Origin of the sequence: Mesorhizobium kowhaii, from assembly GCF_042431665.1 — a bacterium.
GTDB classification, from domain to species: Bacteria; Pseudomonadota; Alphaproteobacteria; order Rhizobiales; family Rhizobiaceae; genus Mesorhizobium; species Mesorhizobium kowhaii.
Genome location: NZ_JBHLYT010000176.1, coordinates 1 through 108771 on the forward strand (window position 1 = coordinate 1; position 108771 = coordinate 108771).

General features: G+C 62.5%; 119 protein-coding genes, 2 tRNA genes and 4 pseudogenes. 74 read left to right on the forward strand and 51 right to left on the reverse strand.

Features of this window, described 5'->3' with window-relative positions:
* The first annotated feature begins 130 nt into the window (after positions 1–130).
* Together ACFFNA_RS36930 and ACFFNA_RS36935 are read left to right on the forward strand one after the other, a co-directional pair.
* The gene (locus ACFFNA_RS36930; RefSeq protein WP_378924978.1) at positions 131–307 is read left to right on the forward strand and encodes a hypothetical protein; all 177 of its coding nucleotides are present in this window, start codon (positions 131–133) and stop codon (positions 305–307) included.
* Positions 304–948: an MAE_28990/MAE_18760 family HEPN-like nuclease gene (locus ACFFNA_RS36935; RefSeq protein ID WP_378924980.1), complete on the forward strand. Its 645-nt coding sequence runs from the start codon at positions 304–306 to the stop codon at positions 946–948. The genes ACFFNA_RS36930 and ACFFNA_RS36935 overlap by 4 nt, the downstream gene beginning before the upstream one ends.
* A gap of 93 nt (positions 949–1041) precedes the next feature.
* On the opposite strand, the gene ACFFNA_RS36940 is transcribed toward ACFFNA_RS36935, so the two are convergent.
* Positions 1042–1560 (reverse strand): DUF995 domain-containing protein, encoded by a 519-nt coding sequence (locus tag ACFFNA_RS36940; protein WP_378924982.1) that lies wholly within the window; start codon positions 1558–1560, stop codon positions 1042–1044.
* A 59-nt stretch (positions 1561–1619) separates the two neighbouring features.
* Positions 1620–2543: a glycoside hydrolase family 26 protein gene (locus tag ACFFNA_RS36945; RefSeq protein ID WP_378924984.1), complete on the reverse strand. Its 924-nt coding sequence runs from the start codon at positions 2541–2543 to the stop codon at positions 1620–1622.
* Between the two features lie 626 nt (positions 2544–3169).
* On the opposite strand from ACFFNA_RS36945, the gene ACFFNA_RS36950 reads away from it, so the two are divergent.
* The 3 genes from ACFFNA_RS36950 (at position 3170) to ACFFNA_RS36960 (ending at position 6441) form a co-directional block, all read left to right on the forward strand.
* Complete coding sequence (locus ACFFNA_RS36950; protein ID WP_378924986.1) at positions 3170–5050, forward strand: glycosyltransferase family 2 protein; 1881 nt, start codon at positions 3170–3172, stop codon at positions 5048–5050.
* 112 nt (positions 5051–5162) lie between these two features.
* Positions 5163–5675, forward strand: a complete 513-nt coding sequence (locus ACFFNA_RS36955; RefSeq protein ID WP_378925561.1) for a DUF995 domain-containing protein — start codon at positions 5163–5165, stop codon at positions 5673–5675.
* A gap of 361 nt (positions 5676–6036) precedes the next feature.
* Positions 6037–6441 carry a hypothetical protein gene (locus tag ACFFNA_RS36960; RefSeq protein ID WP_378924988.1) on the forward strand — a complete coding sequence of 135 codons (405 nt, stop codon included), beginning with the start codon at positions 6037–6039 and terminating at the stop codon, positions 6439–6441.
* Here ACFFNA_RS36960 and galE read toward each other — a convergent pair.
* Positions 6395–7474 carry a UDP-glucose 4-epimerase GalE gene (gene galE, locus ACFFNA_RS36965; protein WP_111549254.1) on the reverse strand — a complete coding sequence of 360 codons (1080 nt, stop codon included), beginning with the start codon at positions 7472–7474 and terminating at the stop codon, positions 6395–6397. The genes ACFFNA_RS36960 and galE overlap by 47 nt on opposite strands.
* Positions 7471–8511, reverse strand: a complete 1041-nt coding sequence (locus tag ACFFNA_RS36970; protein WP_378924990.1) for a UDP-glucuronic acid decarboxylase family protein — start codon at positions 8509–8511, stop codon at positions 7471–7473. The genes galE and ACFFNA_RS36970 overlap by 4 nt, the downstream gene beginning before the upstream one ends.
* A gap of 765 nt (positions 8512–9276) precedes the next feature.
* On the opposite strand from ACFFNA_RS36970, the gene ACFFNA_RS36975 reads away from it, so the two are divergent.
* The 6 genes and pseudogenes from ACFFNA_RS36975 (at position 9277) to ACFFNA_RS37000 (ending at position 13688) form a co-directional block, all read left to right on the forward strand.
* A complete protein-coding gene (locus ACFFNA_RS36975) occupies positions 9277–9888 on the forward strand; it encodes a hypothetical protein (RefSeq protein ID WP_378924992.1) in 612 nt (203 codons plus the stop codon).
* Between the two features lie 53 nt (positions 9889–9941).
* A pseudogene (locus ACFFNA_RS36980) lies at positions 9942–10732 on the forward strand (23S rRNA (adenine(2030)-N(6))-methyltransferase RlmJ).
* Between the two features lie 234 nt (positions 10733–10966).
* On the forward strand, positions 10967–11419 hold the full coding sequence (locus tag ACFFNA_RS36985) for a hypothetical protein (RefSeq protein ID WP_111549257.1): 453 nt from the start codon (positions 10967–10969) through the stop codon (positions 11417–11419).
* Between the two features lie 136 nt (positions 11420–11555).
* A pseudogene (locus tag ACFFNA_RS36990) lies at positions 11556–12131 on the forward strand (TetR/AcrR family transcriptional regulator); the annotation flags it as partial.
* 17 nt (positions 12132–12148) lie between these two features.
* Complete coding sequence (locus ACFFNA_RS36995) at positions 12149–12970, forward strand: EamA family transporter (RefSeq protein WP_378925563.1); 822 nt, start codon at positions 12149–12151, stop codon at positions 12968–12970.
* Positions 12971–13073: 103 nt separating this feature from the next.
* Entirely contained in the window at positions 13074–13688 is a 615-nt protein-coding gene (locus ACFFNA_RS37000) for a LysE family translocator (protein ID WP_111549259.1), read from the forward strand.
* Positions 13689–13798: 110 nt separating this feature from the next.
* Here the strand turns inward: ACFFNA_RS37000 and ACFFNA_RS37005 are convergent, their stop codons facing one another.
* Both ACFFNA_RS37005 and ACFFNA_RS37010 read right to left on the reverse strand, forming a co-directional pair.
* Positions 13799–14110 (reverse strand): transcriptional regulator, encoded by a 312-nt coding sequence (locus ACFFNA_RS37005; protein ID WP_378924995.1) that lies wholly within the window; start codon positions 14108–14110, stop codon positions 13799–13801.
* 161 nt (positions 14111–14271) lie between these two features.
* Entirely contained in the window at positions 14272–14568 is a 297-nt protein-coding gene (locus ACFFNA_RS37010; protein ID WP_111549261.1) for a hypothetical protein, read from the reverse strand.
* Positions 14569–14748: 180 nt separating this feature from the next.
* Between ACFFNA_RS37010 and ACFFNA_RS37015 the strand changes: the two genes are divergently transcribed.
* The 4 genes from ACFFNA_RS37015 (at position 14749) to ACFFNA_RS37030 (ending at position 18145) form a co-directional block, all read left to right on the forward strand.
* On the forward strand, positions 14749–15150 hold the full coding sequence (locus ACFFNA_RS37015) for a hypothetical protein (protein WP_378924997.1): 402 nt from the start codon (positions 14749–14751) through the stop codon (positions 15148–15150).
* A gap of 444 nt (positions 15151–15594) precedes the next feature.
* Positions 15595–16191 (forward strand): glutathione S-transferase family protein, encoded by a 597-nt coding sequence (locus ACFFNA_RS37020; protein WP_378924999.1) that lies wholly within the window; start codon positions 15595–15597, stop codon positions 16189–16191.
* A gap of 95 nt (positions 16192–16286) precedes the next feature.
* Positions 16287–16715, forward strand: coding sequence for a GFA family protein (locus ACFFNA_RS37025; protein WP_378925001.1), 429 nt, complete (start codon positions 16287–16289; stop codon positions 16713–16715).
* Between the two features lie 158 nt (positions 16716–16873).
* Entirely contained in the window at positions 16874–18145 is a 1272-nt protein-coding gene (locus ACFFNA_RS37030) for an ROK family protein (protein ID WP_378925003.1), read from the forward strand.
* Positions 18146–18225: 80 nt separating this feature from the next.
* On the opposite strand, the gene ACFFNA_RS37035 is transcribed toward ACFFNA_RS37030, so the two are convergent.
* The 6 genes from ACFFNA_RS37035 to ACFFNA_RS37060 all read right to left on the reverse strand — a co-directional run bounded on the left by ACFFNA_RS37035 (position 18226) and on the right by ACFFNA_RS37060 (position 24475).
* Positions 18226–19707 carry an amidase gene (locus ACFFNA_RS37035; protein WP_378925005.1) on the reverse strand — a complete coding sequence of 494 codons (1482 nt, stop codon included), beginning with the start codon at positions 19705–19707 and terminating at the stop codon, positions 18226–18228.
* Positions 19708–19720: 13 nt separating this feature from the next.
* Complete coding sequence (locus tag ACFFNA_RS37040) at positions 19721–20680, reverse strand: cyclase family protein (protein ID WP_378925007.1); 960 nt, start codon at positions 20678–20680, stop codon at positions 19721–19723.
* Positions 20677–21471: an ATP-binding cassette domain-containing protein gene (locus ACFFNA_RS37045; RefSeq protein ID WP_378925009.1), complete on the reverse strand. Its 795-nt coding sequence runs from the start codon at positions 21469–21471 to the stop codon at positions 20677–20679. The genes ACFFNA_RS37040 and ACFFNA_RS37045 overlap by 4 nt, the downstream gene beginning before the upstream one ends.
* Before the next feature lie 3 nt (positions 21472–21474).
* Positions 21475–22530 carry an ABC transporter permease gene (locus tag ACFFNA_RS37050; RefSeq protein ID WP_111549269.1) on the reverse strand — a complete coding sequence of 352 codons (1056 nt, stop codon included), beginning with the start codon at positions 22528–22530 and terminating at the stop codon, positions 21475–21477.
* Between the two features lie 65 nt (positions 22531–22595).
* Positions 22596–23528, reverse strand: coding sequence for a sugar ABC transporter substrate-binding protein (locus tag ACFFNA_RS37055; RefSeq protein ID WP_378925012.1), 933 nt, complete (start codon positions 23526–23528; stop codon positions 22596–22598).
* Between the two features lie 290 nt (positions 23529–23818).
* Positions 23819–24475: an outer membrane protein gene (locus tag ACFFNA_RS37060; protein WP_111549271.1), complete on the reverse strand. Its 657-nt coding sequence runs from the start codon at positions 24473–24475 to the stop codon at positions 23819–23821.
* Positions 24476–24888: 413 nt separating this feature from the next.
* On the opposite strand from ACFFNA_RS37060, the gene ACFFNA_RS37065 reads away from it, so the two are divergent.
* The 7 genes from ACFFNA_RS37065 (at position 24889) to ACFFNA_RS37095 (ending at position 30858) form a co-directional block, all read left to right on the forward strand.
* The gene (locus tag ACFFNA_RS37065; protein WP_111549272.1) at positions 24889–25653 is read left to right on the forward strand and encodes an SDR family oxidoreductase; all 765 of its coding nucleotides are present in this window, start codon (positions 24889–24891) and stop codon (positions 25651–25653) included.
* The gene (uvrC, locus tag ACFFNA_RS37070; RefSeq protein ID WP_378925014.1) at positions 25650–27719 is read left to right on the forward strand and encodes an excinuclease ABC subunit UvrC; all 2070 of its coding nucleotides are present in this window, start codon (positions 25650–25652) and stop codon (positions 27717–27719) included. Before ACFFNA_RS37065 ends, uvrC begins: the two co-directional genes overlap by 4 nt.
* Before the next feature lie 524 nt (positions 27720–28243).
* Positions 28244–28840, forward strand: a complete 597-nt coding sequence (gene pgsA, locus ACFFNA_RS37075; protein WP_027034531.1) for a CDP-diacylglycerol--glycerol-3-phosphate 3-phosphatidyltransferase — start codon at positions 28244–28246, stop codon at positions 28838–28840.
* A 1-nt stretch (position 28841) separates the two neighbouring features.
* A complete protein-coding gene (gene moaD, locus ACFFNA_RS37080; protein ID WP_111549274.1) occupies positions 28842–29099 on the forward strand; it encodes a molybdopterin converting factor subunit 1 in 258 nt (85 codons plus the stop codon).
* Positions 29100–29102: 3 nt separating this feature from the next.
* Complete coding sequence (locus tag ACFFNA_RS37085; RefSeq protein ID WP_378925017.1) at positions 29103–29579, forward strand: molybdenum cofactor biosynthesis protein MoaE; 477 nt, start codon at positions 29103–29105, stop codon at positions 29577–29579.
* An 81-nt stretch (positions 29580–29660) separates the two neighbouring features.
* Entirely contained in the window at positions 29661–30425 is a 765-nt protein-coding gene (locus ACFFNA_RS37090) for a YbaY family lipoprotein (protein ID WP_378925019.1), read from the forward strand.
* Between the two features lie 163 nt (positions 30426–30588).
* Positions 30589–30858 carry a hypothetical protein gene (locus ACFFNA_RS37095; RefSeq protein WP_378925021.1) on the forward strand — a complete coding sequence of 90 codons (270 nt, stop codon included), beginning with the start codon at positions 30589–30591 and terminating at the stop codon, positions 30856–30858.
* A 31-nt stretch (positions 30859–30889) separates the two neighbouring features.
* Here the strand turns inward: ACFFNA_RS37095 and ACFFNA_RS37100 are convergent, their stop codons facing one another.
* Both ACFFNA_RS37100 and ndk read right to left on the reverse strand, forming a co-directional pair.
* Complete coding sequence (locus ACFFNA_RS37100) at positions 30890–31537, reverse strand: class I SAM-dependent methyltransferase (protein ID WP_378925023.1); 648 nt, start codon at positions 31535–31537, stop codon at positions 30890–30892.
* A 373-nt stretch (positions 31538–31910) separates the two neighbouring features.
* Positions 31911–32333, reverse strand: coding sequence for a nucleoside-diphosphate kinase (gene ndk, locus ACFFNA_RS37105; protein ID WP_111549276.1), 423 nt, complete (start codon positions 32331–32333; stop codon positions 31911–31913).
* Between the two features lie 313 nt (positions 32334–32646).
* Between ndk and ACFFNA_RS37110 the strand changes: the two genes are divergently transcribed.
* Positions 32647–32904, forward strand: a complete 258-nt coding sequence (locus ACFFNA_RS37110) for a DUF2934 domain-containing protein (protein ID WP_111549277.1) — start codon at positions 32647–32649, stop codon at positions 32902–32904.
* 84 nt (positions 32905–32988) lie between these two features.
* Here the strand turns inward: ACFFNA_RS37110 and ACFFNA_RS37115 are convergent, their stop codons facing one another.
* Positions 32989–33681: a glutathione S-transferase family protein gene (locus tag ACFFNA_RS37115; protein WP_378925026.1), complete on the reverse strand. Its 693-nt coding sequence runs from the start codon at positions 33679–33681 to the stop codon at positions 32989–32991.
* A gap of 60 nt (positions 33682–33741) precedes the next feature.
* Between ACFFNA_RS37115 and ACFFNA_RS37120 the strand changes: the two genes are divergently transcribed.
* Complete coding sequence (locus ACFFNA_RS37120) at positions 33742–34254, forward strand: DinB family protein (protein WP_378925028.1); 513 nt, start codon at positions 33742–33744, stop codon at positions 34252–34254.
* Between the two features lie 51 nt (positions 34255–34305).
* Here the strand turns inward: ACFFNA_RS37120 and ACFFNA_RS37125 are convergent, their stop codons facing one another.
* Entirely contained in the window at positions 34306–34929 is a 624-nt protein-coding gene (locus ACFFNA_RS37125) for a GNAT family N-acetyltransferase (RefSeq protein WP_378925030.1), read from the reverse strand.
* An 85-nt stretch (positions 34930–35014) separates the two neighbouring features.
* Complete coding sequence (locus tag ACFFNA_RS37130; RefSeq protein WP_378925032.1) at positions 35015–35956, reverse strand: LysR substrate-binding domain-containing protein; 942 nt, start codon at positions 35954–35956, stop codon at positions 35015–35017.
* 110 nt (positions 35957–36066) lie between these two features.
* Between ACFFNA_RS37130 and ACFFNA_RS37135 the strand changes: the two genes are divergently transcribed.
* The 6 genes from ACFFNA_RS37135 (at position 36067) to ACFFNA_RS37160 (ending at position 43043) form a co-directional block, all read left to right on the forward strand.
* Positions 36067–36900 (forward strand): hypothetical protein, encoded by an 834-nt coding sequence (locus tag ACFFNA_RS37135; RefSeq protein ID WP_378925034.1) that lies wholly within the window; start codon positions 36067–36069, stop codon positions 36898–36900.
* Between the two features lie 45 nt (positions 36901–36945).
* Positions 36946–37872 carry a DMT family transporter gene (locus tag ACFFNA_RS37140; RefSeq protein ID WP_378925036.1) on the forward strand — a complete coding sequence of 309 codons (927 nt, stop codon included), beginning with the start codon at positions 36946–36948 and terminating at the stop codon, positions 37870–37872.
* Positions 37865–38068, forward strand: coding sequence for a hypothetical protein (locus tag ACFFNA_RS37145; RefSeq protein ID WP_111549283.1), 204 nt, complete (start codon positions 37865–37867; stop codon positions 38066–38068). Before ACFFNA_RS37140 ends, ACFFNA_RS37145 begins: the two co-directional genes overlap by 8 nt.
* Positions 38069–38221: 153 nt before the next feature.
* The gene (locus ACFFNA_RS37150; RefSeq protein WP_167458844.1) at positions 38222–38680 is read left to right on the forward strand and encodes a Ros/MucR family transcriptional regulator; all 459 of its coding nucleotides are present in this window, start codon (positions 38222–38224) and stop codon (positions 38678–38680) included.
* Between the two features lie 134 nt (positions 38681–38814).
* Positions 38815–40692, forward strand: a complete 1878-nt coding sequence (locus tag ACFFNA_RS37155; RefSeq protein ID WP_378925039.1) for an ABC-F family ATP-binding cassette domain-containing protein — start codon at positions 38815–38817, stop codon at positions 40690–40692.
* A 242-nt stretch (positions 40693–40934) separates the two neighbouring features.
* On the forward strand, positions 40935–43043 hold the full coding sequence (locus tag ACFFNA_RS37160; RefSeq protein WP_378925041.1) for a molybdopterin-containing oxidoreductase family protein: 2109 nt from the start codon (positions 40935–40937) through the stop codon (positions 43041–43043).
* 33 nt (positions 43044–43076) lie between these two features.
* Here ACFFNA_RS37160 and ACFFNA_RS37165 read toward each other — a convergent pair whose 3' ends face one another.
* A complete protein-coding gene (locus ACFFNA_RS37165; RefSeq protein WP_378925043.1) occupies positions 43077–44213 on the reverse strand; it encodes a flavin-containing monooxygenase in 1137 nt (378 codons plus the stop codon).
* An 81-nt stretch (positions 44214–44294) separates the two neighbouring features.
* A complete protein-coding gene (locus ACFFNA_RS37170) occupies positions 44295–44774 on the reverse strand; it encodes an Lrp/AsnC family transcriptional regulator (RefSeq protein ID WP_378925045.1) in 480 nt (159 codons plus the stop codon).
* 104 nt (positions 44775–44878) lie between these two features.
* Here ACFFNA_RS37170 and ACFFNA_RS37175 point away from each other — a divergent pair, with 104 nt between their 5' ends.
* From ACFFNA_RS37175 to ACFFNA_RS37220, 10 genes and pseudogenes are all read left to right on the forward strand, one after another.
* Positions 44879–46087: a diaminopropionate ammonia-lyase gene (locus tag ACFFNA_RS37175; protein ID WP_378925047.1), complete on the forward strand. Its 1209-nt coding sequence runs from the start codon at positions 44879–44881 to the stop codon at positions 46085–46087.
* Positions 46084–47309 (forward strand): annotated as a pseudogene (locus ACFFNA_RS37180) (Zn-dependent hydrolase). The gene ACFFNA_RS37175 and the pseudogene ACFFNA_RS37180 overlap by 4 nt, the downstream one beginning before the upstream one ends.
* A 19-nt stretch (positions 47310–47328) precedes the next feature.
* Complete coding sequence (locus tag ACFFNA_RS37185) at positions 47329–48495, forward strand: M20 aminoacylase family protein (RefSeq protein WP_378925049.1); 1167 nt, start codon at positions 47329–47331, stop codon at positions 48493–48495.
* Between the two features lie 120 nt (positions 48496–48615).
* Positions 48616–49413, forward strand: a complete 798-nt coding sequence (locus tag ACFFNA_RS37190) for an agmatinase family protein (RefSeq protein ID WP_378925051.1) — start codon at positions 48616–48618, stop codon at positions 49411–49413.
* A 402-nt stretch (positions 49414–49815) separates the two neighbouring features.
* Entirely contained in the window at positions 49816–49989 is a 174-nt protein-coding gene (locus tag ACFFNA_RS37195; protein ID WP_111549290.1) for a hypothetical protein, read from the forward strand.
* A gap of 75 nt (positions 49990–50064) precedes the next feature.
* Positions 50065–52158, forward strand: coding sequence for an ATP-dependent helicase (locus ACFFNA_RS37200; RefSeq protein ID WP_378925053.1), 2094 nt, complete (start codon positions 50065–50067; stop codon positions 52156–52158).
* A gap of 15 nt (positions 52159–52173) precedes the next feature.
* On the forward strand, positions 52174–52980 hold the full coding sequence (gene dapB / locus ACFFNA_RS37205) for a 4-hydroxy-tetrahydrodipicolinate reductase (RefSeq protein ID WP_378925055.1): 807 nt from the start codon (positions 52174–52176) through the stop codon (positions 52978–52980).
* 282 nt (positions 52981–53262) lie between these two features.
* Positions 53263–54219: an ABC transporter substrate-binding protein gene (locus ACFFNA_RS37210; RefSeq protein ID WP_378925565.1), complete on the forward strand. Its 957-nt coding sequence runs from the start codon at positions 53263–53265 to the stop codon at positions 54217–54219.
* A 106-nt stretch (positions 54220–54325) separates the two neighbouring features.
* Positions 54326–55135: an ABC transporter ATP-binding protein gene (locus ACFFNA_RS37215; RefSeq protein WP_378925057.1), complete on the forward strand. Its 810-nt coding sequence runs from the start codon at positions 54326–54328 to the stop codon at positions 55133–55135.
* 12 nt (positions 55136–55147) lie between these two features.
* Positions 55148–56026 (forward strand): ABC transporter permease, encoded by an 879-nt coding sequence (locus ACFFNA_RS37220; RefSeq protein WP_378925059.1) that lies wholly within the window; start codon positions 55148–55150, stop codon positions 56024–56026.
* A 13-nt stretch (positions 56027–56039) separates the two neighbouring features.
* Here ACFFNA_RS37220 and ACFFNA_RS37225 read toward each other — a convergent pair whose 3' ends face one another.
* Together ACFFNA_RS37225 and ACFFNA_RS37230 are read right to left on the reverse strand one after the other, a co-directional pair.
* Positions 56040–57398, reverse strand: coding sequence for a sensor histidine kinase (locus ACFFNA_RS37225; RefSeq protein ID WP_378925061.1), 1359 nt, complete (start codon positions 57396–57398; stop codon positions 56040–56042).
* Positions 57388–58056: a response regulator gene (locus tag ACFFNA_RS37230; protein ID WP_378925063.1), complete on the reverse strand. Its 669-nt coding sequence runs from the start codon at positions 58054–58056 to the stop codon at positions 57388–57390. The genes ACFFNA_RS37225 and ACFFNA_RS37230 overlap by 11 nt, the downstream gene beginning before the upstream one ends.
* A 531-nt stretch (positions 58057–58587) precedes the next feature.
* Between ACFFNA_RS37230 and ACFFNA_RS37235 the strand changes: the two genes are divergently transcribed.
* From ACFFNA_RS37235 to ACFFNA_RS37245, 3 genes are all read left to right on the forward strand, one after another.
* Positions 58588–58821 carry a DUF680 domain-containing protein gene (locus ACFFNA_RS37235; protein WP_111549298.1) on the forward strand — a complete coding sequence of 78 codons (234 nt, stop codon included), beginning with the start codon at positions 58588–58590 and terminating at the stop codon, positions 58819–58821.
* 62 nt (positions 58822–58883) lie between these two features.
* Positions 58884–59111, forward strand: a complete 228-nt coding sequence (locus tag ACFFNA_RS37240) for a DUF680 domain-containing protein (RefSeq protein ID WP_111549299.1) — start codon at positions 58884–58886, stop codon at positions 59109–59111.
* Between the two features lie 226 nt (positions 59112–59337).
* Positions 59338–59577 carry a DUF680 domain-containing protein gene (locus ACFFNA_RS37245; protein ID WP_378925066.1) on the forward strand — a complete coding sequence of 80 codons (240 nt, stop codon included), beginning with the start codon at positions 59338–59340 and terminating at the stop codon, positions 59575–59577.
* Positions 59578–59628: 51 nt separating this feature from the next.
* Here ACFFNA_RS37245 and ACFFNA_RS37250 read toward each other — a convergent pair whose 3' ends face one another.
* From ACFFNA_RS37250 to purM, 4 genes are read right to left on the reverse strand one after another with little or no spacing between them, the layout of a single operon-like run.
* Positions 59629–60138, reverse strand: a complete 510-nt coding sequence (locus ACFFNA_RS37250; protein WP_378925068.1) for a SixA phosphatase family protein — start codon at positions 60136–60138, stop codon at positions 59629–59631.
* A complete protein-coding gene (locus ACFFNA_RS37255) occupies positions 60138–60479 on the reverse strand; it encodes a hypothetical protein (RefSeq protein ID WP_378925070.1) in 342 nt (113 codons plus the stop codon). Before ACFFNA_RS37255 ends, ACFFNA_RS37250 begins: the two co-directional genes overlap by 1 nt.
* A 12-nt stretch (positions 60480–60491) precedes the next feature.
* Complete coding sequence (gene purN / locus ACFFNA_RS37260) at positions 60492–61205, reverse strand: phosphoribosylglycinamide formyltransferase (protein WP_111549303.1); 714 nt, start codon at positions 61203–61205, stop codon at positions 60492–60494.
* Positions 61202–62311, reverse strand: coding sequence for a phosphoribosylformylglycinamidine cyclo-ligase (gene purM / locus ACFFNA_RS37265; RefSeq protein WP_378925072.1), 1110 nt, complete (start codon positions 62309–62311; stop codon positions 61202–61204). Before purM ends, purN begins: the two co-directional genes overlap by 4 nt.
* A 273-nt stretch (positions 62312–62584) precedes the next feature.
* On the opposite strand from purM, the gene ACFFNA_RS37270 reads away from it, so the two are divergent.
* From ACFFNA_RS37270 to hdaA, 4 genes are all read left to right on the forward strand, one after another.
* Positions 62585–63574: a methyltransferase gene (locus ACFFNA_RS37270; protein ID WP_378925074.1), complete on the forward strand. Its 990-nt coding sequence runs from the start codon at positions 62585–62587 to the stop codon at positions 63572–63574.
* Positions 63575–63709: 135 nt separating this feature from the next.
* A complete protein-coding gene (locus ACFFNA_RS37275) occupies positions 63710–64267 on the forward strand; it encodes a CDP-alcohol phosphatidyltransferase family protein (protein WP_111549306.1) in 558 nt (185 codons plus the stop codon).
* Positions 64239–65426, forward strand: a complete 1188-nt coding sequence (locus ACFFNA_RS37280; protein ID WP_111549307.1) for an AI-2E family transporter — start codon at positions 64239–64241, stop codon at positions 65424–65426. The genes ACFFNA_RS37275 and ACFFNA_RS37280 overlap by 29 nt, the downstream gene beginning before the upstream one ends.
* Before the next feature lie 46 nt (positions 65427–65472).
* Positions 65473–66177, forward strand: coding sequence for a DnaA regulatory inactivator HdaA (gene hdaA, locus ACFFNA_RS37285; RefSeq protein ID WP_378925076.1), 705 nt, complete (start codon positions 65473–65475; stop codon positions 66175–66177).
* A gap of 60 nt (positions 66178–66237) precedes the next feature.
* Here the strand turns inward: hdaA and ACFFNA_RS37290 are convergent, their stop codons facing one another.
* The 4 genes from ACFFNA_RS37290 to ACFFNA_RS37305 all read right to left on the reverse strand — a co-directional run bounded on the left by ACFFNA_RS37290 (position 66238) and on the right by ACFFNA_RS37305 (position 69392).
* Positions 66238–67206: a quinone oxidoreductase family protein gene (locus tag ACFFNA_RS37290; protein WP_245446396.1), complete on the reverse strand. Its 969-nt coding sequence runs from the start codon at positions 67204–67206 to the stop codon at positions 66238–66240.
* A gap of 103 nt (positions 67207–67309) precedes the next feature.
* Positions 67310–67741 carry a hypothetical protein gene (locus ACFFNA_RS37295; protein ID WP_378925078.1) on the reverse strand — a complete coding sequence of 144 codons (432 nt, stop codon included), beginning with the start codon at positions 67739–67741 and terminating at the stop codon, positions 67310–67312.
* 88 nt (positions 67742–67829) lie between these two features.
* On the reverse strand, positions 67830–68408 hold the full coding sequence (locus ACFFNA_RS37300) for a TetR/AcrR family transcriptional regulator (RefSeq protein WP_378925080.1): 579 nt from the start codon (positions 68406–68408) through the stop codon (positions 67830–67832).
* An 81-nt stretch (positions 68409–68489) separates the two neighbouring features.
* Complete coding sequence (locus ACFFNA_RS37305; RefSeq protein WP_378925082.1) at positions 68490–69392, reverse strand: LysR family transcriptional regulator; 903 nt, start codon at positions 69390–69392, stop codon at positions 68490–68492.
* 129 nt (positions 69393–69521) lie between these two features.
* On the opposite strand from ACFFNA_RS37305, the gene ACFFNA_RS37310 reads away from it, so the two are divergent.
* Positions 69522–70388 carry an NmrA family NAD(P)-binding protein gene (locus ACFFNA_RS37310; RefSeq protein WP_378925084.1) on the forward strand — a complete coding sequence of 289 codons (867 nt, stop codon included), beginning with the start codon at positions 69522–69524 and terminating at the stop codon, positions 70386–70388.
* 21 nt (positions 70389–70409) lie between these two features.
* On the opposite strand, the gene ACFFNA_RS37315 is transcribed toward ACFFNA_RS37310, so the two are convergent.
* Positions 70410–70486, reverse strand: a tRNA-Pro gene (locus ACFFNA_RS37315).
* 123 nt (positions 70487–70609) lie between these two features.
* Here ACFFNA_RS37315 and ACFFNA_RS37320 point away from each other — a divergent pair.
* From ACFFNA_RS37320 to ACFFNA_RS37345, 6 genes are all read left to right on the forward strand, one after another.
* A complete protein-coding gene (locus ACFFNA_RS37320; protein ID WP_378925086.1) occupies positions 70610–70915 on the forward strand; it encodes an ETC complex I subunit in 306 nt (101 codons plus the stop codon).
* 47 nt (positions 70916–70962) lie between these two features.
* A tRNA-Arg gene (locus ACFFNA_RS37325) sits at positions 70963–71039 on the forward strand.
* A gap of 283 nt (positions 71040–71322) precedes the next feature.
* The gene (locus ACFFNA_RS37330) at positions 71323–71547 is read left to right on the forward strand and encodes a hypothetical protein (protein ID WP_111549343.1); all 225 of its coding nucleotides are present in this window, start codon (positions 71323–71325) and stop codon (positions 71545–71547) included.
* A gap of 192 nt (positions 71548–71739) precedes the next feature.
* The gene (locus ACFFNA_RS37335; RefSeq protein WP_111549344.1) at positions 71740–72528 is read left to right on the forward strand and encodes a GGDEF domain-containing protein; all 789 of its coding nucleotides are present in this window, start codon (positions 71740–71742) and stop codon (positions 72526–72528) included.
* A 156-nt stretch (positions 72529–72684) separates the two neighbouring features.
* The gene (locus tag ACFFNA_RS37340; protein WP_378925088.1) at positions 72685–73698 is read left to right on the forward strand and encodes a glycosyltransferase family 4 protein; all 1014 of its coding nucleotides are present in this window, start codon (positions 72685–72687) and stop codon (positions 73696–73698) included.
* 155 nt (positions 73699–73853) lie between these two features.
* A complete protein-coding gene (locus ACFFNA_RS37345; protein WP_378925090.1) occupies positions 73854–75080 on the forward strand; it encodes an anion transporter in 1227 nt (408 codons plus the stop codon).
* 98 nt (positions 75081–75178) lie between these two features.
* On the opposite strand, the gene ACFFNA_RS37350 is transcribed toward ACFFNA_RS37345, so the two are convergent.
* Positions 75179–75766 (reverse strand): TetR/AcrR family transcriptional regulator, encoded by a 588-nt coding sequence (locus ACFFNA_RS37350; RefSeq protein ID WP_167458846.1) that lies wholly within the window; start codon positions 75764–75766, stop codon positions 75179–75181.
* Positions 75767–75853: 87 nt separating this feature from the next.
* Between ACFFNA_RS37350 and ACFFNA_RS37355 the strand changes: the two genes are divergently transcribed.
* On the forward strand, positions 75854–76750 hold the full coding sequence (locus ACFFNA_RS37355) for a crotonase/enoyl-CoA hydratase family protein (RefSeq protein WP_378925092.1): 897 nt from the start codon (positions 75854–75856) through the stop codon (positions 76748–76750).
* Here ACFFNA_RS37355 and ACFFNA_RS37360 read toward each other — a convergent pair.
* From ACFFNA_RS37360 to ACFFNA_RS37380, 5 genes are all read right to left on the reverse strand, one after another.
* Positions 76696–77004 carry a cupredoxin domain-containing protein gene (locus ACFFNA_RS37360; protein ID WP_378925094.1) on the reverse strand — a complete coding sequence of 103 codons (309 nt, stop codon included), beginning with the start codon at positions 77002–77004 and terminating at the stop codon, positions 76696–76698. The genes ACFFNA_RS37355 and ACFFNA_RS37360 overlap by 55 nt on opposite strands.
* An 11-nt stretch (positions 77005–77015) precedes the next feature.
* On the reverse strand, positions 77016–77540 hold the full coding sequence (locus tag ACFFNA_RS37365; protein WP_378925096.1) for a DUF4142 domain-containing protein: 525 nt from the start codon (positions 77538–77540) through the stop codon (positions 77016–77018).
* A gap of 106 nt (positions 77541–77646) precedes the next feature.
* Positions 77647–78321, reverse strand: coding sequence for an RNA polymerase sigma factor (locus ACFFNA_RS37370; protein WP_378925098.1), 675 nt, complete (start codon positions 78319–78321; stop codon positions 77647–77649).
* A gap of 102 nt (positions 78322–78423) precedes the next feature.
* Positions 78424–79512: an HPP family protein gene (locus tag ACFFNA_RS37375; RefSeq protein WP_378925100.1), complete on the reverse strand. Its 1089-nt coding sequence runs from the start codon at positions 79510–79512 to the stop codon at positions 78424–78426.
* A 256-nt stretch (positions 79513–79768) separates the two neighbouring features.
* Positions 79769–80953, reverse strand: a complete 1185-nt coding sequence (locus ACFFNA_RS37380; RefSeq protein WP_378925102.1) for a cystathionine beta-lyase — start codon at positions 80951–80953, stop codon at positions 79769–79771.
* A gap of 328 nt (positions 80954–81281) precedes the next feature.
* Between ACFFNA_RS37380 and ACFFNA_RS37385 the strand changes: the two genes are divergently transcribed.
* Positions 81282–81917, forward strand: coding sequence for a DUF1326 domain-containing protein (locus ACFFNA_RS37385; protein ID WP_378925104.1), 636 nt, complete (start codon positions 81282–81284; stop codon positions 81915–81917).
* Between the two features lie 9 nt (positions 81918–81926).
* A complete protein-coding gene (locus ACFFNA_RS37390) occupies positions 81927–82802 on the forward strand; it encodes a DUF2182 domain-containing protein (protein WP_378925106.1) in 876 nt (291 codons plus the stop codon).
* 98 nt (positions 82803–82900) lie between these two features.
* Here ACFFNA_RS37390 and ACFFNA_RS37395 read toward each other — a convergent pair whose 3' ends face one another.
* The gene (locus tag ACFFNA_RS37395; protein WP_378925108.1) at positions 82901–83242 is read right to left on the reverse strand and encodes a hypothetical protein; all 342 of its coding nucleotides are present in this window, start codon (positions 83240–83242) and stop codon (positions 82901–82903) included.
* On the opposite strand from ACFFNA_RS37395, the gene ACFFNA_RS37400 reads away from it, so the two are divergent.
* The 5 genes from ACFFNA_RS37400 (at position 83234) to ACFFNA_RS37420 (ending at position 88288) form a co-directional block, all read left to right on the forward strand.
* A complete protein-coding gene (locus tag ACFFNA_RS37400) occupies positions 83234–84262 on the forward strand; it encodes an amino acid ABC transporter substrate-binding protein (protein ID WP_378925110.1) in 1029 nt (342 codons plus the stop codon). The two genes, ACFFNA_RS37395 and ACFFNA_RS37400, sit on opposite strands and share 9 nt — an antisense overlap.
* Positions 84263–84326: 64 nt before the next feature.
* Positions 84327–85514 carry an amino acid ABC transporter permease gene (locus ACFFNA_RS37405; protein WP_378925111.1) on the forward strand — a complete coding sequence of 396 codons (1188 nt, stop codon included), beginning with the start codon at positions 84327–84329 and terminating at the stop codon, positions 85512–85514.
* 4 nt (positions 85515–85518) lie between these two features.
* Positions 85519–86676 (forward strand): amino acid ABC transporter permease, encoded by a 1158-nt coding sequence (locus ACFFNA_RS37410; protein WP_378925113.1) that lies wholly within the window; start codon positions 85519–85521, stop codon positions 86674–86676.
* Positions 86677–86754: 78 nt separating this feature from the next.
* Entirely contained in the window at positions 86755–87504 is a 750-nt protein-coding gene (locus ACFFNA_RS37415) for an amino acid ABC transporter ATP-binding protein (RefSeq protein ID WP_031240865.1), read from the forward strand.
* Positions 87505–87619: 115 nt separating this feature from the next.
* Positions 87620–88288, forward strand: coding sequence for a TIGR02117 family protein (locus tag ACFFNA_RS37420; RefSeq protein ID WP_378925115.1), 669 nt, complete (start codon positions 87620–87622; stop codon positions 88286–88288).
* A gap of 22 nt (positions 88289–88310) precedes the next feature.
* Here the strand turns inward: ACFFNA_RS37420 and ACFFNA_RS37425 are convergent, their stop codons facing one another.
* The 3 genes from ACFFNA_RS37425 to ACFFNA_RS37435 all read right to left on the reverse strand — a co-directional run bounded on the left by ACFFNA_RS37425 (position 88311) and on the right by ACFFNA_RS37435 (position 90070).
* Positions 88311–88490, reverse strand: a complete 180-nt coding sequence (locus ACFFNA_RS37425; RefSeq protein WP_378925117.1) for a hypothetical protein — start codon at positions 88488–88490, stop codon at positions 88311–88313.
* A 76-nt stretch (positions 88491–88566) separates the two neighbouring features.
* Positions 88567–89805 carry an FAD-dependent monooxygenase gene (locus ACFFNA_RS37430; RefSeq protein WP_378925119.1) on the reverse strand — a complete coding sequence of 413 codons (1239 nt, stop codon included), beginning with the start codon at positions 89803–89805 and terminating at the stop codon, positions 88567–88569.
* Between the two features lie 19 nt (positions 89806–89824).
* Entirely contained in the window at positions 89825–90070 is a 246-nt protein-coding gene (locus ACFFNA_RS37435) for a zinc-finger domain-containing protein (RefSeq protein ID WP_111549360.1), read from the reverse strand.
* A gap of 146 nt (positions 90071–90216) precedes the next feature.
* On the opposite strand from ACFFNA_RS37435, the gene ACFFNA_RS37440 reads away from it, so the two are divergent.
* Together ACFFNA_RS37440 and ppx are read left to right on the forward strand one after the other, a co-directional pair.
* Positions 90217–92418: an RNA degradosome polyphosphate kinase gene (locus ACFFNA_RS37440; protein WP_111549361.1), complete on the forward strand. Its 2202-nt coding sequence runs from the start codon at positions 90217–90219 to the stop codon at positions 92416–92418.
* Positions 92418–93953: an exopolyphosphatase gene (gene ppx, locus ACFFNA_RS37445; RefSeq protein WP_378925120.1), complete on the forward strand. Its 1536-nt coding sequence runs from the start codon at positions 92418–92420 to the stop codon at positions 93951–93953. The genes ACFFNA_RS37440 and ppx overlap by 1 nt, the downstream gene beginning before the upstream one ends.
* 21 nt (positions 93954–93974) lie before the next feature.
* On the opposite strand, the gene ACFFNA_RS37450 is transcribed toward ppx, so the two are convergent.
* From ACFFNA_RS37450 to ACFFNA_RS37465, 4 genes are all read right to left on the reverse strand, one after another.
* Positions 93975–94379: a DoxX family protein gene (locus ACFFNA_RS37450; RefSeq protein ID WP_378925122.1), complete on the reverse strand. Its 405-nt coding sequence runs from the start codon at positions 94377–94379 to the stop codon at positions 93975–93977.
* A 160-nt stretch (positions 94380–94539) separates the two neighbouring features.
* Positions 94540–94959, reverse strand: a complete 420-nt coding sequence (locus tag ACFFNA_RS37455; RefSeq protein ID WP_378925123.1) for a DoxX family protein — start codon at positions 94957–94959, stop codon at positions 94540–94542.
* Between the two features lie 178 nt (positions 94960–95137).
* Entirely contained in the window at positions 95138–96535 is a 1398-nt protein-coding gene (gene fumC, locus ACFFNA_RS37460) for a class II fumarate hydratase (protein ID WP_378925124.1), read from the reverse strand.
* A 172-nt stretch (positions 96536–96707) separates the two neighbouring features.
* A complete protein-coding gene (locus ACFFNA_RS37465; RefSeq protein ID WP_378925126.1) occupies positions 96708–97187 on the reverse strand; it encodes a cupin domain-containing protein in 480 nt (159 codons plus the stop codon).
* 104 nt (positions 97188–97291) lie between these two features.
* On the opposite strand from ACFFNA_RS37465, the gene ACFFNA_RS37470 reads away from it, so the two are divergent.
* Complete coding sequence (locus tag ACFFNA_RS37470) at positions 97292–98257, forward strand: LysR family transcriptional regulator (protein WP_378925128.1); 966 nt, start codon at positions 97292–97294, stop codon at positions 98255–98257.
* Positions 98258–98269: 12 nt separating this feature from the next.
* On the opposite strand, the gene ACFFNA_RS37475 is transcribed toward ACFFNA_RS37470, so the two are convergent.
* Complete coding sequence (locus ACFFNA_RS37475) at positions 98270–99028, reverse strand: SDR family NAD(P)-dependent oxidoreductase (RefSeq protein WP_378925130.1); 759 nt, start codon at positions 99026–99028, stop codon at positions 98270–98272.
* Between the two features lie 327 nt (positions 99029–99355).
* Positions 99356–99949, reverse strand: a complete 594-nt coding sequence (locus ACFFNA_RS37480; RefSeq protein WP_378925132.1) for an NIPSNAP family protein — start codon at positions 99947–99949, stop codon at positions 99356–99358.
* Positions 99950–100098: 149 nt separating this feature from the next.
* On the opposite strand from ACFFNA_RS37480, the gene ACFFNA_RS37485 reads away from it, so the two are divergent.
* Positions 100099–100659, forward strand: a complete 561-nt coding sequence (locus tag ACFFNA_RS37485; RefSeq protein ID WP_378925134.1) for a TetR/AcrR family transcriptional regulator — start codon at positions 100099–100101, stop codon at positions 100657–100659.
* Between the two features lie 40 nt (positions 100660–100699).
* Here the strand turns inward: ACFFNA_RS37485 and ACFFNA_RS37490 are convergent, their stop codons facing one another.
* Complete coding sequence (locus tag ACFFNA_RS37490) at positions 100700–101140, reverse strand: hypothetical protein (protein WP_378925136.1); 441 nt, start codon at positions 101138–101140, stop codon at positions 100700–100702.
* Between the two features lie 286 nt (positions 101141–101426).
* Between ACFFNA_RS37490 and ACFFNA_RS37495 the strand changes: the two genes are divergently transcribed.
* Entirely contained in the window at positions 101427–102560 is a 1134-nt protein-coding gene (locus ACFFNA_RS37495; protein ID WP_378925138.1) for a metallophosphoesterase, read from the forward strand.
* Between the two features lie 54 nt (positions 102561–102614).
* Here the strand turns inward: ACFFNA_RS37495 and ACFFNA_RS37500 are convergent, their stop codons facing one another.
* Positions 102615–102803: a CsbD family protein gene (locus ACFFNA_RS37500; protein ID WP_378925139.1), complete on the reverse strand. Its 189-nt coding sequence runs from the start codon at positions 102801–102803 to the stop codon at positions 102615–102617.
* Between the two features lie 188 nt (positions 102804–102991).
* On the opposite strand from ACFFNA_RS37500, the gene ACFFNA_RS37505 reads away from it, so the two are divergent.
* From ACFFNA_RS37505 to ACFFNA_RS37535, 7 genes and pseudogenes are all read left to right on the forward strand, one after another.
* Positions 102992–103645, forward strand: a complete 654-nt coding sequence (locus ACFFNA_RS37505) for a glutathione S-transferase family protein (protein WP_378925141.1) — start codon at positions 102992–102994, stop codon at positions 103643–103645.
* Positions 103646–104169: 524 nt separating this feature from the next.
* Positions 104170–104379, forward strand: a complete 210-nt coding sequence (locus ACFFNA_RS37510; RefSeq protein WP_010915421.1) for a cold-shock protein — start codon at positions 104170–104172, stop codon at positions 104377–104379.
* A 348-nt stretch (positions 104380–104727) separates the two neighbouring features.
* Positions 104728–104955, forward strand: coding sequence for a hypothetical protein (locus ACFFNA_RS37515; protein ID WP_378925145.1), 228 nt, complete (start codon positions 104728–104730; stop codon positions 104953–104955).
* Positions 104955–105362, forward strand: coding sequence for a hypothetical protein (locus ACFFNA_RS37520; RefSeq protein ID WP_378925147.1), 408 nt, complete (start codon positions 104955–104957; stop codon positions 105360–105362). Before ACFFNA_RS37515 ends, ACFFNA_RS37520 begins: the two co-directional genes overlap by 1 nt.
* 1 nt (position 105363) lies before the next feature.
* Positions 105364–105519 (forward strand): hypothetical protein, encoded by a 156-nt coding sequence (locus tag ACFFNA_RS37525; RefSeq protein WP_378925149.1) that lies wholly within the window; start codon positions 105364–105366, stop codon positions 105517–105519.
* 4 nt (positions 105520–105523) lie between these two features.
* Positions 105524–105901, forward strand: a pseudogene (locus tag ACFFNA_RS37530) (YkgJ family cysteine cluster protein); the annotation flags it as partial.
* Between the two features lie 317 nt (positions 105902–106218).
* Complete coding sequence (locus ACFFNA_RS37535) at positions 106219–106830, forward strand: LysE family translocator (RefSeq protein WP_378925150.1); 612 nt, start codon at positions 106219–106221, stop codon at positions 106828–106830.
* Positions 106831–106850: 20 nt separating this feature from the next.
* Here the strand turns inward: ACFFNA_RS37535 and ACFFNA_RS37540 are convergent, their stop codons facing one another.
* Genes ACFFNA_RS37540 through ACFFNA_RS37550 form a run of 3 tightly spaced genes read right to left on the reverse strand, consistent with a single transcriptional unit; the run spans position 106851 to position 108719 of the window.
* Positions 106851–107237 (reverse strand): nuclear transport factor 2 family protein, encoded by a 387-nt coding sequence (locus ACFFNA_RS37540; RefSeq protein WP_378925152.1) that lies wholly within the window; start codon positions 107235–107237, stop codon positions 106851–106853.
* 14 nt (positions 107238–107251) lie between these two features.
* Positions 107252–107701: an OsmC family protein gene (locus ACFFNA_RS37545; RefSeq protein WP_378925154.1), complete on the reverse strand. Its 450-nt coding sequence runs from the start codon at positions 107699–107701 to the stop codon at positions 107252–107254.
* 34 nt (positions 107702–107735) lie between these two features.
* Positions 107736–108719, reverse strand: coding sequence for a zinc-dependent alcohol dehydrogenase family protein (locus tag ACFFNA_RS37550; protein WP_378925156.1), 984 nt, complete (start codon positions 108717–108719; stop codon positions 107736–107738).
* Positions 108720–108771: the final 52 nt, after the last annotated feature.

Sequence of the window (108771 nt, forward strand, 5' to 3'; positions counted from 1 at the left end):
TTCAACAAGTCCAGCCCAAGTCGCGGTGAAAAAGCCGCCTCAACCATCCGCGCCGGCTCGCTGGCGGCAAACGCGCAATCGCGCTCATGAATAAGACGGGCTAGCCGCCTACGAGTGCATCGCCATCGGAGTGGCCAAGAATATCGCCCATATTCAGGCGAAAGATGATCCAGTGGAGTTCATTCGCCAGCGGATAATTGAATTCTGGCAGAACCCCGATATCGACAATTTCTTTGTCGCCGGTCTGCGGGGAACTGTCCGTATCCAGAGGACGATTCCCTTCGGAACGGCTTGGTTTGCAGTATGAGCAAGCCCTATTCAGAACAGGATCTTTCAGATCTCTTTGATGAGGATTTGATTTGGCGTCGACGAGAGTTGTCCGACATGAAGGCGGTCGTGAAGGCCGCGGATACGGCAGCGAAACCTGTAATGCTCGGCGCAATAATCACTATGATTTATGCTCACTGGGAGGGTTATGTCCGGCTGTGTGCCAACCGATACTTTGAATATCTTTCAATTCGCAAGCAGCCGTACACGGCATTGGAGCGACAGATATACGTAAATGCGTTTCTAAGTCGGCTGGATGCCTTACATCGCAGCCGAGCTAGCGTTGAGGCGCGCTGCAAAATTGTAAATGATATTCTGGACGGAACGGACGGCACATTCCGTTACGTCAATCCTTCGCTTATCGATACGAAGTCGAATCTGAATACCGACGTTATCAAGGAAATTTGCCTAATTTGTGCATTAGATCAGTCGTATTTCGAGTCAAATCGAATTTTCTTGGACCAAATTGTTCTGAGACGCCGGAATGCGATCGCACATGGCCAGCAGGAATTCATCAAAGAGGACGAAATAGATGGGTTGGTTTCAGATATACTTTCGCTGATGCAGCATTTTAGAACTCTTCTCGAGAACAAGGTATACCTAAAGGAGTATGCAGCTTAGCCGACGCCGGGGCCTGTGGCGCACCGCTCGACATGAAGACCATCGGCGGCCGCTATGGCGACGCCATTATCGGCTTGTCGCAGATGACACTGTCTACGGATTTGCCTTGATCCGGTTCTGTTGCACTGTGACGTAATCGCCATATTTTATTTTCAGGAACTCGTCCGCCAGACTGCGATGCGAATTCCTGAAAACGTACCAGTCGCCATCCGGAATCTTGCGCTGGTAAATCGCCCTGCCGGCCTGGCGATGCTCGAAACAGGTGAGGGCGTCGGCGTCGCCTCCTGCTCCGTGCCATTTGGCGCGGAAGCAGAGCTTGCCACCTCCAGGGATGAACCAGGTGCCGTCACCGTAGCCCGGCTTGCCTTTGTCCGAGGTCCAGGCGCTGAATTGACGGCGCTGCACAGCAAAATATCCAGCGCCGTTTCTACCCCAGAGCCACGAACGGTTCTGGTACATCTGGTAGATACCCTCATCGGGCACCGCCTCGGCCTGCCTGGCCAGTTCGGCGACTTGCGCTGCCGTCTTGGCTGTCGCGGGAAGCTGAAAGGCAAAGACACCAATGGAACAGGCAAGCGCCGTTCCGATACAATTCCCCAGTACTCGTTTCACAACTCTACCCCACTATTTTACGCCACGCCCAATTTGCACCACACCCGATGCAGCACCCCCTAGGGCAAGATATGCTGGGTAACCCTCCAATCGGGCAGCCCATAATCACCCAACCACGGCCACACTTCCTTCTGGTTGAAATAGACGACCGAGGTCAGGGCCGGAAACTCCGAATAGGACTTGCGGGAATCGATTTCCCATTGCGAAACATATTCCTGCTTCCCGACATAGCCGAGCTCCGCCACCACGACCGGCTTGTTGAAGCCCGCGACGCGGTCATAGCCGGGCTTCAGCGCCTCGGCGAACGTACGGTCATGACCGGTCTCGTTATTGTCCTTTTTCTGCAGGCCGAACACCGACAGGCCGATGACGTCGACGTAGTCGTCGCCAGGGTAATATTTTTCCAGACCCTCTTGGCCCTTGGGTGACCACATATATTTGGCGGCGGGGGCAGCCTTGCGGCAGATATCGACCTCGCGCTTGTAAGCGGCGATCCAGTCCTTGGGAGCCCAGTTGGCCCAGGTGAAGCGGCCGTTCGTGTCCTCCATTTCCTGCGCCCAGCGAATGGTTACAGGGCTCTTCATGGCCCCCACCAGGTCGCAGATTGCCTGCATGTTGGCGTCGTATTTGCCGCTCAATATGCCGTTGCGCAGTTCGGCCGGGGTGATGCGCCAGTCTTTCGACCAGGTCCACGGCTCGACAGTGATCAACAGCGACCGGTTTCGCTGAAGGGCATAGGCGTCGGCCAGGGGAAGGCTCGCCAGATCGACGTCTTCCCAGGGCAGGAACAGCTCCTCGATGCTGGCACTCTTGTCGGCACTGAAGTCCCCGTAGGGATCATAGGATCCGAACGCCGAAGCTGCGCTGCTCGTCTGAACGGGGTCCGTCGCGGCTGCGGAGCCGGCGCCTCCCGCAGTGGGGAACGCCGCGCTTCCGCCCAATACCAGCGCGATTGCAAGTACATTTGCTGCGGGGTGTTTCATATTAATCTCCCATGGCTTCAACATCCTGCGGAAGTTGAAGCTTCGCCCGTGCGCGTCGATGCTTGATCGACACGCGATTGCCCAAAACCAATCGGCTCTATTGGTGGAATCTGCGGGATTTCGGAGCGACCATCGGCGGGCGTGCGAACCTTCGCACAGGGCCCACCCAACTATTGTCTATCTCTCAAAGCGCCGACATCGAGGAGCCACAGAGAGAAGGTTTCGCCGCGATACTCACAAATTCGCGTCAATATCCCGATATATCATCCCTAGCTAAATTAAGAGCCGGTCGCGGCCAGGAGTCAAGTACAATTAACGGTTGCTTAACCCTGTCATTCCCAACATGGTTAACGCTGCTCTCGAGCCTGATCCCCACTGAACAGCCTCGACCCCGTCAGCAAACTTCCAACGCTGAAAATTTAGCCGGCTCGTCATCGCGGGGTCGGCCGGGGGGGCGGTTATTCCCCTCCCGATTCAAGGTGTTAGGTTAACCAGATCTCAAGAATCATAGTTAATGAATGCTTAATTTAGTTGACTCTAAGAAAGCGCGGGCTGATTCTACCGCAGGGATTTGAGAGCTTTCAGCCATCTGTCGGCGGAAGCCCAAAGTGGCGGCGAGTAAGTGTATGAGTGCTTCCGTTCAGGCAAGCATCATCGGCCATGCGAGCAGACGCGCGCATCGATCTGAGACGGGTCTGGCCGCCACTGCGCGGAAGGGTCTCTTTCTGGTGCCCGTGCTGTCGGCCACCCAGCAATGGGTCTTGAGACTGGCCCTGGCCTTCTGGTTCGTCACGCTCGGATTTTTCTGGTTCTGGTGGCTGAAGCCCGAGCATGTCGAGCATGTCGGGCCATACGCATTCGCGACACTCATTCTGGTATGGCTCACGCTCATGCCGCTGTACTTCCTGTTGAACGTGCACGCGTCGAAAAAGCCGTCCAAGCTTCACACGATCCCGAAGCGTTCGCGGGTCGCGATGGTGGTCACCAAGGCCCCGTCCGAACCGTTTGCCGTGGTTGCGCGCACGCTTGAAGCGATGCTGGCGCAGGATTATCCGCACGATACCTGGCTGGCAGACGAGGACCCATCCGAGGAGACGATCGCCTGGTGCAAGGCCCGCAACGTCATGATTTCGACCCGGCGCGGCCGGGAAGATTATCATCGCAAGGTGTGGCCGCGCCGGACGCGCTGCAAAGAGGGGAATCTGGCATTTTTCTACGATCACTATGGCTATGAGCGCTATGATTTCGTCGCTCAGATGGATGCGGACCACGTACCGACGCCGACCTATCTCAGGGAAATCCTGTTTCCCTTCGCCGATCGCTCGGTTGGCTACGTCTCGGCGCCGAGCATTTGCGACAACAATGCCGCTGACAGCTGGTCGGCGCGCGGCAGACTGTTTCCGGAAGGGATGTTCCACGGGCCCCTGCAGTCCGGCCATACAGGCGGCGGGGCTCCGCTCTGCATCGGCTCGCACTATGCCGTGCGAACCACCGCGCTGAGGCAGGCGGGTGGTCTTGGCCCGGAACTGGCCGAAGACCATTCAACGTCGATGCTGATCAATGCGGCCGGATGGCGCGGTGTGCATGCCATCGACGCCATAGCGCATGGCGATGGCCCGCAAACCTTTGCTGATCTTGTCACGCAGGAATTCCAGTGGTCGCGGAGCCTGATGACGATCTTGCTCGAATACTCGCCCAGCTATCTTTCCAAACTACCGCGACGGTTGCAATTTCAGTTCCTGTTTTGCCAGCTTTGGTATCCGCTGTTCGCCACATTTGCGCTGCTGATGTACATCATGCCGATCTACGCGCTTTGTTCGGGCCAGAACTTCGCCAACGTGATGTATGCCGACTTCCTTTTCTACTACGCGCCAAACTCGATTGCCCTGGTTCTCCTGGTGATGATGCTGAAGGCGTTCGGCCTTTCGCGCCCGATCACCGCCAAGACGCTCAGCTGGGAAGGGACGTTGTTCCTGTTCTTCGCGCGTTGGCCGTGGGTGCTCGCCGGCACGCTGTCGTCGATCCGCGACTATCTGACCAAATCATTCGTCGATTTCCGCGTTACTCCCAAGGGCAGCGGCCCCAAAGACCTTCTGCCCGCCCGCGTCATCGTTCCCTATGTGGTGCTTGCGGTAGGTGCGTCCTTGCCGGTTCTTCTCGTGGATCACCCTTCGAACGCCACCGGCTTCTACTGGCTCGCCGCATTCAATGCGCTGATCTACGGGCTGCTTGTGGTTGTGATCGTCACCAGGCACCTCATCGAGAACAGGATTTCGCTGCGAGCCAGTGTTGTGAAACTCGCCTGGCAGGCATCGCTCGCCTGCGTTGCGCTCTCGGTCCCGGTCGCGGGATTTTACGACCGCGGACTGGAAGGCATATATGGGCTGCAGCAGGGCGCCGGTGGCATCCGCATCGTTAGGATCGCCTATCCGGTTTCCGGCGCCGGCCGGGGCGGGATCGGCGACCGCAATTTCTACTTCGACCCTGGCTGGAACGAGAGTCGGTGACAGGCGGAAGGGATGGTATGCTGGGTGGCCTTGTCCCGCCTTTTGGCCGGTTGTCATTTGGAGGATCACTTCTGTGGTTGGTATCCTGTCGATCCGCTGCTTTCTATTGACAATGATTGTTGCGCAGCCGGTCTTGGTCAGCGGCCCAACTGCCGCGACCGCCGAAGAGGTTGATTTGTCGGCGGTCACCGCGGCCGCGCCGCTCACCCCGGCGGACCTGTTTCACCTCTATGCGGACCGCACATGGGTCTGGGAAAACGGCGCTGCCTATTTTGCCAAGGATGGGCGCCAACTTCGCGCCTGGACCGACGGCGCCAATGCGTCGATCGGCCAGGGCCGGTGGTTGGTCACCAAGAATGGCAAATTATGCATGGATGCAAAATGGAAGACGCTTGCCGGCAGCACGCAGGGGCGAACCTGCTTCAGCCATCACCGATTGGGCGGCACGATATACCAGATGAAGGATCCGAGCGGTTCCTGGTATGTTTTCCAGGCGTCGCCGGCGCAGCCCGCGCAGGAATACGACAAGTTCAAATCCGGCGATGCGACCGCAGCGACCTTCGAAAAGATGCGTCAGATGATCAGCCCCGGCGGGCAGCCGGCACCAGTCAAAAGCGGCGGTTGAGCGGAACTGCCGCCTGGCATGAGCCATGACGCAGCCAGTGATTTTCGCTACCCCGCGCCGGCCCCCATCCTGACAGGTCGAGCAAACAACCCAGATCCATCTCTGTTCTGAGAGCAGGCTGCTCCTGTCGAGTGCCTGTCAAGGCATGGCCGAATCGCCTATTGTCAACCTTCAAGCGGTCCGGCCAGTGCCGTCGACGGGCCGACTGCCGATTGATCGCATTCTAATAAGATCCGACGGAACGACCAGACGGTAAGCTCACCATTCGGTTTTCATGAATATTAATAAGTGAAGTCTAATGTTCCTGCGTATGTGGTAGCGAGCGGTCGCTTACGCGGCGTGAAAGCGACGAAAGCAAAGTATGTCGCAACTCGCCTTTGGCAGGGGACAAATGATGAAAAATTCCGCAATGGGCGCCTTTCGCTCGATCAAAAATAACGCAAGTATTATTGCAGCTGCGATGGTGATCGCCATGGTTTCGGGTTGTCAGAGTATGGATGCAACCAAAACCAATTCGATCCTCGTCAAGCCTGTGGTCCACTCGGTTCGCAGTGAGCCTGCGGTCCAGCCGGTCCGCGTCACAGTGCGGACGGCTGAAAGAGCTTACGCTTTTGCATCGCCATCGCGTGTCAAAATCCGCACGCCGGCGCCGGTGAAGGTCTCCTACAATCCGGGCAATGGCGGTCCGTTCCTGGGGAGTTCGCCTTACATCTGCAGCCCTAGCGGATTTGGCCAACGCGCGAGCTGCCGCCGGCGTTATTCCTGAGCCATCGAGCCGCGACAGGCGCTACCGCCTTGGTTGGCCGTAGTTTCATCGGCTTCGTCTCCAGCCCAAAAAATGGGGCGGCCGTCCTGACGATCGTGTCGATGTCGGAAAGCTCCGGCACAAAGCCAAGATGTTCGCGTGCGCTTCCCGGATCGGCGTAGAGCTCGGCCGGGTCTCCGGGGCGCCGGGTCCTGAAGACGGCCGGAACCGGTCGTGACGTCGTTCGGCTGACCGCCTGGACAATCTCCTTGATGGACACGCCCCGCCCTGTGCCGAGGTTGACCGCCAGGCTTTGTCCGCCGCCCTCGAGATGCATCAGGGCCTTCAGATGGGCGCGGGCCAGATCGCTGACGTGGATATAATCCCGCACGCACGTGCCGTCCGATGTGTCGTAGTCCGTGCCGAAAACCTCGATCTCGTCGATGATGCCTGATGCGGCCATGAGCACCCTGGGAATCAGGTGTGTTTCCGGCGAATGCCACTCACCGAGCTCGCCGTCGGGATCGGCGCCGCAAGCGTTGAAATAGCGCAGGATCGCAAATTTCATTCCGTATGCGGACGCATAGTCGCCGATGATCTGTTCGCCCATCAGCTTGGTGCGCCCGTAGGGGCTGATCGGATTCTGCGAGGAGGTTTCGCGAACGGGCAATGCCTCCGGCACGCCGTAAGTTGCGCAGCTGCTGGAGAAGATGATGTTCTCGATGGCGTTCGCGCGCGCCGCATCGAGCACCGCGATGGTGCCCGTGACATTGGTCGAATAATATTCGGCAGGCTCGCGAACGGACTCGCCGACATAGGCCAGCGCCGCAAAGTGGATGACCGCCGTCGGCCGGTACGTCTTCATCGCCCCCGACAGCGCATCCCGGTCCCGGATATCACCGACGACAAGCGGACCCCAGCCGACGGATTTCTCATTGCCGCGGCTCAGATTGTCGAAAACCACCGGCAAATAGCCGGCGCCGGCCAACTGCTTGCAGGTGTGGCTGCCGATGAAGCCGGCCCCACCCGTCACCAGGATTGCCGGGCGAGTCATGACGCCGCGGCTCCTGTGACCAGTTTGCTTCCGTAGAGCAGGGTGTCAAAATAGTCGACAGTATGCGCGAGCCCCTGGCTCAAGCTGATTTTCGGCTCCCAACCGAGATTGTTCCTGGCAAAGGAAATGTCGGGCTTGCGCTGTCTGGGATCGTCGACCGGCAGCGGCCGATGCACGATCTTCGATCGGGAGTTGGTGTAACCGACGACCAGTGTCGCCAGTTCCATGATGGTGAATTCGCCGGGGTTGCCGAGGTTGACCGGATGCGCGGGCGCACTCGGCGCATTCATCAGCCGGACAAAGCCCTCGATCAGGTCGTCGGCATAGCAGAAGGAACGCGTCTGTAGGCCGCTGCCGTAGACGGTCAGGTCTTCGCCGCGCAGCGCCTGGACGATGAAGTTCGAAACCACGCGCCCATCATCGGGCTGCATGCGGCGGCCATAGGTGTTGAAAATGCGGGCGACGCGGATATCGAGGCCATATGTTCTCGAATAGTCGAAGAACAGGGTTTCGGCCGAGCGCTTGCCCTCATCGTAACAGGATCGCGGTCCGTGCGTATTGACGTTGCCGAAATAGCTCTCGGGCTGTGGGTGCACGAAGGGGTCGCCATAGACTTCGGACGTCGAGGCCTGGAATATCTTGGCATTGTTCTGTCGCGCCAGTTCCAGAAGGTTCAGTGAACCAAGCACGTTTGTCTTGAAGGTATGGATCGGGTCTTCCTGGTAATGCGGCGGAGAGGCCGGGCAGGCGAGATTGTAGATCTCATCGAACTGAAGACCCAATGGCAGTGCATTGACGATGTCGTGCTCGATGCACCTGAATCTCGGATTACGCAGAAGGGCATTGAGATTGTATCTCTTGCCGGTGTGGAAATTGTCCAGCGCGACAACGTCATATCCGTCCCGCAAAAGACGTTCACACAGATGCGATCCCAAAAATCCCGCACCTCCGGCGACCAGGGCGCGGCCTCGGTTTTGATTGGCGCCCCTTTGACTGTTCCCGGGCTCCAGTTTCAGAACCTTGATGAGCTTACTCATGCTTCCTCTCACGCACTGCGCACGCTACCGCACGGGGCCGGGACAAATGCATTGCCCGGCCACGTCCTTGAGAACGTGGCAAACCCTCCGCATCTGCGGAATCGCCATCATTGATGTGCGTTAACTGTTCTCTGGGTTCGCGGAGCTGGTGCTACTACACGACCTGTGTGCTGCCGTTCAGCCTTCTCTGCGCCCCGAAATCGCGATCACACGCTTGGTGCCATCATCGTCGATTGCTCGCCCAAATTGCACATCCCAACGTATCAAAAATATACCTGTGGAAATCCTAGTCAACTAAATTAGCGAATCCTTAACCATCGCTGTTTGCGAATGGTTAATCATGACGCCGGTGTTGGCTTCGCGACCGGACCTAGGGTGTACAGGGCAGATCCTCGTTGTGAATCAGCGCATTGGTTAGGTCACAAAAAAATCCAATCGGATGCGGCAAGCTGTTTCAGGGCAGAACCAAAGCTTGACAGCGAGGAGCGTCAGGAAAGAGCCGGCGGCGCAACTCAACGCGCATAGGTAGAGTCGCGTGCGTGCCCAACAGCGCCGCCAATCTGGTTGCTCCCGCAACCCCATGATCCACCTCCTGGGTCTTGTGGCGGAAGCCTATCAAGTCGTCTGGCGCGCATCGGCCCCTGCCGCATTGCTCAAGGCGCGCAAGCAGCGAAAGCCCTGGAAGCAGGATGGCCAACGCTGGCCATCGCCTTTTGATCGTCGGAGCGCTATTGGCAAGGTCACGATACCCTCTGGTGATCCTGAATGCGCTTTCTGTTTGTCCTGATCCTGCTCGCCGGCACCGGCATCGGTGTCATCTATCCCTGGGCGATGAGCAATTTCTCCGGCCACGAGATCGGCACCTGGCGCGTCTACGAGCAGGGCCGCTTCAAGCGGCTGACGGTGCCGCTGGCCAGCCGCGACGCGCCGGTGCGGGTGCTGGTCGATCTGACCGCGAGGGCCGAGCGTATCGTTTCGCGGCAGCGCACGGTGCTGACGCTGACCGCCGCCACCAATGGCCGCACGGTGCTCGCCTCGACGCTGCAGTTCAACCATGCTGACAACCCGCGCCAGGCCAGCCCGCAACTGCCCGACAAGATTTTTCGCGATGAGGCGGGCCTGATCGCGGCCGTCAGCCCCGGTCCGTACCTCTTCACCGTCGGTCCGGGTGATGCCGAAGACATCCCGATGCGCGCGGTCGATCTGATCCTGCGCTCCGGTGTCGGCGAGATCGACGGCCGTGCGCGGCCGGTCGGCTACGCGCTGATGGCGATTGGTTTGATCGGGTTTTTGCTCTCCCTGCGTAGTCGTGGCGGCCGGCCGGAAAATCCGAATTCGCAGCCGCCACCGCCGCGTTGGGGCAGGGGCTCCACGTGAACTATCGTCACGCCTATCACGCCGGAAATTTTGCTGATGTCGTCAAGCATGTCGTGCTGACGCGACTGCTCGAATATCTGAAGCAGAAGGACAAGGCGTTTCGCGTCATTGACACCCATGCCGGCATAGGCAGCTACGATCTGTCCTCGGTCGAGGCGCAGAAGACCGGCGAGTGGCAAGGCGGCATCGGCCGGTTGATCGATGCCTCGTTCGCCGCACCGGTGGCGGCACTGCTCGCGCCTTATCTGGAGACGGTGCGGTCGCTCAATCCCGAGGGCGGCATCCAGAAATATCCGGGCTCGCCGCTGATCGCGCGTCATCTCATGCGCAAGCAGGATCGGCTGTCGGCGATCGAGCTGCACCCCAAGGATGTAGGCAAACTGAGAACCCTCTTTGCCGGCGATTTCCAGACGCGTGTCATCGAGCTCGTGGCTGGCTGGCGCTCGGCGCGCATCTGCCGCCGAAGGAAAAGCGCGGCCTGGTGCTCATCGATCCGCCATTCGAGGAAGCGGGTGAGTTCGAGCGCCTCGTCGACGGGCTCATAAGGGCGCACAAGCGCTGGCCTGGCGGCATCTATGCGCTGTGGTATCCGATCAAGGACCGCAAGGCGATCATCGCTTTCCGGAAGGCGCTCAAGCAATCCGGCATCCCGAAGCTGCTCGACATAGAATTCGAGATCAGGCCCGCCTCTTCGGAACCCAGCCTCGACGGCAGTGGTCTGCTGGTGGTCAACCCGCCATTCACGCTGGAGGACGACCTGCGGACGCTGCTGCCGGCTCTGCACAGAGTGCTCGCCGTGGAAAAGCCGGCGCACTGGTCACTGGAATGGCTATCCGGCGAGTAATGCCGCAGCGGCCTCTATCGAAGTGACCCAATGGAACGCCGGCAGGTGCGAAAAGCCCGCATTCCGGAGGGGGTCAGGAAGGCGGGCTCTTTAACGACCCAGAGCTTGCGCCTCTTGAGTCCAAGTTCGGCCTGGGCCAATGCGTTCCGAACTGGGAAACCATTGTTTCCGCAACCGCTTGACCGCCGCCAAGCGAATCCGCACAGTGAGCGCAATCGACCTTGAGAGGCTGCCATGACTCGCTTCGCCAAATCCGCACTTGCTGCCCTGATTTCGCTCTGCACTCCGCTTGCCGTGCCTCTCGGCGTTACCCAGGCCGTGCAGGCGGCCGACCTTGGCGTCTATTCCGACGACGATGGCGGTGTCTGTGGCGAAGCCTGGGTGTTGAACAAGATCACCAGCCGCTTTTCCTATCAGGTGCATCACGTACCGCATCTGCCGGACGTACAGATCACCGATTTCCGGCGCATCCATCAGCATCGTTATCTGGCGGCCAACGAGACTTGGCCGATCGGCCGCCGCTACTGCGGCGCCACCGTCAGCCTGTCCGACGGCCGCGATCGCACCATTTGGTACCTGATCGAGGAAGGCCAGGGCTTCGCCTCGATCGGCGACAATGTCGAATTCTGCGTCTCGGGCTTCGACCGCTGGATGGTCTACAACGGCCGCTGCCGCGTCCTGCGCTGAACGCGGGTTTCCGTTCCGATCCCTTTTCGCGCCTGCGGCTCGATCGGCTGCAGGCGGTTTTTTGTGCTGTGTTGACAGAAGAGGCGATCCGTCGCATAACTATGAGACAGACCTGTCTCACCACTTGGTAAGCGCCGTGACATCATCGCCTGCTTCCGACAAACGCCAGCACGTCGTCGAAACGGCTTACGCGCTGTTCAAGCGCGCCGGTTTCCATGCCACCGGCATCGACCGGATCATCGCCGAGGCTGATGTGGCCAAGATGACGATGTACCGTCACTTTCCCAGCAAGGACGAACTGATCGTCGAGGTGCTCGACTATCGCGCCAGGCGTTTTGATCGCCAGTTCGACCGCCTCGCCGAAGAGGTCGCCACGCCCGAGCAGAAAATTAGGAAGATCTTCGACTGGCACGAGCGCTGGTTCCGCAGCCCGGATTTCCATGGCTGCCTGTTCGCGCATGCGCTGGCCGAGTTTGGCGATCCGGAGCATCCGGTGTTCAAGGCTGTCGCCAGGCAGAAGAACAGCCTCAAGCGGCGCATGCGATCAATCCTCGAAGAGGAGATGCCGCGTGGCCGCGCAGAGAGCGTGGCTGCGGTGCTGCTGATGCTGATCGAAGGCGCGACCCTGCTGGCGCAGATGGGGCAGGCGGACACCGCCATTCGCGACGCCCGCAAGGCCGCCCTGGACATCGTCGCTGCCTCGCGCAGGCCGCTACGAGCCCGTTGGTCATCGGGCTCGCGCTGTTTGCCGCGATCTTGCACGCCACCTGGAACGCCTTCCTGCGCACCGGGGCCGACAGGTTGTGGACCGTCACCGTCATGAGTTTTTCCAGTACCGCACTCGCCATTCCCTTCGCCATCTTTCTCACCCTTCCGGCCGCGCCGGCATGGCCCTATGTCGTCCTCTCGGCTTGCCTCCAGGTCGGCTACAGCGTGTTTCTGGTGGCCGCCTACAGATATGGCGAACTGGGACAGGTCTATCCGATCGTTCGCGGCAGCGTGCCGCTGCTTGTCACGCTCGGCGGGTATTTCCTGGCCAACCAGCAGCTCACCCTGCCGCAGACCGTCGGCGTCGCGCTGGTCGCCGGCGGCATCATGGGCCTTTCGCTCGGACGAGGCAGGGCCGCCACGACATCGATACTCTACGCACTGGCAACGGGAGCGATCATCGCCGCCTATGCGACGGTCGATGCGATCGGCGTTCGGACGTCGGGAAATGCCGGCGCCTACACTGCCTGGGTTCTCGTGATCTACGGCGCATTGCTGCCGGCGACCTTCCTCGCCTGCCGTGGCCGGCTCATCGTCGACCTGCAGGCGCCGGAAACCTGGAAGGCCTTGGGCGGCGGCTTGTTCGCGCTTGTGGCCTATGGTGTCGTGGTCGCGGCCTTCGCGCTCGGGCCGGCCGGTCCCATCACCGCGATCCGCGAAACCAGCGTCGTCTTTGCTGCCTTCATCGGACGCCTGTTTCTCGGCGAGATGCTGACGCCGCGGCGGGTCGGCGCCTGCGCCATCGTCGCGCTCGGCGCCATCTGCCTCGGCTATCAGCCGTGACGAAAATGCGCGTCGCGCAGAGCCCGATATTTGCTGATGTTGCCGACAGGCAAATCGGCTAGTTTGAACGCCCGAGAGCAACAGATCACTTTCGGGAGCCTCCATGGACCTTGCCACCATCCTTGCCTTCACGGCTGCCTTCTTCGTGTTCGCTGCCAGTCCTGGTCCGGACAACATGACGATCGTCGCCCGTACGATCTCCAGCGGTGCCGCGTCGGGCATTGCCTATGGCGCAGGCACGGTGGTCGGCATTCTCATCTTCCTGGTCCTCGCCGCCTTCGGTCTGTCGATCATCGCCGCCAAGATGGCAATCGTGATGACGGTGCTTCGTTATGGCGGAGCGGCCTATCTGATCTGGATGGGCATCAGGCTGTGGACTGCCGTGCCCGTGGTGCCACAACTGCAACCCATCTCCGGACGGCGCGGGCTGTTGACGATCTTCGCCACGGGTATCGCGCTCAACCTCGGCAATCCGAAAATGCCGCTGTTCTACGTGGCGCTGCTGCCGAACGTGGTCGGCGCGTCGCTCAACGCAGGTCATCTCGGTGTGCTGATGACGGTGATCCTGGCTGTCGAGGTCGTGGTGATCGGCGGCCATGTCATCCTCGCCGGCCGCGCCCGCAGCCTGTTGCGCACGCCGAAGATCGTGCGCCGGGTCAACCGTGCGGCGGGCGGTGTGATGATCGGCGCCGGCGTCGCCGTGGTTGCCACGCGTTAGAGCAATTCCAGGAAAAGTGCGAAACGGTCTTCCCGGGGAAAGCGCATAGCGCTTTCCCTTAGGGAATCGCGTCAAAACAAGAGATAGAGAGATTTCGCCCAATCGCGGCGCTATTTTCTGCGCAGCGTCGCCTCGGCTTGATCGAGAATTTTGCGCAGAAAGGCGGCGTGAGCGCGGAATGCTCGCCGTCCGCTCGTCGTTGCCCTGACACGTGTCTGCGGCCGGCGGCCGACGAACAGCTTTTCGATTTCGACATAGCCGGCCCTGGCCAGCGTATCGAGATGCGCGCCGAGATTGCCGTCGGTGACGCCCACGATGACCTTCAGCCGGGCGAATTCCAGCACCTCGCGCCTTTCCAGCATGTTCAGGGCGACCATGATCCTGAGTCGCGTGCTCTGGTGGATGATCTCGTCGGCGCTCATCGAACGGCTCCGGTGCGGGTAAGCCAGACACCGTCACCGACGAGGCCGCTGCCATGGCGCGCCGTCTCGACGATCCCGGATAGCGCCGCTTGCCCTTGTGCGATCGACATCGAAGCACTCCCGCATCTCCCGCAGAATACTCTGTGATGTAGAGTTATCTGTCAATTCGCTGACAAGCGGGCGATGGGATCATGCTTGACAAGGTGATGCGGTGATCGGTCATCGCATTGCTCGCGCGATCTGTGTAGATCGTCCGCTTGCACGAGATGATCGCACCGATGAAGCAGCAGGTGATGATGTTCGCGGCCGAAGATCAATGCACAATGCCGCTCGCTGACCTTTAGAGCTTCACGGCGCGGTCGGTCTCGCAGGGCGCGGAGAATGTCGGCGGTGAACTGCTGGCAATGATCGAAGATCAGCAGCGTATTTTTGCGATGATCGGCATGATCGTGTGCCATCGGTAACCAAAATTTAAACTGCGAAAATCAGTCTATTGCTTCGCTGGCTAGAGAGCCGCGAGTCAGATATGCATTGCCCGTCGAGGTCATTCACGGCCGTCGGCGTAACGCAAGGGGCATGACATGGCGAAGCAGTCGTCTAAGGCGCCGGCATCCAAGACACCGGCAAAGAAAGCACCTGTGAAAGCAGTAACGGCGAAGGTCGCGGCAGCAGTGAAGAAAGCAGCACCTGCGGCCAAGCCGAAGGCAGCACCGGCAAAGGCAAAAGCAGCACCAGCCAAGAAGCCGGCAGCGGCCAAGGCCGTGGCAAAACCGGCAGTGAAGAAGGCAGCGCCGGCGAAGGCCGCGGCAAAGCCGGCCGCCAAGGCAGCACCGGCCAAGAAGCCGGCAGCCAAGGCAGCGGCGAAACCCGCAGCCAAGAAGGCAGCGCCGGCGAAGGCCGCGGCAAAGCCGGCCGCCAAGGCAGCACCGGCCAAGAAAGCGGCAGCGGCAGCAACAAAGCCCGCCGTGAAGAAAGCTGCGGCTCCCAAGGCCAAAGCCAAGGCAGCGCCGGCAAAGGCGAAGGCGCCGGCCAAGAAGTAGACCAGGTCTAGTTGGAGCGCTGTGTGTCCTGCTGGATGCGCGGAGAACGCTTTGACACTTGCGATCGGCGCATGATCATTCCGGAAACCGAAACTGGTTTTCGGGCCATGCGCGAGACCGTCGGAAAAAGGGGGCCAGGGCAGCAAAGCGAGGCGCCGGACAGGCTGCCTCGCTTGCTCGCGTGGTTTGTTTTTCTTTCACGCCTGGTCGTGAAACGAATGCCCCGCCGCCAAGCCGGGGCTGCGGGGATTGAGAAGCAGATCGGATGTTCCGCTCTGCCGCGGTCTTTCTGCGCGGTGTGGATCGTGTATCCGTCTGTGACCAGGTCACGATGGTCATTGGCAGGAAACCTTCCGCTTTCTGGCGTTTGGTTTTTTGTTGCCTGGCCATTGCCGGGCAGCCGCTCCCGGTCAAAAGTGCCGGCCGGCAAACAGGAACCCGATCATGCCCAGACTGCTCTACGCTTCTTCTTCTCCCTACAGCTCCAAGGTGCGCATGGCCGCGGCCTATGCCGGCATTGCCATCGAGGCGGTGCCGGTCAAGACCGAGGACAAACCGGCGGCGCTGATCGAGGCCAACCCGCTCGGCAAGATCCCGGTGTTGGTGCTCGACGACGGCCGCTCGATCCATGACAGCCGCGCCATTACCCAGCACCTCAACCGTGTTTCGAAGAACGCGCTGTTTCCGCGCAATCCCGACAAGCGCCTCGAGGCGGAGGTGCTGGAAGCGTTGGCAGATGGCATTTGCGACTGCGCGCTGTCGATGGTCTATGAACGACGTACGCGGCCCGAAGAGATGGTCTATCAGCCCTGGCTCGACCGACAGTGGGCGAAGATCACGGCAGCGCTCGATCTGCTCAACGCCAACCCGCCAAAGCTGCCGAAGAAAATCACCGCCGGCCACATGGCCTTGCGTGCCTGCCTTGGCTATCTCTCACTGCGCTTTGCCGGAAAGTGGGAAAAGGGCCGCGCCCGGCTCACGCGCTGGGCGGCGCGTTTTGATGAGAAGTTCCCGGAGCTGAAGCCGGCGGTGCCGGGGTGAGCGACGAGTTGGTCTTCGAGGTTGGAGATTGGCGAAAGCCGGAGTGATCGCGCAACCTATATTGCATTGCATCGGCGCGCGCGGGAGGAAAGCAAATGGCATTTCTGGCGGGGCATTGCATGTGCGGGGCGGTCGCCTGGACATATTCCGGGCAACTCACGCGCAATCTGGTCTGTCACTGCGCCGATTGCCAGCGCGCCACGTCCGCCCCTTTCACCGCCTTCCTGGGGATGAGGCCGGAGCATCTGACCTGGACCGGCGACATCGTGCATTACGAGAGCAGCCCCAACACATTTCGCGGTTTTTGCCCGTCCTGCGGCTCAAGGCTGTATTTCCGATCCGACAAATGGCCCACCGAGATTCATGTTCACGCCGCCACGATGACCGATCCGGACGACTATCGGCCGGATGCGCAGGTCGTCATGCGCTCGCGAGCGAAATGGCTCGACCGGCTGCCGTCGATTCCGACCCATGACGGTTTCCAGCAAAAGCCGTCGGTCCACCCACCTGCCGAGACACTTTAAGGTCCCCGGGTGAGGCGCTGAGACGGCAGCGAAGCTGGCGCGGGCAGGGCCGGCATACAGTTTTCGGCGAGTTTGTTGCCGTCTCGCACAAAGTTCTCGAAACCGGCAAGCTCCTGGGCTAGAAAGGTTTTTGAGAATGTCCCTGTGAAAACCCAGCGATGAACATTACCGACGACGACAGCCCGAACGGCGCACGCAACGCAGCGTTCACGCCGCCCGGCGATGGTGCCGGCACGGAAAGGGCGGGGCGTGGGCGCAAGGCACTGCTGTCCTCCTCGATGGTCGGCTCCACCAATCGCGGGCGTGTATTGCAGGCCCTGTTCGATCTCGGGCCGACCAGCCGCGCCGAGCTGGCGCGCCTTGCCGGCGTCAACCGCACCACCATTTCCGGCATCGTCCAGCCGCTGATCGACGATCAGGTGCTGGTCGAAAGCGATCCCATCCCCGCCAATCCCGGCGGCGGCAAGCCGGCGCGGCCGCTGTGGTTTTCGCCTCATGCCCGTCCGATCTGCGGCGTCCTGCTGATGCCGGACGCTGTCCATGCCTGCGTTGCGACGCTCGACGGCAAGATCGAGTCGGAGCGCAAGATGGCGCTGCCCGACGGCAGGGGGCCGGTTCAGCCAATCATCGAAACGATCGCGCAATGCGTCGGCGATACGCTGGCCAAGGCGCGGCGCACGCCCTTCGGTATTGGCGTCGGCGTCGGCGGCATGGTCGATACCGATCGCGGCTCGATCGTTACCGTCAACCTCGCGCCGTCACTCGACCGCTACCCGCTTGCCGACGATCTCGGCCGGCGTTTCGGTCTGCCGGTCAAACTCGACCACCATCCGCGCGCCTTGCTGGTCGGCGACCGCTGGTTTGGCGCCGGGCGTGGCGTCAGGCAGTTCGCTGTCGTCTACACCGGCGAAGTGCTGGGTGGCGCACTCTACTTCGATGGCCATCTCTATCGTGGCACGGCTGGCGCCGGCGGCGAACTCGGCCACACCTTCGTGCAGCTCGACGGCGAGCTCTGCCGTTGTGGCAGGCGCGGCTGCTGGGACACCATCGCCACGCTGAGCTGGTTGCGGCGCGAGGCCGCGCGTGCGGCTTTGCCCGAAGCCGCCCTGATCGATTCGGCCCGTCTTGTCGACATGGCGGCGCGCCGCTTGCCGGGCGCGGCCGAATTGCTCGACCGCTACGCCCGCAACGTTGCCGTCGGCATCGCCAATCTGCAGCAGACAGTGGCGCCCAACATCTTCATCCTGCATGGCGATGTGGTGCTCGGCGGCGATCGTCTGCTCACGGCGATCGCCGACCATGTTCGCGCCATGGTTCCCTCGCGACCGGGCGGCGTGATCGAATTCATTGCCGGCGACGCCGGCGATCGCGCGGCACTTCTGGGGGCAGCCGGACTGGTGATCTCAGAGCTGCTGCAGCTCCCGATCTAGGTGACCTTGAAGATTGGCGAAAGCCGAGATGAGAGCCAATCTCCTCCGCAAGGGGAGATCAGCAGCTTTGGCGCACCGCTCTACCCCGCAAGCCCCGGATAGTTCTGGAACCAGGGCTGGATGCGTTCGAACTGCGCTGCCATGGCCAACACACTTTCATCGGCATGCCGCCGCCCGATGATTTGCAGGCCGACGGGCAGGCCCTGCGGGGTCAGGCCCGCCGGGACCGAGATCGCCGGGTGGCCGGTGTAGTTTATCGGGTAGGTCATGCACCAGCCGATCAGCGGATCGACCGCCTCGCCATTGATCGAGGTCGGCCCGATCGTGTTGCCGTCGGTGGCATTCTTGACAGGCGGAATGGCCAGCGTCGGCGAGACGATCAGGTCATGGGTCTCGAACACATTTTCGAGCCCGTCATGGACGCCGGTGCGCAACAGACCGTCGAGGGCGTGCTCGACGGCGGACACCTTGTAGGCGCCCTCCAGCATGGCCAGGAATTGCGGAGTGAGCACCGCGGCGTGTTCGCCCATCAGGTCGATGCCTTCCTGTTTCCAATACACGGCGATCGCCGCATAGTGGATCGAGATCGTGCGCACCCAAAGCGCCGCCAGTTCCTTGTGATCGGCCTTGAAATCGAGCTCGACCTCATCGACCGCAATGCCATTGTCCCGCATGGTTTCGACCGCGGCCGCAGTCACGCTCGCGACCTGCGGGTCGACGGGGAAATTACCGAGGCGCGGGCTGTAGGCGACACGCAGCGGACGTGTCTGCCCACCGGCGGCGCCGATATAGTCGACACCATCGTCCGGCAGGCTGAGCGGGTCTCGGCTGTGCGGCCCGGCCATGATGCTGGTCATCAGCGCTGCATCGGCAACGGTGCGAGCCAGCGGCCCGATATGGACGAGCGGATGTCCCCACAGGAACCCGTCGGGGCGCGTCACTGAAGGGATACGGCCGAAGGAGGGCTTGAAGCCGACAGTGCCGCTGAACGAAGCAGGGATGCGCACCGAGCCGCCACCATCGGTACCTTGCGCCAGCGCCGCCATGCCGTCGGCAACCGCTGCGGCACTGCCGCCCGACGAGCCACCCGAATTGTAGCCGATTGCGAAAGGTGTGCTGGTCGGCCCGAAGCGCAGATTGTCGGTGATGCCCTTGTGGCCGAACTCCGGCGTGTTGGTCTTGCCGAGCACGATGGCGCCGGCATCCAACAGGCGTTCGACCGCCGCCGCACTGGTTTTCGGCACCTGGTTCTTGACCGCCCGCGACGCCATCGATGTCGGCACGCCGGCGACGTCGTCGAGATCCTTTATGCCGACCGGCACGCCATGCAGCGGCCCCAGCGGCACGCCGGCCATCACCTCCTTTTCGGCGACGCGCGCGGCATCCATCGCTTCGTCGCCGAGCACCAGCGTATAGGCGTTGACGACCGGATTGCGTGCCTCGATGCGGCGCAGATACGCCTCGGTCACTTCGACCGGTGACAGGTCGCGGCGCCGGATGCGCTGGGCCAGTTCCGTGGCTGGCAGGAAACAAAGCTGCGTTGCGTCGTCTGCAGAAGTCATGAAGCCATTCCGTCTATTTGATGAACACTGGATTTGCCGAGCCGCCGGTGCCCTTGCTGACCTTGGCTGGGCTGGCACAGTAGAAACCTTCGTAGCGACGATCCGCTGCGCAATCGGCGGCCAGGACGTCGAGCGACGCCATTTCGGTGAAGACGACGCCGAGATTGCGCATCAGTGCGGCGTGCAGCACCAGCATCAGGCCGCTTCCTGGCTCGTAGGTGGTTTCGTTGGCCAGCGTGTCTGTAACCAGGCTCGGGATCTGCATCTCGTCGAACCACCGCACGAGATCGAGGCTGAAGGTCAGCCCGGGCTCCCAATAATTTTCGCCGATGCTCTCGCGTCCCGCCGCCAGCGCGCCGACCCAGCCGGTGCGGATGAGAAGGATGCTGTGCGGCAGGATCTCGACGCCTTGTGCCCGTGCGCACTCCATCAGGTCGTGATGGGTGAAGGTCTCGGCACGGTCCAGCGCCGGCTTGCCGCGGAAGCGGGCGATGTCGAGCAGCACGCCGCGGCCGACGATGCCGCGCTCGGCGATCGGCATGATGCCGGCCTTGGTCATGCCGCCATTGGTGCTGGACGCCGCAAAGCCGTTCCATAGCGTGTCGTCGAACCACATGTGGCCGAGCGCGTCGCAATGCGTTCCGGCCTGCGCGAAGCCGGTGACATAGTCGTCGGCGAATTCGAGGCCGCCGGGGAGAGGGTGCCAGTGGCCGTTCTCGAATCCGGCCTTGTCGGCGACCATGAAATGCTTCGCAGGCCAGCGGCCGGGGAACACGGCGTCGCCCTCATGCGTCGCGATCGGCACGCCGAGCGTGAAAGTGCGGCCGTGGCGAACCGTGGCGAGGCCACGCTTAACCTCTTCGGCGGTCAGGTAGTTGAGCGCGCCGACCTCGTCGTCGGCGCCCCAATGGCTCCAGCGATTGGGCGCGTCGGCCAGAAGCCGGCCTAGCGTCATCGCGTCGGTCGCGCTCATGCGCTTGCCTCGCCGATGGGGGAGCGGGTCTGCATCGGCGCCTTGGCGCCTGTGATGTAGGCGACGACCTCTTCCATATTGGTGCCGGAACTCAACAGGTCGGCGGCCTTGCGGCCCCGGCGCATCACCACCACGCGGTTGCAGACCTGCCAGAGGTGATCGAGATTGTGGGTGACCATGACGATGGTCAGCCCTTTTGCGGTCAGTCGTTTGATCAGCTCGAGCACCTCGCGGGATTCGCGCACGCCGAGCGCTGCCGTCGGTTCGTCGAGCAGCAGCAGCTTGTGGCCCCAGAAGGCGCCGCGCGCGATCGCCACCAGCTGGCGCTGGCCGCCGGACATGCGCTCGACCGTCTTTGAGCGCACGCCGGGGATATCGATATGCAATTCATCGAGGCCTTTGACCGCGGTGTCTCCCATCGATTTGCGGCGGATCCAGCGCAGCAGCGCGGGGCCGCGGCCAAGAGCGAGTTCGCGGCCAAGGAAGAAGTTCTCGGCCGCGGTGAAGGTGCCGATCAGCGACAAATCCTGATAGACTGTCTCGATGCCGAGGCGTTGCGCCTCGGCCGGCGGCGACAGTTTTTGCGGCCGCCCTTCGAGGATGACGTCGCCCGAGGTTGGATCATGCGCACCGGCGAGGATCTTGATCAGCGTCGACTTGCCGGCGCCGTTGTCGCCGACCAGGCCGATGATGTCGCCTTTGGCGATTTCAAGCGAAACATTGTCGAGCGCCTGGATGCCGCCGAAGCTTCGGCAGATATCGCGCAGGCTGAGCAGCGTTGCCTGGGCCATGGCCTATCCCCTTCCGTAGCGCCGGCCGATGCCGCCGAGCGCCACGGCGACGACGAGCAGGCAGCCGGTGAACAGGAATTGGGTGAAAATCGGCGCGCCGATCATGGCCAGACCGTTGTTGCCGACGGCGACCGTCAGCACGCCGATCAAGGTGCCAAGGATGTGGAACTGGCCTTCTCTCAGCGCTGCCGAGCCGAGGAAGGCCGCGGAGAACGAGGTCAGCATGAAGCTGTCGCCCGCCGTGACTTGGCCGGAGCCGAGGTTCGAGGCCATCAGCACGCCGCCAATGGCAGCACAGGTGCTGGCGATGGCAAAGGCGACGATGCGGCTGCGGTCGACGGCGACGCCGGCGCGGCGCGCCGATTCCGGGCTGACGCCGATGGCCTTGATGTGCTGACCCTGCACCGTGCGATTGAGGATCACCCACAACAGCGCCAGCACCACGGCCATGATGATGACGAGGTGCGGCACGCCTGCAATCCGGCCGATGGCGATGTTGGTGAATTGGCGCGACTGGGTGAGCTGCAGCGGAATGCCGCCCGAATAGGCGTAGTTCAGCCCGACGACGATTGTCCCGGTGCCAAGCGTGGCAATGAAGGCATTTACGCCGATCTTGGAAACGACGATGCCGTTGACGATGCCGATGATGGTGCCAAGGCAGATGACGAGGACAATAGCGAGAGGGATCGAAAGCCCGCTGCTGCTCAGGAGCCCGACCACGAGCAGGCCGCAGAAACTCGCGACATAGCCGATGCTGAGGTCGAAATCGCCGGCGACGAGCGGCACGGTGAGGCCGGCGGCGACAATGGTGCCGATCGCCATGTCATTGATGATGTTGCGAAAATTTCCGATTGTCGCGAAGGTTGCGGGCTGCAGCGCCGAGAAGATCACAAGCATCGACGCCAGCACGATGATGGTGCCGTAGGTGCCGAGCAGGCGCATCAGCTGCGCGCGCCGGTCGCGCGCACTGGCCGACGGATATCTGGCCAGCGTTGACGGCAAGGAGCTGGGTGCCTCCGCCGGAGCGGAGGTTTCGGACAAGGAATGGTCTGCGGACATCGTGACTCTCATGAAGGGTAACCGGTGCGCCGGGCAAGCCCGGCCGCACCCTCGATCCGCAGAGCTTACTGCGGATTGTCCTTCATGAACTGGTCGACATTCTCCTTGGTGACCAGCGTATAGCCCGGCACGAAGGATTTTGGCTTCCACTGGCCGCCAGCCGACAGGATGTCGGGGATCTGGTCGACAAGCATCTTGCCGGCTGACGTCAGGTCGACGCCGAGCGTGGCGGTCATGGTTCCGTCCTTGACCGCCTGGACAGCGGGCGCCGTGGCGTTGAAGGAATAGACCTTCACGTCGTTGCGGCCGTTCTGCTTCAGCGCCGCGATCGCCCCCATGGCATTGTCGTCATAGCAGTTGAAGATCGCGAACGGTCCCTTGGCATTGGCATTGGCGGCGAGCCAGGCGCTGGTCGCGGCCTGCGAGGATTCGGCCGCGCCCGGAATGCTGATCTCGTGCGACGTCGCCTTGAGCCCTGGATTGGCCTTCACCGCCGCATCGAAGGCGTCGGCCCGCTCCCGGCACGGAATGCCGGGATGATAGGTGAGGTCGAGCACGGTGCCGGCGTTTCCGATATCCTTCAGCATCAGGTCGATCAGCGGCGGTGCGGCACCGGTGCTGGCCGAAAGCGCGATGCCATCGGCCATGCCGCCGCCGGCCGAAAGCACCGGGATGTTTGCATCCGCCGCCGCCTGCAGTCCGGCCGCCAGCCCGGTCGAGTCGAACACCGTGACGATGATAGCGTTCACCTTCTTGGTCGCCAGCTGCTTGATCGAGGTGATCGCCTGCGACGGATCACCGTTGGCATTGAGCGTTTCCACCGCCCAGCCCTTGGATTGGGCTTCCTTGGTCATGGTGTCGACCATCTGGTTGGTGTCGACGTCGGAAGTCGAGAACGTGATGATGCCGATCGTCAGCTTGTCATCGGCGGCAAGCGCTGCCGGCGCGAAGGATGCCGCGACGAGCGCCGCGGTCGAGATTTTTTGAAAGCGGTTCACTGTGCATATCCCCTGTTGACGGAGTGTTCCGGCTCACATCCTGACCGTACGTCGGCCTCAGATCCTGGGGCGCTGAATGCAGGGTCATCACAGGTGGTCCTGTTTGTTCGTGCGAGCCACGTACTAACTATAGGCGCAAGCCCTCATGCCGTGCAACGGCAAATTTTGAGACGCATCCAGAGGGGATATTTATGCAGGCCGTGCAACGCGACAGGCAGGCGAGCGATGCCGCCGAACACAAAAAAAGCCGGGCGCGAGGCCCGGCTTTTTCGTGTCGTGGCTTGAACGACTTAGAACTTCATACCGACGCCGAAGGTGACGCGGTTGTCGGTGGCCTTGACCTTGCCGATACCATTGAAGTCCTTGCTGCCGAAGTCGGTGTAACGGTACTCGACGCGGCCGAAGACATTGTCGGTCAGCTTGATGTCGGTGCCAAGACCGGCGGTCCAGCCGACCATGGTGGCGGTATCGCTTGCGCCAAGGACACTGTCTTCCACCTTCAGGCTTCTGCCGGCGAGACCGCCGGTGCCATAGAGCAGGATTTCCGGGGTCACGGCGTAGCCAAGACGGGCACGCAGCGAACCTTCGAAGCCGGCCTTGGAGTCGATGCCGTTATCGTCGCCCTTGACGCCGTTGTAGCCGAGTTCGGCTTCAGCACCGTAGACGAAGTTCTCCTGCTGCCACTGGTAGCCGCCGAAGACACTGCCGACGAAACCCTTGGTATCGGTTTCAACGTCGAAGTCCTTTTCCTTGGTACGGCCGCTGAAGCCATAGCCAACATTGAGACCGGCATAGGGGCCGGCCCAGGACGCGACAGGCAATTCAGCAACCGGGGCGGGTGCCGGCGGCTCTTCCTGGACGACGTCCGCGGCATAGGCAGTTCCGCTGAGGGCGAAGAGCCCGAGTGCCACGGCCAGCGGCCGTGCGAATTTGAGATTGGCTTGCATTGTTCTTTACTCCTTAAGCCACAGGACACAGGCTTGTTTCTCACGATCGCCATCGACCCGTCCGGGGGGTGAAACGGATCTGGCGTTCGTCGGTTCCAAATGTCGTGTCAAAATGCGGCTGAAGCGAACCTGAACTTGGGTCATTCCCCGGCGCGAATGAGGCGGAAACTTGACGTTGCATCTTCGCAACAGCGAAATGGCAGGAGCAGTTTAATGCTGCGCTGCACACCGCTTGGTGCAAGGAGTCCAGCGTCCTATATTGCGATCGGGCGGCTCCTGGTCCAGGACGAGTCGGAATGCCCAATCGGTGGGTTCGCCACAATGCTGCCCAAGGTGCGAACGCCATTTAACACCTGCCAGGCCATATTTCGCCGGCATCGTGTTTTCGGGCCGAAATTGAGGATTGACACCATATGAGCAAGGCCACTGCCACGGCGCTGGTGACGGGCGGGGCGAAACGGATCGGCAAAGCGATCGTCGAGGATCTCGCCGCCCATGGTTTTGCCGTAGCCATCCATTGCAATCGTTCGCGCAATGAGGCGGATGCAATGGCCGGGCTGATCAACCGGACCGGTGGCCGCGCCGCCGTGGTCGCCGCCGACTTGACCGATATGGACGCCGCCGGCGACCTCGTCGGTCAGGCGGAAGCAGCGCTCGGACCGCTCTCGCTGCTGGTCAACAATGCGTCGCTGTTCGAGGACGATTCGGTTCTGGACTTCGACTGGCGGGCTTGGGATCGGCACTTTGCCGTGCATGTGAAGGCGCCGGCGCTCCTGGCGCGGAACTTCACCCGGGCGTTGCCGCCGGGGCAGGAGGGCCTGATCGTCAACATCATCGATCAGCGCGTCTGGCGGCCGACGCCGCGCTATTTCTCCTATGCGCTGTCCAAGTCGACGCTGTGGACGGCCACGCAGATGATGGCGCAAGCGCTCGGTCCCCGCATCCGCGTCAATGCCATTGGCCCGGGGCCGACCCTGAAGAATGCTCGCCAGGACGACGGCGATTTTGCCGCGCAGGTCGAAGGTTTGATCCTCAAGCGCGGCCCGGAATTGCCGGAATTCGGGGCCACCATCCGCTATCTCTGGGAAGCGCGCTCTGTCACCGGCCAGATGATCGCGCTCGATGGCGGCCAGCATCTTGCATGGCAGACGCCCGATGTGACAGGCATGGCGGAATGAGTCCTGTAGACCACAAAAGCAAACCGCGCGGCGGCGCCGACGACATGCCTCCCGACATTGACCTTGAGGACGAGGCGGTGGAGGAGATCGTCGAACCCGTTGGTCCCGATGTCGCCTTTACGACCATCGACTGGACGCCGCATGCCGGCGACGCCGAAGGCATGGTCGGCGCCGAGGTGATCCAGACACTGGTCAAGCGGCTGCCCAACGCGCCTGGCGTCTACCGCATGATGAACGCCGCCGGCGATGTGCTTTATGTCGGCAAGGCGCGCAGCCTCAAGAAGCGCGTCACCAACTACGCCCAAGGCAGGTTCCACACCAGCCGTATCGGCCGCATGGTGCGCGAGACGTCGACGATGGAGTTCGTCGTCACCCGCACCGAGATCGAAGCGCTGCTGCTCGAAGCCAATCTTATCAAGCGCTTGCGGCCGCGATTCAATGTGCTGATGCGCGACGACAAGTCGTTTCCCTATATCCTCTTGACTGGCGACCATGTCTCGCCCGGCATCTACAAGCATCGCGGCGCGCGGTCGCGCAAAGGCGACTATTTCGGCCCCTTTGCCTCTGCCGGCGCGGTCGGCCGCACCATCAATTCGCTGCAGCGCGCCTTTCTGCTGCGTAGTTGCACCAACTCCTTCTACGAGAACCGGACACGGCCGTGCCTGCTCTATCAGATCAAGCGCTGCGCCGGCCCCTGCACCGGAGAGGTTTCGCACGAGGACTATGCCGAGCTGGTCGGCGAGGCGAAGGACTTCTTGTCGGGCCGCAGCCAGAAGGTGAAGACGGAAATCTCGGCCGCCATGCAGCAGGCCTCGGAAGACCTCGATTTCGAGCGCGCCGCGATCTATCGCGACCGGCTGGCGGCCCTGTCGCATGTGCAGAGCCATCAGGGCATCAACCCGGCGACCGTCGACGAGGCTGATGTCTTCGCCATCCATCAGGAAGGCGGCCAGGTCTGCATCCAGGTGTTCTTCTTCCGCACCGGACAGAACTGGGGCAACCGCGCCTATTTCCCCAAGGCCGACCCGGCGCTGGAGGGGTCGGAAGTGCTGGGCTCGTTCCTGGCGCAATTCTATGACGACAAACCGACGCCGCGCACCATTCTTCTGTCGCAGGTGGTCGAGGACCAGGAATTGCTGGCCGAGGCGCTCTCGACCCGCGCCGGCCGCAAGGTCGCGGTCTCGGTGCCGCAGCGCGGCGAGAAGAAGGACCTGACCGACAACGCCCTGCAGAACGCACGCGAGGCGCTCGGCCGCCGGCTGGCCGAAACCTCGACGCAAGGCCGGCTGCTCGCCGGTTTTGCCGAGACCTTCGGCCTGCCGAAGCCGCCGGTGCGCATCGAGGTCTACGACAACTCGCACATCATGGGCACCAATGCCGTCGGCGCCATGGTCGTCGCCGGGCCGGAAGGCTTCGTCAAGAACCAGTATCGCAAGTTCAACATCCGATCGACCGAGATCACGCCGGGCGACGATTTCGGCATGATGCGCGAGGTGATGGAGCGGCGTTTTTCGCGGCTGCTCAAGGAGCATGGCGATGTCGTCGTGGCCGACGATGCGGTAGCAGGCGAGGCGGCCGATGATATCGAGGACGACATCTCCGGCAGTTTCCCGGCCTGGCCCGACGTCATCCTGATCGACGGCGGCCAGGGTCAGATGACGGCGGTGCGCAAGATACTCTCGGATCTCGGCATCGAGGACCGTGTCGTCGCAATCGGCATCGCCAAGGGGCAGGACCGCGATGCCGGCCGCGAGCGCTTCTTCGTCAGGGGCAGGGATTCGTTTTCGTTACCGGTTCGCGATCCCGTCCTCTATTTTGTCCAGCGGCTGCGCGACGAGGTCCACCGTTTCGCCATCGGCTCGCACCGTGCGCGCCGCAAGAAGGAGATGGTCAAGAGCCCGCTCGACGAGATCAGCGGCATCGGTCCCGGCCGCAAGCGCGCCCTGCTCATGCATTTCGGCACCGCCAAGGCGGTCAGCCGTGCCGCCATCGAGGATCTGAGGAAAGTCGACGGCATTTCCGAACAGTTGGCGAAACTGGTCTACAATCATTTTCATGAGAGCTGAAAATGTATGGGAGTGTCTGCTGGGAAGGGTCGCACGGCCTGTGCTGTCTGGGCCTGTCGGGATCGGCATCTCATGGCATATGGCGCCTATGTCGCACCAAAGCGTGCTAAAGCGGCATAGATGCCTAGGAAGCCGAAGCCGCCGAGACCACCCTTGTCATGCGTGATCTGTGACAAGCGCATGAAGCGAACGCGCCACAATGGCCAGAAGCTATATTGCGGAAAGCGATGCACGAAACGTGCTGCCGAATTGCGCGCAGCGGCGCGGTTGCAGGCTTCGGGACATTGCGACGTTCTCAGGTATCCGCCGATGTTTTAGCGAGGGGGCGGGAAAGTTGCGCAATTTGTCGTGAATAATTATTTCGATGAGAGCTGATGCACGTCGCCCAAAAGTGCGCAGCGATTTTGCGGCGACGACATGCATCACACTTTCAGCACTTTTCGGCTGGCCAATCGATTTTGGCCTGTTGACCCCCTACAACAGCTTCTGATTTGAGTAGGCAGGCAGAAAGAGTTCCCCAAGACATGGCCAAGCGCGCGTTCAACCTGCCCAACATGCTGACCTACGCCCGCATCGTCGCGGTGCCGCTGGTGGTGCTGTGCTTTTTTCTCGAGGGACATCTGAAGTCGAGCGACTTCGCCCGCTGGTCGGCGCTGATCATCTTCCTGCTCGCAAGCGTGACGGATTACCTGGATGGCTATCTGGCGCGCGCCTGGCAGCAGACCTCCAACATCGGCAAGATGCTCGACCCGATCGCCGACAAGCTGCTGGTCGCCACCTGCCTGCTGCTGCTGGCGGCCGACACCGATCGTCATGCCGGTATCGCCGGCTGGTCGCTGTGGGCGGCGATCATCATCTTGTGCCGCGAAATCCTCGTCTCGGGCCTGCGCGAATATCTGGCGGCGCTCAAGGTCTCGGTGCCGGTGACGCAGCTGGCAAAATGGAAGACCGCGATCCAGATGGTCGCCATCGCCTTCCTGCTGGCTGGGCCGGCCGGCGACAAGATCTTCCCGCTGACCACCCAGACCGGGCTGGTGCTGCTGTGGATCGCGGCGCTGGTCACGCTCTATACCGGCTACGACTATTTCCGCGCCGGCCTCAAGCACATCATGGACGAGTGAGATGACGACCCGGCTCATCTATTTTGCCTGGGTGCGCGAGCGGATCGGCCTGCCTGAGGAAGACGTCGACTTGCCTGCTGGCATCGAGACGGTCGCCGACCTGCTGCGCTGGCTGAAATCGCGTGGCGAAGGCTACGAGCACGCGCTGCAATATCCCGATGTGATCCGCGTCGCCATCAACCAGGAACATGTCGAGCATCGCGAGAAGATTGCCGGCGCCCGCGAGATTGCACTGTTTCCGCCGATGACCGGGGGCTGACCCATGCCGGCCGCCGTGGTACCGACGGTGCGGATCCAGCGCGAAGATTTCGACGTCGCTGCCGAGATCGCTAGGCTGACGCAGGGCCGCGCCGATATCGGCGCCGTGGTGACCTTCTCCGGCCTTTGCCGCGACGAGCAGGGCGCGCTCTCGGCACTCGAACTCGAGCATTATCCCGGCATGGCGGAAGCCGAGATCAGCCGCATCGCCACTGAAGCGGTTCAGCGCTGGCCGCTGCAAGGCCTCACCGCCATCCACCGCCATGGCAAGATCGCGCCCGGCGACAACATCGTGCTGGTGGTGGCGGCTTCGGCGCATCGCCAGGCGGCGTTCGAGGCGGCGAACTTTCTCATGGACTACCTGAAATCGCGCGCGCCGTTCTGGAAGAAGGAGCATCGCGCTGACGGCTCCGAGGGCGGCTGGGTCGAGGCTAAGGAAGCCGACGCCAGGGCCGCACAGCGCTGGAAACCATCAGAATAAAATCCTGCCCGCAGCCATGCATTGACCGCAATCCTTTGGCCAATTGACCGCGGTTGGTCAGCTTGGGCGAGGGAGATGGTCATGCTGGACAGGATCGCGGAGTTCTTCGTCTTCGGTTTCGTGCCGCTGGTCGTCGGCATATTGGCCGTGCCGGAACTGTCTGTTGCCGCCGAGACGGCCGTGAGAGGCGAGGTGATCTATCGCGAGCGCATCGCCTTGCCGCCCAGTGCCGTGCTCTCCGTCCAGCTTGCCGACGTCTCGCTGGCCGACGCGCCGGCCACGATCATCGGCGAACAGAAAGTGAAGCCAACCGGCCAGGTGCCGATCAGCTTCGAAGTCAAATTCGACCCGTCCGTCATCCGGACGCAGATGACCTACGCGCTGCAAGCCCGCATTACCGTCGACGACAAGCTGCTGTTCATCTCCGATATGCACCATCAGGTCGATCCGCTGACCGACGTGCCGCAGACCATCGTGCTGAAGATGGTCACGCCGAGCGCCGAGCCGACGGCTTCTGTCTTTGATCAGCTCTGGCTGGTGGACTTTGTCGACGGCATTGGCGCCATCGCTGCTCCGCAAGCCACATTCAGGGTCAGCGAGGCTGGCAAGGCTGGCGGCAGCGGCCCCTGCAACACCTACTTCGCCACCGCCAAGGTCGACGGCCAGGCGATCGCGATCAGCGACATCGGCTCGACCTACAAGGCCTGCGCACCCGAGGTGATGGCTGAGGAAAAGGCGCTGTTCGATGCATTGACCAAGGCGGCGTCATACAGTGTCGGCGCCGGCAAGCTCGTCATATCAGACAAGGATGGCCGCGAGATACTGCGCTTCAGCGCCGCAAGCTAGCGCGGATTTCATCGCCAATACTTTTCCGGAATAATTCGGGCAAGAGAAGCGTTTCTCTCTCAGACATGGCGGGTAAGGCAAAAGGGATATTCTCGAATTTCCCTTCGTTGAAGCCGCCAGACCTGCTGCGGCTCGTTCTGGCTTAACCCTAAGGAGTCCAGAGATGAAAACGCACGCGCTTATCCTTGCTGCCACAGGCGTATCGCTCCTTGCTCTTGCCGGCCTTGCGAAGGCGGACGACCATCTGTTCAATGCCCTTCAGCATGGTCTCAGCGCCGATGGCCAACCCTTCCATACCAACAAGGCCGACCACAGCGGCGATCTCGCGCCTGGGCAGGGTAGTCCATTTGCAGGGGCCGATACCCAGACACCGTCCACCGACACGGCAGCAGCGAACGCCCATGCGAACGTAAAAGATCGCCAGCCGAAGTGACCAGAACCCGCCGCGGGCGGCGGCGGGCCTCTCAAGCCTTCGTTTGCTCGAACACGGCGCCGTAGTGATAGGGCGGCACCTCGACCAGTTCGACAAGCCTGAGGCCGCCCGCCTCGGCGGCCGTTGTGGTTTGTTCCGGTGACAGCCTCAATTCGGTCCTCGGTCCGCGAGGCTCGCCCTTGACGATCGTTGTTTCGCGCGGACGCTGGTGCCAGTTGACGATGGCGAAACGGCCGCCTGGGCTCAGCGCTGCCCGCACCGCGCGCGCCAAACGCGGCCGGTCCGGAACGCCGTGAAAGGCGTTGGCCATGAAGATGAAGTCGACGGGTCGAGGCACCAGCCTTGCAAGCTCATAGGCGTCGCCGGCGACAAAGTCGCAATTCGTCGCGCTACTTTCGGCCAACCGATGTCGGGCGGCCTCGAGCAGATCGGCATCGATATCGATGGCTACGACATGACTGGCTACCCTGGCCATCGGCAGCGTGAACCAGCCGTCGCCGCAGCAGAGATCGATCACTTCCATGCCTGGCTTGATCCCCGTTGCCGAAAGCACGGCAGCGGGGTCGGGCCACAGCGCCTCCCACCAACCGCTGTTCGGCATCTCTGTGCCTTGGAAGAAACCTGGAATGGCACTGGTCATATTGAGGTCGGCTCCATTGTCGGCATACATCCACTCCATGTCTCAACCCTAGTGCATGCATGGCTCAATGCTCTGTTGCAAGGCCGGCGCTGTCGGCTTGTTACGTCAGCGCCGCCGTTATCTCCTTGACCATGGCCTTGACGATCTCGATGGTCTGATCATCGGCCGGAAAACAGCATTTCCAGAGCAAGTTCCGCCAAGGTCACGTCGTTGGGTGTGCCGAAAACAGTGGTGATGTTGAGGAAGGACACAGGGCCGAGCCGTGTCGCGACGCGCAGCGGCGTCGCCAGCCGCTGCGCGCCTCCAGTCCTTCCGCTGTTTCGGAGCGTGCGCGAGACCTGACTGTTCCGCCAATGAAAAAGGCCGGCGAAACGCCGGCCCTTTTACGTGATCCAAGGTCTGGACTGTCGGCTCAGCCGACGATCTCGGTGTCCGAGAACCAGTACTTGATCTCTTCCGCGGCGGTCTCCGGCGCATCGGAGCCGTGCACCGAGTTTTCGCCGATCGACAGCGCATGCACCTTGCGGATGGTGCCTTCGGCGGCATTGGCCGGGTTGGTGGCGCCCATCACTTCGCGGTTCTTGGCAATGGCGTTCTCGCCTTCCAGCACCTGCACGATGGTCGGTGCCGACGACATGAACTCCACCAGCTCGCCGAAGAACGGACGCTCCTTGTGGACGGCGTAAAAGCCTTCCGCCTCACGGCGGCTCATCCAGACCCGGCGCGAGGCGATGACGCGCAGGCCGGCCTCTTCCAGCATCATGGTGATGGCGCCGGTGAGGTTGCGCCGGGTTGCGTCCGGCTTGATCATGGAAAAGGTGCGTTCGAGCGCCATGGGTCGTCCTTGTGATGAGAATGGAATTGAGAGTGGCGGGCTCTATACAAGCCGCCCGGCCCATTGCCAAGGGGTGAGGCCAAGGGGGCGAGGACGGTCCGCCAAGCGGACGGAAAGCCAATTGCTTGGCTTTCCGAGTGACGAACGCCCGGAGCGAGAGCGAAGGGCTGGAACGCTGCGCGTTTCTGCGCCAGGCCGGCGCCGATGAGGCGGACCGGCAGGCGAGATCGGATGGCTGTAATGCGATGCTTTGCTTGCTATAGTCGCGTGTCGGCGCCGCGCTGGAGTCGGCCCGAATGGAGACAACACGACCATGGCAGACGATCGTCAGGAACGCATTCGCAACCGCGCGCATCAGATCTGGCTGCAAGAGGGACAACCGGCTGGCCACCATGATCGCCATTGGCATCAGGCGACAGCCGACATCGACCAGGAAGATGCCGGGGGGAAATCGTCGGCAACCAAAAAGCCCGTCAAGAAGGCAGCCGGCGCCGCCAAGCCAAAAGCCGCCCCCAAGGAGGCGAAGGCTGCCGCAAAGACCAGCAAGCCCAAAAAGGCTGCGGCCAAGTAAGGCCTGGCTATCTCGCTGCTGACCTTGCTCGCAAGGGATTGACGACCCCGTGCCTGCCCTGCGGTAAGGTCAGGGGTCCAGGCGTCACGCCGCTGCCGCCACCTTTCGTGCCAGCCCGCCGTGCAGGTCGAGGCAGCGGGCGAACCATTGCGCCGCCACGTCGCTGTCGTCGAGCAGCTGGTAGGGCGAGGCTATGCGTGCCCATTGCAGGGCACCGAAGACGATGTAGTCGGCAAACAGCGGTGATGCACCGCCGATGTACGGCTGGTAGCCGAGCATTGAGCGCAGCGGCTCCAGTGCGGCGCGGAATGTTGCCAACCCGGCGTCGCGCGCGATGACGACATCTTCCAGCCGCTTGCCGAGGCGCTGCTCGCGGCTCTGGCGGAAATACACGGCGTTCTCTTCGTCCTGCATGGCGTGGAGATCGATAATCGCCGCGGTGGTGACATAGGGATGGATGGTCAGCTGCGACCAGCGCTCGACGAAGCGCGCCATCGCCTTGCCACCTTCGCCGCCAAACAGCGTCGGCCGATCCGGATAGGCTTCATCGAGATAGAGCGCGATGGCGAAGGAATCGGCGACGACCTTGTCGCCGTCTCGGATCACCGGAACGGTTTTCGAAACGCCGTCCTCGACAGCGGGCACCTCGAGAAAGCGCGTCGGTGCGGTCGAAATGGCGAGCCCCTTATGGGCAAGCGCCATCGCCACCTTCCAGCAATGCGGGCTGAACGGACGGGTCGCGTCGCGTCCGACGAGGTCATAGAGCAGAATGGTCATTGGCGGCGGCTCCCCCGCAGGTTAGGTAGGCCCCATATCGATGCGAGCCGAGGGGAAACCATGAGACAGCATTTCATGATGTTTGCGGCCTACAATCAATGGGCCAACAACCGCATCTATGATGCCGCCGCTGAGCTCGACGAAGAGGAATTCAACCGCAATGTCGGCGCCTTCTTCGGCTCGATGATGGGCACGCTCAACCATCTGCTGACAGCCGACCGCATCTGGATGAAGCGCTTCACCGGCGAGGGCGACGCGCCAACGACGCTGGACGCCATCCTGTACCGGGCCTTGCCTGGCCTGCGGATGGCGCGCGAAGCCGAGGACAGGAGGATCATCGATTGGGTCGGCGGCCTCGGCGACAAGGCTTTGACGGGCCGCTTCACCTACATGACTGTCTCGGACATGCGCACGGTCTCGCAAAGGCTGGCGCCGGCGCTGGATCATGTCTTCAACCACCAGACCCATCATCGCGGCCAGGCGCATACGATTCTGACCATCCTGGGACGGCCAAGCCTGGGGTTGGACCTGATGCTCTTCCAGCGCACCGAGGAGGGCAGGGCTTTCGCTTGATCTAGGTGACGTTTTTCGTTGAAAATCCGCAGGTTGGGCGGTCCGCGCTGACTATCGCTGCATTTTGTGCAGCAGCATTGTCTTTACGTTCGGCCACTCGGAATCGATGATGCTGAACCGGACGGAATTGCGCTTCCTGCCGTCTGGCATGATCCGCTCGTTGCGAACGATCCCCTCCTGCTTTGCCCCTATTCGCAGAATGGCTGCCCTTGACGCGACGTTCAGTTCGTCCGTGGTGAATTGCACGCGGACACACTCCATGACCTCGAATGCATGGGTCAGCAGAAGATACTTCGCCTCGGTATTGACCCCCGACCGCTGAGCCGAGCTGCTGAGCCAGCTATGCCCAATCTCCAACTTTCTATTGGTGCGATCGATCTTCCAAAACCGCGTGCTCCCGCAGAGCAGTCCCGTGCTGCGCATGACGATTGCGTAGGGCATGACGGTGCCGGCCTGTCGTCCAGCCAGGGCGTTGGCGATATATCCATCGATCGTGCCCGGTCCCGGGACCACGGTGGCCTTCAGGTTCCACAGCTCACCATCCGCTGCCGCGCTCAGAAGCCCAGACGAATGGCCCTGCTGAAGCGGCGTGAGCTCAACGGTCTTGCCGACCAGGGTGGGCTGTATGGATTGCGGGTGGGCGTCCATTGGCCGATGGTTCTCAACTTCGGACATGGCTTCTGATCGGTCGACACTCGTCGGTGGACAATCAATCCGACCAAATCGACGCTTGCGCGAACAGATTGCCGGACGTCGAAGCTCAGTAGCCGATCTCGCTGTCCAGCTGGCTCTGCGTCAAAGCGGCTTCCGCCGCGATCCACTTCTTGAACAGTGATACCTTGCGCGCCGGTAGCGTCTTGTCGGGGCAGACGAAATACCACCCCGCCGTGTTCGGGTGATGCACAGCGAATGGGGCCACCAGCCTTTCGGCGCGGATATCGCTGGCCATATACGCACGATTGGCCACGGCAAATCCCAACCCGGCAGTGGCCGCCTCGTAGGACATCATGCAAGAATCGAAATAGATGCTTTTGGTCTGCTGGAGTACGGAGCTGGCGCCGGCGAAGCCGAGCCATGATTGCCAGTTCTGGGTGCAGGTGTCGGAATGCAGCAGCGTGAAGTGGCGCAGATCTTGGGGCCTCACCTTCGACAGCGGCTTGTCGCCCAGGATTTCGTGGAAGAGTTTCCGGCTGCACACCGGTGTCAGGTCCTCCTTGAACAGGAGGTCGGCGCTGAGGTCGGGGAAACGGCCGTCGCCATAGCGGATCTCGACATCGAATTCGGATGTCGAGAATTCATGCGTGGCGTAGGAGGTCGAAACGTGCATCTCGATGTCCGGGTATTGCTGCTGGAACAGCGGCAGGCGCGGAAACAACCAGCGCGCAGCAAAAGTCGGCAACACTGAAATCTTCAACACATGCTCCTGCGATTGCCCGGTCGCTTCCATGCTGGCGGCAACGATTCGCTCCAGCGCCTCGCGAACGCGCGAGACATAGGTCTCGCCCTCCGGCGTCAGCGACACCGCATTGCCGCCACGCAGGAAGATCTTGAAGCGAAGCTGGTCCTCCAGGCTTTTGACGCGCTGGCTGACCGCGGAAGCGGTGATGAACTGCTCTTCGCCGGCGCGCGTGAAATTCCTGTGCCTCGCAGCACTCTCCACGATTTTCAGCGAATTGAGGTTGACCTGACTGAGCAGACGCACGGTTTCGACCTTAAGCTGGGCTTACGCTAGCACTAGCATTCCTAATTTTACAGGGGTGGGTGAACTAATTGACTGTTTACCAAGTGTTGCCCCCATCCTGGAGAAGTACAATGAACGCCCATACCATTCCCGAACTGCGTTATGCGATGAGCCGCGAAGCCATCATCGGCCACGAAACCGCCTGGAAAGTGTCGAGTTTCGGCGTCGCGCAATATCTGCACGGCTATGACCCGGCTCTGCTTGCCGCAATTGAGGAGGCTGCACTGAAGCTCAAAGCCAGCCATGCCGTGCACAAGCATCTCGACTTGACCTTCATCACCGGCGCCGACCGTTTTATCCCTGAGATCAAGGAGTTGCTGCATGACAAGCTGCGCCTGGAGCAGCTGTCCGACATGATGGGCACCAAGCTGGAGCCGTATCCGCTGTCGATCGTCGGCTCGACGGTGACCTTCATGAATCCCAAGGACGGCGCCGTGGAATGGCATTGCGATGGCGTTCCGGTCACCGAGCTCATTCCGCTGTCGATCAGCAATCCGCTGGTCGGCGGCCACCTCGAAATCTACTGCGACGACTCCGAAACCGGCCGCGCCATCCTCGAATCCGGCCGCGAGATTCCGCGCAACCGTGTCATGCGCATCGATCACAAAATGAATTACGCGACGCTTGGGCAGTTTCTCGGGGTCCTGCACCGCACCGCGCCGATCCGATTCGGCGAGCGCGTCACGCTGGTGCTCAACCAGCGCTCGGTGGCCAAGCCCTACGTCGACGACAACCGCATGTTCTATCTCGCCGCGGACAACGACCATGACCGCGAATGGGTCAACGAACTGGCCGAAGACGTCTGGACCAACCAGTTGCCGGCCTATCGCCGGTTTGAGGAAGAGCATCCCGTCCCGGTGTCGTCCGAGACGCCGGCTCCGGGCGGAGCAAGGGAATCATGGTAAGGAACCACGATCCCGAAAAGTGGGAACCGGTTTTCGGACAGGATCATGGTCAAACACAGAGATAGAGCCCCATGCCTATTCTTTCGGCATGGATCTGGCTCGATATCCGCGCTGGTCTTTGCTGCCGGAGCGGTGGCGTTGTGGTCGACCAATGCGCTGGTCGGCAAATCCCTGCTGGCCAGCCATCCGGTGTCGCAGGTACAGTTCCTGCAATTTACAGGCGCTGCACTCGTCTTCGCCGCCATCCGGTTGAGGAGCCGGGAAAGAGCCGCGCCGGTCTCGGCCGGGGCCGCGCTCGTGTCTCTCGCGGTCGGCTTCATCGGTCTGGTCGGCACCATGGTGCTGCAATACATCGCTTTCGCCTCGATGCCGGTGATCGAGGCCAATCTGGTGGCCTACACCTGGCCGTTGATGGTCGCGGCGGCGGTCATCACTTTGGACAATCCGCGGCGCCCGGCACTGCTGGGCCTCGCCGCGGTCGTGGGCTTCATCGGCGTTGCTCTGGTGATTTCGGGAGGGCGCAACCAATCCTGGCTCCAGGGCGATTTCGTCGGCTATGTCGCCGCATTCGGGTCCGCACTGTGCATGGCCTTCTATTCGATCATGGTGGGACGGGTTGCCACCTCGCCGGATCGTCTGTTGCTGCCATCGTCGCTGATCGGTGTCGCCTTGACGTTTTTGTGGTGCGCTCGCGACGGCTTCGCCTGGCCCGTCGGGACGGACCTCGTTTTCGGCCTCTATCTCGGCGCCGGTCCGATGGGGTTGGGCTACTACTTCTGGTCGCGCGCCTTGAAGCTCGAAGGCAGCGGCAAGGTCGCGGTCGTCGCCTATCTGACGCCGATCGCCTCGACGCTGCTGCTGACCCTGTCCGGCGAAAGGCTGACGATGACGGCCATTGTCGGAGCCGTCCTTGTCATCGGCAGTTGCGTCGCGGTCGGCGTGGAGCGTTCGGAGGCCGAGAACCATGTTTGACGAAAATGAGCGTCTGGCCAGGCAGGAAGCGCATTGGCTGATCAAGGAATTTGGCGCCGAGGCACCGCTTTATGCCGCTATGAAAGCCGAAAAGGCCATAGAACAAAAGGATTTCAGGCGTTGCGCCCGGTGGAAGCGTATTCTAGAGATATTGGCCGACGGCCATGCTGCGAAGTCTGCTAGTCCCAAGTATTAGATTTTCTAATTTGCGCGTCGTCGATTTTCCATGAAAGATAATTGTTGCGAGTCTTGATTCATTTTTGAGACTTGGCGGTCCGTTGGGGGACGGGGTTGAGGAGATACATAGACATAAGTCTTCGCTGGGGTGGATGACTTTGTCGCAAATAGGATGAAAGAATTGTCAAATATCGATGATAAGACCGTTATCGAACTGACGGCCGATATTGTCTCGGCCTATATAGGCAACAATCCGCTTCCGGCTTCCGGTCTGCCGGAGCTAATTGCCAGCGTCAGCGCTTCGGTTCGCAAGCTGGCTGGTGCGCCTGTCACGGAAAGCCCAAGCCTGGTTCCGGCCGTGAACCCGAAGAAGTCGGTGTTTCCCGACTACATCATCTGCCTTGAGGACGGAAAGAAGTTCAAGTCGCTCAAGCGACACCTCAGGACTGACTATGGCCTGAGCCCGGACGACTACCGGGCCAAATGGGGCTTGCCGCCGGACTATCCGATGGTTGCGCCAAACTATTCGGCGACACGGTCGGCGCTGGCAAAGTCGACAGGACTTGGCCGCAAACCGGCAGCAGCGCCGGCCGTCGTAGCCAAGGCGACGAAGCGCAAGGCGACTGCCTGAGCGCTGCTTGACCGGGTAGGCAGGCTGATCGGCTGCCTTGACGGCGCCCTTGCGGGCGTCGTTTTCAGGCCTTGTGCGGCCAACTGGCCCACAAGGTCTTGCGAAGCGTTGATGTCCGGTGCAAAAGCGCGGCCATGCTGATCATCAACGACCTTTCGCTCCGCATGGCCGGACGCCTGCTTCTCGACCACGCCTCGCTGACCTTGCCGGCTGGCACCAAGGCCGGTCTTGTCGGTCGCAACGGCACCGGCAAGACGACGCTGTTCAAGGCCATCACCGGTGACCTGGCTTCCGAGACCGGCTCGATCAGCCTGCCCAAGAACACGCGCATCGGCCAGGTGGCGCAGGAAGCGCCCGGCACCGAGGACGCGCTGATCGAGATTGTGCTCAAGGCCGATCTCGAGCGCACTGCGTTGCTCGAAGAGGAAAAGACCGCCACCGATCCGCACCGCATCGCCGACATCCACATGCGGTTGGCCGACATCGACGCGCACTCAGCCGAGTCTCGCGCGGCCACCATTCTTGCCGGTCTCGGCTTCGATGATGCTGCGCAGCGCCGCCCGGCCTCGTCCTTCTCCGGCGGCTGGCGCATGCGCGTGGCGCTTGCGGCGGTGCTGTTCGCTGAGCCCGACCTTTTGCTCCTCGACGAGCCGACCAATTATCTCGACCTCGAAGGCACGCTGTGGCTGGAAAACTATGTGTCGAAGTATCCGCACACAGTACTTCTGATCTCGCACGACCGCGACCTGCTCAATCGCGCCGTCAATTCGATCGTTCATCTCGACCAGAAGAAGCTGACCTTCTGGCGCGGCGGTTATGACCAGTTCGAGCGCCAGTATACCGAGCAGAAGGAACTGCAGGAGAAGGGCAGGGTCAAGCAGGAAGCCGCCCGCAAGCATATGGAATCCTTCGTCGAACGCTTCCGCGCCAAGGCCTCGAAGGCAAGACAGGCGCAGTCGCGCATCAAGGCGCTGGAGAGGATGAAGCCGATCGCCGCGATCGTCAACGACGCGGTGCGGCCATTCTCCTTCCCCGAGCCGGTGAAGACGGTGGCCTCGCCGATCGTGGCGCTGAACAACGTCAATGTCGGCTACACCGAAGGGCAGCCGATCCTCAAGAAGATGACGCTGCGCATCGATGCCGACGACCGCATCGCGCTGCTTGGCGCCAACGGCAACGGCAAGTCGACCTTCGCCAAATTGCTGTCCGGCCGGCTGAAGCAGGAGACCGGCACGATGACGGTGGCGCCCGGCCTGAAGGTGGCGATCTTTGCCCAGCACCAGCTCGACGATCTCCGGCCTGACGAAAACGCCTATGAGCATGTGCGCCGGCTGATGCCGGAGGCGCCGGAATCCAAGGTGCGCGGCCGTGTCGCCCGGTTCGGCCTCACCACCGAAAAGATGAACACCGCCGCAAAGGATCTGTCCGGTGGCGAGAAGGCGCGGCTTCTGATGGGCCTGTCGGCCTTCGAGGGACCGAACCTGTTCATCCTCGACGAGCCGACCAACCATCTCGACATCGACAGCCGCGAATCGCTGATCCATGCGCTGAACGAATTTCCCGGTGCGGTGATCCTGATCTCGCACGATCGCCACCTGCTGGAGGCGACCGCTGACCGGCTGTGGCTGGTCAAGGACGGCGCGGTCAACCCCTATGACGGCGACCTCGAGGACTACAAGACGCTGGTCACCGGTGTGTCCGGCGACCGCCGCGGCAAGCGCGAGGCGGACAAGGCGTCAAAGGCCGACCGCCGCCGCGATGCGGCAGCGCGCCGCGCCGCCTTCGAGCCGCTGGCCAAGGAAATCCGCGCCACCGAAGCGCTGATGGACCGCATCCGCAAGCGCATCGACGGCATCGAGGACGAGCTGTCCAATCCGGCCGTCTACGAGAAGGATCCCTCGACGGCGACGCGACTGGCCAAGGAGCGCTCGCAACTGGCCCAGACGCTGGCCGGCCACGAGGAAAAATGGCTGACCATGTCGGCCGAGTATGAGGAAGGCACGGCGGAGTAGGTATGTCGAAGGAATCTTGGATTGGGGCTGCGAAGGTTTTGGCGATCAATCCAGGGGCTGTCGTAAAATGCCCTGAATGCGGAGAAGGCAATCTGGTTGTCGTCGACGCGGGGGCAGGGGCCGCGCATGTCGAGCGCCATATGCATTGCCCAAAATGCGGCGCCTACAATGCGCTCTTCAAGCGAACCGACGGCGTGTAACTGGCCCTACACGCCGCGCCCGAAAGCCGTTAGACAAGTGCCATGAACCAGCACGCCAAGCTCAGAATCGGCCATTCGGCCTGTCCGCACGATTGCCCGTCGACCTGCGCGCTCGAGGTCGAGCTGCTCGATGGCAACCGCATCGGCCGCGTCCATGGCGCCAAAGCCAACAGCTATACGGCAGGCGTCATCTGCGCCAAGGTCGCGCGCTATGCCGACCGTGTCCATCATCCCGACCGTTTGCTGAAGCCGCTGGTGCGGGCCGGCGCCAAGGGCGACGGCGCCTGGAAGGAAGCAAGCTGGGAGGCCGCGCTCGACCTCGTCGCCGAAAAATTCATCGCGGCCGAGGAGAAATACGGCTCGGAGACGGTCTGGCCCTATTACTATGCCGGCACGATGGGGCTGGTGCAGCGCGACGGTATCGACCGGCTGCGCCACGCCAAGAAGTACTCCGGCTTCTTCGGCTCGATCTGCACCAATCTGGCCTGGACTGGCTGGATGATGGGGGCCGGCGCCCTACGCGGGCCCGATCCGCGCGAGATGGCGAAATCCGATTGCGTGGTGATCTGGGGCACCAATGCAGTGGTCACCCAGGTCAACGTCATGACCCACGCCATCAAGGCACGCAAGACGCGTGGCGCCAGGATCGTCGTCATCGACGTCTATGAGAACGCGACGATGAAGCAGGCCGATCTCGGCCTGGTGCTGAAGCCCGGCACCGACGGCGCGCTGGCCTGCGCGGTCATGCATGTCCTGTTCAGGGAAGGCATGGCCGACCGCGCCTATCTCGAAAAGTACACGGACGATCCGAAAGGGCTGGAAGAGCATCTGAGGACTCGCACACCGGAATGGGCAGCGGCCATTACCGGTTTGACGGTCGCCGAGATCGAGGCGTTTGCCCGGCTCGTCGGCACGACAAAGAAGACCTATTTCCGCCTCGGCTATGGTTTTGCGCGCCAGCGCAACGGCTCGGTCAACATGCACGCGGCCGCCTCCATCGCCGCCGTCACCGGCTGCTGGCAATATGAGGGCGGCGGCGCCTTCCATTCCAATTCCGGCATCTTCAAGCTCAACCAGGATGTGCTGGAAGGCACCAAGATGCGCGATCCCTTGATTCGCTATCTCGACCATTCGCGCATCGGCCCTGTGCTGACCGGGGCGAAGGACGCGCTCTATGGTGGCCCACCGGTGACGGCGATGCTGATCCAGAACACCAATCCGGCCAATGTCGCGCCCGAACAGCGGCTGGTGAAGCAGGGTTTTCTGCGCGACGACCTGTTCACCTGCGTGCACGAGCAGTTCATGACCGACACGGCAAAGCTCGCCGATGTCGTGTTGCCGGCGACGATGTTCCTCGAACACGACGACATCTACAAGGGCGGCGGCAACCAGCACATCACGCTCGGCCCCAAGCTGATCGACCCGCCGGAAGGACCACGCACCAACCATTTCGTCATCGAGGAACTGGCGCAGCGCCTCGGCGTCGCCGACCGACCGGGCTTCGGCCTGACCGAGCAGCAGCATATCGACATCATCCTCGGCAAGCGCGGGCTGGGCAGCTTCGACAGCTTGAAGGAAGACAAGTGGGTCGACCTGCAGCCGGATTTCGACACCGCGCATTTCATCAAGGGATTTGGCCATGCGGACGGGAAATTCCGCTTCCGCGCCGACTGGACCGGGCAGGCGGCCCCCAACCGGCCGCCGAGGAGCATGGGCTTGTTCGGACCGGTGGAGCGGCTGCCGGAATTCCCCGACCATGTCGACCTGATCGAGGTCGCCGATGAGGCACATCCGTTCCGGCTGGCGACATCGCCGGCGCGCAATTTCCTCAACTCGACATTTTCGGAAACACCTGTGTCGAAGGCCAAGGAAGTGCGGCCGGAACTGCTTCTGCATCCCGACGATGCGGCGGCCCATGGGCTCGCCAACGGCGACCGTGTCGAGGTCGGCAACCAGCGCGGCGAAGTGGTGCTGCACACAAAACTGTTCGATGGCATCAAGCGCGGCGTCGTCATCGCCGAAGGCATCTGGCCAAACAGCGCGCATGAGCGCGGCGAAGGCATCAACGTGCTGACCGGCGCCGATGCGCCGGCTCCCTATGGTGGCGCTGCCTTCCACGACAACAAGGTGTGGCTGCGCGCGGCAAGCTGAGGCTGAAGAGAGCTCCGCTCCTCTCGCGCCAATTCATACCGGCAGGATTTCGGCCACCTTCTTTCGGTCTTGTCGCAGCCGGATGTCGTCGGCGATCTGCTCGGCCTCGATCGAGATTTCGCGCAGCAATCCGGTGACCGGATTGTGGAAGCCGATGAGATATAGGCCGAGCTCCGAAGCCCTCGCATTGACGCCGCTGCGACCCGGCTGGATGCCGGGCCCCAGCAACCTGGCGTAGCCCGGCCGGAAGCCTGTCGCGAAGATGATCGCATCGAACTCGCCATGCTTGCCGTCGGCAAAATGGGCGCCTCGTTCGGTGATCTTGGCAATGTCGGGTGCGATCTTGATCGCGCCTTCGCGGATCTTGCGGACCGTGCCGACATCGATCATCGGGATGCGCGCCGCCACGGCGATCTGCTGCAACATCCCTTGCTTCGGCCGCCTGAGCCCATATTTCTCCAGCCTGCCCAGCGCCAGATCGAGGATGACGGGGAACAAGGCATCATTGATGCGTTGGGGCATCAGGCGCGACGCCATGCCGATCATCTGGATGGGCACGCCAAGCAGCTCGCGCGGCACGATATGAACGCCGCCGCGCACCGAAATCGTCGGTCGCGCGCCGCCTTCCACCAGGTCGAGCGCAATCTCGGCGCCGGTGTTGCCCATGCCGACGATCAGCACCGACTGGCCGGCAAAAGGCGTGGCGTTGCGATAGTCGGCGCTGTGCAGCCTTTGACCCCTGAAGGCATCGGTGCCGGCAAATCCGGGCATCAGCGGCTCGGCATTATTGCCCGACCCGATCACTACGTGAGAGGCATGCAGGGTGCCGGATGTCGCTTCGACATGCCAGCCTCTGCCTTGCCGGGTGATCGCCCGCACTGTCTCACCAAATCGGGGACGCAAGTCGAAGCGCTGCGCATAAGCGTCGAGGTAGTCGGCGAAGAGATCGCGCGGCACGTAGCGTGGATAATTCCTGGGAAAGGGTACGAAGGGCAGCGAGGAATAACGTTTGGTCGTGTGCAGGTGGACGCGCTCATAGTGGCGTCGCCAGGCGGGCGCGGTCTGCTCCTCTTTTTCGAAGATGACGAAGTCGACCCCTGTCTGCCGCAGGCATGCAGCAATGGCCAGGCCTGCCGGCCCGGCACCGATGATTGCAACTGGGTCGTCCAAGCGCGCCTCCGCCGCCGAATTCGTGGCGCCGAGAATGTCAGAAACATGGCGGGCAGGCGAGGGCTTGCCTGCCAGCAAACCTCATCCGGGTAAGGCCACCGTCAGCCCGATCTTGACGCGGTCCATGGCGACGAAAGTGCGGAACTTCCGCACATTGTTGCTGTCGAAGAACAGTTTTCGCGTCAGCGCCTCATAGGCGCCCATGTCGGCCACGGTGATGACCAGGATGAAATCGGCCTCGCCGGTGACGTAGTAGCATTGCTGCACTTCCGGCGCGGCCGAGAATTGCCGCTTGGCCGCGTCGATCAGCTCGGTGCGCTCGCTCTCGAGCTCCACCTCGACGAAGATGGTGATGGGCTGGCCGACCGCCGCCGGCTCGACCACGGCGACGTTGCCGGCAATGACACCGGTCTGTTCCATGCGCTTGATGCGGCGCTGCACCGCCGGCGCCGACAGGTTGACCGCTTCGCCGATCAGCCGCTGCGGCGTCGTGTTGTCCCGCTGCAGGATGGCAAGGATGGCGAGATCGAAACTGTCGAGTGAGGGTGGCGATGCCGGCAATGGAGAGATCCTGACGAAACAATCTTGCATTTCGAGGGTCGTATTACAGCGCTCTTTGCGCCGGTCCTGCAATATGTTCTCGCTGAACGCCAAGGAGGCCGCCAGTGTTCCTGCCCAATCGCAATGCCTTGCACCGCCAGCCGCTCGACCCGGCCGATTCCGAAACGCTCGGGGTTGCCGGGGCCGACACGGTCGAGCGTTTCCTTGCCCGCCGCGACAATCACCGGCAGACGCCGTTGCATGCGCTGCCGGCGCTCGCTGCCGAGCTCGGCATCGGTGCGTTGCATGTCAAGGATGAGGGCTTTCGCCTCGGCCTCGGCAGCTTCAAGGCGCTGGGCGGCGCCTATGCTGTCTTCCGTCTGGTGCTGGAAGAGGCAAGCCGGTCGCTTGGTCGGCCTGTCGATGTGGCCGATCTCAATCAACCGGATGTTCGGGCAGTTGCCGCGACGATGACGGTTGCCTGCGCCACCGACGGCAATCATGGCCGCTCGGTCGCGCAAGGTGCGCAACTCGTTGGTGCGCGTGCGGCGATCTTCGTCCACGCCGGCGTCAGCGAGGAGCGTATCGCCGCCATCGCTCGCTATGGCGCCGAGATGATCCGCGTCGACGGCAATTATGACGACTCGGTCAGGCAAGCCGCTCAAGTTTCGGATGAGAAGGGCTGGACCGTGGTGTCCGACACCTCGTGGCCGGGCTATGAGCGCATTCCCGGCCTCGTCATGCAGGGCTATACGGCTATCGTGCGCGAAGCGCTGCGCCAGCTCGGCGAACCGCCAACCCATGTCTTTGTGCAGGCCGGTGTCGGCGGCATTGCCGCCGCGGTGGCCGGCCATCTCGCCATCGTGCTCGGCGACGCCAGGCCGTCCTTCATCGTGGTCGAGCCCGCGCGTGCCGCTTGCGTTTTTGCAGCCGCCCAGGCCGGGCGCCCGGTCAAGGTTGCGCATGGCCAGCCGACCGTGATGGCGATGCTTGAATGCTACGAAGCCTCTCCGGTCGCCTGGCGGGTATTGGCGCGCGCCGCCGATGCCTTCATGACGGTGGATGATGACGAGGCCATCGCGGTGATGCGGCGGCTGGCGCGGCCGGGTGCCGGCGATCCGGTGATCGTCGCCGGCGAAAGCGGCGGCGTCGGCCTTGCAGGGCTGATCCGGGCGGTGGCCGACAACCAGGTCGACCTCGGACTCGATAGAAAATCCCGGGTGCTGGTGATCAACACCGAAGGCGCCACCGACCCATATCGCTATGCCGAACTGGTTGGCACGAGCCCGGCCGATGTGCTGGCCGGCAAGATGCTTGCAGGAGCGGCGTTGTGATCGCGGTCGACGCACAGCGCCTGCTTGGCCGTATCCGCGAACTCGGCGCTGTTGGTCGGGACAGTGAGGCAGGCTGGTGCGCCTTGCCGCCTCCGATGCCGACCGGCTGGGCCGCGACCTCCTCGTTGGCTGGCTGAGGCAGGCTGGGCTCGATATCGCAATCGACCGGGTCGGCAACATTTTCGGCATCTGGCAAAGCCCGGACAATGCCGGGCAAGCGCCACTGGTCGTCGGCTCGCATATCGACACGGTCATCGATGCCGGCATCTATGACGGCTGCTACGGCGTGCTTGCCGGGCTGGAGGTGATCGAGACCCTCAAGGCATCAGGCTTTTCGCCGTCGCGCCCGGTCGTGGTCGCCGCCTTCACCAACGAGGAGGGCGTGCGCTATACCCCCGACATGATGGGCTCACTGGTGCATGCCGGCGGCATCGGCGTCGAGACGGTGCTGGCGGCTGTCGGCACCGACGGCAGCGTGCTCGGGCAGGAGCTTGCTCGCATCGGCTATGCCGGTGACACAGAACCCGGCTTCCTCAAGCCGCACGCCTATCTCGAACTGCATATCGAGCAGGGGCCGGTGCTTGAGCGCGAAGGCGTGCCGATCGGCGCGGTGGAGAATCTGCAAGGCATCTCCTGGCAACGCATCACCATCGACGGCGTCGCCAACCATGCAGGCACCACGCCGATGTCGATGCGCAGCGACGCCGGCCATGCCGCCGCGCGGGTCATTACTTACCTGCACGACCGGGCCAAGGGTTCGAACACGCCTATGGTGGCCACCGTCGGCACGATGCGTTTCGAGCCGAACGCCATCAACGTCATTCCCTCCCAAGCCGTCTTCACGGTCGATCTGCGCGATCCCGATGAGCAGCGCCTGCAGGCGGAGGAGGCCGCGCTTGCTGCCTATCTCGAGCAGCTTGCCGCCGCCGCAGGCGTGACGATCTCGGTCGAGCGGCTGGCCCGCTTCGAGCCGGTGATCTTCGACATCCGCATCGTCGAACTGATCGAGGCCGCCGCGAAAAACCGCGGTCTCGGCGTCAAACGCATGACGTCGGGCGCCGGCCACGATGCACAGATGATGGCACGTATCGCGCCGGCTGCGATGATCTTCGTGCCGAGCGCCGGCGGCATCAGCCACAGCCCGCGCGAGCACACTGAGGATGCCGGGCTTGTTGCCGGTGCCAACATCCTGCTTGATGTAGTCACAGACCTTGCAAAGTAGGTCAGGAGGGGCAGAAGGAATGTCCGAATTTGATCGTGACGCGCTGAAGCGGGAGATGATTTCCTGGCGGCGCGACTTGCACGCACATCCGGAGTTCGGCTTCGAGGAAAAGCGCACCGCGGCCTTCGTCGCCGCCAAGCTGCGCGAATTCGGCCTCGACGATGTCACCGAGGGCGTCGGCGGCACCGGCGTCGTCGGCACGCTGAAGCGTGGCACCGGCAACCGTGCGATTGCACTCAGGGCCGACATGGATGCGTTGCGTATCACCGAGCAATCCACCGCGCCCTACCGATCCGGCAATCCCGGCATCATGCATGCCTGCGGCCATGACGGCCACACCGCCATGCTGCTCGGCGCGGCAAAGCTGCAGGCCGAAGAAGGCGGTTTCGATGGCACCGTGCGTTTCGTCTTTCAGCCGGCCGAGGAATGGGGCAAGGGCGCGCTGGCTATGCTCGACGATGGCCTGATGCAGCGCTTCCCTTTCGACGAGATCTTTGGCCTGCACAACATGCCCGGCCTGCCTGTCGGGCATTTCGAGACCCGCGCCGGCCCGATCATGTCGGCCGAGGACAATTTCGAGATCGTGCTGAAAGGGCTAGGCGGCCACGCCGCGCGGCCGCATTCGGGGAACGAAACTCTGGTCGCCGCCTGCGCGCTGGTCACCTGTCTGCAGACCATCGTCTCGCGCCGGTTAAGCCCGGCCGACATATCTGTGGTGTCGGTGACCGAGCTGATCACCGACGGCACCCGCAACGCACTGCCCGGTCTTGCCCGCATTCTTGGCGATGCCCGCAGCTTCCGTCCCGAGGTCAGCGCCGAGATCGAGCGGCAGATGCGCATCATCGCCTCTGGCACCGCTGCCGCCTACAATGTCAGCGCCGAGGTCAATTACACACGCGAATTCGTGCCGCTGCACAATGACGCCGAACTGGTGGACCAGGCCTTTGCCGCCGCCAGAAACGTCTTCGAGCCCGGCAACATCGCCGTCGCCCGTGAGCCGATGACCGCCTCGGAGGATTTCGCCCGCTTCCTCGACCATGTGCCGGGCTGTTTCGTCTTCCTCGGCAATGGCGAGACGTCGGCGTCGCTGCACAATTCGAGCTACGACTTCAACGATGACGGGCTGCTGTTCGGCACGAATTTCCATGTCGCAGTGGTCAGGCAAAGACTCGAAGCCGGGAGATGATCGCGGTTTGATTGCCAAGCCGCCGCTGGCCCAAACACCATCGCTATCGACAGCCAGCTCCCGAGGTTATTGGACTCCCCCAGTTTCTATTGAACTCCCGTCGACGGAGATCGGGCGCCGATGACCAGGATTTCGCTTCTGGGAATTCCCCACGACGACAACTCGTCCTGCTTCAAGGGGCCGGCGCAAGCGCCTGCCCATATCCGTCCCGAATTGTTCTCCGATGCCTACAGCATGTGGAGCGAAACCGGTTTCGATCTGACCGACAGGCTTGTCGATCATGGCGACATCGGCTTCGACGTTGCAACCGATCCATGGGACCTGATCGAAAGCGAGGTTGGGCGAGTGCTGGAGCCGGGCGATCCGCTGATCTGCCTCGGCGGCGACCACGCCATTTCCTGGCCGATACTGCGTGCGGTGCGCCGCCGACACCCCAGCCTGACCATTCTGCACATCGACGCGCACCCCGATATGTATGATGCCTATCAGGGCAATCCGCGCTCCCACACTTCGCCCTTTGCCCGCATCATGGAAGAGCGGCTTGCCGACCGCCTCATCCAGGTCGGCTTGCGGACCGTCAACGACCATCATCGCGACCAATTCAAGCGCTTCGGTGTCGAGGTGATCGAGGCGGCGCGATTTGGCGATGGTCTGCAGCTCGATCTCAAGACGCCGGTCTATATCTCGATGGACCTCGACGGGCTCGACCCGGCCTTTGCGCCAGGTGTCTCGCACCGCGAACCCGGTGGTCTGACCACCCGTCAGGTCATCAGCCTGATTCAGTCGGTCAACCAGCCGATCGTGGCCGCTGATATCGTTGAATTAAACCCGCCTCGCGACATCGCCAATCTGACCGCCATCGTGGCGGCAAAACTCCTCAAGGAGATTGCCGGGATGATGGTCAAGACACGCGCGTGACGGGCCGGCGACCAGCAGTTCGTGTGGATCGGTACGCTTTTAACGAAGACAATCGCCCGATGACGCAGGGGAAAGACTCAGCTAACCTCTGGTGTGCGGCGGACCTTTTATCCGCTTGGCCGGCGCTTCATTCCTCCTCCCAAGCGGCGCCGGCCTTCTTCTCCAAAAGTTCTCTTTGCTGACGATCTGAGCGCCAGAGGCGGCGCGAGGCGGGCACGAACTTCGCAATGCGAAGTTCCACTCCAGCGTCTCGATGAACGCGTCACCGAAATACCGGAGAAATGGGCGCATCAGCGGAAGCTGTCGCCTGCCCTCGATCTTTACCGCGCGGTCAAGCCGGTCGACAGGGGGAACCAAATGCCGTTTCCTCGGTTGGTCCTGCTCCAATGGAGTATTGCAACCATGTTCCGTCTGCTTGTCGCCAGCGCTTTGGCCTATGTCACCTATCGTATCACCAGGAAGATGGTCGAAGACGTGCCCGACACTGTCGACCCGCTGCTGGTGCCGCCGTCGCGATATGATCGTGAAGCCTTGCGCCGGCAGTCAGTGGCGATGGGGATCGACCCGCAGCGCTAGGGTGATCCTTCACACGCGCCAATACATCCCTCGCATCGACGTTGCGAACAAAGCAGAAACGATGCTTGATGGGCGATGAACCTCGCCACCTCTGATTCGACCTTTATGGAAGCGACCGTCCAGCCTGCCTATCTCGCCCGGCTGAACGACGCCCAGCGTGTCGCCGTCGAGCATGGCGACGGCAAGATCGCCGGGCCGCTGCTGGTTATTGCTGGCGCCGGTTCGGGCAAGACCAACACGCTGGCGCACCGCGTCGCCCATCTGATCGTCAAGGGGGCCGATCCGCGCCGCATCCTGCTGATGACTTTTTCGCGCCGCGCCGCGTCCGAAATGGCCAGGCGCGTCGAGCGCATCGCCGGCGAAGTGCTCGGCCGCGACGCCGCGGTGATCACCGATGCGCTGACCTGGGCCGGCACCTTTCACGGCATCGGTGCCCGGCTGCTGCGCGACTATGCGTTGGAGATCGGCCTTGACCCGGCCTTCACCATCCACGACCGCGAGGATTCCGCCGACCTGATGAATCTGGTCCGGCATGAGCTGGGGTTCTCGAAGACAGAGGCGCGCTTTCCCACCAAGGGCACCTGCCTTGCCATCTATTCGCGTGCCGTCAACGCGCAGGCGCCGCTGGGCGAAGTGCTGGGGTCTGCCTTTCCCTGGTGCGCCGGCTGGGCGGAGCAGCTGAAGCAGTTGTTCGCCGGTTACGTCGAGGCCAAGCAGGCGCAGAACGTCCTCGATTACGACGACCTGCTGCTTTACTGGGCGCAGATGGCGGCCGAGCCCGAAATAGCGGCCCATCTCGGTGGGCGTTTCGACCATGTCCTGGTCGACGAATACCAGGACACCAATCGGCTGCAGGCCTCGATCCTCATGGCGTTGAAACCCGACGGCGCCGGGCTGACCGTGGTTGGTGACGATGCGCAGTCGATCTATTCGTTCCGTGCCGCCGAGGTGCGCAATATCCTCGACTTCCCAAAACAGTTCGCGCAGGCCGCCGACGTGGTGATGCTGGAGCGCAATTACCGCTCGACCGAGACCATTCTGGCCGCCGCCAATGCGGTGATCGGCGAGGCCTCGGAGCGCTTCACCAAAAACCTGTGGTCGGAGCGCAAATCAACCGACAAGCCAAGACTGGTGAGCGTGCGCGATGAGGTCGAGCAGGCCAATTTCGTCTGCGATACCATTCTGGCCGAACGCGAGGCCGGCACGGCGCTGAAATCCCAGGCGGTGCTGTTTCGCGCCTCGCACCACAGCGGTCCGCTGGAGATCGAGCTGACCCGGCGCAACATTCCTTTCGTCAAGTTTGGTGGCCTGAAGTTCCTCGATGCCGCCCACGTCAAGGATGTGCTGGCGGTGCTGCGCTTTGCCGAAAATCCGCGCGACCGCGTCGCCGGTTTCCGCGTGCTGCAGCTCATGCCGGGCATTGGCCCCTCGGCCGCCGCACAGATCGTCGAGACGATGACCACTGCGCTGGATGAGGCCATGGGCCTTGCCGGCTGGCGCCCGCCGCAACGCGCGGCCGATGACTGGCCGGGCTTCGTCGCGCTCTATTCCGGTCTGCGGGCGGCCGCCAAATGGCCGGCCGACCTCGAACAGGTCAGGCTCTGGTACGAGCCGCACCTGGAGCGCATCCACGAGGACGCGATCACGCGCCGGGCCGACCTTTTGCAGCTCGAGCAGATCGGCTCGGGCTATGCGTCGCGCGAACGCTTCCTCACCGAGCTGACGCTCGACCCGCCGGACGCCACCAGCGACCAGGCGGGACCGCCGCACCGTGACGAGGATTATCTGATCCTGTCGACCATCCATTCGGCCAAGGGCCAGGAATGGAAGAATGTCTTCGTGCTCAACACGGTCGACGGCTGCATTCCGGCCGATCTGGGTGTCGGCACCAAGGAGGACATCGAGGAGGAGCGCCGGCTGCTCTACGTGGCGATGACTAGGGCCAAGGACAATCTCAACCTGGTCATGCCGCAGCGCTTCTTTCCGCACGGCCAGGCGGCGCGCGGCGACCGTCACCTCTATGCCTCGCGCACCCGCTTCATCCCGGCTTCGATCCTTGCTGCCTTCCAGCAGGTCTCGTGGCCGAGCGCGAAAGCGGCACCGGGCAGGGCACCCCGGCCGGAGGTGCGCCTCGACATTGGCGCGCGCATGCGCGGCATGTGGAAATAGCCGCGGGATAGCGCCATGCCCCAACCACCGGTCAGGATCGCCATCGCGGGTGCGCTGGGCCGCATGGGCCGCCAGATGGCGGACGCCGTGCAGGCCGATGCGCGACTGGCGCTCGCCGCCCGCTTCCATCGGCCGGGCATTTCCGGCGAAGGTCTGGTGAGCCGCGACGAGGCGCTTGCCATGGCCGATGTGGTGATCGACTTCACCACGCCGGCCGCCTCGGCTGATCTGGCAAGGTCTTGCGCCGACCGTGGCGGGCCAGCCCTGGTCATTGGATCGACAGGCTTCGATGCCGACGAGTTGGCGACCATCGCCGATGCCGCGAAAACCATCGCCATCGTCCGCTCCGGCAGCTTTTCGCTAGGGCTGAACATGCTGGTCGGATTGGTCGAGCAGGCGGCGCGAGCGCTAGATCCCGGAGACTGGGATGTCGAGATCGTCGAGGCGCATCATCGCCACAAGATCGATGCGCCGTCTGGCACTGCATTGATGCTGGGACAAGCCGCGGCCAGCGGACGCGGCATCGAGCTGGGTGTCGCAAGGCGCGTTCGCGATGGCGTCACCGGCGCACGGCCGGCCGGCGAGATAGGCTTTGCGGTGATGCGTGGTGGCAGCATTGTCGGCGAGCACAGCGTCAGCTTCTGCGCCGAGGGTGAGGCCGTGACCTTGTCGCATTCGGCCGGCGACCGCATCATGTTCGCCCGTGGCGCCATCGCCGCGGCCCTCTGGGTGGCCGGGCGCCCGCCCGGTGAATATGACATGCGCGACGTGCTGGGACTGGGTGACCGAGCGAGGCGAACGGACCGCGACGCGATCGCGTGATTAGCCAAACGAACTGTTGCTGATCCTCGTTTTCGGCAACTTGCTCTATCCAGATCATGATCGGCCAGCATCGGCTTACCGATCCGTAAGGTTTGCGGTGACTTTCGGGACGGCCTTGAAAGGTGGATGAAAGGTTGGTGCCATAAGTGTAGGGCGCGCTCCATATTTGTCGCGGAAAGCGATGGGAGAGAGAGGGGCGCGGGAAACGAACAAAGGGAAGAGGCCATGTCGCTCGCGCGAATACTGCTTGATTCAGCCGCCACAACCGCACTCGTCGCCACCATGGCCTTGTCCGCGCCGTCTGCGCGCGCCGACGAAAAAGTTTCCATCATGGTCGGCGGCTATGAGAAACAGATCTATCTGCCCGCCAAGCTGACCGAAGCGCTTGGTTACTTCAAGGACGAGGGTCTCGACGTCGAGTTGCTGAATGAACCGGCCGGCGTCGATGCCGAAAACGAGATGCTCGCCGGTGCCGTGCAAGGGGTTGTCGGCTTCTACGATCACTGCATCGACCTGCAGGCAAAGGGCAAATTCGTCGAATCCATCGTCCAGTTCAGCCAGGCGCCGGGCGAGGTCGAGCTTGTTTCGACGAAACACCCGGAGATCAAATCGCCTGCCGACTTCAAGGGAATGAGCCTGGGCGTGACCGGTCTAGGCTCATCGACGAATTTTCTTACGGAATATCTCGCCGTCAAGAACGGTTTGAAGCTCGGTGACTTCACCTCGGTTCCGGTCGGCGCCGGCACCACCTTCATCGCCGCCATGCAGCAGGACAAGATCCAGGCAGGCATGACGACCGAGCCGACGATCACGCGACTGCTGAAGACCGGCGAAGCGTCCGTTCTCATCGACATGCGCACGATGGAAGGCACCAAGGCTGCTCTCGGCGGCACCTACCCGGCCGCCTCCCTCTATATGCAGACCGATTGGGTCGAAGCGCATAAGGACATCGTGCAGAAGCTGGCCAATGCCTTCGTCAAGACGCAGAAATTCATCAACACCCATACGGGCGCCGAAATCGCCGACAAGATGCCGAAGGACTATTATGTCGGCGACAAGGAGGGCTACGTGAAGGCCCTCGATGCAGGCAAGGCAATGTTCACCCCCGACGGGATTATGCCTGAGGGCGGCCCGGAGACGGTGCTGACGGTGCTTTCAGCCTTCAAGAAGGAACTGCAGGGCAAGCAGATCGACCTCTCCAAGACCTACACCTCGGAATTCGTCAAGAACGCCAAGTAGCCGACCGTGCCGGCGCGATGAAGGCATCGCGCCGGCAATCGTCAGTTCTCAACGTCCGGGCGGCTCTGCCCGACGGCGTGCGTCCGCTCGAACCCGGAGTTTCACCATGGCCCATGACAAGACCACACCAGCGATTGAACTGATCAATGTCAGCAGGCGGTTCCTCTCACCCACCGGCAAATCGCTGACGGCACTGCGCGATTTCACCATGACCGTCGAGCGCGGCGAATTCGTCGCCGTTGTCGGTCCGACCGGTTGCGGAAAATCCACTACCCTCAACCTTGTCACGGGGCTGGCAAGCCCAAGCGCCGGCGAGGTTCGTGTCATGGGCGCCCCCGTCACGGGAATAGACCCGCGCATCGGCTTTGTTTTCCAAAGTGACGCCCTGTTTCCCTGGCGAACCGTGATCGAGAACGTGATGGCCGGCCCGCTCTTTCGCGGCAAGGCGAAGTCGGACGCCACCGCCGCGGCACGCGACTGGCTTGCCCGCGTCGGCTTGTCGCGTTTCGAGCAGCATTATCCGCATCAGCTTTCCGGCGGCATGCGCAAGCGCGTGGCGTTGGCCCAGACCTTCATAAACGGCCCGGAGATCCTTCTTATGGACGAGCCGTTTTCAGCGCTTGATGTGCAGACACGCGTCTTGATGCACGAGGAACTGCTGCGCCTGTGGTCTGAGGCAAAGGCTTCGGTGGTCTTCGTCACGCATGACCTTGAGGAGGCGATTGCGCTCGCCGACAAGGTCTATGTCCTGACCGCCGGGCCGGCCACCGTAAAGTCGGTCTACACCATCGATCTGCCGCGCCCGCGCGTGGTCGCCGATATCCGCTACGACCAGAGCTTCATCAATTACTCGCGCACGATCTGGGCGGACCTCAAGGAAGAGGTCGAAACCAGCTATGCGCGCGCCGCAGCCTGAGGGAGGAACGCCATGACCGATGCTGCCATCGACATCAGCGCAGGAGCTTTCAGGCCGGGCACTTCGGACGCGGAAATCGAGGCGGCCGCCGCGAAGGCGACACGGCACCGCCGCCGCACCGTGATATTCTGGCGGGTCGCCATTCTGGTCGCCTTTCTCGGCCTGTGGGAAATCGCCGCGCGTCAAGCCTGGATCGATCCGTTCTTCTACGCAATGCCGAGCGCAATCGCGCAGCGGCTGTACGAATGGACGACAGAAGGAACGTCCGAGGGGCCTCTGTGGTACCACCTCTATGTCACCATGGAGGAATCGGTCATCGGCTTTGTGACCGGCTCGGTTGCCGGTATCATCATCGGCGTCGCGCTCGGCCGCAACCGGATGGCCGCCGATATCTTCTCCATCTACATCAAGGTGATCAATTCCATCCCACGCGTGGTTCTGGCGCCGATCTTCATCATGATCCTCGGCCTCGGCCTCGCTTCGAAAGTGGCGCTTGCCTTCGTGATGGTTTTCTTCGTTGTCTTCCACAATGCCTTTCAGGGCGTGCGGGAAGCCGACAGGGCAATGATCGCCAACGCCCGTATCCTCGGCGCGTCCAACTGGCAGTTGACCCGTTCGGTGATTGTCCCTTCGGCGATGAGCTGGATCTTCGCCAGCCTGCATGTCAGCTTCGGCTTTGCCATCATCGGCGCGATCGTTGGCGAGTTCGTCGGCTCACGTTACGGCATCGGCCTGCTGATCAACATCGCCAAGGGATCCTTTGACGCCGCCGGCATGTACGCTGCGATCGTCATCGTCATGGTGGTGGCACTCGGTGCCGAATATCTGATGACCATGGTCGAGGATCGCCTGGCGAAATGGCGTCCCCAGCCCCTGCATGAGACGCAGTGAGCGGCGACATACGCTAGCTGCTCGCCAGCGGCAGCCGCACTTCAACCACCAGACCGCCGGTCGCGCCATCCCCGAGGGTGACGCGGCCGCCGGCATTTTCGACGACCTCGCGCACGATGGCGAGGCCAAGCCCGCTGCCTTCCTCGGTCGAACCGGCAATGCGGTAGAAGCGCTCGAACACGTGGTCTCGCTCGTCCGCCGGGATGCCGGGCCCGTCGTCGGCGACCGTCAGCACGGCTTCGTCGTCAACGGCCGTCAGCTTCACCGTGACGCTGCCGCCGGCCGCCGAGTAGCGCAATGCGTTGTCGACAAGGTTGACGATCATCTCGCGCAGCATGGTGCCGTCGCCAATGACCGGCACGGGGCCGGCCTCCTCGAGGCCGAGATCGATGTTGCGACCGATCGCCGTCGGCGCCTGCGTTTCCAGCACGTGGCGGGCGGCTTCGGTCAGGTCGATACGGTCGGCGCGCGGCCGCCGGCTGCCTGGTTCTGCCCGTGACAAGGTCAAGAGCTGTTCGGCCAGCCGCGCCAGCTTGCCGGAGCTTGCCTGCAGCGCCACCAGGGCTTCCTGACGAGCGTCGGCGGCACTTTCGCGAAGCGCGTAGCTCGCCTGTGTCGACAGCAACGCCAACGGTGTGCGCAACTGATGTGCGGCATTGGCGATGAAGCGGCGCTGCGCCGCCATCTGCGCCCGCACCCGCTCCATATAGGCGTTCAGCGCATCGATCAGCGGTCGGATCTCGCTTTGCGCGCCTGGCACTTCGACCGGGTCGAGGTCGCTGCGGCTTGGCGAGCGCACCGCGTCGCGCAGCCGGATCAAGGGCGCAAGGCCGCGGTGCAGGCCCAGCAGGACGAACAAGCCGGCAATCGCCACCAACGCCAACTGCTGCGCAAAGGCGCCAAACCAGAGACGCCGCACCAAGGCATCGTGTCCGGCAAGCGTGACGCCAACGGTAACGGTGATCGGCGAGTCGTCTCCAGCGCCGACCACTGTGTGGCTGAAGGTAAGCAACCGCAGCCGATGGTCGCGATAGGACGCCTCTGTGTTGGAGGACTTCGGTGCCTCCGGCAGGTCCGGATAGCCGGTCAGCAGCCGCCCTCCGGCAGTCTTGACATGGTAGTAGACGCTGTCGCGATCACCGGTGTCGAACATCTCGATTGCGGCCGGCGGTATCGTGGCGTCGAGCACGCCGTCGGTCACGGCGACACGTTCCGCGATAGCGCGCGCCGAGCCCATCAGCATGCGATCGGTGACAAGATCCGCGGTTGCCAGCGCGTTGCCGTGGCTGGTCCACAGATTGATGGTGGCGAGCCCGACGAGCGGCAGCACCACCCAGGCCAGAAGCTGCAAGCGAAGACTGTTAATCCTCATGGCGCAGGAGATAGCCGAGGCCGCGCAGTGTGACGATACGGACCCGCGACCCTTCGAGCTTCTTGCGCACACGATGCACATAGATCTCGATGGCGCTGGGGTCGGCATCGGTCTCGAAATCGTAGATCGCCGCCGACAGTGCCGCCTTGCTCACCGTGCGTCCGGCCTTGACCATCAGTTGTTCAAGCACCGCATGCTCGCGCGGTGTCAGGGCCAGCGTTTCGCCGGCCAGCGAAAACAGCCGCGTGTTGGTGTCGAAGACGAGATCGCCGCAAGCAACGACAGGCGCGGTGCGGTCATTGGCACGGCGCAGCTGCACACGGATGCGCGCCTCCAGTTCCTCGATCTGGAAGGGCTTCGCCAGATAGTCGTCGGCGCCTTCATTGAGGCCTTTGACCCGGCCGTCGAGACTGGCATTGGCGGTCAGCACGATCACCGGCACCCGGTTGCCGCGCGCCCGCAGCATGCGCAGCACTTCCAGGCCGCCCATGCGAGGCAATGCCAGGTCGAGGATGACAAGCGCGTGGCCGCCGGCGGCCAGCGCGTGCTCGACATCCTCGCCGTCATGGACGACGTCGACGACATAGTTCGCCTGACGCAGGGTCTTGCCCAGCCAGTCGGCCAGTTCGCGATTGTCTTCGACGAGCAGCAGCCGCATTTCTATCGCTGTCCTGGGAAGCAGGTCACCCGGAATTCCATCTGTTGTTCGACCGGCACAGCGAGGTCACGCCCGATTGATGATCGTGCACAAGCGATAATATCGATCGATCGGCAAGGCAAATGCTCGGACCGACGGACACCGTCAACCGCCGCCTCCATCTGCGACAGGTTGGAATCCGCAAAAACAGAGCCGGGTTGTCATTCTAGCGGACGCAAGCGCCGACTATCAATCGAACCAGTCGGTTCAATTTATCTTGACGGACCGTGATGAGATGGTGAACGCGGGTTCAGCGAACGACCGTACAGTTTGCCGAGTGCATCTGATAACCGTCTGATATTGATAAAGAAAATTTTGACCGCTTCAGCTGCTGGCCCCGTTTCAAGGTCTGGATTCGGAGCGCGATGGAACATCTTCGTGATTGGAAGTCGGCGAACGAAAAACCCATTTCGGTGTGGTCCGAGCGACGCGAAATTCCTCCCAAGGGCACGCCACTAGACGGACTGAACGAAGAACTCTGGAGTAAAGAAAATGACCAAGATCGCTCTTACCGCCGCCGCCATCCTCGTTGCTACGGGCACTGCTTTTGCCGGCAGCGACCACTATGGTTCCGACAATGTCAACCAGCCGGCCGTGGCCGTGCCCGCTGGTAAAATCGACCACAGCTTCACGGCTTCGATCCGCAAGCCGGTCGAGTACCACGGCTTCAAGCTGACGCCCGATTCGGACCAGCCGGAATCCGGCCAGGGCATCTGGGGCCGGTAAGCCGGCGTCTGTCCGAACCATCCCAAACCAGAACCATCAATCCTCAATCAGGAGTATTTGAAATGACCAAGATCGCACTCACCGCCGCCGCCATCCTCGTTGCCACGGGCACCGCCTTTGCCGGCAGCGACAACTATGGCTCCAGCAATGTCAACCAGCCGGTTGCCGGCCATTCGGTCTCCAACATCGACACCACGCACACTGGCTCGATCTTCAAGTCCGAAAAGGCGCAGGCTGACGCCAATGCCAACGTGCCGGCTCCGTCTGGCCAGGGCATCTGGGGCCGCTAATCTACGACGCAGGCCTTGATTACAAAGAGCGGTGGGCTTGGCCCGCCGCTCTTGTTTTTTGTGCACAAGGATAGCCACCAGCTGCCGCGTACACTGGGCGAGCCGATCTTCGCAGTCGGCAAAAAAATTCAGTGTCCAGGAATAAAGCCTAACTGACTGGGGTCTTGTCCTTAGCGGAACCGTCCTCCCAAGACGCCGCCTAACGGAAGAACCAGGAGACTTGAAAATGAACAGGATTACTCTCGCCGCCGCCGCCATCCTCGTTGCCACGGGCAGCGCTTTCGCCGGCAGCGACCACTATGGCTCCAACAATGCCGACCAGACGGTTGCCCCGGTTGCCAGCGTCGATCATGCCATCATTGGCGCGGTCAGCAACACCGATATGGCTGGGTACAAGGTTGCCGAGCCCAAGACGAAAGCCACCACCGACTTGCCCGAATCCGGTCAGGGCATCTGGGGCAACTGATGTCTCGAGCAGGGTGCACGGCAGGTTGCCCGTCACACCTGTCCTGCACCCCTAACCTAGATCCCTCGGCCCCAGACAATGCGTCAGCCGGGCCGAGGACAGGCCGGACCAGTCGCCCTCGAAGACGAAGCGTGCAAGGGCTGCGGTCGGGAATTTTTCCGCGATCCTCTTGCGCGCCTTGGCCTCCGAGCCTGATCCGGCAAGCTGTTTGGCCAGATCTTCCAGACCCGGATTGTGGCCGACCACCAGCAAGCTGCCGCTCGAAGCGTCGGCCTGATGGATCAGATTCAGAATATCCGTTGCCGAAGCATCATAGAGCGCCTCTGCGAACGCGACCCGGGGATGCGCAGGCAGCTCCGCCGCCACCAGTCGCCAGGTATCGCGGGTTCGCAGCGCCGGCGACACCAGGACCAGATCCGGCAGCCAGTCGCGCGTCGCAAGCTCGCGCCCCATCAACTTGGCGGCCTTCAACCCGCGCCCGGCGAGCGGCCGGTCGAAATCATCGAGGTCAGGGTCGTCCCAACTCGATTTGGCGTGGCGAAGCAAGGCAAGCTGTTTCATCAATTTGATCCCGACCAGGGAATATCGGCATGAAAATCTCTGCCATATCCACCGCCGTGCTTTGTGCCGGCTTCGATATCGAAAGCCGCTGCCAACTGGCCGTAGATGAATAGGCCGACACGCCGTTCACCCTTGTCCCATTTAACAGTGATGTCCGCTTCGGTGATTGGCCAGGCTCCAGATCGAATGTGTATTGTGCCGATGATTGGCCCGACCGTTTTGCTCTGCATTTCGCAGAGGTAAAAATATGCTGTGGCGTTTTGCTGGTCTCCAGCCTGGTCATATTCGAAGACCCCGGCAAGGTCGCCTTTGGTCCGGACCGCGCTATCGAAGAGGTCCATTGACCCAATCTCTCAAGGCGTGATGCGCGCCAAATGCTCGAGGTCGGCTTCCTCGCGCAGCGGGTCGGGTGCCATCACCACCGAGGTGCCGTTGTCGGCATCGTCGGCAAAGTGGGCAAGCACGGTGCGGCCGGCCTCCATGCGCGCCTTGCCTTCGGCGACCAGCCCCAGCGCCAGCGGATAGAGCCGGTGCTCGGCCTTCAGCACACGGGCAGCCAGCGCATCCGCATTGTCGCCGACCATCACCGGCACGGCCGCCTGCGCGATGATCGGGCCATCGTCCATCTCGGACGTGACGAAATGCACCGTGCAGCCATGGATGCGCATGCCGGCGGCCAGCGCGCGTGCATGGGTGTCGAGCCCTTTGAACGCCGGCAGCAGGGCAGGGTGGATGTTAATCATGCGGCCCTGCCATTTCTGGACGAAGCCGGGCGTGAGGATGCGCATATAGCCGGCGAGCGCCACGATCTCGGCTTGGAATGCCGTAAGCGCTGCGTCGATCGCCGCGTCATGCGCCTGCTTGCTGCCATGGTCGGCGCGGGAGATGACCTGTGTGGCGATGCCGCGCGCCTTGGCCACACCGAGGCCGGCAGCGTCGGCCTTGTCGGAAATGACGCCGACGATCTCGGCCGGGAAGGCCGGGTCGCTGGCCGCCGCGATCAGTGCGGTCATGTTGGAGCCGCGTCCCGAAATCAGGACAACGGTGCGTTTCCTCTGCGCGCTCATAGGCCGATCGAGCCCCGGTAGATGACGCCGGCGTTGCGGCGCGGCACGATGCGGCCGATCGGCGTCACCGTCTCGCCGGCTTCCTGCAGCACGGCGGCGACCTGCGCCGCCTGGCCGGAAGCGACCACCAAAATCATGCCGATGCCGCAATTGAAGGTGCGCATCATCTCTTCCGGCGCCACACCACCGGTCTTCGCCAGCCACGAGAACACCGCTGGGACGTCGATCGCCTCGAGGTCGAGCTCGGCCGAAAAATCCTTGGGCAGCACGCGCGGAATGTTTTCAGGAAAGCCGCCGCCGGTGATGTGGGCCAGCGCCTTGATGCCATGCGTGCCGCGTATGGCCTTGAGGATCGACTTGACATAGATGCGGGTCGGCTCGAGCAACGCCTCGGCCAACGTCACCTCGTCGTTGAACGGCGCCGGATCGCTCCAGGCGAGGCCGCTGACGGCGACGATGCGGCGCACCAGCGAAAATCCGTTCGAGTGCAGGCCCGAGGAGGCGAGCCCAAGCAGCACGTCGCCCTCGACAATGTCGTCGGTGGGCAGCAGTTGCCCGCGTTCGGCCGCGCCTACCGCAAAGCCGGCGAGGTCGTAGTCGTTGCCGTGATACATGCCGGGCATTTCCGCCGTCTCGCCGCCGATCAGCGCGCAGCCGGCCTGCTGACAGCCCTTGGCAATGCCGCCGACGATCGCGGCACCCTGGTCGGGATCGAGCTTGCCGGTGGCGAAATAGTCGAGGAAGAACAGCGGTTCCGCACCTTGCACGACGATGTCGTTGACGCACATGGCGACCAGATCGATGCCGATCGTGTCGTGCTTGCCGGCATCGATGGCGATCTTCAGCTTGGTGCCGACGCCGTCATTGGCAGCCACCAGCACCGGATCGGTGAAGCCGGCCGCCTTGAGGTCGAACAGGCCACCAAAGCCGCCGATCTCGCCATCGGCACCCGGCCTGCGTGTGGCGCGCACCAGCGGCTTGATCTTCTCGACCATGAGATTGCCGGCATCGATATCGACGCCGGCTTCGGCATAGGTGAGCCCGTTCTTGCGCATGCCCGTTTTGGGCTGGCCCGTTTTGGGCTGGCTTGTGTCGCGCTTGCTCATCGCAATTTTCCTGCTCGTTTGCGGGCTCTTCGCATGAACGGTTTCGGTCCGCAAGGATGACGGACGGGATGCCGGAGTTTTGCCCCCTGATAAAAAGCGTGGAGAGCGGGTTTTTCGGCGGCGGTAGCGCCCCTTGTGTGAAATCCCCCCTGTCCTTGCTTTTATCGGGGGCAAAACCCCGTACCTCCGTCTGCGCCTTCACCCCTTTGCATCCTTGTGTCTGGCTGTTGTTGGTGCTCTGTTGCTTCGCATCAGGCGTCCGGGGGACAGGCCATGCTCAATCCGTCGCAACAGATCATGAGGCTAGGCTTTGGATTCGCCGTGTCACAGGCGTTGCGCGTAATTATCGAACTCGGCATCCCCGATCTCCTGGCTGTCAGCGAGCAGTCGGTGGATGAACTAGCGGCTGCCACTAAGTCGGATGCTGACGCGCTTTATCGTGTAATGCGACTTCTCGCGCCGGAAGGCGTCTTTAGGGAAGTACTGCCCCGTCATTTCGAATTGACGGAGGTCGGCGCCGTGCTGCGCTCCGATCAGCCGGGTCCCCGTGACTTCGTCCGCATGATCAACAGTGAGGCCTATCTTGCCTTCGAGCAGCTCCTGCATTCTGTCCGCACCGGAAAGCCAGCCTTCGATAAGGTGTTCGGGTGCCCAAGGTTTGACTGGCTGTCGGAACACCCGGAGCAGGCTGCCTTGTTTCAGCGTGCCATGGTCGCCTTGAGCCAAGGCAGTAACGAGGCCGTTGCCGAAGCTTGTGACTTCAGGCCGTTCACAAGGATCGTCGACGTTGGCGGCGGACATGGTCAGCTTCTCTCGGCGATCCTGGCCCGCAACCCCCATTTGAGCGGCGTGCTTTTCGATCTGCCTTCGGGCGTCGCGGCAGCACGCCAGGGTACCGGAGGCGACCTGCCGCGCACCGAATTTATCGCAGGTGATTTCTTTGAAAGCGTTCCCACCGGTGACGTCTACGTCATCAAGAAGGTCGTTCACGATTGGGACGATGGGCGTGCCGCGGAGATCCTGCGAAATTGCCGCAAGGCAATGTTGCCGAACGGAAAGGTGCTTGTGGCCGAGACCCTCGTGCCGCCAGGTGACGAACCGAACCAGATCAAGGGTATCGACGTGGTCATGCTCGCCGTCACTGGCGGCCTGGAGAGGACGCAGGTCCAATATGCAAGCTTGTTCGACGCCGCTGGGCTACGCCTTGATCGAGTGATTCAGACCCGAGGACCCATTTCCATCCTTGAGGCGTCTGCAGTCTAACCAGAGAATATCTCAATGTGAGCCTAGGTCGCGGTGCCTCGCTGTCCAGCTACCTTTGCTATGTGTGGCGCTTCTCCCTTGCACCCACCCTCCGTCTCCATCATCTATCAGCCAGCAAACCCGACAGGCACGCATTTGACCATCCCCAATCTGATCACCATCCTGCGCCTTGTTCTGGTGCCAGCGGTGGTGCTGGCGATGCTGCAGGCGCGCTGGGACTGGGCCTTTGCCGGGTTCCTCATTGCCGGCATTTCCGATGGCGTCGACGGCTTCATCGCTCGCCGTTTCAACCAGCAGTCCGAGCTCGGCGCCTATCTCGACCCGATGGCCGACAAGCTGCTGCTGGTTTCGGTCTTCGTCGTCATGGGCTTCATCGGGCAATTGCCGCTGTGGCTGGTCGTCACCATGGTGTCGCGCGACGCGCTGATCGTTTGCGCGGTTGTGTTGTCGTCCGTCATGGCCCATCCAGTCGAGATGAAGCCGCTTTTCGTGTCGAAGGCCAACACCGCCATCCAGATCGTGCTAGCGGCGGTTGTGCTGGGCGAACTTGCCCTTGCTGTTCACCTCGACCCGCTGCGGCCAGCCCTCATATTGCTGTCCGGGGTCTTGACCGTGGCTTCGGCCGCGGCCTATCTCGTGGCTTGGCTGAGGCATATGAGCGGCTATGGCGAAGGCTCCAATCCGGACATCTGAGAGAGAAGCGGCGGTGATCGAGGCTGCGGCTGCCGATCTTGCCGCGTCCTCCGCTTTCCGCCGGCAGATTTTCTTCTGGCTGGCCGGCGCGGCCGTGCTCGCGCTTTTCCTCTATGTCTTCAGTGCCATCCTGTTACCCTTCGTTGCCGGCATGGTGCTTGCCTATTTCCTCGATCCGGTCGCCGACCGGCTGGAGCGGCTCGGCCTGTCACGCGTCATGGCGACGGTGGTCATCCTCATCACCTTCCTCATCGTACTGGTGCTGGCCTTCGTCATCCTCATTCCGGTGCTGGCGACGCAGATGGCTGATTTCGCCGGCAAATTGCCGGAATACCTGACCCGGCTGCAAAGCCTGATCACGTCGTTTGATCCGAAATGGCTGGAACAGAAATTCGGCGTCAACGCCAATGGCTTGCGCGACGGGCTGAATTCGCTGCTGACCTCCGGGTTCGGCCTGATCACCACGGTCTTCACTTCGATTTGGAGTTCGGGCGTGGCGCTGGTCTCGGTGGTCAGCCTGTTCGTGGTGACGCCAGTGGTTGCCTTCTACATGCTGCTCGATTGGGACCGCATGGTGGCGGTCATCGACAGCTGGGTGCCGCGCGACAATGTCGCGACGGTGCGCGCCATCGCCAAGGACATCAACACCGCAACGGCCGGCTTCGTGCGCGGCCAGGGCACGCTGTGCCTGGTGCTGGGCGCGATATATGCGACCGGGCTGACGCTGACCGGGCTGAATTTCGGCATCCTCATCGGTCTGTTCGCCGGGCTGATCTCCTTCATCCCCTATGTCGGCTCGCTCACCGGACTGGTGCTGGCCGTCGGCGTCGCCTTCGTCCAGTTCTGGCCGGATTGGACGATGATCGTCGCCGTCGCGGTGGTGTTCTTCATCGGCCAGTTCATCGAAGGCAACATCCTGCAGCCACGGCTGGTCGGCAAGAGCGTCGGCCTGCACCCGGTATGGCTGATGTTCTCGCTGTTTGCCTTCGGCGCGCTGTTCGGCTTCGTCGGACTGCTGATTGCCGTGCCGGCCTCGGCGGCAGTTGCCGTGCTGGTGCGGTTTGCCATAGCTCGCTATCTCGAATCGCCGCTCTACAAGGGTCACGGCAGCACTGCGCCGGAACTCCCGACCGATCGGCGCAAGGCCATCAAGCCATGATCCGGCCGGTGACCAGGTGTCTTGCCGGGCCGTACGGCTGAGCCGCATGAGCGACCAGAAAGCCGATCCGCCGCGTCAATTGCCGCTCGATCTCGGCCATGGCACCGGCTATTCGCGCGACGAGCTCGTCGTCTCCGGCACCAATGCCCAAGCGGTGGCTTTGGTCGACCGCTGGCCGGACTGGCCTTCGCCGGTGGTGGTGCTGGCCGGTCCCGCCGGTTCGGGCAAGACACATCTGGCCTCCATTTGGCGCGCGCGCGCCAACGCGGTGGCGGTCGACGCCAGGCGTATCGGTGACAGCATCGCCAATCTCGGCACCCGGCCGGCACTGATCGACGATGTCGATACCGGGGCGGTCGACGAGCAAGGCCTGTTCCATCTGATCAATGCGGTGCGTGGTGCAGGCTCGACGCTGCTCCTGACCGCACGCCGCTTTCCATCGGCCTGGGGTGTTGTGCTGCCCGATCTCGCCTCGCGGCTGAAGGCGGCGGCGACAGTCGAGATCCATGAGCCCGACGATCTCCTGCTCGCCGGCGTCATCACCAAGCTGTTCGCCGACCGTCAGGTCGAGGTCGAGCCGCATGTCGTGCAGTATCTGGTCCGCCGCATCGAGCGCTCGCTGGCGACCGCGATGCGCATCGTCGAGCGGCTGGACCGCACCGCGCTCGAGCGTAAGACGCCGATCACGCGCACCCTGGCGGCCGAAACCGTCAGCGCCATGGACGAGGGGCAGGGCGAGTTCGAGATCTAGGCTGTAGGTTGTTTCGGCCTATTGCTCCGAGATGGCCGACTTTAGACCGTGCACTTCAGCTCAGATCGTCAGAATGACCCGGCCGAGCGGACGCTCTTCGATGAGATACCGCAAAGCCTCGGCCGCGTCCTCGAGCGGGAAAGTCTTGGCGACGATCGGTTTGACCTGAGCTGATGCCAGCAGGTCCGCGATGACTGACCACGCGGCGTTGCGGGCAGCGGCACTCTCGCTCAGCAGCGAAAAGCCCTTGATGCTTGCAACCTTCCAAATCAGGTCGGTGACATTGATCGTGCTTTCGCGGCCGGCCGAGTAGCCAAGCGTGATCAACGACCCGCCGCGCGCCAGCGCCGGCAACGCATCGCTCAGGATCTTGCCGCCGATGCCGTCGATGACGACGTCGGCGCCGTAGCCATCGGTGATGCGGTTGACACCGTCTGCCAGACCCTCGGTCGTCAGATCGATAACCTCGGAAAAGCCAAGCGCCTTTGCCTCTTCGGCCTTGGCATGGCTGGTGGTGGACGAGATGCTGTGTCTGGCACCGAGCGCTCGCGCCAGCTGTGTCGCTGCATTGCCGACCGAACCGCCGATTGCCGGCGCAAGCACCACCTTGCCGGTCGCGAAGCCGGCGTTCATCAGCGCGAGATAGGCCGTGAGATAGGCGACCGGCAGGCCGGCAGCGGCAACGTCATCGATGGTCTCGGGAACAGGCAGCAGCAATTCCTTGGGCACCTCGACATATTCGCTGTAGGTACCATCCTCGAAGACGCCGAACGGCCCGAGGAACGCCACCCGCGTGCCATCGGGGAAGTCTGGGTCGCCGCCTTCGATGATGCCGGCGCCTTCATTGCCAAGTACCAGCGGCGCCTTCGACAGCGGGAAATGGCCGCTGAGGATAGTATGGTCGAGTGGTGTGACGCCGGCGGCAACCATCCGCACCAGCAGCCGCCCTTCGGACACATCTGGTTTGGGAATGTCGACAAGCCTCAGGTCGGAGTAGCCGCCAAAGCCTTCTGCTCTCATTGCACGCATGACTGTTTTCCTTCTTGTGCATGGCACAGCCGCAGGATCGCGGTCAGCCGCCATTGATCGTCGGCAAGGCCGACGGCTCTACTGATTGTGTGGGGGAGGCCGCTCAGGCTTTCGGATCGGTCACCTTCTGCAAAGCGTCGGCCTGCGGTCCGGTCAAATAGAGGTCACTAAAGCCGTCTCCAACCTGTTCCCACATCAGGCGGGAAAACAGCAGCGCGGCATCGAGCGGGCGGTGGTTGACCAGGATCGAGTCCGCTTCGCCTTGTGCGTTCATATGCACGAGGACCGAGCATTCGATCGGAACGCTACGAATCTCGGCACGATACGATTCCATGAAGAACGCAGCACCGAAGTCACCACGATAGGTGAAGTCCTGGAAATCGTAGAGCGGCATGGCCTGCTTCAGCAGCGCCAGAATGTTTGCTCTGCCTTCCACTGGTCTTCTCAGCACGGTCGCTTCGAGCGTGGCGTCCTCGGCGAGTTTCGCCAGCCATGGCGGAGGGCCATCTGGCTTGGGAAGAAGGGGCTGTGTCATTGAACTTCATGGTTTTGATCCCGACTGAGTGGGGTAAGCGTCGAACAATATGACCAGTCATCTTAAAACAGTCGCAAAAAAGAACGCCTCAGGTCAGCAAGGCGCCGAACGCGATGTCCACGAACGCCGTCAGCGCGACGGCATCCTTGTCGACCTTCGCGCGCATCATCGCGCCTTCCCAGGAGTTGAGCAGAAACATGGCGATGGTCCTGGCTTCCATGTCGCGCCGCACCGTGCCATCGGTTTGCGCTTCCCTGACACAGGATTCGATGGCGCGGCTCCACGCCGCCAGCAGTACCGCCAGCCGCTCCCGGACCGCGCGGCTCTGGTCCGGCATTTCCGCGCTCATATTGCCGATCATGCAGCCGGTCCGGTACTCGGCCTGGCGTGCGACGTCGTTCAGGTGCTGAAAATACCGATTCAGCCTGACGACAGCAGGCGTCTTCTCGTCGCCGAGCGTGCTCAACCCGTTAAGCACCTTCTGCCAATAGCGCTCCAGGGCCTCGACGGCGAGCGTCTCCTTGCTGTCGAAATGATTGTAGAACGACCCCTTCGGCACTTGCGCCGCTTCGGTGATGTCCTGCACGCTGGTGCCGTTGAAGCCCTTCTGGTGCAGGGTTTCCACGGCCGCCACGATGATCTGTTCCTTGGTGCTCGCTCGTGTCATGAGAGCAATATGACCGGTCGTCTTAAAAAGTCAAGGCAGATTTTCAAGGACGGTGAGAGGGTGGTCCAGACCTGTCGGCCTTCAACCCAGATGCGACTGAACAAAGTCGATGAAGGCGCGCACCTTGGCGGGCGGCAGATGGCGCGATGGGTAGAGTGCGTAAAGCGGAAAGCTCTCGCCGAGCCAGTCCGGCAGGACCTCAACCAGGGCGCCTTGCCGGATGAGGTGCTGCACGCCGATTGCCTTGGTCCTGGCGATGCCGACGCCGTCGAGGCAGGCACCGAGCATCGTGCCAAACTCGGTGACCATGAGGCGGCCCGTGGTCCTGACGTCGATGATCGCGGCGGCGCGTCGAAACCGCCACTCCTCGATTGGCTGACCGGTCAGCGAATCCCGGACCTGGATGCAGGCATGATCGACCAGGTCGGAGGGAACGGCCGGACACCCATGTGCCTTCAGGTAGGCCGGCGCGGCGACCGTCACCGTGCGCGTGTCGATGAGTTTCCTCGCCACCAGGGACGACACTGGCGGTGTTCCGAAGCGGACAGCGATGTCAAATCCTTCGCCCACCAGATCCCCCAGCTGGTCGCGGGCGACCAGCTCCAGCGAGAGGTCGGGATAGAGCGACAGGAATTCACGGATATGCGGGGTGAACAGCTGGCGCGAGAAGAACGCATCGACGTTGACGCGCAGCCGGCCTCGCACCGCGACAGACGTGCCGGAGGTGACGGTTACCGCGTCTTCGATTCCTGTCAGCAGCGGCGCAACCTCGGCGTAAAGCCGGCGGCCCTCGTCGGTCAGCGACACCGCTCGCGTCGTCCGGTCGAGCAGGCGGACGCCAACGCGGGCCTCGAGGCGCGAGACAGCGCGGCTGACGCCCGAGCGCGACAGGCCGAGTGCGTCCGCCGCCCGGGCAAAGCTGCCGCCTTCGGCGATCGCGGCCAGTACACCGACATTGGAGATCACGCGTCCATCAAACGCCATCTGGTTATCCGTTGATTTTAGATCATCAGTGATATGACTTAATGGCACTCACTGCAACAATGAGTGCTCGGCTAAAGATCCGCAATCCCGCACCGCAAAGGCGTGGCCCCGAAAGAATGGAGACGGATCATGTATGCAATCACCGGCATTGCCGGCAAAGTTGGCGGCGCGTTGGCGCATGCATTGCTCGCAAAGGGTCAGCCTGTCCGCGCTGTCGTGCGCGACGCGGCAAAAGGCCAGCAATGGGCGTCACTTGGTTGTGAGGTCGCGGTCGCCGCCATGGAGGATGCCGTGGCGCTGACCGAAGCCTTCAACGGTGCAACGGCCGTATTTATCCTGCCACCGCCGGTGTTCGATCCCGAGCCCGGCTATCCCGAAGCGCAAGCGGTCATCGGCAGCGTCGCGGCGGCGTTGAAAGCCTCAAGACCCGCGCGGGTCGTCTGCCTGTCGACCGTCGGCGCCGATGCGGTTCAGGACAATCTGCTGTCACAGCGCACGATGATGGAGGCCGCGCTGAGCGCGCTCCCGATGGCACTCACCTTCCTGCGGCCCGCCTGGTTTCTCGACAATGCCGTCTGGGATGTGACATCGGCCCTTGAAACGGGGCTGATCCAAAGTTTCCTGGTGCCGACGCACAGGGCGCTGCCGATGGTTGCCGCCGAGGATGTCGGGCGAGCGGCGGCGGAACTCATCCAGCAGGACTGGACCGGCATACGCATTGTCGAACTGGAAGGCCCGGCCCGCGTATCTCCTGACGACCTTGCCGCAGCTTTCGCCGCTGTACTTGGCAAGCCGGTGCGCGCCATGCCGGTGCCGCGCGAAACCTGGGAAACGCTTTTCCGTTCGCAAGGCATGCAGAACCCGCAACCGCGCCTGCGCATGCTCGATGGCTTCAATGAGGGCTGGATCGCATTCTCCGACGAAACGAAGACGATCAAGGGAATGACAGATGCGACGGCCGTGGTTGCGACTCTCGTCGCGGGCACAGGCACCTAGATCTCGTGGAACATGAGAGGATGGTCGGAGTGGAGAGATTCGAACTCCCGACCCTCTGGTCCCAAACCAGATGCGCTACCAGGCTGCGCTACACTCCGAACGGTCTGTTGCCTATTCATTTCAGTGTTGCATGGCAAGTGCAAAAACCTTGCCGACGTGCGCATTGCGCAGTAATGACGACAAAGGGTGGCGATGCTGCCTTGCACAATAACGAGGTGGCCATGTCCGCGCGCATTTTCAGCCCAGCCAAAACCGCGATGCAGTCCGGTAAGGCCAAGACCGGCCATTGGGTGCTGGAATTCGATCCTGAGATGCGCAAGAAGATCGATCCCCTGATGGGCTACACCACGTCGGGAGACATGAGGAGCCAGATCAGGCTCACCTTCGACACGAAGGAAGAGGCGGTGGCCTACGCCGAAAAGGAAGCGCTCGCCTACCGCGTCGAGGAGCCGAAAGAGACCAAGCGCCGCCAGATTTCCTATGCGGAGAATTTCCGCTATGACCGCCGGACGCCCTGGACGCATTGACCGGCGGCTAGCGCGAAAGTATCCAGCCGGCCCAGCGGCCGGCCAGCGGTCCCGTAGCTCAGCTGGATAGAGCACCGGCCTTCTAAGCCGATGGTCACAGGTTCGAATCCTGTCGGGATCGCCAATAATTTCAAAGGCCTGTGCCAGTTCACCTGATCAAGGCCGCTAGATCTGTCATCTCGCGGCTGCCAGCGCCACAATCCTATGCAATTGGGAGTTGAGCCTCGGCTTGCCGCCCATTCGGCGCGGCGATCCGGAATTATTTCGTGATCTGGCGGGGGTGGAACCTTAGCTCCCATCACACGTTCGGGGCCTTGTATTCGCGGTGTCTCATAAAAACCCAATGTGCGGGCCGACGAATGGGGTGGGGTAAAACAAGCGCGGGTTGGGGGAGGAGAAACCAGGTTATGTCGAAACGTGAAATTGGAACGTCCCCTGCGTTGGGGCGGCGTATCGCTGAGCTCAAGGCCAGAATGCAGGATGCCGAAATTTCCGACCATGAGATGAAAACGTTTCACAAGGTCGCCGCCATCATGGGGGCAGGCGACGGCTCCCTACGACTGGATGCCGACGACTTGATCGCAGCATCCTTCGTTGTCGAGAATCTGAGTGGACCGGCGCCCAACCGCTGACTTTCAGGATTTCCCGGCATCAGTCCGAAGTCCATTAAACGGAGTGTTCCCACCGCGGCAGCGAGCACGGCTGCCGTCGGCGGCCGTTGATCTCTGGCTGCCGTAGCCATCGACATCGAATTGGAAGGAAAGTCTTATCAATTTGTTTGCGTTGGTACGCCATAGTAGCGGCGGCTAACGGAGTGGAACGCAATGAGGCTCGATCTGTCGCCGACGAGCTGGGGCAGGGTGATCGCTGTCACGGCAGCCGGTACGGCATTCTTCATTGCCGTGGCGTTCTTCGTCGATTCCTTCAATTTTCCCTATCTCTCGCCCGAGGCGGTGTGGCGCGCGCAACTGACTGATCTGATGCTGCCCTTGGTGCTGGGCGGCTCGTTTCTGTCGTTCCTCATGTGGAAGATCCGCCAGCTGGCCATCGCCCAGCGCGATCTCAGCGTCGTTGCCGCCACCGACAGCCTGACGGCGGTGCTGAACCGCGGCGCCTTCTCGATGCTGGTCGAGGCCTATCTCGAGCAGACCCGCAAGCAGCAGCAAGCCAATTCGGGGGCGCTGCTGATCATCGACGCCGACCATTTCAAGTTGATCAACGACCGGCTTGGCCATGACTGCGGCGACCAGGCGCTCAAGCTGATAGCGCAGGAGATCAAAGGACAGTTGCGCGGCGGCGATATCGTTGGCCGCATCGGCGGCGAGGAATTCGGCGTGTTTCTTCCCGGGTTGGATCCCGCGCAATCCTGGGTGGTTGCCGAAAGCATCCGCCGGCGCATCCGTGAAATGGACTTTTCTCCAGGCGGGAGGCCATGCCCATTGTCCGTCAGCATTGGCGGCACAAGCTTTACGGGCCCGACCACCTATGAAGAGATTTTCGTGGCGGCCGACAGACGGCTTTATACGGCCAAGTCGAATGGGCGCGATCAAGTCAGCTTCGATCCGGCAGGTGCCTCTCCGGTGCCTCTGCCCAGCATCGCCACGGTGCATTGACAACGGAGAAGGAAGCTGGCGTGGACCGCTTCCTTGACGTTCCCTTATCGCCGTGCTTCCCCTGCGTCGGTGATGTATGGATCACCGCTGAAAACGGTCCTGCTTTCCTGAGTTCCCCAAGCATCCGGGCCGGCGGTCCAGTCACGGCCTGTCTCAATGCCGGCGAACGAATGGCGGGACAGTTCAGGCAAGATCAGCGCGGCAACTATGATCCATCTGTTCAATGGCTTTCAAAACCCCTTTGGCGGCAGTGACCTCGAAACCCTGGAGCTGTACCGGCTGTTGAGCGCCGACTCCGAGGTGCGTCTGTGGGCAACGTCCTCAAGGGTGTCCGGCGAGCTGATGCGGCAATTTCCGATTCGCCGCATCTCGCTGCCAAAGTGGAATGTGCCGGACGGCGGTACCTACGTCTTCCTCGGCGCGCATTGGCGCAACAAAATATGGCCTTACCTGATTCCACGACCGCGCCGGCTGATCTACGTCTTCAATACCTTTCACCCGAAAGTCATTGCGCTGACGACGCGCATGCCCCGTATGCTGAACTGGCCCGACGCCGAACTGGTGCTGATTTCCGATTTTCAAAAACGCATGCTGCAGGTCGACGGTGTCGTGCATCCCTCGCCAATCGATATCGAACGCTTTTTACCACAACCGGCCAAGCCGGGTCGTCCGTTCACGCTGGGACGATTGAGCCGCGACACCCCGGACAAGCATCATGCGGACGATGTGCCGCTGTACGAAGCCTTGCTGGCGGGTGGCGTCGCGCTGCGGATTCAGGGCGGGATGCTGCTCAAGGACAGGCTCAAACCGCATTCGCAACTCGAACTCCTCCCGCAAGGCCGGTTTGCGGCTGAAGAGTTCCTGCCAACGCTCGACGTGTTCTACTATCGCTCCGGCTCGCATGTGGAGACGTTCGGCCGGGTGGTGTTCGAAGCGATGGCCTGTGGTTTGCCTGTGGTCTGCCATTCGCATGGCGGCTACGCCGACCATATCAGGCATGGCGAAAACGGTTTTCTGTTCGAGACGACGCAACAAGCGGGGCAGATCCTGGCCGACCTCCAAGCCGATCCGGGGCTGCGGGCGACAGTGGGTCGCAAGGCGCGGCGGACCGTTGAGCAGCTGTTTTCCCTGCAGGCGCTTCGACGGCGGCTGGATTTCTATCTGCATTAGCGGCACATCGTCCGCAGGGCTTTGCGGGCACCGTCGGCGCAACAATATGCCGGCCTGTTTGTCATCGATCTCGACATCGCGCTAAAGCTGGCATGCAACGAACCATCGGGCGGACGGGCAGCGGCGCGCCACAGACTGAGCAGGACTTCTTACCGATGACATTGATGGGCGCGGCGGCATTGCTGATCCTGGTCCTGACTTACGCCGGTGTCGCCATTGGCCGCGTCCCGGGCCTCCGCCTCGATCGGGCAGGGATCGCGCTGCTCGGCGGGGCCGCGATGATCGCCATAGGCGCGCTCAGCATGGAGGATGCCTACCGAGCGATCAATTTCGACACCATCACGCTTCTGCTCGGCATGATGATCGTGGTGGCGCATCTGAAGGTCTCCGGCGCCTTTCGTGGCCTTGGCGCCGTCGCCATCGAGCACGCGCACGCGCCCTTCATGCTCCTGGTGATGGTGACGCTGCTGACCGGCGTGCTGTCGGCCTTCCTGGTCAACGACGCGATCTGCCTGGTGATGGCGCCGATCGTCGTCCACGTCACCCGCGTCATCAAGCGCAACCCCATCCCCTATCTGATCGCCACCGCCACCGCGTCGAATTGCGGCAGCGTCGCCACCATCACCGGCAATCCGCAAAACATGGTGATCGGCGCGCTGTCGGGCATTTCCTATCCTGCGTTTTCGGCGGCACTGGCTCCGGTCGCCTTGTTTAGCCTCGTCGCGGTCGTTGTCATCGTGCGCATCGTCTACCGGGCCGAATTCGCCCGCACGGCCCAATTGACGCCCGAGGTCTCTCGCGGCCGCATGCACAAGGGGCAGGTGCTGAAGGCGGTGGTGGTCTGCATCGGATTGGCCATCGCCTTTTTCGCCGGCGTGCCCGTCGCCAAGGCGGCACTGATCGGCGGCGCCATCCTCTTGCTCACCCGTGCCATCAAACCGGAACGCATCTACCGCGAGATCGACGGACCACTGTTGTTCATGTTCGCCGGTCTGTTCGTGGTCGTCGCCGGCGCGGAAAAGACGCTGCTGGCGCCCGACATTATCGCCTCGGCCAAGAACCTTGGGCTGGACGATGTCTGGCGCCTGTCCGGCTTCACCGCGGTGCTCTCCAACATCATGAGCAATGTCCCGGCCGTGCTGGCGCTCAGGCCCTTCATACCCGGCCTCGAAAACCCCGAGCGTGCCTGGTTGGTCGTCGCCATGAGCTCGACGCTGGCCGGCAATTTCACCCTGCTCGGTTCGGTCGCCAATCTGATCGTCGCCGAGCAGGCAAGGACCACCGGCGCCCACCTGTCGTTCGGCGCTTTCTTCAAGGTCGGCTTGCCGCTGACATTGATAACGCTTGGCGTCGGCACGGCATGGCTGGCGTTTGGATTCTAGAGCAATTCCAGGAAAAGTGTGTAACGGTTTTCCGTCCGGAATTGCGTCAGAACAAAGAGATAGAGCGGTTCTGCGTCTCCGTGGAACGCAGAACCGCTCTAGACCTGGTTGCTTGAAATTCGGGCCCGGACAAGCGTCGCCGCGGCGCGGCCGGCTGCCTCGATATAATCGGGGTTGCGGTGGATCAGCATGATCGAAAAGGAGCCGTCGATCAGCAGCACGATCTCGCGTGCCAAGGCTTGCGGCTCCTCGATGTTGCGGGCGGACAGCTCTCCAGCCAGCCATGTTTCGAAATTTGACTTGTGCCGCGACCCGACCTTGATCGCCGGATGTCCAGGCATCGAGGCGAGTTCCGCGGCCGTGCGCAGGAAGCCGCATCCTTTCCATTTCGGATGGTGAGCGGCCCTCGCCAGATTGGTGAAGATCGCCTCGACCTTGCGATCCGCTCCGCCTTCGGCGGCATCGAACCAGCCGGCCATCCGCTTCAGATTGGGTTGGTCGCGGCCATCGAGATAGGCGGCGATCAGGTCGTCCTTGCTCTTGAAGTGGTAATAGAGCGTCCGCTTGGTGAGCCCCGCTTCCTCGGCAACGGCATCGACGCTGACGCGGCCGATTCCTTCCGCGTAAAACAGTCTTGTCGCGGCATCGACAATACGTTTGCGGGTCGGGCTTTGCGCTTCAGGCATCAGCTTTTGTATACCGACTAGTGAATATACACAAGCGGCAAAGGGCGTAGCCTTCCGACCCATGACCATGCTGGAGAAGGAAGCCAAATGACCGATCTTGTCCTTAACGAAACCAGGGATGGGATTGCCATCCTCACCCTCAACCGGCCGGAGAAACTCAACGCGTTGAACTATGCCCTGATCGATCGCCTGCTCGCGGTCCTCGACGACATTGAAGTCGATGACGGCGTTCGGGCGGTCGTTCTTACCGGAGCAGGGGAGCGGGCGTTTTCGGCGGGTGGCGACATCCACGAATTCTCGGCCAGTGTGGCGCTTGGCGTCGATGTTGCGATGCGTGACTTCGTTGTGCGCGGGCAGCGGCTGACGGCAAGGCTGGAAGCATTCCGCAAACCCGTCATCGCCGCCGTCAACGGCATTGCTTTTGGCGGCGGCTGCGAAATCACCGAGGCCGTGCCGCTCGCCATCGCCAGCGAACGCGCTTTGTTCGCCAAGCCGGAAATCAACCTTGCGATGCCGCCGACCTTTGGCGGAACGCAGCGCTTGCCCAGGCTCGCCGGGCGCAAGCGGGCGCTCGAACTGCTTTTGACCGGCGATTGGTTTCCGCCCCAGCGCGCCCTTGAACTTGGCCTTGTCAACCAGGTGGTGCCGCATGCCGATTTGATGCCGGCCGCGATCGGCCTGGCCAAGCGTATCCTGCGGCACTCCGATCTGGCGATCGCGAGCATCCTCACGGCGGTGGCGCGCGGCCTCAACCAGAGCATCGCGGAAGGCCTGCTGGTAGAGGCCGAGCAGTTCGCCCGCATGGCTCCGACCGTCGACCTGCGCGAAGGGCTCGATGCCTGGCTAATGCGCCGCGAGCCCCGCTATGGCGGCTCGTGGACGCATATCGCGCGGCCTGACGAGGCCAGGCGGGCCTCGTTGGCGCTGGATCAGGGCGCCACCACCAAACGGCCTTTCATGTTGGGGTGGAAACGGCAGAAATAGTCGACTGTCTCTGCCTTCTGCAGGGTGAGGCTCGCGGACTTTTTCGGCGGGATCATCACCTCCCAGCTGCCCTTGACGGTCGCCGTGTGGGCGAACGCGTCCTTGTTCACCCACTCGATCGTGTCGCCGACCTCGGCCTCGACGGTGGCTGGCGAGAACACCAGTTTGTCGATGGTGACCTGGATGGTTTCAGCCTGTGCCGGAACGGTACCGATGACCAGCGTCAACGCAATCCACAGATTGCGTTTCGACATGCTTCCCGTCCTCACTTCAGCATGCCGGCGACATGTTCGGCATGCTGCTCATGGCCCTGGAATATCTTCAAGCCGGTTTCCAGCAGGCTCTTCAGTTCGGCATTGCTGGCCGACGGAATGAGCAACGTTTCGAGAGCGCCGTTGACCTGCTTGTGGTAGGCGACCTCGTTGTCGACATAGGCCTTGTCGAAGGCAGCACCCTCAAGCTTGGCGAGCTTGGCCCTTTCTTCGGCCGCCGCCTTGCTCAGCGCCTGGCTGGTGGCGTTGTCTTCGGGCGTCACCTTCAGCTTCTTGACCAGGTCGAGCGCCTGCACGTTCACGGCTTCGTGGTCGCGCACCATGTCGTTGGCGAAATCCACGACGTCCTTGTTCTTCGATTTCTCGATCGCCACCTTGGCAGCTTCAACGTCGATGACGCCGGCCGTGTAGGCGATGTGGGCGATTTGTGGGTCGGTCGGCTTGTCGGCCGCTTGTGCGAGCGGGGCAGTGCCAAGCAGCAGCATGGCGGCCAGGGCAGCGGTGTGTCGGATAAGCATGGCATCTCCTTCGCCCGGACACGGGACTCGCGCCGGACAGTGTTTCTCGGTTGACGGTCATTGGATGCCGGGCAGCGGCAGACGTTCCCAAGGAATCGGCGAAAGGTCAGCTTTCCAGGCCGAGCCGCCGCATCACGGCACTGGTCAGCCTTTCGCAACGTCGGCCGGCGAAGGGGAACGCATCGAGCAGCACCGGCCCAATCTGGTCGTCCAGTGCCTTGCGCACCAGGGCGCGGGCGCGGTGCAGCCTCGTCTTGACGGTTTGTGGCCGCACGCCGAGAAGGTCGGCGGTCTCTTCGATGCTCAGCCCCTCGATCACCCGTGCCACGAACACCGTCCGGTAGACATCGGGAAGCCTGTCGGTGGCCCGTTCGACCAGTTGGAGGATCTGCCGTTGCGCCATCGTCCGTTCCGGATCGTCGCTGGGGTTGAGGGGGAACCGGATGATCTCGGCTTGCGGATTTTCCGGCATTGACACCGTTCTGCGCCTTTTGCGCAGGCGGCCGAGCGCCTCGTTGATGACGATGCGCGACAGCCATGTGGCGAGCGAGGAGTCGCCGCGAAACGCATCGAGATGAGCGAAGGCCCTGACATAGGCCTCCTGCACGATGTCCTCGGCCTCGCTGTCATTGCGCACCACGCCGCGGGCGATGCGGTAGAGCCTCTGGTTGTACGTCTTGATGATGGTGCGGAAACCATCGCCCTCGCGCGCCAAGGCGCGGCGCACGAGCCGCATCTCGCCTGAAGCGACAGAAGGCATGGCCGTCAAGACAGCAGGCATGGCCAGTTCCTCTACCCAATCTCGGACCGGAACCCCGATTGAGAGATTGGATGGCATTGCCGGCAAAAGGTTCCCGGCCGTTTTCGCCGGATCCGGCGGCGGCTACCGTACCGCTTCCGGCGAGGGCTTGTCAGCAACCTGCAGGCGCGTAGTGGCCGCAAGCAGATCGGTCTGCGTGATCAACCCGAGAATCCGCTTGTCGTCGTCGACGATGATGACCGCATGGCTGCGGCCGTCGGTGAGTACGGGCAGCAGACCCATGGCGGCGAAACCGGCGACGGCCGTCGCCGCGGGCGATATCACGGATCCGACCGTGCCGGAGGCCAGCGCCAGTTCCCGCAATCCCACGGTGCCTGCCAGCCTTGCCTCTGCGCTGACGACCGGCAAGGTTCGGATGTTGTGGTCAAGCAGCAATTGCCGCGCCGCCTCGGCGGAGGTGTGTTCGTCAACCGAGATCACATCGCGCGACATGATGTCCTCGCACAGAAGGTTCTGGTGCGCGCGCACCATCGCCTGCAATTCGACTTGCCGCAGCAGCCGGTCGAGATCGTTGCGATCGATATCGAACGTCTCGTCGAGCGCGCCAAGCGCGGCATCGATGTCCTCGGGTTGGAAGCCGATGCGCAACTGCGCCGGCGGATCAACGGTGCCGTGGCTGTTCGTCGGTGCGGGAATCGGCACGTGTGGATAATTGCGCCGGGCCAGCTTGTGGAAGCCGTAGCCGAGCGCCACCAGCAGAAGCGAGTTCAGTGCCACCGGCACGAATGGAAACAGGAAGCCGGCGCTGATGACGGCAGGCCCTCCCAACACCGCGGTCAGGGCCGCCGCGCCGCCCGGCGGATGCAGGCAGCGCGTGAACGACATGGCGGCGATGGCCAGCGCCACCGCAATGCCGGTGGCAAGGGCGGTTTCGTGGATGAAATGCGCCACGATCACGCCGACCAGTGCCGAAATCGTGTTGCCGCCGATGATCGACCATGGCTGCGCCAGCGGACTGGCCGGCACCGCGAACAGGAGCACGGCCGACGCCCCCATCGGCGCCACCAGCAGCGGCACGTGCGGGCCGTTGCCGAGCACCAGACCGCCGATCGCGCCCGTCAGCGCAATGCCGATCGTCGCGCCGATGCAGGCGATGACGCGCTCGCGCAGTGTCGCGCCGGCAAGAATGGGAACAAAAAGGCGAAAGGCCATGGGCGTCGAAAAACTCTGCCGGTATTCCAGAGGAAAGTCGAAACCGCGATGATTAAACCGCAATGACGCGGCATTGTCGAAGTTGAAAGCCAAATTGATCCGGGAGGGCGCGGTTTTTAGAAATAGAATTCCGTGACGTTGTCACCGTATCCGCCCGCGGTGCCGATTTGGCTCCACAGGGCAAAGTGGCGGTTCACCTATCTTTCGATCTGCTTTTACCGATCCGCTGAAACAGTTTGGCAGGTGCCTTGATCGCTCAGGCCGCCGCCGCGGCGGTCAAGCCGCGCAGAATGTCGGCCTTCAGGTCCTCGACATCCTCGAGGCCGATCTGCAGGCGGATCAACGGGCCTTCATACGGGCCCCTTGCAACAACGCGGTCGCCGAGCCAGACCGGCACCGCAAGGCTCTCATAGCCGCCCCAGGAATAGCCGAGGCCGAATATCTGCAACGCGTCGAGGAAGGCGTGCTGCTGCTTCTGGCCGCCGCCGGCAAGCACGATGGAAAAGATGCCGCTCGAGCCCGAGAAATCGCGCTTCCACAGGCCATGGTCCGGATGGCTGGGAAGGGCAGGGTGGAGCACGCGCGCCACGCCCGTCTGGCCCTCGAGCCAGGAGGCGATGGCGAGCGCGCTGCGCTGATGGTGCTCCAGGCGCACGCCCATGGTGCGCAGGCCGCGCAGCACCTGGTAGACATCGTCGGGCCCGGCGCAGCAGCCAAGCGTGCAGAAGCTTTCGTAAAGATGCTTCCAGCAGCCTTCGTTGGCCGAGACCGTGCCAAGCAGCACGTCGGAATGGCCGGCCGGATATTTCGTCGCCGCATGGATCGAGATGTCGACGCCGTGGTCGAGCGGACGGAAATACAGCGGCGTCGCCCATGTATTGTCCATCATGACGATGGCGCCTGCGGCGTGCGCCGCCTTGACGATGGCCGGGATGTCTTGCAGCTCAAATGTGTTGGAGGCTGGCGATTCCGTGAACACCACCTTGGTGTTGGGCTTGATCAACGCCGCGATGCCGGCGCCGACATCGGGGGCGTAGTACTCGACCTCGACACCCAGCCGCTTCAGCATCGTGTCGGCGAAGTTGCGCGTCGGGTGATAGACGGAATCGACGATCAGCAGGTGGTCGCTCGCCGACACGAAGGCGAGCAGCGGCACGGTCACCGCCGCAAGGCCCGAAGGCACCACGATCGTGCCTGCCGACCCTTCCAGTGCATCTATGGCGTGGGCAAGAGCATCGGTCGTCGGCGTGCCGCGTGTGCCGTAAGTGTATTTCTGGCTGCGTGCCGCCATCGACGCCGCGTCGGGATAAAGCACGGTCGAGGCATGCACCACCGGTGGATTGACGAAGCCGAAATAGTCATGCGGATTGTTGCCCGAATGGGCCAGCCGCGTGTTGATCCCCATGCTGCTGGTAAGTTGCCCGTCGCCGTTTTTCGCCATTCTTCTTCGCCTTGTTCGACAAGGCGCTAGCCATAGTGCCACGGCTTTGGCCGTGCAACCGGCCTGCACCCGCCAGGGAACCGACTTCGGATGTACCAAGTCGTCTCTGGTGAAGGGCGCTCAGTCTTGCCCGGTCCGAACGCATTGCGCCCTTGGGTCGATCGGCTATTGAAGACGGCCGGGAAAGATATATGATTGAATCCTAATATTTTTCCCGGACTGCCTCGATCAGACGCTGCCGGATGATCGTTCCCGGTTGACCTCCTGATCCCCTGCGATCCGGGCATCTCGCTTGCAGAGCAATGAATGCAGCCAGGGGAGGAATGCCATGACCGACGTCAAGTGGATGATCAAGGCGCGCGAGTTCGTCAACTGCAACTGCGCCTATGGCTGCCCGTGCCAGTTCAACGCCTTGCCGACGCATGGATCCTGCCGGGCGGTGATCGGCGTGGAAATCGAAAGCGGCTATCACGGCGACACCAAGCTGGATGGCTTGCGCTTTGCCGGTGTCTTCCGTTGGCCTGGCGCAATTCACCAGGGCAAGGGCGAGGCGGCAGTGGTCATTGACGAGCGGGCGACCGAGGCGCAGCGCGGAGCGCTGCTGCGCATTCTCAGCGGTGAGGACACGGAACCCGGCGCGACCGTATTCCAGGTCTTTTCGACCACGCTGGAGACGGTCCACGATCCGATCTTCGCGGCAATAGACTTCGAAGTGGACGTCGATGCCCGAGCGGCTCGCCTGGACGTGCCGGGCGTAGCCTCGGGCCACGGCGAGCCGATCAAGAATCCCGTCACCGGTGCAGAGCATCGGGCGCGCATCGACCTCACGCATGGTTTCGAATACTCGCTTGCCGAGGTCGGGCGCGGCTGGACCAAGGCAACCGGCCCGATCAAGTTCGAACTGGCGGACTCGCACAGCCATTTCGCCAATTTGCACCTCTCGCAAAGCGGCATCGTGCATTGACCTGATCCGATGAGCGACACGGCCCTCGAGGCGGTGCTGCGGCGCGACCGCGCAGTCGTGACGGCTGCGCTCGTCATCATTGCCGTGCTCGCATGGGCCTATGTGCTGTGGCTTGCCGCCGACATGACCACGCCGAACGCCGCAAGTGGCGACATGGCTGGCATGGACATGTCGGGTACCAATGCGGGCGGCATGGACATGCCGGGTATGGACATGGGTGGCATGGACATGGGAGCCGCGGTTGCGCCCGGTTTCCGGGCCTGGGCGCCAGCCGATTTCGCTTTCATCTTCGCCATGTGGGCCGTCATGATGGTTGGCATGATGACGCCGTCGGTCGCGCCGATGGTGCTGCTCTATGCCGGGGTCGGTCGCAAGGCGCGGGCCGGCGGGCGGCCCATCGCATCAACTGCATGGTTTTTTACCGGCTATCTGCTCGTCTGGTTTGCCTTCAGCGTGGCCGCGACCGGCGCGCAATGGCTGCTGGCCAGTCTGACCTTGCTGAGCCCGATGATGGCAACCAACAGTACGGTTCTCGGCGGCCTCGTCCTGATCGCGGCCGGCCTCTATCAATGGACGCCGATGAAGGGCGCCTGCCTGCAGCAATGCCAGGCACCGATCGCATTTCTGGCCAGTCATGGCGGGTTCCGCTCCGATCCGCTTGGTGCGCTTCGATTCGGGACCGTTCATGGCGCCTATTGCCTCGGCTGTTGCTGGGCGTTGATGGCGCTCCTGTTCGTCGGCGGCGTCATGAACGTGCTGTGGATCGCCGGCATCGCCATCCTCATTCTCCTGGAGAAGACCATCCCGACCGGGCAGCTGATCCCGCGCATCTCTGGCGCGCTGATGGCGGCAATCGGTGCCTGGCTGCTCGTTCAAGCACTCTGAGCATGTGCTCTCCTCCCGTTTCCGGGCGGCACGGCCATGCGACCCCGTCGCTCGCCATAGAACAGTCTTTGGATATGCCAATTTATCCCGGGGTAAATTCAGTGACGCGCAGTAAATCCGCGGGACGGATTTTCGCCGGCATAGTGCGGATCTGCGCCCGCCGGACTTTGCCAATTTTGTTTGCCCGGCTTGCTAATGTCCTGACGCTCCTGGCTGCAATTCAGGCATTTGCGGCCGCTGGTTTTCAAACTCTTTCGAATTCGGTCATTTTCCTTGACCTCACGGGAATTATCGCCTTCGATGCCATTCGTGAATGGGAGGCGGCGCGTCGATTGCGATGCGGGTTTCTGGGTATGGGCCGGAATGGGAGCTGCGTTCACACGGGAAAGGTCAGGGTTTACCTGAAAAACAGAGAAAAGGGTCTGTGGGTCATGAAACATATTGCTATCGGCATTCTTGGCGCCGCCACGCTTGGGTTGATGGCGTCTGCCGCCTCGGCAACGACGCTCGACACCGTCAAGGCGAAAGGCTTCATCCAGTGCGGTGTCTCGACCGGCCTGGCTGGCTTCTCGGCGCCGGACGACAAGGGTGACTGGCAAGGCATCGACGCGGATTTCTGCCGCGCTGTCGCGGCCGCTGTCTTTGGTGACGGCACCAAGGTCAAGTTCACCCCGCTCAGCGCCAAGGAGCGGTTCACCGCGCTGCAGTCCGGCGAGGTCGACATCCTGTCGCGCAACACCACCTGGACCATCAACCGCGACACCGCACTCGGCCTGAACTTCGTCGGCACCACCTACTATGACGGTCAAGGCTTCATGATCAATGCCAAGAAGCTGCCGGGCATCAATTCCGCGCTGCAGCTTTCCGGCGCCGCCGTCTGCGTGCAGAGCGGTACGACCACCGAGCTCAACCTCGCCGACTATTTCAAAGCCAACAAGATGGAGTACAACCCGGTCGTCTTTGAGAAGCTGGAAGAGGTCAACGCCGCCTATAACGCCGGCCGTTGCGACGTCTACACCACCGATCAGTCGGGTCTTTATGGCATTCGCTTGACTCTGGACGCGCCGGCCGACCACGTTGTGCTGCCCGAGATCATCTCGAAAGAGCCGCTCGGACCGGCCGTGCGCCAGGGCGACGACCAGTGGTACCACATCGTCAAGTGGACCTATTTCGCGCTGCTCGACGCCGAGGAGCTCGGCATCACCAAGGCCAATGTCGACGAAATGAAGAGCTCCGCCAGCCCGGAGATCAAGCGCGTGCTCGGCCAGGAAGCCGATACCAAGATCGGCACCGATCTCGGCGTTTCCAATGACTGGGTCGTCAACATCGTCAAGGCTGTCGGCAACTATGGCGAAATGTTCGACCGCAATGTCGGCTCGGGCAGCCCGCTCAAGATCGCCCGCGGCATCAACGCGCTATGGACCAAGGGCGGCCTGCAATACGCTCCACCGATCCGCTGATCGAAATGTGATCCGGAAGGCAGATCGTCTGCCTTCCGGTTTCTCTTTCCAGGGGGACGGTTGAATGGCATCGCAGGAAGTTCTTCGCGAGGAGCCAAGTCGCGCTTCTCTTATCAACGACCCGAAAGTCCGCAGCATTTTCTATCAATGCCTGGTCGTCGCCTTGCTGGTGTCCGGTGTCTGGTGGATCGTTCACAACACCATCGTGAACCTGACGAACCTGCACATTGCCTCCGGCTTCGCCTTTCTGAGAGGCCGCGCCGGCTTCGACATTTCCGATACGGCGATCGCCTATACGTCGGACTCCACCTATGGCCGGGCCATCATCGTCGGCTTGATCAACACGTTGATCGTCGCGTTTGTCGGCATCATCACCGCCACCATCATCGGTTTCATCGTCGGCATCGGCCGGCTGTCGAAAAACTGGCTGATCCAGAAGATCTGCACCGTCTATGTCGAGGTGTTCCGCAACATTCCGCCGCTGCTGGTCATCTTCTTCTGGTATTCCGGCGTGCTGGCGGCGCTGCCGGCGCCGCGCGACAGCATCAACCTGCCGTTCGGGTCGTTCCTCAACCAGCGCGGCTTCTATTTTCCGCGTGCCATCTGGGGTGACGGCTCCTGGCTGATCCTGGTGGGACTGCTTGCCGGCATCGCCATGGCTTGGTTCGTCGCCCACAAGGCGCATCAGCGGCAGATGGCGACCGGCCAGCAATTCCCGGTGTTCTGGACATCGCTGGCGCTGATTATCGGGCTGCCGCTGCTCGCCTACGCGCTGAGCGGCTTTCCGCTGACCTTCGATTTTCCGAAGCAATCGACTTTCAACTTGACTGGCGGCTTCGTCGTCAAGCCGGAATTCCTGTCGCTCTACCTGGCGCTGTCCTTCTATACCGCCGCCTTCATCGCCGAGATCGTGCGCGCCGGCATTCGCGGCGTCGCCAGGGGGCAGAGCGAGGCTACGGCAGCGCTCGGTCTGCGTGCCGGCCAGGCGTTGCGGCTGGTGGTTGTACCGCAGGCCATGCGCATCGTCATTCCGCCGCTGGCCAGTCAGTATCTCAACCTGACCAAGAACTCCTCACTCGCCATCGCCATCGGCTATCCCGACCTGACGGCGACGACCGGCACGGTGCTCAACCAAACCGGCCAGGCGGTGGAGTGCGTGGTCATCATGATGGTGATCTATCTGGCCATCAGCCTTCTGACCTCGCTGTTGATGAACTGGTTCAACGCCAAAATGGCGCTGGTGGAGAGGTAGGGACATGCAAGAACATGATATGTCCTGGGTGCGCACCGAAATGGCGCTGGCGCAACCGGCACCGGCCGGCGTCGTGGGCTTCGGTGCCTGGGTGCGCAAGAACCTGATCGCCTCGGCAGGCGACACCATTTTGACCATTGTCGGTATCGCGCTGGTGGTGATGATCCTGCCCCAAATCATCAACTGGGCCTTCATCGACGCCGTGTGGACAGGACCCAACCGGACCGTCTGCGCCACGGTGGCGCAGGGCGGTATCCAGCCGGATGGCTGGTCTGGCGCCTGCTGGGCCTTCGTCAACGCCAAATTCGGCCAGATCATGTTCGGCACCTATCCGGTCGAGGAGCGCTGGCGGCCGATCCTGGTCGGCATATTGCTGGTGGTGCTTCTGGTGCCGATGCTGATACCGAGCGTGCCGCGCAAGGGCCTCAACGCCCTGCTGCTGATCGTCGTTTTCCCCATCGTGTCGTTCTTCCTGCTGGTCGGCGGCGCGTTCGGTCTCGAACATGTCGAAACCGCGCGCTGGGGCGGCTTGCTGGTGACGCTGTCGCTGTCTTTCGTGGCCATCGTCGTGTCGTTGCCGCTTGGCATCGTGCTGGCGCTTGGCCGGCGCTCCAGGATGCCGGTCGTCAAGATGCTGTGCGTCATTTTCATCGAAGCCGTACGCGGCATTCCGCTGATCACCGTCCTGTTCATGGCCAGCGTCATGCTGCCACTGTTCCTGCCGCCGGGCGTCACCTTCGACAAGTACCTGCGCGCGCTGATCGGCGTGTCGCTGTTTGCCGCCGCCTATATGGCTGAAGTGGTGCGCGGCGGCCTGCAGGCGATCCCCAAGGGCCAGTATGAAGGCGCCGATTCGCTTGGCCTCGGCTATTGGCAGAAGATGTACTTCATCGTCATGCCGCAGGCGCTGAAGCTGGTCATCCCCGGCATCGTCAACACCTTCATCGGCATGTTCAAGGACACCAGCCTGGTCACGATCATTTCGATGTTCGACCTGCTCGGCATCGTCAAGCAGAACTTCTCCGACGCCAACTGGGCGACGGCGCAGACCGCCAGGTCGGGTCTGATCTTCGCGGCCTTCGTCTTCTGGCTGTTCTGCTTCGGCATGTCGCGTTATTCAATGTACACCGAACGCCGGCTCGACACCGGCCACAAACGCTAAACAAAAGAACAAGGGGATCCTGCCATGGTCATAGAAAATGCCGTCAGCGCGGAAGAGATCAAGGTCAACGCCGCCAAGATGCACATCTCGACCACTGATGTCGCCATCGACATCATCGCCATGCACAAATGGTACGGCGAATTCCATGTGCTGAAGGACATCAACCTGAAAGTGATGCGCGGCGAGCGTATCGTCATCTGCGGCCCATCGGGCTCCGGCAAATCGACGATGATCCGCTGCATCAACCGCCTGGAAGAGCACCAGAAGGGCAAGATCATCGTCGACGGCAAGGAACTGACCAACGATCTGAAGAAGATCGACGAGGTGCGCCGCGAGGTCGGCATGGTGTTCCAGCACTTCAACCTGTTCCCGCATCTGACCATCCTGGAGAACTGCACGCTGGCGCCGATCTGGGTGCGCAAGACGCCGAAGAAGCAGGCCGAGGAAATCGCCATGCATTTCCTCAAGCGCGTCAAGATTCCGGAACAGGCCAACAAATATCCCGGCCAACTGTCCGGCGGCCAGCAGCAGCGCGTGGCGATCGCCCGTTCGCTGTGCATGAACCCGCGGATCATGCTGTTCGACGAGCCGACCTCGGCGCTCGATCCGGAGATGATCAAGGAAGTGCTGGAAACGATGGTCGGCCTTGCCGAAGAGGGCATGACCATGCTGTGCGTCACCCACGAAATGGGCTTTGCCCGCAAGGTCGCCAACCGCGTCATCTTCATGGACCAGGGGCAGATCGTCGAGCAGAACACGCCGGCCGAGTTCTTCGACCATCCGCGCCATGAGCGGACAAAGCTGTTCCTGTCGCAGATCCTGCACTAGGCCTTCGATAACCAGGGAGAGCCCGGCTGAAACAGTGCCGGGCTCTTTTGCGTATGGATGAGCAGGAGGCGGGCGGTTTGTGTCGCGCCGGGGTGCGTTTGCAAGGCCGCCATTCATGAAAAAGCTGGGACGTTTTCTAGGCCTGCTGTCGATCGTCGTTGCGCTCGCTGTGACGCTCGGCACTCTCGTGCCGCGACCACTCTGGCAAACAGCCGCCGCCACGCCCGCCACCGCGCGCCATATCCTGGTGCTGAACAACCCGATCCACACCGACATCGCCATTCCGGTCGACGACAGGGTGCGCCAGCGCTTCCATTTCCTGGTCGATGCCGGCATCCCGGCAGATAGTCCGGAAGTCCGCTATATCGTCTTCGGCTGGGGTGGTCGCGCCTTCTACCTGGAGACGCCGACATGGTCTGAGCTCAAGGCTGTTCCGGTGATGAAGGCACTGACCGTCGACGCGTCGGTCATGCATGTCGATGTCGCCGGCGCCATCGTCGAACCGCATCCGGATGTCGCCGGCTTCGACATCGGCGAGGAGCGTTTTGCGGCGCTGCTCGATTTCATCGATGCAAGTTTCCAGCGGGGGCCGAAAGGGCCGATTGTTGTTCCGGACGCGGCCTATTCTAGGTTCGACGGTTTCTATGAAGCCAACGGCCATTTCAACGCGCTGGTCGGCTGCAACACCTGGACGGCGGCGGCATTGCGCACCGCCGGCCTGCGGACGGGCTGGTGGAACCCGCTGCCGGCTTCGCTCAGCCTGTCGATGCGGCTTTACAACTAGACGGGTAGCCGTCGCGCTTTCGTCAGCGAGCCTTGCCCCGCCTGATCGCGTTTCGCCAAAACTCTTCGGTCAACTCGGGAATGTCGCTGGTATCGACATCACTCTCTGGCCGCGAGGTCAACCAAGCGATCTCGGCCTTCTGAGCATTGGTCAAAGGTGGCGGATTCTTTGGGTCGATTTCATATCGAATGACCTTGGCCATGGAACATTCCTACTCTGTGTGGGTGCCGTTGTCGAATACGAGCGCCTTGTTCCTTCGGGCCGGCCTGTCGCGCGTTTCATGTTTCGCCAGGCTCCGGTGCCTGCCAGCCATAAAGCCAGTCGAGATCGGCGGCGAGTTTTTCCGACGACCGCATTTTCAGGAACAGATTGCGCGCGATAGAAACTGGACCCGCGGCATGCCAGGCAAGGCGGTTGATAGCGCCGCGCCGGGCGACCCTGGCGACGCGCGGCCGCCGCAGGTTCTCCCAGATCTGAAGACTTTGTGCCTGATCGGCGGGGAAGTCGGCGACGACATCCGCAAGCATCGCCGCATCCTCGATCGCCATGGCGGCACCTTGCGCCGCGAACGGCGTCATCGCATGCGCCGCATCGCCGATCAGCGCCATGCCATCGGTCGTCCAAGGCTGTTTGCTGTCTACCGTATGGATCGGCCATGCCGTCCACGGGCCGGCTTCCTCGACCAGACGGGCAAGTGCTGCCGCCGTACCGCGCATGGCACCGGTCAAGATCCTGGTGTCGGCGTTCCCGGACCAGCCCTCGGCAATGCGTTCGCCCTTGGTGAAGGCAGCGAGATTGAAGGCAGCGCCCTTGCTGACGGGATAGGCGACCATGTGGAAGCCGGGATGCAGGAAGGTGGTGACGCAATTGGTTGCGCCGATCGCGGCAAAGGCTTGTCCGGCAGCGCTGTCGGCGGGAATGGTGGCACGCCAGGCCAGTTCGCCCGAAAAGTGACTTCTCGGCGAGGCCGCCCCCTTGTTCGGATCGACAAGCCCGCGCACCGATGACCAGACGCCATCGGCGCCGACCAGCAGCAAGCCCTTGGCCTCGATTGTCTCGCCGGCCATCTCGGCAGCCACTGTGACACCGTGGCTGCCTTTGGCAACGCTGCTGACGTGCGCGCCGGGAGTCAGAAGAATGTTCGGCATCTCGGCAACGCGCGCAGTCAATGCGCTCTGCAGGTCAGCCCTGTGAGCGACGAGATAGGGTGCCTGCCAGCGGGCTTCGGCGGCTTGTCCCAGCGGCACGCGCGCCAGTTCGCGCAACGTCGCGGCATCCTTCAGCACCACCGCTTCCGGCCGCACCGCAGCCGGAAGCAGCCGGTCGAGCACGCCAAGCTGGCGAAGGATGCGTGTCGCGTTGGGAGAAAGCTGGATGCCGGCGCCTGCCGCTTCCAGGCGCTGTGCCTGTTCGAACACCTGCACGGGGTAGCCGCGTCCGGCGAACGCCAGCGCGGCGGTCAGCCCGGCGACGCCCGCCCCGGCGATGACGACTTGCCGGGACCGCGTGTCGTCCATCGGGCTTGTCGCGAAAGAATCAGGCGGCCTGGTCGATGTAGATACAGCCGTCCGGCAGCGTTTCGGTCGCCTTCAGCTTGGGCGAATAGCGGTAGAGCGTCGAGCAATAGGGGCAGACTTTTTCATTGTCGTCGCCCATGTCGAGAAACACATGCGGGTGGTCGAAAGGCGGGTTGGCGCCTGTGCACATGAATTCCTTGACGCCGATGTCGATCGCCGGGTGGCCCGCATCGTTCTGAAAATGGGGAATGGAACCGCCTGCCATCGTCGTCTCCTTAACGCAGTCTCTTCTGCATCTGGATCATAACCGGTCTCTTTGCAAGTTCGATGAAATCAAACTGTCGCAAAAGCCTGTCAGAGGATAAGTTAAGCCGGTTAACCGGCCAGCGGTTGCGGGGAAGAGCGGGAATCATGAACGAACTGAAGCCGGTGCAGAGCGAATTCGTGAATGTCGAGGTGGCTCGACCGGAGGGCGGCAACCCGGATCGCTTTGTCAACCGGGAGTTTTCCTGGCTGCAGTTCAACCGGCGCGTTCTCGAGGAATCGCTGAACCTCAATCATCCGCTGCTCGAGCGCGTCCGCTTCCTGTCGATCTCGGCGGCCAACCTCGACGAGTTCTTCATGGTCCGCGTCGCCGGTCTTGCCGGCCAGGTGCGCGAGGGCATCACGCTGAAGAGCCCTGACGGCCGCACCCCCGAACAGCAGCTCGAGCAGCTGCTGCGGGAGGTCGAGCGGCTGCAGGAAGACCAGCAGAAGAGCCTTTCGGCGCTCACCGTGCTGCTCAACAAGGAAGGCATCGAGAGCATCACGCGTGACGCGCTGACCAAGGACGAAAAGATCTGGCTGGAAGACCATTTCCAGGAGCAGGTGTTTCCGGTGCTGACCCCGCTGTCTATCGACCCGGCACATCCGTTCCCGTTCATTCCCAATCTCGGCTTCTCGATGGCGCTGCAATTGCGCCACCGCAAGAATGGCGAGGAGATGAGCGCGCTGCTGCGCCTGCCGGTGGCGCTGAAGCGCTTCATCCGTCTGCCGGACCGCAAGCACCATGTCCGCTTCATCCCGCTGGAAGAGGCGGTCGGCCTTTACATCGGCAAGCTATTCCCCGGCTATGAGGTCAAGGGCTCCGGCACGTTCCGCATCATCCGCGACAGTGATATCGAGGTCGAGGAGGAGTCCGAGGATCTGGTGCGCCTGTTCGAGACGGCGTTGAAGCGCCGCCGCCGCGGTTCGGTGATCCGCATCGAATTCGACAGACTGATGCCGTCGGAACTGCGTGACTTCGTTGCCGGCGAGCTTGGCGTGTCGTCGAGCCGCATCAGCGTTCTGACCGGTCCGCTGGCGCTCAGCCAGATTTCCGAGATCGTCGCCATCCCTCGCGACGATCTCAAGTTCACGCCCTACAATCCGCGCTTTCCCGAACGCATCCGCGAGCATGGCGGCGACTGCTTTGCCGCCATCCGCGAGAAAGACATCGTCGTCCATCACCCCTACGAATCCTTCGATGTGGTGGTGCAGTTCCTGCGTCAGGCGATGGCCGACCCCGAAGTGGTGGCGATCAAGCAGACGCTTTACCGCACCTCCAACGACAGCCCGATCGTGCGCGCGCTGGTCGACGCGGCCGAGGCCGGCAAGTCGGTCACCGCGCTGGTCGAGCTCAAGGCGCGTTTCGACGAGGAAGCCAACATCCGCTGGGCGCGCGACCTGGAGCGCGCCGGCGTGCAGGTCGTGTTCGGCTTCCTCGAGCTGAAAACCCACGCGAAAATGTCGCTGGTGGTGCGACGCGAGGACGGCAAGCTGCGCAACTATGTGCATCTCGGCACCGGCAACTACCATCCGGTCACCGCGCGCATCTACACCGATCTGTCCTTCTTCACCACCGACCCGACGATCGCGCGCGATGTCGCCCAGCTGTTCAATTTCATCACCGGCTATGCCGAGCCGACGGATGAAATGCGGTTGGCGATCTCGCCGTTCACGCTGAGAAGCCGCATCTTGAAGCATATTGCCGACGAGATTGCTCATGCGGTGGAGGGGAGGCCGGCGCGCATCTGGATGAAGATGAACGCGCTTGTCGACCCGATCATCATCGATGCGCTCTATGACGCCGGCCGTGCCGGCGTCGAGATCGACCTCGTCGTGCGCGGCATCTGCTGCCTGCGGCCACAGGTGCCGGGCCTGTCGGAAAACATCAGGGTCAAGTCGATCGTCGGCCGTTTTCTGGAACACAGCCGCATCTATTGCTTCGGCAATGGCCATGGGCTGCCATCGGACGAGGCGATCGTCTACATCTCTTCGGCCGACCTGATGCCGCGCAATCTCGACCGCCGCGTCGAGACCATGGTGCCGATCACCAATCCAACTGTGCATGAACAGATCCTGGGCCAGATCATGCTGGGCAACATCATGGACAATCAGCAAAGTTTCGACGTATTGGCTGATGGAACCTCCCGGCGCGTGGTGCTGGAGGAGGGCGAGGAACCGTTCAACGCGCAGGAATATTTCATGACCAATCCGAGCCTGTCGGGACGGGGTGACGCGCTGAAGTCGCATGCGCCCAAGCGCATCGCGCAGTTCAAGCGCCGCAAGAAGAACGCCGCAGCGTCCAGCTGATGCTGTCCGATTCCCAGGGCCGGTTGCAGGACCGCCGACCGCTATCCATCATCGACATCGGGTCGAATTCGATCCGCCTCGTCGTCTATGAAGGGCTGGCGCGCTCGCCCACCATGCTGTTCAACGAAAAGATGCTGGCCGGTCTCGGCCGCGGCATCGTTTCCACCGGCAAACTCGACCCCGAGGCGGTGACGCGCTCGATGGAAGAGTTCCGCCGCTTTCGCGCACTATCCGACCAGGCGGGCGCCGAGCACATGTATGTGCTGGCCACCGCCGCGGCCCGCGAGGCGATCAACGGTCCCGATTTCATCCACCGCGCCGAGGACGTGCTCAAGACCGAGATCCGTGTGATCAGCGGCCGTCAGGAAGCCTATTATTCGGCGCTCGGCGTCATTTCGGGCTTCCACCCGGCCGATGGCATCGCCGGCGATCTGGGCGGCGGCAGCCTCGAACTGGTCGACGTCAACGGCGAAGCGATCGGCGACGGCATAACGCTGCCGCTGGGCGGCCTGCGCCTGCAGGACATGGCGAAGAACTCGCTCGCCCAGGCGGCGAAGATCGCGCGTGACGAGCTGGCCAGGGCCAAGCTGTTGAAAGGCGGGCAGGGTAGGCCCTTCTACGCCGTCGGCGGCACCTGGCGAAATCTCGCCCGGCTGCACATGGAAATGACCAATTATCCGCTCGGCGTCATGCACCATTACGAGATCAGCGCCGACAGTGCGACGAACTTCCTCAAGCAGGTCGCCAAAGCCGAGATCGAGAAGGTCAAGGGTATCGAAGGCGTTTCGAAGAACCGCCGTTCGCTGCTGCCCTATGGCGCCATCGTGCTGCAGGAGATCATGGCGGCGATGCAGCCGTCGAAGATCATCGTCTCGGCGCTCGGCGTTCGCGAAGGCTTTCTCTATTCGCTGCTCGACGAGGCCGAGCAGAAGGCCGATCCGCTGATTTCGGCCTCGGAGGAACTCGCCCGTCTGCGTTCACGCTCCGTCACCCACGCGCATGAACTTGTCGACTGGACCGCCAGGACCTTTGCCGCCTTCGGCATCGACGAGACCGAGGACGAGGCGCGCTATCGCCACGCAGCCGCATTGCTGGCCGACATCGGCTGGCGCGCACACCCCGAATATCGCGGCAAGCAGTCGCTCAACATCATCGCGCATGCGTCCTTCTTCGGCGTCGACCATCCCGGCCGTGCCTTCCTGGCGATGGCCAATGCCTATCGCCACGACGGCATCTTCAACGAAGCCATCGCACCCGAGATCAAGGCGCTGGCTTCGCCGCGTTACCTGGAGCGGGCGCGGGTGCTGGCGGCGATGATGCGCGTCGTCTACCTGCTGACGGCATCGATGCCCGGCATCATGCCCAGGCTGAAATGGGAACAGCGCGGCAATGGCGTGCTGGCGCTGGTTCTGCCCGCATCGCTGGCCGACCTCTATGGCGAACGGCCGGCCGGGCGCCTGGCGCAACTGGCAAGGATAACCAATCGCCGGCTGGTGCTGGCCGTCGAGGGCGGCCCAAGCGTTTCGGTGAAATAGAGCGTTTCGGTGAAGTAGGCCTTACGCCTCACCGCGCCCGTCCGCCGACCAGGCGCCGGCCCCGGCCATCGCCAGCGCCAGGAAGCCGCCCGATATGGCGATGTCCTTCATCAGCATCTGCGAATGCAGGAAGGTGAGCATCGCGTCGCCGCCGCCCTGGCCGTAATGGCCGATGAAACCGGCAACAATGCAAAAGGCGGCGAGCAGCAGCGCCGCGATCCGGGTCTGGAAACCGACCAGGATGAGCAGCCCGGCGATCAGCTCGAACAAGCCTGTGCCCCAGGCGGCAAGCGTCGGCAGCGGCAGGCCGAGCCCGGCGAAATAGCCCGTCGTGCCGGCAATGTCGGAAAGCGCGTGGAAACCGGAGGGCACGAACAGGGCGGCGAGCAGCAGCCGGGAAAGCAGAAGCAGTGCGTTGCGGGGCATGCTTGTCACCTCCGATGTCGATCGGGCAGGGGCGGCTGAGACCGTTCCCCATCCCGACGCCACGATCCTAGCAGGAATTGGTCAGCTGGGACGCTTGGATAGACAACGAAAGAGGGGCGCGGAAAATTCCGCGCCCCTCTTTCTTTGATTGTTGGTGGCTTCAGCCGCGCTTGGCGTCGACCGAATAGGCGCCAGCGCCCGAGGTGGCCAGCACGATGAAGCCGCCGGCAATCCCCAGATTCTTCAGGAAGTTGATCATCTGCATCTGATCGGCCCAACCGGTATGGGCGACCAGCGCGGTGGCGACGGTGAAGATGGCGAGCACCCAGGCGGCAATCCGGGTCTGGAAGCCGACGAGGATGGCAATGCCGCCGAGAAGTTCGATCAGGCCGACGATGACAGCCGTCGCGGTCGGCAACGGCAGGCCGAGGCTGCCGAAGTAGCCGGCTGTGCCAGCGATCGCGGTGAGCTTGCCGAAACCTGAAAGCAGGAAGATGACGGCAAGCAGGACGCGACCGAGGAGGATGGTGGCTGAGGCATTGGAAGCGCCGGAACCGGCGACTGAAGTGTTGATGGACATGGTGGCTCTCTCCGGGAAGGGGTTGATACCGGTGAGATAGACCATGCGGACTGTTCACCAAAGCCGCCAAGTTGTCGACACATTGTTCACAGCGCGGACATTTCCGTGATCGGGCGATTTGCGCAAAATTCGCGTCGAGTCAGGTCGCGACAGGAGGAAATTCTCCCGCCGAAAAACCTTACCCCGGATGCGTCATATCCTCCGGCCGCACCAGCCGGTCGTAGTCGGCTTCGCTGACCAGCCCGGTGGCGAGCGCTTCCTCGCGCAGCGTGGTGCCCTTCTTGTGCGCCGTCTTGGCGATCTTGGCGGCATTGTCGTAGCCGATGGTCGGCGCCAATGCCGTCACCAGCATCAGCGAGCGGTCGAGTGCCGCCTTGATGTTGTCTTCCCGCGCCTCGATGCCAACGACGCAATTGTCGGTGAAGGAGACCGAAGCGTCGGAGAGCAACTGCACCGACTGCAGGAAATTGTAGGCCATCAGCGGGTTATAGACGTTGAGCTCGAAATGGCCCTGACTGCCGGCGAAGGTGACGGCGGCATTGTTGCCGAACACCTGCACGCAAACCTGCGTCATTGCCTCGCACTGGGTCGGATTGACCTTGCCCGGCATGATCGACGAGCCCGGCTCGTTTTCCGGCAACGACAGTTCGCCAAGGCCCGACCGCGGGCCGGAACCGAGGAAGCGGATGTCATTGGCGATCTTGAACAGCGCGGCGGCGCAGGCGTTGATGGCGCCGTGCGAGAATACCATGGAATCGTGGGCTGCCAGCGCCTCGAACTTGTTCGGCGCGGTGACGAAGGCGATGCCGGTGATGGCGGCGATGCGGTCCGCTACCCTTTCGGCGAAGCCGACCGGCGCATTGAGGCCAGTGCCGACGGCGGTGCCGCCCTGCGCCAGTTCCTGCAGGCCGGGCAGCGTCAGCTCGATGCGCTTGATCGACGAGGCGACCTGTGCGGCATAGCCCGAGAATTCCTGGCCGAGGGTGAGGGGGGTGGCATCCTGCGTGTGCGTGCGGCCGATCTTGATGATGTGGGCAAAGGCCTTGCTCTTGGCGTCCAGCGCCTTGTGCAGATGCTTCAGGGCCGGCAGCAGATCGTGCACGATGCGCTCGGCGCAAGCGATGTGCATCGCCGTCGGATAGGTGTCGTTCGACGACTGGCTCATGTTGACGTGGTCGTTGGGATGCACCGGCTTTTTCGAGCCCATGACGCCGCCCAGCATCTCGATCGCGCGGTTGGAGATCACCTCGTTGGCGTTCATGTTGGACTGCGTGCCCGAGCCGGTCTGCCAGACGACCAGCGGAAAATGATCGTTGAGCTTGCCGTCGATGACTTCTTGCGCTGCCTCGATGATCGCCTTGCCGATCGCCGGCTCGAGCCGCTTCAGTTCCATGTTGGCTTCGGCCGCCGCCCGCTTGACGACGCCGAGCGCGCGCACGATCGACGCGGGCTGCTTTTCCCAGCCGATCTTGAAATTGCCAAGCGAACGCTGTGCCTGCGCGCCCCAATAGCGATCGGCGGCGACTTCGATCGGGCCGAACGTGTCGGTTTCGGTTCTGGTCTTTGCAGCGGTCACGGGTCTCTCCTTGTCGAAGTCGGCAACGGCGTATCGCGTTGCACAAACGGCTTCAAGCGGAGATTGCGGGCGCAAATCATGCAAATCGGTTGAAGGAACGCCTTCCGTTCTCCTGTTGGGGAGAAGGGAAGGCGCGCGAGGGCTTGCCGAGGTGAATGTCCCGCACGACCAATCAGGTTAGCGGCGGACCAACGATGTCGATGCCATTGCTTGCACAGAGCTGCACCAGTGCCGCGATGATTTCCGGCGTCGGTTCCATTTGCGGCGGCAGCTCCGGCTGTTCGGCGGGGCGGCCCGCCTGGCGCAACATCGTCTCGAAATCCGCACCGCGCGTGACGGTGAGGGTACTCGCCCCTTCGCGCGACTCGACCCGGTAGGTGTGCGGCAGGCCTTTCGGTGCGATGACCGTATCGCCGGGGCCGGCGACTCGTTCGTGGCCGTCGATCTGAAAGCGCATTCTCCCGTCCAGGATGTGAAACACTTCGTCCTCCCGGCGATGCACATGCAGCGGCGGAGAGTCGCCATAAGGCATTCGATGCTCGACGACGCAGATGCCGTCCTCTCCCGCGGTCGACGAGACGTGGATCGCGACGAGTGTATTGTTGAACCAGAAGAGTTCCTTGCCTGTGATCGTCCCGGGGGTCATTGTCATGGCTGTCTGATCCTTCCTGTGCCGACTGGGCGGCGCCGATGACGACCTAATCAAGGACTTACCGGCAACGGAAATCGAATGATCGTATGGGGCCAATTGATACGATGAATTTGAATGCGCTCGACCTCAATCTCGTCAGGGTGTTCGACGCCCTTCTGCGGGAAAGAAGCGTTACGCGCGCCGGCGAGCAGATCGGCCTCAGCCAGCCCGCCGTCAGCGCCGCGCTCAATCGCTTGCGGCATGTCCTCAACGACCAGCTGTTCGTGCGGCGGGGCAATGACATGATGCCGACGCCGCGCGCCGAGAGCCTAGCGGAGCCGTTGCGGGCGGCGCTTCGCGAAATCGAACGTGTCTTCCAGTCCTCAAAAAACTTCGATCCGGCGGAGCTCGACCGAACCTTCACACTTATGGGGGCGGACTTCTTCTCCCTGATGCTGATGCCGTTTTTGGCGGCACGCATCGCCGAGATAGCGCCTCGCGTGTCGCTCCGCTTTCTGGACAGCGCTCGCGGCGACGTTTCGCGGCTGCTTCAGGACGATGACGTCGACGCCGCGCTCGAGCGTCCGCTGGAGGTCTCCGGTTGGGTCTCCAGCACGCCTCTGTTTCATTCGCCATTCGTAATCATTGCGGCGAGGGACAACACCGCCATCAGGCAGGCCGGGATCGCGGACGGCGAGCCTCTGCCGATTGAATTTTTCTGCGAACTGCCCCACGTTCTTCGCTCCATCGACGGCTCGATGTCGGGCTCCACCGACGAGGCGCTCGGCAAGATCGGACGAACTCGTCGTGTAAGCCTGACACTGCCGCACTTTCAGGCTGTCGCGTTGGCAGTGGCAAACGGAAACTACCTTGCAGCGGTTCCCAGGCAGTTCGCGGTTTGGGCCGCGAAGACCCTGCCGCTCGTCCTCTTTGAACCGCCACTCCCCATTGCGGTTCCCGAAATCAGGATGTACTGGCACGCGCGCCACGACGACGAGCCGCCCCATCGCTGGGTTCGCAATCAGATACTTGAGGCGGTCGGCGCTCTTGGATTTGTGGAAAGCGCCGCCACTGACATCGTCGGCGTCTAGCGGCCGGGCGGGTCACCCAGCCGTATATCCGCCGTCCACGGCAAAGATGCCGCCGCTGGTCCAGGCCGCCTCGTCGCTGGCCAGATAGACCGCTATACCGGCCAGGTCGTCGGGGCGGCCGATTCGGCCCAGCGGATAGCTGCGCTCGACATAGGCCTTCAGTTCCGCCTTTGCCTCGGCCGGCAGGTTGTCGACTGTCCTGCGCCGCATGGCGGTGTCGACAGTGCCGGGCGCGATGGCATTGACGCGGATGCCGCGTGGGCCAAGTTCGAAGGCCAGCGATTTGGTCAGCGAGTTCAACGCGCCCTTCGACAGCGAATAGAGGCTCGACGGCCGCTTCGGGATCATCTTGTTGGCGAAGTAGGACGAGATGTTGATCACCGACGCGCCGGCTGTGAGATGCGGCAGCAGACCCTGGGTGAGGAAGAACACCGCCGCCACATTGAGCGCGAAGGATTGCTGGAACTGCTCCTCGCTGACGGTCTCGAACGGCACCAGGAAAGCCACCCCGGCATTGTTGACGAGGATATCGAGCGGCCGACCGGATTTTTTCACGTGCCCGGCCACGGCTTCGATGCCGACGCTGGTGGCAAGATCGGCCGACAGCGTCTCGATACTGCCGCCGAGTTGCCTGGCGGCGGCGTCGAGCTTTTTGGTATCGCGGCCGACGATCAGGACGTCCGCGCCTTCGCGCGAAAAGGCCTCGGCGATCGCAAGGCCGATGCCATCCGATCCGCCGGTAACCAGCGCTCGCTTGTTATCAAGTCTCATAGGACGCTCCGAGGCAGCTTTGGCCATATCGAGAGCACCGCATATAAGCGGCCGCGGTCAAGCCATCGGCCTATCCCATGGTATGGACTTCGACCGCTGGCGACCTTCCGGCAAAACCGCGCACACAGGTTCGCTCTACTCACCGCCCAAGCCGCGAACGCGAGGTCGGCGACAGACGCAATGTCTCCGTTGGTTGTGTCAGATCCGGCCGGACGGTTTGCCAAAAAACCTGCCATGTAGGCGAGCCGACAATTGTGGCCTCATGGCGAGCGTGCGTTTCCGCGCTGTCAAATCCCATGATGCTGATGAAGACATTTTCGCTGGCCCTCACCGGCAGGCGTGGAAAGCTGTTTTCGGCATGCTCGGTAACGAAGCGGCAAGCAGGCGTGCACCAGATGCCGTCATCAGCGGCGCCATTTCGGTCTCGAAGCGACGGGCGAAAGCGATCTCGGCGCCGGGGCGAAAATGATGAATCTGGATGACAACAATGCCCGGCAGGGGCTTGTTCCGTTTTGTTTTTCTGTCAACGATCAAGCCTGCCCGCGGTACGCCCGAGAGGTCGAAGCCGGCGCCTGGCCATGCCGGCTTGAGCAGCAACACATCGTCGGAATCGATCATTGTCGCATTGGCCGCATTGCTGTGCGCTGCCCAGACCGGCCCGCCGTAAAAGGCGGTCAGTGCATCCTTGCGTGCGTCCATGCCGTCGAAGCCGCGCATCCAGACGAACATGTCCGGACGATCGAGATCCCGGAACTGGCCGATGATGGTCATCCCGGCGTCCTCCTGACCCTCGATCAGCCTGGCGTCGAAGATGTCGATGAGCGTGTCACGCTTGCCGGGCCTCAGCGTGTACTGCCGCAGCTCGACGACAGGCGAGGCGAGCACCGCGGGTTCCGGCGTGGCATTCAGGGGCAGGTTCATCCGTCCGTCTCCATAAACAGGGTGATCATCCTGTTTATAAACAGACCGGTTGTCCTGTTTTGTCAATATGGTATTGTTCAGGAATGTCAGCAGAGATCACAGCTCGACCGAGGCTTCGGCCGCGAAAGCGCATCAACGACCCCGAAGGCATGCGCAACAAAGTGCTCGATGTCGCGGAGGAATCGTTTCAGGCGCGCGGCTACCATGCCTCCAGCCTCGGCGACCTGATGGCGGCGGCAGGTGTCAGCGGCGGCGCGCTGCATCACCATTTCCCGACCAAGAAGGCGCTGGCGCTGGCGGTGATCGACGAGCGTGTGGCGGCAGCGGTCGAAGAGACCTGGATCGCGCCGGTGCAGGCGGCGGCTTCGGCACGAGAGGGCGTGCGCACGGTGTTCGAGGCGGTGGCGGCGGAACTCGAACAACAGGGTTTCGTGCGCGGCTGCCCGCTCAACAATCTGGCGCATGAACTGTCGCTCGCCGATCCCGATTTCCGGATGGCACTTGCCGGCATCTTTTCGGCGTGGCGCCAGGCGATCGCCGACAAGATCAGGGCCGACCAGCGGGCGGGCAGGGAGCAAGGCACCGACCCGCAACGCTTTGCAGCACTTGCCGTGGCCACCTATTCCGGCGCCATGTCGATGGCCAAGACGGCGCAGGATGCTGGTGTTCTGCGCGATTGCCTGACGGCGCTGGGCGAGACTAGGACGTGATCCCGAAAGGTTGAATCCGGTTTTCGGAAAGCACAAACAGCTACTCAGCCAGCGGTTTGATCGTCTCGTAGCCGTTCACCGATTCCGCGCTGGTGCCTTCGTCGTAGCGCCGGGCGAGCGCGGCTTGCAGGTCTGGCGCATAGAGGGCGGTGAATGCGTCCAGCGTTTCGCCGGCCCCGTTCTTGAAGGTCTCTTTGACCGCCAGCACATTGTATTTGCAGTCGCCCAGGCTGAACGTCTCCTTGCCCTTGACGACCAAGGTCAGCGTCTTGATGCTCTTCGGCTGCTTGTTCGGCGACAGCTCGACGAACTCTATCGTGCCTTTTGTCCCTGCTTTCAGCGGAAACAGTTTTCGCAGATCGGAAAACGGGATCATCGCCAGCCGACCAGTGTCGCTGTCGCGAAACACCTCGATCAGGCCGGCAAACAAATATTGGGTCTGGGGCGATTGCGACTCGTAGGTGTTGGCAACGGACATCATTCCGCCCGCCACGGGCCGAAACGTGCTCTGGATGCCAGGCTTCGTCAGAACGAAACCATTCTTGGCGGACTTCGCATCAACACATGGGGCGCCATGCGCAACGCCTGCTGAGGAAAGGATCGTCAGTATCGTTCCGACAGGTCCAATTTTCATGGCATTCTCCTGGCCATAGAACTTGAATGTCAGTGCCCCTAGGAATGGCAGACGCTCGACACGATGTCGATGTTCGAGCGATGCCGCGCGCTGAACTGGACGGCCGGCCGCTCTCCATGCTGAAATTCACCTCATGATGAATCACCGTTCGCCTGGTTTGTTTTCTCGACGCAGCTTTCTGGCCCAGGCCGCAGGATTTGCCGCGGCCGGCGCGCTGTCACATCAGGCGTTTGGCCAGACCGGGCAGCGCATTCAGCCGATCGACGCCACTTTCCTGTTCATCGCCGATGTCCATGCCTGCCGCATGGCGAGCGGCTTGAGCCCCAACTGCCTGAAGGAAGGCAAGACCGACGCCGCCCTGCTACGCAACGTTGCAGCGCTGAACGCCCTTGGCGACAAGGACTGGCCAGTCGAGATCAACGGCGTCGCCACCGGCCTGCGCTCCGCCGGAAGCCGTATCGGCGCGCCGCTTGGCCTGGTCGTCGGCGGCGACATCACTGACGATGGCGGCGGCCAGATCACCCAGCCAAGCGAGGGCACCCAACTGCTCCAGTTCAGCCAGCGCTACCAGCAAGGTGTTGGCTCCGATCGGGTGCACATGCCTGTCTATGTCGGGCTCGGCAACCACGATCTCGACCAGAACGGTCCCTCGCATCATGTCGACTGGTACCGGCGTGAAATGCGCGACTATGTCGAGGTCAATCACCGCGCCGGCGTCTTCTTCAAGCCGCCAGTGCCGGCCACCGACTACGACGTCGACACCGACTGCTATTCCTGGGACTGGGGCGGCCTGCATCTTGTCCAGACGCATCGTTTCGCCGGCGATACCGGCCACGGCACCGACAGCAGCCTGCCATGGCTAAAGCAGGATCTGACAACCTACGCGGCGGATGGCCGCCCGGTCATCCTGTTCCAGCACTATGGCTGGGACACCTTTTCGATAGAACGGTGGGATGCCGCCAAAAGGACCTATGACGATGACGGTGCCGGCGCGCCGCACTGGTGGAGCGAGGCCGACCGGCAGGCACTGCTGGCGGCGCTGAAGGGCTATAATGTCGTCGCCATCTTCCACGGCCACCAGCACGAGACGCCGCTGATCTACCGCCGTGACGGGCTCGATCTCATCAAGCCGAAGGCTGCCTATATGGGTGGCTTCGCGCTGGCCAGGGTGACCAGCGACGGCATGGACGTCGCACTGGGCGAGGCGACCGGCGACCACGGCGAGGTCGCCTTCACCAACGCCTTCAGCAAGGACTGGGGCACATGAAAAAGGCGGCCCGGCGGCCGCCTTTTCCCAGACAAAGTGATACCCTGTGGGAGATCAGAGCGCTTTCTTGACCTTATCCTTCACGTCGCCATACGCCTTCTGCACCTTGCCGGCGATCTTGTCGGCCGTGCCTTCGGCCTGGGTCTGCCTGTTGCCGGTCGCCTTGCCGACGGCTTCCTTGACCGAGCCCTTGACCTGCTTGGCCATGCCTGCGACCTGATCCTTGTTCACCATTTTCCGCATCTCCTGGGAGTTTCGAATTCGGGGGAATTCGTCCGCGGGAGGCTAACGAGCCGGCGTCGCTAGGGTTCCAAGCCTCCCCAGCCGCAGATCAAGTTGCGCAACCGCTTTCGGCGGCAAGGCTGGCAGGCTAGGCTGCGATGACGCGCAGGCCAAAAGACTTCGGGACAATCGTGCGCGCGGGGAGAAAAATGGCTGAATTCACACTCTATATCGGCAACAAGTGCTTCTCCTCATGGTCGCTTCGGCCCTGGGTGGCGATGAAGCATCTGGAGATCCCGTTCGAGGAAGGGTTCGTGCGACTGCGCACGCCTGAGACCGCTGCCAATCTCAGCAAGGTCTCGCCGACCGGGCTGGTACCGGTCCTGAATCACAACGGCAGGATCGTCTGGGAAACCCTTGCCATTCTGGAATATCTCGCCGACCTGTTCCCCGACAAGAATCTCTGGCCGGCCGATATCGGCGCCCGCGCGCTGGCGCGCTCGGTGGCGACCGAGATGCATTCCGGTTTTCGCGAGGTCCGCTATGGCTGGCCGATGAATTTGCGTCGGCCAAAAGGCCACAAGCCGCTCGACGCCGAGGGCGAGGCGCAGCGGGAGCGCATCGAGGCGCTGTGGCGCGAGTGTCGGGAAAAACACGGCAAGGGCGGCCTGTTCCTGTTCGGCCATTTCACCGCGGCCGACGCCATGTATGCACCGGTCGTCACCCGCTTCGACACCTATGGTGGCAGGCTGGCGCCGGATACGCGAGCCTATGTCGATGCGGTGCTCTCAACGCCGGCAATGCGTCACTGGTACGCGGAAGCGGCCAAGGAAACCTGGCCCGAGCCCGGCCCGGACGAATGAGAACCTGCAAGGCGCGGGTCGTCGCCGCTCGGCCCTCTGGACATCAAGATGATCCGGGAAAGGGTGTAGGGCAGGCCATGACGGCTCATGCAGCCTGAAAGCCCTTCACCATACAAGAACGCCCCTCGCACTTTTTATTGTGCGGGAGGCGTCCTTTGTGTCAGCACTCCTGAGATTGCTCTCTAAAACTGCTGACGACAATCAAATGCACGGGCGCGGAATTGGTTCCCGGCATGCTGCAATTTTTTTTTAGGTAACAGGAGCGCCTTGTTTCTGCGCCCGGATTCGCCAGCCGATGTCCCTTGCGCCGGACAATTTTGGGTCGAATCCTGATGGCAGGAAACCAGAAATTGACACGACGCAAAAAGAAGCCTACAAGAGTTTCGTCGATATTTGTTTGACCGACTTTTGTTATCCGCGCACGCATGCGCGCCTTTGACGAACTTCCCCATCAAAAATCGAGACAAAAATCGTTGTGCATTCGCACGGCGATTAACGAATATTTGCCATGGAAAGGGTTCGTCATGAGCACCGGCACAGTTAAATGGTTCAACGCCACCAAGGGTTTTGGTTTTATTCAGCCTGACGACGGCTCGGCCGACGTTTTTGTCCACATCTCGGCCGTAGAGCGCGCCGGCATGCGCGACATCGTCGAGGGCCAGAAGCTCGGCTACGAGATGGTCCGCGACAACAAGTCGGGCAAGATGTCCGCCGACCAGTTGAAGGCGGCCTGAAAACAGAATTCAGCTCTCCCGGTGACCACGGATGTACTGGCACCGGTGAGTGGCGAATTCGGGCGCATGGCCGCCGCGGAGACCTGAGTTTCCACGGCAAGTCATGCGCATGAGAAGGGCGTTCCGTGTGCATCCATCTGGATGCGCGGCGCTCTCATGGAAGGTCAGGCGGTGCCTGGCCTTTTTCGTTTTGCGCGTCTTGCCGCCGAAAGTGCACTGCGCGTCGGCCTGAACGTGCTAAGGGACGCTCCAGCAATTTGAATCCGCTGCCGTATTGCTTTGTGCGTGGTCCTGACCGAAGACGCGGTCTCGCCATGTCGGCACCAGGCTCCTGACAGGAGAAAGATTTTGACCGCCAATTCGAAGACAGCTCCTGATCAGGCCGCATCCCTGTTCAGCAAGACGCAGACCCAGTCGATGTCGCTCAACCGGATCATTTCCGAGCGCGATGCCGTCAGCGAGGCGCGGGAAGCCAAGACCGCGCGGCTGCGCGAACAGCGCCTGGAAAAGGAGGCTGACGAGATGGCCGCGGCTGCGGCGCTCGCCGCTTTGCCGAAGCGAGCCGGAAGACGCTGATGGCCACCAAGCGCGTGCCTCCGAAATTGATCGCCGCCGACTCGACGATCGCCGACGTGGTCGAAGGCCTCAACAAGCCGGTCGAATATGTGCGCCGGGTGCTGGAAAAGCTGGAGCGCTGCAAACGCGCCCATGGCGATGCCCAGGTGCGGCTCGGTGTGCGCGGTCGCGCCGAATGCCCGAACTACCTCATCGAATATGTCCGCGAAGACACCAAGACCCATGAGCGGGTGACCCATCAGGATGCCGCCTACAGTGGCAGCACGCATCGCGAACTGGCGCCCCACCACATCGAGGCGGTGAAGAACTGGTCGCCCGAGGAAATGAACATCACGGCGGTTTCGGCGCTGATCGGCCGCTTGCGCAATCCACGCGCACCATCATCGCGCTTCGTCGACGAGGACTGACATGGCCATAAAATTCTCCGCCAAGGACCAGCCTGCAACGCCAGCCGCTGCAAAACCGGGCAAGCCGGTTGCCGCGACGAAGGCCGACGAAACCGCGACCGATCTGTTCAAGTCGCCGGTGGATGCGCCAAAGGGCAAGACAGGCAAGAAGAAATAACGCCTTGCCGCAAGACGCCGATCGCAACCCTGCCGAGCCGGTTCTGTTCGCCTTGGCGGCCGCTGCAAGCCTTTCGTCGTCGCAACACAGCACCGCGCCTGCCTTCGACTGCCAAAGCTGCGGCGCCTGCTGTTCCTATTCGGCGGAATGGCCGCGCTTTTCCACCGAGGACGACGCTCAGCTCGACCGCATCCCGGAAAAATATGTGGCGGCCAACTTGTCCGGCATGCGCTGCGAGGGCGTGCGCTGCTCGGCCCTCTCCGGCGAGATCGGTAAGTCGACCGCTTGCGGCATCTATGAAGTCCGCCCGGATGTCTGCCGCGCCTGCATGCCTGGCGACGACGATTGCCTGATGGCGCGCCGGGCGCACGGATTGCCGGTGGAACTGTCAATCTCCCCCCTTGTGGGGGAGATGTCCGGCAGGACAGAGGGGGGCGCTGTCCCGCCAACGGATCAATCCGCTTCCAAACCAAATACTTGAACAGCTTTCGAACGGCAAAAGGAATGGAAGGATCGGCGATCCTTCGCGCCCCCCTCTGTCCTGCCGGACATCTCCCCCACAAGGGGGGAGATTGCGCTCGCGCCCTCTGCCTTCGCCAATCGCGAAAGTCGCAATTGAAGGCGCCGGGTCAGCGCGCCTTGTGCGCATCCTCCTTGCTGGCTACGCTGCGACAGGGCAGGGCGCCGGAGGAAACCATCGTGAGCATCGAATTTCTGTTGACGTCGCTGATCGTCGTGGCTTCGCCCGGCACCGGCGTTCTCTACACGCTGAGCGCCGGCCTTTCGCGCGGCGCGCGCGCCAGCATCATTGCCGCCTTCGGCTGTACGCTCGGCATCATTCCGCATATGGCGGCCGCCATCACCGGCCTTGCGGCGCTGCTGCACACCAGTGCGGTTGCCTTCGAGACGCTGAAATATCTCGGCGTCGCCTATCTGCTTTACATGGCCTGGAACACGCTGAAGGAGAAGGGTGGCCTGAGCGTCGAGCAGGATGTGACGCCGCGCTCGGCCGGCAAGGTGATTGCCACCGGCATCCTCGTCAATGTGCTCAATCCGAAACTGTCGATCTTCTTCTTCGCCTTCCTGCCGCAATTCGTCAGCACCACCGAGCCAAATGCGCTGTCGAAGATGCTGGAGCTCAGCTCCGTCTTCATGATTTTGACCTTCGTGGTATTCGTCGGCTACGGCGTCTTCGCCGCCTCGATCCGCAGCCATGTCGTGTCGCGGCCGATGGTGCTGACCTGGATGCGCCGGACCTTCGCCGGCGCCTTCGTCATGCTCGGTGCAAAGCTGGCGTTGGCAGACCGGTAGCGGCGAGCGGGCGAGGCCGACTATCCCTTGACGTAGCCCATCGCTTCGACGATCAGCCCGTCCTCGACGCGCATCAGATTGACGCCGCGGATGGAGTTGCCGTCGGCGAGCCAGTAGCGCCAACGGATCGTCGCCCGTTCGCCCGCAACGAATGTCTCCTCAAGGTCGAATCGCGTACCGGGCCGGATGGCGATCGCCGACCACAGCTGGACGCATGCCTCCCGGCCGACATGACGGGCGCCGTCCGGTGCCGGGACGGTGTTTTCGATCACGCAGTGCTCGGCGACCAGACCGGGGAGTGCCGACGGATCGTGCAGCTGGAACACGTCGTTGAAGCTCTGCATGATTTCGGCTGTGCGCCTGGAGTGTTCGTCCGGATGAAGCGTCACGGTGCTGTCCTGTTTCATCTCATCTCCTGATTTCATTGTTGCGTGGTGGCGGCCGCGACGAGCCCGGCTTTGAGCGTGATGGTTGCCACGCCGGCCAGGGCGCGCGAGACAAGGCATGTCGCTTTCGCCGTCTCTGCAAGGGTCTGGAATTCATCCGGGGCAAGGCCCGGAATCTCGGCTTGCGTCTCGATTTCGATGCGGATGATCGTCGGCCCGGCAGCGCTTGCGCCGAGATGCACCTTGGCGATGGTGCTGATGTTTGTCGGGATGTGATTGGCTCCGCCCAGTATGGCGCTCAAGGCCATCGAGAAGCAGCCGGCATGTGCTGCCGCAATCAGTTCCTCCGGATTCGTGCCCGGACCGTTTTCGAAACGCGACGGGAAGGAATAGGCGCCTTCGAACACGCCGCTGCCGAGCCGTAGCCGGCCTGAACCTTCCTTCAGCGTGCCTTGCCACTCGGCCGAGGCTTCACGAATTGTCATTGTCTGCTCTCCATTGATTGTGAGAAATGGATGGTCAGGCGCCGTCGACGACCACTTTCCCGAAGACGTCGCCCTGCTGGAAATAGCGGTACGCTTCGGCGGCTTCGGTGAAGGCAAAGACCTTGTCGATGACGGGCCGCAGTCGGTGCTGTGAGACAGCGCGCAGCATGGCTTCGAGATTGGTCCGGCTGCCTACGAAAAGTCGGCTGATGGTGGCTAGGCTGCGCTGGTAGAGCGCCGCCGGCATCTCGATCGACCTGCCTTGCGGGTCCTGCAGCGTCAGCAGCACGATGTGCCCGTAGAGTGTGCTGGCGATCAGCGACTGCGCGAATGTCGCCGGGCCACCGGTTTCGACGACGAGGTCGATGCCGCCGGTCTGGTCGCGGACAGTCGCCCCCCATTCGGGCATCTCCGATGTCGAGATCACAAGGTCGGCGCCCAGCGCCCGCAGCCTGTCGGCCTTCTCGCCACGCGAGGTGACGGCGGCAGCCGAGCAGTTTGGCGAACTGCAGCGCAAGCCGATGACCAGAACCCATTGGCCAGGCTTAGGAATTCCGGCGCCCGTCACCGCGTTCCAGGCGGTCACTCCGGCGCAGGTCAGCGTTGCCGCCTCATGCCAGTCGAGATGATCCGGCAAGCGCACGGCCCATTGCTCGTCGAGAACGGCATATTCGGCCAGCATGCCGTCCAGCGTGCAGCCGAGTTGGTCGATGAGCCCGGCGTTGATGCGGCCGTCGATCCAGCGGGCGAAATAGCTGCCGGTCACGCGATCGCCAACGGCAAAGCGGGTGACGGCATCGCCGATGGCGACAATCTCGCCAGCCCCGTCGCTCAGCGGAACGATGCCCTGGCGCGGCGTCAGCGGATAGGTGCCGTTGAGGATCATCGTGTCGCGCCGGTTGAGCGAGGTGGCGCGAACACGCACCACGATCTCACGCGGTTTTGGCTCCGGCTGCGCCTCGTCGCGCATCACCAGGCATTCGGTCCCGCCGGACCCCTCAAGACGATAGGCGTGCATGTCGGCTTCCCCTGTAATATGTAGACTGATCTACATATTATGTAGACCGATT

Bases quoted from the DNA above. Each gene is read 5' to 3' on its own strand.
- ACFFNA_RS37350 (WP_167458846.1), bottom strand. From the start codon at position 75,766: ATGCCTGAAGCGCAAAGCCCGACCCGCAAACGTATTGTCGATGCCGCG.
- ACFFNA_RS37050 (WP_111549269.1), bottom strand. From the start codon at position 22,530: ATGTCCGCAGACCATTCCTTGTCCGAAACCTCCGCTCCGGCGGAGGCA.
- ACFFNA_RS37310 (WP_378925084.1), top strand. From the start codon at position 69,522: ATGTATGCAATCACCGGCATTGCCGGCAAAGTTGGCGGCGCGTTGGCG.
- moaD (WP_111549274.1), top strand. From the start codon at position 28,842: ATGACGACCCGGCTCATCTATTTTGCCTGGGTGCGCGAGCGGATCGGC.
- purM (WP_378925072.1), bottom strand. From the start codon at position 62,311: ATGAGCAAGCGCGACACAAGCCAGCCCAAAACGGGCCAGCCCAAAACG.
- ACFFNA_RS37270 (WP_378925074.1), top strand. From the start codon at position 62,585: ATGCTCAATCCGTCGCAACAGATCATGAGGCTAGGCTTTGGATTCGCC.
- ACFFNA_RS37420 (WP_378925115.1), top strand. From the start codon at position 87,620: ATGAAAAAGCTGGGACGTTTTCTAGGCCTGCTGTCGATCGTCGTTGCG.
- ACFFNA_RS37340 (WP_378925088.1), top strand. From the start codon at position 72,685: ATGCCGGCGAACGAATGGCGGGACAGTTCAGGCAAGATCAGCGCGGCA.
- ACFFNA_RS37000 (WP_111549259.1), top strand. From the start codon at position 13,074: ATGGACCTTGCCACCATCCTTGCCTTCACGGCTGCCTTCTTCGTGTTC.
- ACFFNA_RS37045 (WP_378925009.1), bottom strand. From the start codon at position 21,471: ATGGCCCAGGCAACGCTGCTCAGCCTGCGCGATATCTGCCGAAGCTTC.
- ACFFNA_RS36955 (WP_378925561.1), top strand. From the start codon at position 5,163: ATGATTGTTGCGCAGCCGGTCTTGGTCAGCGGCCCAACTGCCGCGACC.
- ACFFNA_RS37370 (WP_378925098.1), bottom strand. From the start codon at position 78,321: ATGCCTGCTGTCTTGACGGCCATGCCTTCTGTCGCTTCAGGCGAGATG.
- ACFFNA_RS37250 (WP_378925068.1), bottom strand. From the start codon at position 60,138: ATGAAACAGCTTGCCTTGCTTCGCCACGCCAAATCGAGTTGGGACGAC.
- ACFFNA_RS37020 (WP_378924999.1), top strand. From the start codon at position 15,595: ATGCCCAGACTGCTCTACGCTTCTTCTTCTCCCTACAGCTCCAAGGTG.
- ACFFNA_RS37450 (WP_378925122.1), bottom strand. From the start codon at position 94,379: ATGCCCCGCAACGCACTGCTTCTGCTTTCCCGGCTGCTGCTCGCCGCC.
- ACFFNA_RS37005 (WP_378924995.1), bottom strand. From the start codon at position 14,110: ATGAGCGCCGACGAGATCATCCACCAGAGCACGCGACTCAGGATCATG.
- ACFFNA_RS37410 (WP_378925113.1), top strand. From the start codon at position 85,519: ATGCAAGAACATGATATGTCCTGGGTGCGCACCGAAATGGCGCTGGCG.
- ACFFNA_RS37095 (WP_378925021.1), top strand. From the start codon at position 30,589: ATGAAAACGCACGCGCTTATCCTTGCTGCCACAGGCGTATCGCTCCTT.
- ACFFNA_RS37190 (WP_378925051.1), top strand. From the start codon at position 48,616: ATGACCAGGATTTCGCTTCTGGGAATTCCCCACGACGACAACTCGTCC.
- ACFFNA_RS36950 (WP_378924986.1), top strand. From the start codon at position 3,170: ATGAGTGCTTCCGTTCAGGCAAGCATCATCGGCCATGCGAGCAGACGC.
- ACFFNA_RS37035 (WP_378925005.1), bottom strand. From the start codon at position 19,707: ATGACTTCTGCAGACGACGCAACGCAGCTTTGTTTCCTGCCAGCCACG.
- ACFFNA_RS37385 (WP_378925104.1), top strand. From the start codon at position 81,282: ATGACCGACGTCAAGTGGATGATCAAGGCGCGCGAGTTCGTCAACTGC.
- ACFFNA_RS37330 (WP_111549343.1), top strand. From the start codon at position 71,323: ATGTCGAAACGTGAAATTGGAACGTCCCCTGCGTTGGGGCGGCGTATC.
- ACFFNA_RS37355 (WP_378925092.1), top strand. From the start codon at position 75,854: ATGACCGATCTTGTCCTTAACGAAACCAGGGATGGGATTGCCATCCTC.
- ACFFNA_RS37305 (WP_378925082.1), bottom strand. From the start codon at position 69,392: ATGGCGTTTGATGGACGCGTGATCTCCAATGTCGGTGTACTGGCCGCG.
- ACFFNA_RS36970 (WP_378924990.1), bottom strand. From the start codon at position 8,511: ATGAGTAAGCTCATCAAGGTTCTGAAACTGGAGCCCGGGAACAGTCAA.
- ACFFNA_RS37135 (WP_378925034.1), top strand. From the start codon at position 36,067: ATGAACGCCCATACCATTCCCGAACTGCGTTATGCGATGAGCCGCGAA.
- ACFFNA_RS37425 (WP_378925117.1), bottom strand. From the start codon at position 88,490: ATGGCCAAGGTCATTCGATATGAAATCGACCCAAAGAATCCGCCACCT.
- ACFFNA_RS37215 (WP_378925057.1), top strand. From the start codon at position 54,326: ATGGCCCATGACAAGACCACACCAGCGATTGAACTGATCAATGTCAGC.
- galE (WP_111549254.1), bottom strand. From the start codon at position 7,474: ATGACTCGCCCGGCAATCCTGGTGACGGGTGGGGCCGGCTTCATCGGC.
- ACFFNA_RS36935 (WP_378924980.1), top strand. From the start codon at position 304: ATGAGCAAGCCCTATTCAGAACAGGATCTTTCAGATCTCTTTGATGAG.
- ACFFNA_RS37115 (WP_378925026.1), bottom strand. From the start codon at position 33,681: ATGACCATTCTGCTCTATGACCTCGTCGGACGCGACGCGACCCGTCCG.
- uvrC (WP_378925014.1), top strand. From the start codon at position 25,650: ATGAGTCCTGTAGACCACAAAAGCAAACCGCGCGGCGGCGCCGACGAC.
- ACFFNA_RS37230 (WP_378925063.1), bottom strand. From the start codon at position 58,056: ATGCGGCTGCTGCTCGTCGAAGACAATCGCGAACTGGCCGACTGGCTG.
- ACFFNA_RS37375 (WP_378925100.1), bottom strand. From the start codon at position 79,512: ATGGCCTTTCGCCTTTTTGTTCCCATTCTTGCCGGCGCGACACTGCGC.
- ACFFNA_RS37295 (WP_378925078.1), bottom strand. From the start codon at position 67,741: ATGACACAGCCCCTTCTTCCCAAGCCAGATGGCCCTCCGCCATGGCTG.
- ACFFNA_RS37100 (WP_378925023.1), bottom strand. From the start codon at position 31,537: ATGGAGTGGATGTATGCCGACAATGGAGCCGACCTCAATATGACCAGT.
- ACFFNA_RS37040 (WP_378925007.1), bottom strand. From the start codon at position 20,680: ATGAGCGCGACCGACGCGATGACGCTAGGCCGGCTTCTGGCCGACGCG.
- ACFFNA_RS37245 (WP_378925066.1), top strand. From the start codon at position 59,338: ATGAACAGGATTACTCTCGCCGCCGCCGCCATCCTCGTTGCCACGGGC.
- purN (WP_111549303.1), bottom strand. From the start codon at position 61,205: ATGAGCGCGCAGAGGAAACGCACCGTTGTCCTGATTTCGGGACGCGGC.
- ACFFNA_RS36985 (WP_111549257.1), top strand. From the start codon at position 10,967: ATGACTCGCTTCGCCAAATCCGCACTTGCTGCCCTGATTTCGCTCTGC.
- ACFFNA_RS37220 (WP_378925059.1), top strand. From the start codon at position 55,148: ATGACCGATGCTGCCATCGACATCAGCGCAGGAGCTTTCAGGCCGGGC.
- ACFFNA_RS37440 (WP_111549361.1), top strand. From the start codon at position 90,217: ATGAACGAACTGAAGCCGGTGCAGAGCGAATTCGTGAATGTCGAGGTG.
- ACFFNA_RS37085 (WP_378925017.1), top strand. From the start codon at position 29,103: ATGCCGGCCGCCGTGGTACCGACGGTGCGGATCCAGCGCGAAGATTTC.
- ACFFNA_RS37550 (WP_378925156.1), bottom strand. From the start codon at position 108,719: ATGCACGCCTATCGTCTTGAGGGGTCCGGCGGGACCGAATGCCTGGTG.
- ACFFNA_RS37160 (WP_378925041.1), top strand. From the start codon at position 40,935: ATGAACCAGCACGCCAAGCTCAGAATCGGCCATTCGGCCTGTCCGCAC.
- ACFFNA_RS37010 (WP_111549261.1), bottom strand. From the start codon at position 14,568: ATGGCACACGATCATGCCGATCATCGCAAAAATACGCTGCTGATCTTC.
- ACFFNA_RS37490 (WP_378925136.1), bottom strand. From the start codon at position 101,140: ATGATGTCCGTTGCCAACACCTACGAGTCGCAATCGCCCCAGACCCAA.
- ACFFNA_RS37395 (WP_378925108.1), bottom strand. From the start codon at position 83,242: ATGTTTCATGACCCACAGACCCTTTTCTCTGTTTTTCAGGTAAACCCT.
- ACFFNA_RS36960 (WP_378924988.1), top strand. From the start codon at position 6,037: ATGTCGCAACTCGCCTTTGGCAGGGGACAAATGATGAAAAATTCCGCA.
- ACFFNA_RS37470 (WP_378925128.1), top strand. From the start codon at position 97,292: ATGAATTTGAATGCGCTCGACCTCAATCTCGTCAGGGTGTTCGACGCC.
- pgsA (WP_027034531.1), top strand. From the start codon at position 28,244: ATGGCCAAGCGCGCGTTCAACCTGCCCAACATGCTGACCTACGCCCGC.
- ACFFNA_RS37435 (WP_111549360.1), bottom strand. From the start codon at position 90,070: ATGGCAGGCGGTTCCATTCCCCATTTTCAGAACGATGCGGGCCACCCG.
- ACFFNA_RS37195 (WP_111549290.1), top strand. From the start codon at position 49,816: ATGTTCCGTCTGCTTGTCGCCAGCGCTTTGGCCTATGTCACCTATCGT.
- ndk (WP_111549276.1), bottom strand. From the start codon at position 32,333: ATGGCGCTCGAACGCACCTTTTCCATGATCAAGCCGGACGCAACCCGG.
- ACFFNA_RS37405 (WP_378925111.1), top strand. From the start codon at position 84,327: ATGGCATCGCAGGAAGTTCTTCGCGAGGAGCCAAGTCGCGCTTCTCTT.
- ACFFNA_RS37500 (WP_378925139.1), bottom strand. From the start codon at position 102,803: ATGCGGAAAATGGTGAACAAGGATCAGGTCGCAGGCATGGCCAAGCAG.
- ACFFNA_RS37505 (WP_378925141.1), top strand. From the start codon at position 102,992: ATGGCTGAATTCACACTCTATATCGGCAACAAGTGCTTCTCCTCATGG.
- ACFFNA_RS37155 (WP_378925039.1), top strand. From the start codon at position 38,815: ATGCTGATCATCAACGACCTTTCGCTCCGCATGGCCGGACGCCTGCTT.
- ACFFNA_RS37335 (WP_111549344.1), top strand. From the start codon at position 71,740: ATGAGGCTCGATCTGTCGCCGACGAGCTGGGGCAGGGTGATCGCTGTC.
- ACFFNA_RS37485 (WP_378925134.1), top strand. From the start codon at position 100,099: ATGCGCAACAAAGTGCTCGATGTCGCGGAGGAATCGTTTCAGGCGCGC.
- ACFFNA_RS37025 (WP_378925001.1), top strand. From the start codon at position 16,287: ATGGCATTTCTGGCGGGGCATTGCATGTGCGGGGCGGTCGCCTGGACA.
- ACFFNA_RS37145 (WP_111549283.1), top strand. From the start codon at position 37,865: ATGTTTGACGAAAATGAGCGTCTGGCCAGGCAGGAAGCGCATTGGCTG.
- ACFFNA_RS37060 (WP_111549271.1), bottom strand. From the start codon at position 24,475: ATGCAAGCCAATCTCAAATTCGCACGGCCGCTGGCCGTGGCACTCGGG.
- dapB (WP_378925055.1), top strand. From the start codon at position 52,174: ATGCCCCAACCACCGGTCAGGATCGCCATCGCGGGTGCGCTGGGCCGC.
- ACFFNA_RS37520 (WP_378925147.1), top strand. From the start codon at position 104,955: ATGGCCACCAAGCGCGTGCCTCCGAAATTGATCGCCGCCGACTCGACG.
- ACFFNA_RS37455 (WP_378925123.1), bottom strand. From the start codon at position 94,959: ATGTCCATCAACACTTCAGTCGCCGGTTCCGGCGCTTCCAATGCCTCA.
- ACFFNA_RS37320 (WP_378925086.1), top strand. From the start codon at position 70,610: ATGTCCGCGCGCATTTTCAGCCCAGCCAAAACCGCGATGCAGTCCGGT.
- ACFFNA_RS37510 (WP_010915421.1), top strand. From the start codon at position 104,170: ATGAGCACCGGCACAGTTAAATGGTTCAACGCCACCAAGGGTTTTGGT.
- ACFFNA_RS37465 (WP_378925126.1), bottom strand. From the start codon at position 97,187: ATGACAATGACCCCCGGGACGATCACAGGCAAGGAACTCTTCTGGTTC.
- ppx (WP_378925120.1), top strand. From the start codon at position 92,418: ATGCTGTCCGATTCCCAGGGCCGGTTGCAGGACCGCCGACCGCTATCC.
- hdaA (WP_378925076.1), top strand. From the start codon at position 65,473: ATGAGCGACCAGAAAGCCGATCCGCCGCGTCAATTGCCGCTCGATCTC.
- ACFFNA_RS37525 (WP_378925149.1), top strand. From the start codon at position 105,364: ATGGCCATAAAATTCTCCGCCAAGGACCAGCCTGCAACGCCAGCCGCT.
- ACFFNA_RS37495 (WP_378925138.1), top strand. From the start codon at position 101,427: ATGATGAATCACCGTTCGCCTGGTTTGTTTTCTCGACGCAGCTTTCTG.
- ACFFNA_RS37540 (WP_378925152.1), bottom strand. From the start codon at position 107,237: ATGAAACAGGACAGCACCGTGACGCTTCATCCGGACGAACACTCCAGG.
- ACFFNA_RS37235 (WP_111549298.1), top strand. From the start codon at position 58,588: ATGACCAAGATCGCTCTTACCGCCGCCGCCATCCTCGTTGCTACGGGC.
- ACFFNA_RS37225 (WP_378925061.1), bottom strand. From the start codon at position 57,398: ATGAGGATTAACAGTCTTCGCTTGCAGCTTCTGGCCTGGGTGGTGCTG.
- ACFFNA_RS37065 (WP_111549272.1), top strand. From the start codon at position 24,889: ATGAGCAAGGCCACTGCCACGGCGCTGGTGACGGGCGGGGCGAAACGG.
- ACFFNA_RS37430 (WP_378925119.1), bottom strand. From the start codon at position 89,805: ATGGACGACACGCGGTCCCGGCAAGTCGTCATCGCCGGGGCGGGCGTC.
- ACFFNA_RS37390 (WP_378925106.1), top strand. From the start codon at position 81,927: ATGAGCGACACGGCCCTCGAGGCGGTGCTGCGGCGCGACCGCGCAGTC.
- ACFFNA_RS37360 (WP_378925094.1), bottom strand. From the start codon at position 77,004: ATGTCGAAACGCAATCTGTGGATTGCGTTGACGCTGGTCATCGGTACC.
- ACFFNA_RS37365 (WP_378925096.1), bottom strand. From the start codon at position 77,540: ATGCTTATCCGACACACCGCTGCCCTGGCCGCCATGCTGCTGCTTGGC.
- ACFFNA_RS36975 (WP_378924992.1), top strand. From the start codon at position 9,277: ATGCGCTTTCTGTTTGTCCTGATCCTGCTCGCCGGCACCGGCATCGGT.
- ACFFNA_RS37120 (WP_378925028.1), top strand. From the start codon at position 33,742: ATGAGACAGCATTTCATGATGTTTGCGGCCTACAATCAATGGGCCAAC.
- ACFFNA_RS37415 (WP_031240865.1), top strand. From the start codon at position 86,755: ATGCACATCTCGACCACTGATGTCGCCATCGACATCATCGCCATGCAC.
- ACFFNA_RS37185 (WP_378925049.1), top strand. From the start codon at position 47,329: ATGTCCGAATTTGATCGTGACGCGCTGAAGCGGGAGATGATTTCCTGG.
- ACFFNA_RS37345 (WP_378925090.1), top strand. From the start codon at position 73,854: ATGACATTGATGGGCGCGGCGGCATTGCTGATCCTGGTCCTGACTTAC.
- ACFFNA_RS37480 (WP_378925132.1), bottom strand. From the start codon at position 99,949: ATGAACCTGCCCCTGAATGCCACGCCGGAACCCGCGGTGCTCGCCTCG.
- ACFFNA_RS37255 (WP_378925070.1), bottom strand. From the start codon at position 60,479: ATGGACCTCTTCGATAGCGCGGTCCGGACCAAAGGCGACCTTGCCGGG.
- ACFFNA_RS37380 (WP_378925102.1), bottom strand. From the start codon at position 80,953: ATGGCGAAAAACGGCGACGGGCAACTTACCAGCAGCATGGGGATCAAC.
- ACFFNA_RS37140 (WP_378925036.1), top strand. From the start codon at position 36,946: ATGGTCAAACACAGAGATAGAGCCCCATGCCTATTCTTTCGGCATGGA.
- ACFFNA_RS37400 (WP_378925110.1), top strand. From the start codon at position 83,234: ATGAAACATATTGCTATCGGCATTCTTGGCGCCGCCACGCTTGGGTTG.
- ACFFNA_RS37110 (WP_111549277.1), top strand. From the start codon at position 32,647: ATGGCAGACGATCGTCAGGAACGCATTCGCAACCGCGCGCATCAGATC.
- ACFFNA_RS37240 (WP_111549299.1), top strand. From the start codon at position 58,884: ATGACCAAGATCGCACTCACCGCCGCCGCCATCCTCGTTGCCACGGGC.
- ACFFNA_RS37300 (WP_378925080.1), bottom strand. From the start codon at position 68,408: ATGACACGAGCGAGCACCAAGGAACAGATCATCGTGGCGGCCGTGGAA.
- ACFFNA_RS37210 (WP_378925565.1), top strand. From the start codon at position 53,263: ATGGCCTTGTCCGCGCCGTCTGCGCGCGCCGACGAAAAAGTTTCCATC.
- ACFFNA_RS37090 (WP_378925019.1), top strand. From the start codon at position 29,661: ATGCTGGACAGGATCGCGGAGTTCTTCGTCTTCGGTTTCGTGCCGCTG.
- ACFFNA_RS37545 (WP_378925154.1), bottom strand. From the start codon at position 107,701: ATGACAATTCGTGAAGCCTCGGCCGAGTGGCAAGGCACGCTGAAGGAA.
- ACFFNA_RS37030 (WP_378925003.1), top strand. From the start codon at position 16,874: ATGAACATTACCGACGACGACAGCCCGAACGGCGCACGCAACGCAGCG.
- ACFFNA_RS36945 (WP_378924984.1), bottom strand. From the start codon at position 2,543: ATGAAACACCCCGCAGCAAATGTACTTGCAATCGCGCTGGTATTGGGC.
- ACFFNA_RS37200 (WP_378925053.1), top strand. From the start codon at position 50,065: ATGAACCTCGCCACCTCTGATTCGACCTTTATGGAAGCGACCGTCCAG.
- ACFFNA_RS37280 (WP_111549307.1), top strand. From the start codon at position 64,239: ATGGCGAAGGCTCCAATCCGGACATCTGAGAGAGAAGCGGCGGTGATC.
- ACFFNA_RS37150 (WP_167458844.1), top strand. From the start codon at position 38,222: ATGAAAGAATTGTCAAATATCGATGATAAGACCGTTATCGAACTGACG.
- ACFFNA_RS37125 (WP_378925030.1), bottom strand. From the start codon at position 34,929: ATGTCCGAAGTTGAGAACCATCGGCCAATGGACGCCCACCCGCAATCC.
- ACFFNA_RS37290 (WP_245446396.1), bottom strand. From the start codon at position 67,206: ATGCGTGCAATGAGAGCAGAAGGCTTTGGCGGCTACTCCGACCTGAGG.
- ACFFNA_RS37475 (WP_378925130.1), bottom strand. From the start codon at position 99,028: ATGAGACTTGATAACAAGCGAGCGCTGGTTACCGGCGGATCGGATGGC.